At 69.6% G+C, this 113,221-nt stretch carries 104 protein-coding genes, 2 tRNA genes and 2 riboswitches (2 of these 108 cut by a window edge); of the genes, 64 read left to right on the plus strand and 42 right to left on the minus strand.

Translation table 11 applies throughout. The annotated features are described in order from the left end of the window. Positions 1-2,886, minus strand: partial view of a S8 family serine peptidase gene (locus tag ACWEOO_RS11490; RefSeq protein ID WP_452142872.1) — the 5' portion only. The gene continues 1,518 nt to the left of window position 1, outside the view; 2,886 of the gene's 4,404 nt are visible here — the first part of the coding sequence; it begins with the start codon at positions 2,884-2,886; its stop codon lies beyond the left edge, outside the window. Between the two features lie 261 nt (positions 2,887-3,147). Here ACWEOO_RS11490 and ACWEOO_RS11495 point away from each other — a divergent pair, with 261 nt between their 5' ends. Continuing rightward, positions 3,148-3,744 carry a winged helix-turn-helix domain-containing protein gene (locus tag ACWEOO_RS11495; RefSeq protein ID WP_452142873.1) on the plus strand — a complete coding sequence of 199 codons (597 nt, stop codon included), beginning with the start codon at positions 3,148-3,150 and terminating at the stop codon, positions 3,742-3,744. Positions 3,745-3,755: 11 nt separating this feature from the next. Next, a complete protein-coding gene (locus ACWEOO_RS11500; RefSeq protein ID WP_452142874.1) occupies positions 3,756-4,907 on the plus strand; it encodes a threonine synthase in 1,152 nt (383 codons plus the stop codon). Between the two features lie 32 nt (positions 4,908-4,939). On the opposite strand, the gene ACWEOO_RS11505 is transcribed toward ACWEOO_RS11500, so the two are convergent. Further along, entirely contained in the window at positions 4,940-6,928 is a 1,989-nt protein-coding gene (locus tag ACWEOO_RS11505) for an alpha-1,4-glucan--maltose-1-phosphate maltosyltransferase (RefSeq protein ID WP_452142875.1), read from the minus strand. Between the two features lie 216 nt (positions 6,929-7,144). Here ACWEOO_RS11505 and glgP point away from each other — a divergent pair, with 216 nt between their 5' ends. Further along, positions 7,145-9,739, plus strand: coding sequence for an alpha-glucan family phosphorylase (gene glgP, locus ACWEOO_RS11510; protein ID WP_452142876.1), 2,595 nt, complete (start codon positions 7,145-7,147; stop codon positions 9,737-9,739). A 186-nt stretch (positions 9,740-9,925) separates the two neighbouring features. Then, entirely contained in the window at positions 9,926-10,591 is a 666-nt protein-coding gene (locus tag ACWEOO_RS11515; protein ID WP_452142877.1) for an SMI1/KNR4 family protein, read from the plus strand. A gap of 3 nt (positions 10,592-10,594) precedes the next feature. On the opposite strand, the gene ACWEOO_RS11520 is transcribed toward ACWEOO_RS11515, so the two are convergent. From ACWEOO_RS11520 to ACWEOO_RS11540, 5 genes are all read right to left on the minus strand, one after another. Continuing rightward, entirely contained in the window at positions 10,595-11,506 is a 912-nt protein-coding gene (locus ACWEOO_RS11520; protein WP_452142878.1) for a hypothetical protein, read from the minus strand. Between the two features lie 150 nt (positions 11,507-11,656). Next, a complete protein-coding gene (locus ACWEOO_RS11525; RefSeq protein ID WP_452142879.1) occupies positions 11,657-12,532 on the minus strand; it encodes a transglutaminase domain-containing protein in 876 nt (291 codons plus the stop codon). Then, complete coding sequence (locus ACWEOO_RS11530) at positions 12,532-13,356, minus strand: MerR family transcriptional regulator (RefSeq protein ID WP_452142880.1); 825 nt, start codon at positions 13,354-13,356, stop codon at positions 12,532-12,534. The genes ACWEOO_RS11525 and ACWEOO_RS11530 overlap by 1 nt, the downstream gene beginning before the upstream one ends. 7 nt (positions 13,357-13,363) lie before the next feature. After that, the gene (locus ACWEOO_RS11535) at positions 13,364-13,771 is read right to left on the minus strand and encodes a hypothetical protein (RefSeq protein WP_452142881.1); all 408 of its coding nucleotides are present in this window, start codon (positions 13,769-13,771) and stop codon (positions 13,364-13,366) included. Further along, complete coding sequence (locus ACWEOO_RS11540; RefSeq protein ID WP_363715020.1) at positions 13,768-14,181, minus strand: MarR family winged helix-turn-helix transcriptional regulator; 414 nt, start codon at positions 14,179-14,181, stop codon at positions 13,768-13,770. Before ACWEOO_RS11540 ends, ACWEOO_RS11535 begins: the two co-directional genes overlap by 4 nt. A 119-nt stretch (positions 14,182-14,300) precedes the next feature. Between ACWEOO_RS11540 and ACWEOO_RS11545 the strand changes: the two genes are divergently transcribed. The 3 genes from ACWEOO_RS11545 to ACWEOO_RS11555 are packed head-to-tail and all read left to right on the plus strand — an operon-like array spanning position 14,301 to position 16,233. After that, positions 14,301-15,296 carry an alpha/beta fold hydrolase gene (locus ACWEOO_RS11545; RefSeq protein ID WP_452142882.1) on the plus strand — a complete coding sequence of 332 codons (996 nt, stop codon included), beginning with the start codon at positions 14,301-14,303 and terminating at the stop codon, positions 15,294-15,296. Beyond that, the gene (locus ACWEOO_RS11550) at positions 15,293-15,784 is read left to right on the plus strand and encodes an RNA polymerase sigma factor (protein ID WP_363715016.1); all 492 of its coding nucleotides are present in this window, start codon (positions 15,293-15,295) and stop codon (positions 15,782-15,784) included. The genes ACWEOO_RS11545 and ACWEOO_RS11550 overlap by 4 nt, the downstream gene beginning before the upstream one ends. Beyond that, positions 15,781-16,233: a hypothetical protein gene (locus tag ACWEOO_RS11555; protein WP_452142883.1), complete on the plus strand. Its 453-nt coding sequence runs from the start codon at positions 15,781-15,783 to the stop codon at positions 16,231-16,233. The genes ACWEOO_RS11550 and ACWEOO_RS11555 overlap by 4 nt, the downstream gene beginning before the upstream one ends. Here ACWEOO_RS11555 and ACWEOO_RS11560 read toward each other — a convergent pair. After that, positions 16,172-16,960, minus strand: coding sequence for an SGNH/GDSL hydrolase family protein (locus ACWEOO_RS11560; protein WP_452142884.1), 789 nt, complete (start codon positions 16,958-16,960; stop codon positions 16,172-16,174). The two genes, ACWEOO_RS11555 and ACWEOO_RS11560, sit on opposite strands and share 62 nt — an antisense overlap. Positions 16,961-17,033: 73 nt before the next feature. After that, the gene (gene glgX / locus ACWEOO_RS11565; protein ID WP_452143084.1) at positions 17,034-19,094 is read right to left on the minus strand and encodes a glycogen debranching protein GlgX; all 2,061 of its coding nucleotides are present in this window, start codon (positions 19,092-19,094) and stop codon (positions 17,034-17,036) included. 167 nt (positions 19,095-19,261) lie between these two features. Here glgX and ACWEOO_RS11570 point away from each other — a divergent pair, with 167 nt between their 5' ends. The 6 genes from ACWEOO_RS11570 to ACWEOO_RS11595 all read left to right on the plus strand — a co-directional run bounded on the left by ACWEOO_RS11570 (position 19,262) and on the right by ACWEOO_RS11595 (position 25,230). After that, positions 19,262-20,284: a Gfo/Idh/MocA family protein gene (locus tag ACWEOO_RS11570; RefSeq protein WP_359930323.1), complete on the plus strand. Its 1,023-nt coding sequence runs from the start codon at positions 19,262-19,264 to the stop codon at positions 20,282-20,284. Then, entirely contained in the window at positions 20,281-21,324 is a 1,044-nt protein-coding gene (locus ACWEOO_RS11575) for a Gfo/Idh/MocA family protein (RefSeq protein WP_452142885.1), read from the plus strand. The genes ACWEOO_RS11570 and ACWEOO_RS11575 overlap by 4 nt, the downstream gene beginning before the upstream one ends. Before the next feature lie 153 nt (positions 21,325-21,477). Next, positions 21,478-22,257: an enoyl-CoA hydratase/isomerase family protein gene (locus ACWEOO_RS11580; protein ID WP_452142886.1), complete on the plus strand. Its 780-nt coding sequence runs from the start codon at positions 21,478-21,480 to the stop codon at positions 22,255-22,257. Continuing rightward, the gene (locus ACWEOO_RS11585; protein ID WP_452142887.1) at positions 22,258-23,208 is read left to right on the plus strand and encodes a class I SAM-dependent methyltransferase; all 951 of its coding nucleotides are present in this window, start codon (positions 22,258-22,260) and stop codon (positions 23,206-23,208) included. It abuts the gene before it with no gap. Between the two features lie 9 nt (positions 23,209-23,217). Next, the gene (locus ACWEOO_RS11590) at positions 23,218-24,102 is read left to right on the plus strand and encodes an acyltransferase (protein WP_452142888.1); all 885 of its coding nucleotides are present in this window, start codon (positions 23,218-23,220) and stop codon (positions 24,100-24,102) included. A gap of 33 nt (positions 24,103-24,135) precedes the next feature. Continuing rightward, positions 24,136-25,230 carry a hypothetical protein gene (locus tag ACWEOO_RS11595; RefSeq protein ID WP_452142889.1) on the plus strand — a complete coding sequence of 365 codons (1,095 nt, stop codon included), beginning with the start codon at positions 24,136-24,138 and terminating at the stop codon, positions 25,228-25,230. Between the two features lie 9 nt (positions 25,231-25,239). Here ACWEOO_RS11595 and ACWEOO_RS11600 read toward each other — a convergent pair whose 3' ends face one another. Together ACWEOO_RS11600 and ACWEOO_RS11605 are read right to left on the minus strand one after the other, a co-directional pair. Continuing rightward, entirely contained in the window at positions 25,240-26,025 is a 786-nt protein-coding gene (locus ACWEOO_RS11600) for a class I SAM-dependent methyltransferase (RefSeq protein WP_452142890.1), read from the minus strand. A 3-nt stretch (positions 26,026-26,028) separates the two neighbouring features. Then, a complete protein-coding gene (locus ACWEOO_RS11605; protein WP_452142891.1) occupies positions 26,029-27,216 on the minus strand; it encodes an RNA-guided endonuclease InsQ/TnpB family protein in 1,188 nt (395 codons plus the stop codon). Positions 27,217-27,499: 283 nt separating this feature from the next. On the opposite strand from ACWEOO_RS11605, the gene ACWEOO_RS11610 reads away from it, so the two are divergent. Both ACWEOO_RS11610 and ACWEOO_RS11615 read left to right on the plus strand, forming a co-directional pair. After that, on the plus strand, positions 27,500-28,282 hold the full coding sequence (locus ACWEOO_RS11610; protein ID WP_363714994.1) for an electron transfer flavoprotein subunit beta/FixA family protein: 783 nt from the start codon (positions 27,500-27,502) through the stop codon (positions 28,280-28,282). A 14-nt stretch (positions 28,283-28,296) separates the two neighbouring features. Further along, the gene (locus ACWEOO_RS11615; protein WP_452142892.1) at positions 28,297-29,253 is read left to right on the plus strand and encodes an electron transfer flavoprotein subunit alpha/FixB family protein; all 957 of its coding nucleotides are present in this window, start codon (positions 28,297-28,299) and stop codon (positions 29,251-29,253) included. A 90-nt stretch (positions 29,254-29,343) separates the two neighbouring features. Here ACWEOO_RS11615 and ACWEOO_RS11620 read toward each other — a convergent pair whose 3' ends face one another. The 3 genes from ACWEOO_RS11620 to ACWEOO_RS11630 are packed head-to-tail and all read right to left on the minus strand — an operon-like array spanning position 29,344 to position 32,065. Then, positions 29,344-30,948: a hypothetical protein gene (locus tag ACWEOO_RS11620; RefSeq protein ID WP_452142893.1), complete on the minus strand. Its 1,605-nt coding sequence runs from the start codon at positions 30,946-30,948 to the stop codon at positions 29,344-29,346. A 59-nt stretch (positions 30,949-31,007) separates the two neighbouring features. Further along, positions 31,008-31,478 (minus strand): pyridoxamine 5'-phosphate oxidase family protein, encoded by a 471-nt coding sequence (locus ACWEOO_RS11625; protein ID WP_452142894.1) that lies wholly within the window; start codon positions 31,476-31,478, stop codon positions 31,008-31,010. Further along, positions 31,475-32,065 carry a dihydrofolate reductase family protein gene (locus ACWEOO_RS11630; RefSeq protein ID WP_452142895.1) on the minus strand — a complete coding sequence of 197 codons (591 nt, stop codon included), beginning with the start codon at positions 32,063-32,065 and terminating at the stop codon, positions 31,475-31,477. Before ACWEOO_RS11630 ends, ACWEOO_RS11625 begins: the two co-directional genes overlap by 4 nt. A 106-nt stretch (positions 32,066-32,171) precedes the next feature. Here ACWEOO_RS11630 and ACWEOO_RS11635 point away from each other — a divergent pair, with 106 nt between their 5' ends. From ACWEOO_RS11635 to ACWEOO_RS11665, 7 genes are all read left to right on the plus strand, one after another. After that, positions 32,172-34,757, plus strand: a complete 2,586-nt coding sequence (locus ACWEOO_RS11635; RefSeq protein WP_452142896.1) for an ATP-binding protein — start codon at positions 32,172-32,174, stop codon at positions 34,755-34,757. A gap of 48 nt (positions 34,758-34,805) precedes the next feature. Beyond that, a complete protein-coding gene (locus tag ACWEOO_RS11640) occupies positions 34,806-36,008 on the plus strand; it encodes a cysteine desulfurase family protein (RefSeq protein ID WP_452142897.1) in 1,203 nt (400 codons plus the stop codon). Then, complete coding sequence (gene mnmA / locus ACWEOO_RS11645) at positions 36,008-37,096, plus strand: tRNA 2-thiouridine(34) synthase MnmA (protein WP_363714980.1); 1,089 nt, start codon at positions 36,008-36,010, stop codon at positions 37,094-37,096. Before ACWEOO_RS11640 ends, mnmA begins: the two co-directional genes overlap by 1 nt. Further along, complete coding sequence (locus ACWEOO_RS11650; protein WP_452142898.1) at positions 37,093-38,070, plus strand: methionine synthase vitamin-B12 independent; 978 nt, start codon at positions 37,093-37,095, stop codon at positions 38,068-38,070. The genes mnmA and ACWEOO_RS11650 overlap by 4 nt, the downstream gene beginning before the upstream one ends. Before the next feature lie 90 nt (positions 38,071-38,160). Further along, complete coding sequence (ligA, locus tag ACWEOO_RS11655; protein WP_452142899.1) at positions 38,161-40,263, plus strand: NAD-dependent DNA ligase LigA; 2,103 nt, start codon at positions 38,161-38,163, stop codon at positions 40,261-40,263. A gap of 97 nt (positions 40,264-40,360) precedes the next feature. Next, positions 40,361-41,818 (plus strand): hypothetical protein, encoded by a 1,458-nt coding sequence (locus ACWEOO_RS11660; RefSeq protein ID WP_452142900.1) that lies wholly within the window; start codon positions 40,361-40,363, stop codon positions 41,816-41,818. A gap of 17 nt (positions 41,819-41,835) precedes the next feature. Beyond that, complete coding sequence (locus tag ACWEOO_RS11665) at positions 41,836-42,060, plus strand: hypothetical protein (protein ID WP_359930374.1); 225 nt, start codon at positions 41,836-41,838, stop codon at positions 42,058-42,060. 127 nt (positions 42,061-42,187) lie between these two features. Here the strand turns inward: ACWEOO_RS11665 and ACWEOO_RS11670 are convergent, their stop codons facing one another. Continuing rightward, positions 42,188-42,832: an ACT domain-containing protein gene (locus tag ACWEOO_RS11670; RefSeq protein ID WP_452142901.1), complete on the minus strand. Its 645-nt coding sequence runs from the start codon at positions 42,830-42,832 to the stop codon at positions 42,188-42,190. Between the two features lie 213 nt (positions 42,833-43,045). Between ACWEOO_RS11670 and gatC the strand changes: the two genes are divergently transcribed. The 3 genes from gatC to gatB are packed head-to-tail and all read left to right on the plus strand — an operon-like array spanning position 43,046 to position 46,343. After that, complete coding sequence (gene gatC, locus ACWEOO_RS11675) at positions 43,046-43,342, plus strand: Asp-tRNA(Asn)/Glu-tRNA(Gln) amidotransferase subunit GatC (RefSeq protein WP_350274544.1); 297 nt, start codon at positions 43,046-43,048, stop codon at positions 43,340-43,342. Between the two features lie 2 nt (positions 43,343-43,344). Then, positions 43,345-44,850, plus strand: coding sequence for an Asp-tRNA(Asn)/Glu-tRNA(Gln) amidotransferase subunit GatA (gene gatA, locus ACWEOO_RS11680; RefSeq protein ID WP_452142902.1), 1,506 nt, complete (start codon positions 43,345-43,347; stop codon positions 44,848-44,850). Further along, on the plus strand, positions 44,847-46,343 hold the full coding sequence (gene gatB / locus ACWEOO_RS11685) for an Asp-tRNA(Asn)/Glu-tRNA(Gln) amidotransferase subunit GatB (protein WP_359930384.1): 1,497 nt from the start codon (positions 44,847-44,849) through the stop codon (positions 46,341-46,343). Before gatA ends, gatB begins: the two co-directional genes overlap by 4 nt. Before the next feature lie 113 nt (positions 46,344-46,456). Here the strand turns inward: gatB and ACWEOO_RS11690 are convergent, their stop codons facing one another. From ACWEOO_RS11690 to ACWEOO_RS11705, 4 genes are all read right to left on the minus strand, one after another. Continuing rightward, entirely contained in the window at positions 46,457-46,816 is a 360-nt protein-coding gene (locus tag ACWEOO_RS11690; RefSeq protein WP_452142903.1) for a hypothetical protein, read from the minus strand. A 248-nt stretch (positions 46,817-47,064) separates the two neighbouring features. After that, entirely contained in the window at positions 47,065-48,165 is a 1,101-nt protein-coding gene (locus ACWEOO_RS11695; RefSeq protein WP_452142904.1) for a PQQ-dependent sugar dehydrogenase, read from the minus strand. Between the two features lie 135 nt (positions 48,166-48,300). Then, the gene (locus ACWEOO_RS11700; RefSeq protein WP_452142905.1) at positions 48,301-49,584 is read right to left on the minus strand and encodes a class I SAM-dependent methyltransferase; all 1,284 of its coding nucleotides are present in this window, start codon (positions 49,582-49,584) and stop codon (positions 48,301-48,303) included. Then, complete coding sequence (locus ACWEOO_RS11705) at positions 49,581-50,960, minus strand: FAD-binding oxidoreductase (RefSeq protein ID WP_452142906.1); 1,380 nt, start codon at positions 50,958-50,960, stop codon at positions 49,581-49,583. The genes ACWEOO_RS11700 and ACWEOO_RS11705 overlap by 4 nt, the downstream gene beginning before the upstream one ends. Before the next feature lie 77 nt (positions 50,961-51,037). On the opposite strand from ACWEOO_RS11705, the gene ACWEOO_RS11710 reads away from it, so the two are divergent. The 5 genes from ACWEOO_RS11710 to ACWEOO_RS11730 all read left to right on the plus strand — a co-directional run bounded on the left by ACWEOO_RS11710 (position 51,038) and on the right by ACWEOO_RS11730 (position 56,340). Further along, complete coding sequence (locus ACWEOO_RS11710; protein ID WP_452142907.1) at positions 51,038-51,970, plus strand: 2-hydroxyacid dehydrogenase; 933 nt, start codon at positions 51,038-51,040, stop codon at positions 51,968-51,970. Between the two features lie 33 nt (positions 51,971-52,003). After that, complete coding sequence (locus tag ACWEOO_RS11715; protein WP_452142908.1) at positions 52,004-53,098, plus strand: WD40/YVTN/BNR-like repeat-containing protein; 1,095 nt, start codon at positions 52,004-52,006, stop codon at positions 53,096-53,098. Further along, on the plus strand, positions 53,095-53,358 hold the full coding sequence (locus ACWEOO_RS11720; RefSeq protein ID WP_452142909.1) for a MoaD/ThiS family protein: 264 nt from the start codon (positions 53,095-53,097) through the stop codon (positions 53,356-53,358). The genes ACWEOO_RS11715 and ACWEOO_RS11720 overlap by 4 nt, the downstream gene beginning before the upstream one ends. A gap of 57 nt (positions 53,359-53,415) precedes the next feature. Then, positions 53,416-53,961, plus strand: coding sequence for an AAA family ATPase (locus ACWEOO_RS11725; RefSeq protein WP_452142910.1), 546 nt, complete (start codon positions 53,416-53,418; stop codon positions 53,959-53,961). A 120-nt stretch (positions 53,962-54,081) separates the two neighbouring features. Then, complete coding sequence (locus tag ACWEOO_RS11730; protein WP_452142911.1) at positions 54,082-56,340, plus strand: MMPL family transporter; 2,259 nt, start codon at positions 54,082-54,084, stop codon at positions 56,338-56,340. Here the strand turns inward: ACWEOO_RS11730 and ACWEOO_RS11735 are convergent, their stop codons facing one another. The 3 genes from ACWEOO_RS11735 to ACWEOO_RS11745 all read right to left on the minus strand — a co-directional run bounded on the left by ACWEOO_RS11735 (position 56,341) and on the right by ACWEOO_RS11745 (position 58,645). Next, positions 56,341-57,219, minus strand: coding sequence for a 5-aminoimidazole-4-carboxamide ribonucleotide transformylase (locus tag ACWEOO_RS11735; protein WP_452142912.1), 879 nt, complete (start codon positions 57,217-57,219; stop codon positions 56,341-56,343). A gap of 18 nt (positions 57,220-57,237) precedes the next feature. Continuing rightward, a riboswitch (ZMP/ZTP riboswitch) is annotated at positions 57,238-57,314 on the minus strand. 2 nt (positions 57,315-57,316) lie between these two features. After that, positions 57,317-58,036, minus strand: coding sequence for a class I SAM-dependent methyltransferase (locus ACWEOO_RS11740; protein WP_452142913.1), 720 nt, complete (start codon positions 58,034-58,036; stop codon positions 57,317-57,319). Positions 58,037-58,120: 84 nt separating this feature from the next. Then, positions 58,121-58,645 (minus strand): CHAP domain-containing protein, encoded by a 525-nt coding sequence (locus ACWEOO_RS11745; protein ID WP_452142914.1) that lies wholly within the window; start codon positions 58,643-58,645, stop codon positions 58,121-58,123. Positions 58,646-59,060: 415 nt separating this feature from the next. Here ACWEOO_RS11745 and ACWEOO_RS11750 point away from each other — a divergent pair, with 415 nt between their 5' ends. The 5 genes from ACWEOO_RS11750 (at position 59,061) to serA (ending at position 65,504) form a co-directional block, all read left to right on the plus strand. Continuing rightward, positions 59,061-60,812, plus strand: coding sequence for an acetolactate synthase large subunit (locus tag ACWEOO_RS11750; RefSeq protein WP_359930422.1), 1,752 nt, complete (start codon positions 59,061-59,063; stop codon positions 60,810-60,812). Then, on the plus strand, positions 60,812-61,450 hold the full coding sequence (gene ilvN, locus ACWEOO_RS11755; RefSeq protein ID WP_452142915.1) for an acetolactate synthase small subunit: 639 nt from the start codon (positions 60,812-60,814) through the stop codon (positions 61,448-61,450). Before ACWEOO_RS11750 ends, ilvN begins: the two co-directional genes overlap by 1 nt. Positions 61,451-61,477: 27 nt before the next feature. Beyond that, positions 61,478-62,497: a ketol-acid reductoisomerase gene (gene ilvC, locus ACWEOO_RS11760; protein WP_359930900.1), complete on the plus strand. Its 1,020-nt coding sequence runs from the start codon at positions 61,478-61,480 to the stop codon at positions 62,495-62,497. 107 nt (positions 62,498-62,604) lie between these two features. Next, positions 62,605-63,786 (plus strand): trypsin-like peptidase domain-containing protein, encoded by a 1,182-nt coding sequence (locus ACWEOO_RS11765; RefSeq protein ID WP_452142916.1) that lies wholly within the window; start codon positions 62,605-62,607, stop codon positions 63,784-63,786. Between the two features lie 119 nt (positions 63,787-63,905). Continuing rightward, positions 63,906-65,504 carry a phosphoglycerate dehydrogenase gene (gene serA / locus ACWEOO_RS11770; protein ID WP_452142917.1) on the plus strand — a complete coding sequence of 533 codons (1,599 nt, stop codon included), beginning with the start codon at positions 63,906-63,908 and terminating at the stop codon, positions 65,502-65,504. 170 nt (positions 65,505-65,674) lie between these two features. Here the strand turns inward: serA and ACWEOO_RS11775 are convergent, their stop codons facing one another. Further along, on the minus strand, positions 65,675-66,241 hold the full coding sequence (locus tag ACWEOO_RS11775) for an O-methyltransferase (RefSeq protein WP_359930431.1): 567 nt from the start codon (positions 66,239-66,241) through the stop codon (positions 65,675-65,677). A 146-nt stretch (positions 66,242-66,387) separates the two neighbouring features. Here ACWEOO_RS11775 and ACWEOO_RS11780 point away from each other — a divergent pair, with 146 nt between their 5' ends. From ACWEOO_RS11780 to ACWEOO_RS11790, 3 genes are read left to right on the plus strand one after another with little or no spacing between them, the layout of a single operon-like run. Continuing rightward, positions 66,388-66,543: a hypothetical protein gene (locus ACWEOO_RS11780; protein ID WP_359930434.1), complete on the plus strand. Its 156-nt coding sequence runs from the start codon at positions 66,388-66,390 to the stop codon at positions 66,541-66,543. Next, positions 66,540-67,589, plus strand: coding sequence for a 3-isopropylmalate dehydrogenase (locus ACWEOO_RS11785; RefSeq protein ID WP_452142918.1), 1,050 nt, complete (start codon positions 66,540-66,542; stop codon positions 67,587-67,589). Before ACWEOO_RS11780 ends, ACWEOO_RS11785 begins: the two co-directional genes overlap by 4 nt. 46 nt (positions 67,590-67,635) lie before the next feature. Then, positions 67,636-68,727, plus strand: a complete 1,092-nt coding sequence (locus ACWEOO_RS11790) for a branched-chain amino acid aminotransferase (protein WP_452142919.1) — start codon at positions 67,636-67,638, stop codon at positions 68,725-68,727. A 43-nt stretch (positions 68,728-68,770) separates the two neighbouring features. Here ACWEOO_RS11790 and ACWEOO_RS11795 read toward each other — a convergent pair whose 3' ends face one another. Further along, the gene (locus tag ACWEOO_RS11795; protein ID WP_452142920.1) at positions 68,771-69,244 is read right to left on the minus strand and encodes a hypothetical protein; all 474 of its coding nucleotides are present in this window, start codon (positions 69,242-69,244) and stop codon (positions 68,771-68,773) included. 105 nt (positions 69,245-69,349) lie between these two features. Here ACWEOO_RS11795 and ACWEOO_RS11800 point away from each other — a divergent pair, with 105 nt between their 5' ends. From ACWEOO_RS11800 to ACWEOO_RS11815, 4 genes are all read left to right on the plus strand, one after another. Next, positions 69,350-69,748: a hypothetical protein gene (locus ACWEOO_RS11800; protein ID WP_359930445.1), complete on the plus strand. Its 399-nt coding sequence runs from the start codon at positions 69,350-69,352 to the stop codon at positions 69,746-69,748. A 275-nt stretch (positions 69,749-70,023) separates the two neighbouring features. Continuing rightward, complete coding sequence (gene cimA / locus ACWEOO_RS11805; RefSeq protein ID WP_452142921.1) at positions 70,024-71,613, plus strand: citramalate synthase; 1,590 nt, start codon at positions 70,024-70,026, stop codon at positions 71,611-71,613. Then, a complete protein-coding gene (locus tag ACWEOO_RS11810) occupies positions 71,610-71,852 on the plus strand; it encodes a hypothetical protein (RefSeq protein ID WP_452142922.1) in 243 nt (80 codons plus the stop codon). Before cimA ends, ACWEOO_RS11810 begins: the two co-directional genes overlap by 4 nt. Before the next feature lie 136 nt (positions 71,853-71,988). Then, complete coding sequence (locus ACWEOO_RS11815; protein WP_452142923.1) at positions 71,989-72,369, plus strand: alpha/beta hydrolase; 381 nt, start codon at positions 71,989-71,991, stop codon at positions 72,367-72,369. 74 nt (positions 72,370-72,443) lie between these two features. Here the strand turns inward: ACWEOO_RS11815 and ACWEOO_RS11820 are convergent, their stop codons facing one another. The 4 genes from ACWEOO_RS11820 to ACWEOO_RS11835 all read right to left on the minus strand — a co-directional run bounded on the left by ACWEOO_RS11820 (position 72,444) and on the right by ACWEOO_RS11835 (position 79,703). After that, positions 72,444-73,484 carry a ribonucleotide-diphosphate reductase subunit beta gene (locus ACWEOO_RS11820; protein WP_452142924.1) on the minus strand — a complete coding sequence of 347 codons (1,041 nt, stop codon included), beginning with the start codon at positions 73,482-73,484 and terminating at the stop codon, positions 72,444-72,446. After that, positions 73,481-77,425 carry a ribonucleoside-diphosphate reductase subunit alpha gene (locus ACWEOO_RS11825; RefSeq protein WP_452142925.1) on the minus strand — a complete coding sequence of 1,315 codons (3,945 nt, stop codon included), beginning with the start codon at positions 77,423-77,425 and terminating at the stop codon, positions 73,481-73,483. Before ACWEOO_RS11825 ends, ACWEOO_RS11820 begins: the two co-directional genes overlap by 4 nt. Before the next feature lie 133 nt (positions 77,426-77,558). Further along, positions 77,559-77,726, minus strand: a riboswitch (cobalamin riboswitch). 60 nt (positions 77,727-77,786) lie between these two features. Then, complete coding sequence (locus ACWEOO_RS11830) at positions 77,787-78,368, minus strand: DinB family protein (RefSeq protein ID WP_452142926.1); 582 nt, start codon at positions 78,366-78,368, stop codon at positions 77,787-77,789. A gap of 69 nt (positions 78,369-78,437) precedes the next feature. After that, entirely contained in the window at positions 78,438-79,703 is a 1,266-nt protein-coding gene (locus ACWEOO_RS11835; protein WP_452142927.1) for a Fic family protein, read from the minus strand. 89 nt (positions 79,704-79,792) lie between these two features. On the opposite strand from ACWEOO_RS11835, the gene ACWEOO_RS11840 reads away from it, so the two are divergent. Together ACWEOO_RS11840 and ACWEOO_RS11845 are read left to right on the plus strand one after the other, a co-directional pair. Then, positions 79,793-80,614, plus strand: a complete 822-nt coding sequence (locus ACWEOO_RS11840; RefSeq protein ID WP_359930464.1) for a class I SAM-dependent methyltransferase — start codon at positions 79,793-79,795, stop codon at positions 80,612-80,614. After that, positions 80,611-81,237, plus strand: coding sequence for a class I SAM-dependent methyltransferase (locus ACWEOO_RS11845; protein WP_452142928.1), 627 nt, complete (start codon positions 80,611-80,613; stop codon positions 81,235-81,237). Before ACWEOO_RS11840 ends, ACWEOO_RS11845 begins: the two co-directional genes overlap by 4 nt. Here ACWEOO_RS11845 and ACWEOO_RS11850 read toward each other — a convergent pair. The 3 genes from ACWEOO_RS11850 to ACWEOO_RS11860 are packed head-to-tail and all read right to left on the minus strand — an operon-like array spanning position 81,224 to position 82,755. Then, entirely contained in the window at positions 81,224-81,418 is a 195-nt protein-coding gene (locus tag ACWEOO_RS11850) for a hypothetical protein (RefSeq protein ID WP_452142929.1), read from the minus strand. The genes ACWEOO_RS11845 and ACWEOO_RS11850 overlap by 14 nt on opposite strands. A 9-nt stretch (positions 81,419-81,427) precedes the next feature. Beyond that, complete coding sequence (locus tag ACWEOO_RS11855; protein ID WP_452142930.1) at positions 81,428-82,276, minus strand: 3-methyladenine DNA glycosylase; 849 nt, start codon at positions 82,274-82,276, stop codon at positions 81,428-81,430. Next, positions 82,273-82,755, minus strand: a complete 483-nt coding sequence (locus ACWEOO_RS11860; protein ID WP_452142931.1) for a GNAT family N-acetyltransferase — start codon at positions 82,753-82,755, stop codon at positions 82,273-82,275. Before ACWEOO_RS11860 ends, ACWEOO_RS11855 begins: the two co-directional genes overlap by 4 nt. Before the next feature lie 41 nt (positions 82,756-82,796). Here ACWEOO_RS11860 and ACWEOO_RS11865 point away from each other — a divergent pair, with 41 nt between their 5' ends. The 5 genes from ACWEOO_RS11865 to ACWEOO_RS11885 all read left to right on the plus strand — a co-directional run bounded on the left by ACWEOO_RS11865 (position 82,797) and on the right by ACWEOO_RS11885 (position 86,353). Next, on the plus strand, positions 82,797-83,585 hold the full coding sequence (locus ACWEOO_RS11865; protein ID WP_359930477.1) for a fumarylacetoacetate hydrolase family protein: 789 nt from the start codon (positions 82,797-82,799) through the stop codon (positions 83,583-83,585). Then, positions 83,578-85,095, plus strand: a complete 1,518-nt coding sequence (gltX, locus tag ACWEOO_RS11870; protein ID WP_452142932.1) for a glutamate--tRNA ligase — start codon at positions 83,578-83,580, stop codon at positions 85,093-85,095. The genes ACWEOO_RS11865 and gltX overlap by 8 nt, the downstream gene beginning before the upstream one ends. Beyond that, complete coding sequence (locus ACWEOO_RS11875) at positions 85,092-86,009, plus strand: CPBP family intramembrane glutamic endopeptidase (RefSeq protein WP_452142933.1); 918 nt, start codon at positions 85,092-85,094, stop codon at positions 86,007-86,009. Before gltX ends, ACWEOO_RS11875 begins: the two co-directional genes overlap by 4 nt. A gap of 118 nt (positions 86,010-86,127) precedes the next feature. Continuing rightward, positions 86,128-86,199 (plus strand) — tRNA-Gln (locus ACWEOO_RS11880). 78 nt (positions 86,200-86,277) lie between these two features. Beyond that, positions 86,278-86,353 (plus strand) — tRNA-Glu (locus tag ACWEOO_RS11885). Positions 86,354-86,406: 53 nt separating this feature from the next. Here the strand turns inward: ACWEOO_RS11885 and ACWEOO_RS11890 are convergent. Continuing rightward, on the minus strand, positions 86,407-87,408 hold the full coding sequence (locus ACWEOO_RS11890; protein ID WP_452142934.1) for a hypothetical protein: 1,002 nt from the start codon (positions 87,406-87,408) through the stop codon (positions 86,407-86,409). Positions 87,409-87,535: 127 nt separating this feature from the next. Here ACWEOO_RS11890 and ACWEOO_RS11895 point away from each other — a divergent pair, with 127 nt between their 5' ends. Then, complete coding sequence (locus tag ACWEOO_RS11895; RefSeq protein WP_452142935.1) at positions 87,536-88,243, plus strand: hemerythrin domain-containing protein; 708 nt, start codon at positions 87,536-87,538, stop codon at positions 88,241-88,243. Position 88,244: 1 nt separating this feature from the next. Here the strand turns inward: ACWEOO_RS11895 and ACWEOO_RS11900 are convergent, their stop codons facing one another. Then, a complete protein-coding gene (locus ACWEOO_RS11900; RefSeq protein WP_452142936.1) occupies positions 88,245-91,574 on the minus strand; it encodes a BTAD domain-containing putative transcriptional regulator in 3,330 nt (1,109 codons plus the stop codon). 25 nt (positions 91,575-91,599) lie between these two features. Between ACWEOO_RS11900 and ACWEOO_RS11905 the strand changes: the two genes are divergently transcribed. After that, on the plus strand, positions 91,600-92,391 hold the full coding sequence (locus tag ACWEOO_RS11905) for a LacI family DNA-binding transcriptional regulator (protein WP_452142937.1): 792 nt from the start codon (positions 91,600-91,602) through the stop codon (positions 92,389-92,391). Between the two features lie 9 nt (positions 92,392-92,400). Beyond that, positions 92,401-92,784, plus strand: a complete 384-nt coding sequence (locus ACWEOO_RS11910) for a VOC family protein (RefSeq protein WP_452142938.1) — start codon at positions 92,401-92,403, stop codon at positions 92,782-92,784. An 11-nt stretch (positions 92,785-92,795) separates the two neighbouring features. Here ACWEOO_RS11910 and ACWEOO_RS11915 read toward each other — a convergent pair whose 3' ends face one another. Further along, complete coding sequence (locus tag ACWEOO_RS11915) at positions 92,796-93,359, minus strand: HdeD family acid-resistance protein (protein ID WP_452142939.1); 564 nt, start codon at positions 93,357-93,359, stop codon at positions 92,796-92,798. 80 nt (positions 93,360-93,439) lie between these two features. Between ACWEOO_RS11915 and ACWEOO_RS11920 the strand changes: the two genes are divergently transcribed. Continuing rightward, positions 93,440-93,964, plus strand: coding sequence for a 2'-5' RNA ligase family protein (locus ACWEOO_RS11920; protein WP_452142940.1), 525 nt, complete (start codon positions 93,440-93,442; stop codon positions 93,962-93,964). Here the strand turns inward: ACWEOO_RS11920 and ACWEOO_RS11925 are convergent. Together ACWEOO_RS11925 and ACWEOO_RS11930 are read right to left on the minus strand one after the other, a co-directional pair. Further along, entirely contained in the window at positions 93,961-96,828 is a 2,868-nt protein-coding gene (locus ACWEOO_RS11925; RefSeq protein WP_452142941.1) for a PKD domain-containing protein, read from the minus strand. The two genes, ACWEOO_RS11920 and ACWEOO_RS11925, sit on opposite strands and share 4 nt — an antisense overlap. Positions 96,829-96,923: 95 nt before the next feature. Beyond that, a complete protein-coding gene (locus tag ACWEOO_RS11930) occupies positions 96,924-97,643 on the minus strand; it encodes an IclR family transcriptional regulator (RefSeq protein ID WP_130387568.1) in 720 nt (239 codons plus the stop codon). A gap of 113 nt (positions 97,644-97,756) precedes the next feature. Between ACWEOO_RS11930 and leuC the strand changes: the two genes are divergently transcribed. The 4 genes from leuC to ACWEOO_RS11950 all read left to right on the plus strand — a co-directional run bounded on the left by leuC (position 97,757) and on the right by ACWEOO_RS11950 (position 101,946). Further along, the gene (gene leuC / locus ACWEOO_RS11935; protein WP_452142942.1) at positions 97,757-99,181 is read left to right on the plus strand and encodes a 3-isopropylmalate dehydratase large subunit; all 1,425 of its coding nucleotides are present in this window, start codon (positions 97,757-97,759) and stop codon (positions 99,179-99,181) included. 14 nt (positions 99,182-99,195) lie between these two features. Continuing rightward, positions 99,196-99,795: a 3-isopropylmalate dehydratase small subunit gene (gene leuD, locus ACWEOO_RS11940; RefSeq protein ID WP_355699165.1), complete on the plus strand. Its 600-nt coding sequence runs from the start codon at positions 99,196-99,198 to the stop codon at positions 99,793-99,795. Between the two features lie 250 nt (positions 99,796-100,045). Further along, the gene (corA, locus tag ACWEOO_RS11945; RefSeq protein WP_359930520.1) at positions 100,046-101,209 is read left to right on the plus strand and encodes a magnesium/cobalt transporter CorA; all 1,164 of its coding nucleotides are present in this window, start codon (positions 100,046-100,048) and stop codon (positions 101,207-101,209) included. A 158-nt stretch (positions 101,210-101,367) separates the two neighbouring features. Beyond that, complete coding sequence (locus tag ACWEOO_RS11950) at positions 101,368-101,946, plus strand: HU family DNA-binding protein (protein ID WP_359930523.1); 579 nt, start codon at positions 101,368-101,370, stop codon at positions 101,944-101,946. A 140-nt stretch (positions 101,947-102,086) separates the two neighbouring features. Here the strand turns inward: ACWEOO_RS11950 and ACWEOO_RS11955 are convergent, their stop codons facing one another. Both ACWEOO_RS11955 and cofC read right to left on the minus strand, forming a co-directional pair. Beyond that, positions 102,087-102,293: a hypothetical protein gene (locus ACWEOO_RS11955; RefSeq protein WP_452142943.1), complete on the minus strand. Its 207-nt coding sequence runs from the start codon at positions 102,291-102,293 to the stop codon at positions 102,087-102,089. Position 102,294: 1 nt separating this feature from the next. After that, the gene (cofC, locus tag ACWEOO_RS11960) at positions 102,295-102,966 is read right to left on the minus strand and encodes a 2-phospho-L-lactate guanylyltransferase (protein ID WP_452142944.1); all 672 of its coding nucleotides are present in this window, start codon (positions 102,964-102,966) and stop codon (positions 102,295-102,297) included. Positions 102,967-102,982: 16 nt separating this feature from the next. Between cofC and ACWEOO_RS11965 the strand changes: the two genes are divergently transcribed. The 3 genes from ACWEOO_RS11965 to ACWEOO_RS11975 are packed head-to-tail and all read left to right on the plus strand — an operon-like array spanning position 102,983 to position 105,713. After that, positions 102,983-103,774, plus strand: coding sequence for a lysophospholipid acyltransferase family protein (locus ACWEOO_RS11965; protein ID WP_363714872.1), 792 nt, complete (start codon positions 102,983-102,985; stop codon positions 103,772-103,774). Beyond that, entirely contained in the window at positions 103,771-104,775 is a 1,005-nt protein-coding gene (locus ACWEOO_RS11970; protein ID WP_359930535.1) for an NAD(P)H-dependent glycerol-3-phosphate dehydrogenase, read from the plus strand. Before ACWEOO_RS11965 ends, ACWEOO_RS11970 begins: the two co-directional genes overlap by 4 nt. Next, positions 104,772-105,713, plus strand: coding sequence for an aminoglycoside phosphotransferase family protein (locus ACWEOO_RS11975; protein WP_452142945.1), 942 nt, complete (start codon positions 104,772-104,774; stop codon positions 105,711-105,713). Before ACWEOO_RS11970 ends, ACWEOO_RS11975 begins: the two co-directional genes overlap by 4 nt. Here ACWEOO_RS11975 and ACWEOO_RS11980 read toward each other — a convergent pair. After that, positions 105,706-106,821: an ROK family protein gene (locus ACWEOO_RS11980; protein ID WP_452142946.1), complete on the minus strand. Its 1,116-nt coding sequence runs from the start codon at positions 106,819-106,821 to the stop codon at positions 105,706-105,708. The two genes, ACWEOO_RS11975 and ACWEOO_RS11980, sit on opposite strands and share 8 nt — an antisense overlap. Positions 106,822-106,896: 75 nt before the next feature. Between ACWEOO_RS11980 and ACWEOO_RS11985 the strand changes: the two genes are divergently transcribed. Together ACWEOO_RS11985 and ACWEOO_RS11990 are read left to right on the plus strand one after the other, a co-directional pair. Continuing rightward, positions 106,897-107,991, plus strand: a complete 1,095-nt coding sequence (locus ACWEOO_RS11985) for a Gfo/Idh/MocA family protein (protein WP_359930544.1) — start codon at positions 106,897-106,899, stop codon at positions 107,989-107,991. 11 nt (positions 107,992-108,002) lie between these two features. Continuing rightward, a complete protein-coding gene (locus ACWEOO_RS11990) occupies positions 108,003-109,010 on the plus strand; it encodes a sugar phosphate isomerase/epimerase family protein (protein WP_452142947.1) in 1,008 nt (335 codons plus the stop codon). 122 nt (positions 109,011-109,132) lie between these two features. On the opposite strand, the gene ACWEOO_RS11995 is transcribed toward ACWEOO_RS11990, so the two are convergent. Then, positions 109,133-110,320 (minus strand): MFS transporter, encoded by a 1,188-nt coding sequence (locus ACWEOO_RS11995; RefSeq protein WP_452142948.1) that lies wholly within the window; start codon positions 110,318-110,320, stop codon positions 109,133-109,135. A 55-nt stretch (positions 110,321-110,375) separates the two neighbouring features. Here ACWEOO_RS11995 and ACWEOO_RS12000 point away from each other — a divergent pair, with 55 nt between their 5' ends. Continuing rightward, positions 110,376-111,059, plus strand: coding sequence for a FadR/GntR family transcriptional regulator (locus tag ACWEOO_RS12000; protein ID WP_452142949.1), 684 nt, complete (start codon positions 110,376-110,378; stop codon positions 111,057-111,059). On the opposite strand, the gene ACWEOO_RS12005 is transcribed toward ACWEOO_RS12000, so the two are convergent. Beyond that, entirely contained in the window at positions 111,005-111,553 is a 549-nt protein-coding gene (locus ACWEOO_RS12005; RefSeq protein WP_452142950.1) for an N-acetyltransferase family protein, read from the minus strand. The two genes, ACWEOO_RS12000 and ACWEOO_RS12005, sit on opposite strands and share 55 nt — an antisense overlap. 13 nt (positions 111,554-111,566) lie before the next feature. Further along, a complete protein-coding gene (locus ACWEOO_RS12010) occupies positions 111,567-112,745 on the minus strand; it encodes an MFS transporter (RefSeq protein WP_452142951.1) in 1,179 nt (392 codons plus the stop codon). Positions 112,746-112,821: 76 nt separating this feature from the next. On the opposite strand from ACWEOO_RS12010, the gene ACWEOO_RS12015 reads away from it, so the two are divergent. Then, a protein-coding gene (locus ACWEOO_RS12015; RefSeq protein ID WP_452142952.1) for a DeoR/GlpR family DNA-binding transcription regulator crosses the window boundary here: on the plus strand, positions 112,822-113,221 show its 5' portion. 338 nt of this gene lie beyond the right edge of the window; only the first 400 of its 738 coding nucleotides appear in the window; it begins with the start codon at positions 112,822-112,824; its stop codon lies off the right edge, out of view.

Consider the following 113,221-nt stretch of genomic DNA (forward strand, 5'->3'; position numbering starts at 1 on the left):
CACCGGCGCACCGCCGTTGTTCGTGACGGTGAACGACTTGGTCACCTTGCCGGTCGGCAGCTTCAGGTTGCCGGTGACACTGCCCGGCGTGACGGCCAGCTGGCCGGCCTTCAGCGTGAAGTCGGCCGTGGTGGTCCAGTCGGCCTCCACCGCGACGGTCGCGGTCGAGCTGACGTAGTTGCCTGCCTTGGCGGTGAAGCCCTGGTTGCCGTCCGCGGACGAGTACAGCCAGTAGAAGCCGTCGTTGAGACCGGTGTCCTCGGGCGTCGCCACGGTCGTCGCGGACTCGGTGCTGCCGTCACGGGTGACGACCGCGCCGTTCACGAAGCCGTTCGTGTTGGCGTCCTTGACGTTGCCGACGACGATGCCGCCGCCGGTCGGTACACAGGTGACCTGGCTGCCGACGAGAACGTTGTCGACCTCCCACCACCATTCGTACGAGGCGTTGTAGTAGTGGAACCGCACCTGCACCGCGGACTGGCCGGCCGCCTGCGGGATCGCGATCTCCTTGACGCCGCGGACGTCGGCGGCCTGGGTGAGCACGTTGCTCCAGGTGGCGCCGCCGTCGATCGACAGGTCGACGTCGGCCTTCTCGCCGCTGAGGTAGTTCAGGTCCTGGTTGAACTTGATCACCGGAGCGGTGACCGAGGTCAGGTCCACGACCGGGCTGACCAGAGACGTGTCCTGGGACCCGCCGCTGCCGTACTTGTCACTGTCGATGACCGCGAACTTGCCGCTGCCACCAGCCAGGTTGCCCCGGTTGCCCGGGTCGTCGAACTTCCAGACCTGCCCGTTGCCCTTGTTGTCGACGACGGTCCAGCCGCTCGGCGCGGCACCAGAGTCGAAGGTCTCGTAGACGCCGTCCGAGCCCCACTTGTAACCGGGCGCGGTGGTGCACGAGGTGGCGTCGGCCGGGACCGCGATGTTCTGGGTCAGGTTGCCGCTGCCGACCGTGATCGGCTGGCTGACGGTCTGGTAACCCGGGTACTTCGTCTCGACCTTGAGGCTGTACGCCGCACCGGACGGGACCTTGAGGCTGTACCGGCCGTTGCTCGGGGTCGTGTAGTCGAACACGCCGCCCGGGCCTTCGACCGTCACCTTCGCGTACAGCGGCCAGCCGTGGCCGGAGCCGTCCGTGACAGTGCCGCCGACGCTCACCTGCGGAGTGCTGACCAGGGCGAAGTTCTTCGTGGTGGTCTGACCGGTGGTGATCGTGACGCTGGCCGTCTGGGTGGCGTACCCGAAGGACGCGACCGTCAGGGTGTAGTCGCCGGCCTGCAGCACGGACGTGAACGCGCCGGTGCTGCTGGTGGTCAGCGTCTTGTCGGCCTGACCGTCCTGGTGCACGGTCACGCTCGCACCCGCGAGCGCGGCGCCACCGGTGGCGGCGGTGACGGTGCCGGACAGCGTGCCGGTGTCGCCGATCGGCGCCGCGTCCAGGAGCGCCAGCGCGTCCAGACGGCCCTGACCGAAGACGTTGTTGTTCGCGTCGGTGCCGCCGCACTGGCTGTTCGGCGTGTCGATCGCGGTCGAGTTGAGCAGCGCCCGGGTCGCCGCGACGTCACCCTTCAGCGACGGCGAGGCCGACCAGAGCAGGGCCACGGCGGCGGTCAGGTGCGGTGTCGCCATCGACGTACCGTTGAACGCGCCGTAGGTGTTGCCCGGCAGGCTGGACCGGACGTTGACACCCGGAGCGGAGATGTTCGGCTTGATGGTGCCGTTCTGGCCCACGCCGCGGCCGGAGAAGGACGCGATGTTGTTGTTGATGTCGTAGGCGCCGGCCGAGTAGTTGCTCGTCAGGCTGCCCGGCGAGCCACTGCTCTGACAGGCCGAGCCGCTGTTGCCGTTGGCGAACGCACCGAAGATCCCGGACGCGGTCCAGGCCAGGGTGATGTCCTCCATGAACGGGTCGTTCGACGGCAGCGTGGAGCCCCACGAGTTGTTGATGACGTTCGGCCGCTTGCTCGCGTCCGGGTTCTGCCCGGCGAGGTCGGTCGGCTCGAGCATCCACTGGCCGGACTCGATCAGCGCGGCGTCGCTCGGGCAGCAGCCGTTCGCGGCGATCCACTTCACGCCCGGCGCGACACCGATCTGGTTGCCCGCGCCGTCGTCGCCGGCCATGGTGCCCATCGTGTGGGTGCCGTGGCCGTTGCCGTCGGACGGTGCGTTCGGCGAGGTGCCGGCCGCGTCGAACCAGTTGTAGTTGTGGTTGAAGGTGCCGTCACCGTTGTTGCCGCGGTACTGGTTCACCAGCGCCGGGTGGTCGTACTGCACACCGGTGTCGATGCTGGCGACGACGATGCCCTCGCCCTTGTCGCCGTACTGCGACCAGACCTGGTTCGCCTTGATGTTGGCGACGCCCCACTCGACGGCCTGGATCGCCTTCTCCTGCTGGCCCGGCGTGACCTTCGGTACCTCGATCTGCAGCGGCGCGTACAGACCCTCGACCTCGGTGTGGCCGGCCAGGGTCTGGGCCAGGTCCAGCGAGCCGCTCTCGATGCGGATCGCGTTCGTGCCCCAGAACGACTGGTACTTCACATGCTGCGCGTCCAGCTCGGCGCGGATCTTCGCCTGGCTGTCCGCGGCGGCCTTCTTCAGCGCGGCGGCGACCGCCGTACCGCGCTCGTTCCAGTTGGTGATCTTGCTGGCGGCGGTCAGGTCGGCCTTCGCCGCGAACCGGACCCAGTAGTCCGTCGCGGTCTTGGCGTCCTTGCCGTCCAGCTTCTCCATCAGGTCCGGCTTGATCTTGGAGGCCGGTGTGGCCTCCGGCTTGGTGGGCGGTGACGCTTGGGCCTGGCCGGCGGCGGCCATCCCGGTCGCCAGCACGGCCACCGTCGCCAGGGCACCCACCAGAGATCTGGCGAGTCCCTTCCGTTGATGTGACATCTCTGCAGCCCCTCACTTGAAAGACCCCGAGTCGACTCCCCCGAGTCATCTGCTGCAGGAGGGCTCGTGCGAACTCTGTGTGCCCCCCAGGTCGCGGCATGTGACACCGCAAGCCTGACGAGGAATCTATGTGTCAGAACAACGTGGTAACAAGCACACTTGGTGAGCAAGATGTGACTAGCTGTCGCACCGATCGAAGCAAGATAGGCAAACCTTGGCAGTCCGTTGACGATCCCGGGCAGATGTTGACATCGTGACCAGATGGTCACCGCCCGTGAACCCGCCCCTCCGGACGCCGATCTGACAGAGAACTTCCCGCTGCTGATCGCGGTTTCGGCCTCGGCCGAGCAACGAGTCCGCCTGGCCGAGCTCGTCGACGACGTCGCGCCGTTGCTGCTGGTCTCCAGCCTCGACGAACTGCGCCGCCTGCTGGTTCCCGCGCAGCAACCGCCGCCCGGCGCGCCCGAGCAACCCGAGCCGCCGGAGCCGGACGCGGTCGACGCCCCGGCGGTCCGCGCCGGCGGCGAGGATCCCGACGCGGACGTGCTCACCATCGACCGGGCCCGCTCGGTCGCCCGCTGGCGCGACGGCGAGATTCAGCTGACCGACCTCGAGCAGGAGCTGCTCAGCCGGCTGATGTCGACGCCGCTGCGGGTCTGGTCGTACGACGCCCTGCACCACACCGTCTGGCGGGACGGCAGCGTCCGCGGCACCGCCGATGTCCACTCGGTGGTGAAACGCCTGCGCCGCAAACTCGACGACCTCGGCACGACGGTCACCATCGACGCCGTCCGCGGGATCGGGTTCCGGCTGACCGACCACCAGCGCCCGATGATCACCGATCTGCGCGCGGGGTAGTTTCTGTCGATGTGACCTTCTCCGCGCTGAGTCATCTCGAATGCCCGCGTTGCGGGGCGACCCACGACGCCGACCAGATCATCGGCCTGTGCCCGTGCGGATCGCCGCTGCTCGCGCGGTACGGCGTACCTGCTTTCGGCAAGGCAGATCTGGCGGCACGTGCGCCGGATCTCTGGCGGTATCACGAACTGCTGCCGGTGCGGTCGCCGTCGAACGTGGTGACGCTGGGGGAGGGGATGACACCGCTGCTGCCGATGGCGCGGTACGGCGCCTCGATCGGCGTCGAGCGGCTGCTGATGAAGGACGAGGGGCTGATCCCGACCGGTACGTTCAAGGCGCGGGGCGCGGCGGTCGGGGTGTCGCGTGCCTACGAGGTCGGCGTACGGAAGATCGCGATGCCGACGAACGGGAACGCCGGGTCGGCCTGGGCCGCGTACGCCGCCCGCGCCGGGATGGAGGCGCTGATCGCGATGCCGATCGCCGCACCCGAGATCTGCCGGCGCGAGGTGACCGCGGTCGGCGCCCGGCTGCAGCTCATCGACGGGCTGATCGGCGACGCGGCGGCGTACGTCCGGTCGCAGTCCGGGTACTTCGACGCGTCGACGCTGAAGGAGCCGTACCGGATCGAGGGCAAGAAGACGATGGGCCTGGAGATCGCCGAGCAACTCGGGTGGTCGTTGCCGGACGTGATCGTCTACCCGACCGGCGGCGGCGTCGGCATCATCGGCATTTGGAAGGCCCTGACCGAGCTGCGCGACCTCGGCTGGATCTCCGGTCCGCTGCCGCGGCTGGTCGCCGTACAGTCGACCGGTTGCGCGCCGATCGTCCGCGCGTGGGAGAAGGGTCTGGCGGAGAGCGAGCCCTGGCCCGACGCCCGAACCGTTGCCTTCGGCATCACCGTCCCCAAGGCCCTCGGCGACTTCCTCGTCCTGCAGGCGATCGCCGAGACCGGCGGCTGTGCCGTCGCCGTCGACGACGCCGACATCCTCGCCGAACAGCACTTGGTCGCCCGCCTCGAAGGCACCTTCATCTGCCCCGAAGGCGCCGCCAACTTCGCGGCCATCCGCACTCTGCGCGACTCCTGCTGGATCACCGCGGACGACCAGGTGGTGGCCTTGAACACCGGCGCGGGCCTGAAGTACCCGGAGACTGTTCAGCTCTAGCGGGAAGAACCACCCACGCGTGCTAGTTCGGCTCAGGCTTGGCCGCGGCGTACGGCGAGGATGTGGGCGGGCTCGCCGTTGGGGTCGAGGCGGATGTAGTTGCTCTGGCCCCAGCGCCAGGTGGCGCCGCTGATTTCGTCGTAGACGGTGAAGGTGTCTTCGGGGCGCATGCCGAGGGCGGCCATGTCGAGGTGGACCATGGACTCGCGGACCGAGTGCGGGTCGGTGTTCACCACGACGATGACGGTGTCGCTGTGTCCGTCGGCCGCGGTCGAGCGCTTCGAGTAGCACATGATCGCTTCGTCGTCGACGCTGTGCAGCGCCAGGTTGCGCAGCTGCTGCAGGGACGGGTGCCGGCGGCGGATGTTGTTGAGCAGCGTCAGGTACGGCGCCAGCGAGCGCCCCTCCGCCTCGGCTGCCTCCCAGTCCCGCGGGCGGAGCTGGAACTTCTCGGTGTCCAGGTACTCCTCCGAGCCGGGCCGCAGCGCGACGTGCTCGAACAGCTCGTACCCGGCGTACACACCCCAGGCCGGCGACGACGTCGCCGCGATCGCGGCGCGGATCTTGAAGGCGCCCGGTCCGCCGTACTGCAGGTACGCCGTGAGGATGTCCGGCGTGTTCACGAAGAAGTTCGGCCGCAGGTAATGCGCGCTCTCGCGAGTGAGCTCAGTCAGGTACTCCTCGAGCTCCCACTTCTCGTTGCGCCAGGTGAAGTACGTGTACGACTGGTGGAACCCGACCTTCGCCAGCTCGCGCATCATCGGCCGCCGGGTGAACGCCTCGGACAGGAACACCACGTCCGGGTCGGTCTTGCGGATCTCGCCGAGCAGGTACTCCCAGAAGTTGACCGGCTTCGTGTGCGGGTTGTCGACGCGGAACACCGTGACGCCCTTGGAGATCCACAGCTTCACGATCCGCAGCACCTCGGCGTAGATGCCTTCGGGGTCGTTGTCGAAGTTGATCGGGTAGATGTCCTGGTACTTCTTCGGCGGGTTCTCGGCATACGCGATCGACCCGTCGGCGCGGACCGAGAACCACTTCGGGTGCTCCTTCACCCACGGGTGGTCCGGCGAGGCCTGCAGCGCCAGGTCGATCGCGACCTCCAGGCCGACCTCGCGGGCGCGGCCGACGAAGTACTCGAAGTCCTCGAAGGTGCCGAGCTCCGGGTGGATCGCGTCGTGGCCGCCGTCCTCGGAGCCGATCGCCCACGGCGAGCCCGGGTCGCCGGGCTTCGGGTCGAGGGTGTTGTTCGGGCCCTTGCGGAACGAGTGGCCGACCGGGTGGATCGGCGGCACGTAGAGGATGTCGAAGCCCATCTTCGCGACCGCTTCGAGCCGCTGCGCCGCGGTCCGGAAGGTCCCGGACTTCCACTCACCGGCTTCTTCGTCGTACGTCGCGCCCTCGGAGCGCGGGAAGAACTCGTACCAGCTGCCGTACAGCGCGCGGGTCCGGTCGACCCACACCGGGTACGTCTCGGAGGAGGTGATCAGCTCGCGCACCGGGTACCGGCCGAGGGCCGCGCGGACCTGCGGCGAGATCCCCGCGGCCAGTCGGGCCTCCGGCGGCAGCGCGCCGTTCGCCAGCGCATGCGCCGCGTCGCTCAGCGTGCCGCGGTCCGCCCGGACGGCGGGCGGTACGCCGGCGGCGGCGCGGTCGAAGAACGCGGCGCCCTCGGCGAACATCAGGTCGACGTCCAGCCCGGCCGGGATCTTGATCTCGGCGTTGTGCCGCCAGGTGCCGTACGGGTCGCTCCAGCCCTCTACCGCGAACGTCCACGCGCCCTGCTCCTGCAGCGTGACGTCGACGGTCCAGCGGTCGGTGCCCTGGCCGACCGGGGTCATCAGCATGCGTCTGGTCTGCCCCGACGGCGAGGTCAGCACGACGTTCGCGTTCACGGCGTCATGGCCTTCCCGGAAGACCGTTGCCGCGATGGTGAACGTCTCGCCGACCGCTGCCTTCGCCGGATAGGCTCCGGCGTCGACGGTCGGGGTGACGTCGGTGATCGGGATGCGCCCAGTCATGGCGTAGACGAACCTTCCCATCTGATTGAGTAGCCGTCCGTAACGTGTAGGGCTTCGGATTCGGCGGGTTGGGTAACTACGTCGCGTACGACACTGCTGACGTTATCGGTTCCCAGTACCCCGCTGTGACACACCGGGCTGCAAAATCTTGCTCGCGTTGCAAGATCGATGCATCCCGAGGGTGTCTTGCGCACCGTTGCCCGGTACGGTGTCCCGGTGCGAGCGATACGACGATTCTCCGTCCGCCCTGTCCTGCCCGAGCCGCTGACCGGCCTGGGCACCCTGGTGAACAACCTCCGCTGGGCCTGGCACCCGGAGACGCAGGACGTCTTCGAGGCCGTCGACCCGCAGCTGTGGCGGAGCACCGGCGGTGACCCGGTCAAGCTGCTCGGCGAGGTCCCGGCGGCCCGGCTCGACGAGCTGGCCCACGACCACGCTTTCCTGCGCCGGCTCGAACTGGCCGTAGCCGACCTGGACAGCTACGTGACCGACGACCGGTGGTTCCAGACCGCGGGCGGCTCGCCGCTCGACGCGGTCGCCTACTTCTCCCCGGAGTTCGGCATCACACACGTGCTGCCGCAGTACTCCGGCGGTCTGGGCATCCTCGCCGGCGACCACCTGAAGGCCGCCAGCGACCTCGGCGTACCGCTGATCGGCGTCGGCCTGCTGTACCGGCACGGGTACTTCGCGCAGTCGCTGAACCGTGAGGGCTGGCAGCAGGAGCGCTACCCGCTGGTCGACCCGGACGGGCTGCCGATCAGCCTGCTCCGCGACGGTGACGCACCGGCGACCGTCACGCTGACCCTGCCCGGCAACCGCGAGCTGCACGCGCAGATCTGGGTCGCCCAGGTCGGCCGTGTGCCGCTGCTGATGCTCGACTCCGACATCGAGGAGAACGAGCCGTCCGAGCGCGAGGTGACCGACCGGCTGTACGGCGGTTCGACCGAGCACCGCCTGCTGCAGGAGCTGCTGCTCGGCGTCGGCGGCGTCCGCGCGGTCCGTACGTACTGCCGGATCACCGGCCACGCGGCCCCGGAGGTGTTTCACACCAACGAGGGGCACGCGGGCTTCCTCGGGATCGAGCGGATCCGTGAGCTTGCCGCCGGCAAGGACCTCGACTTCGACACCGCGCTCGAGGTCAACCGCGGCGGCACCGTGTTCACCACGCACACCCCGGTGCCGGCCGGTATCGACCGGTTCCCGGTCGAGCTGATCCAGCAGCACTTCTCGCCGGACGTGTTCGGCCCCGACGTCCCGATCGACCGGATCCTCGAGCTCGGCGCCGAGGACTTCGAGGGCGGCGACCCGGCGCTGTTCAACATGGCGATCATGGGCCTGCGGCTCGCCCAGCGCGCGAACGGCGTGTCCAAGCTGCACGGCGTCGTCAGCCGCGGCATGTTCGCCGGGCTGTGGCCGAGCTTCGACCCGATCGACGTACCGATCACCTCGATCACCAACGGCGTGCACGCGCCGACGTGGGTGGCGCGCGAGGTCCACGACCTCACCTACGCCAACTACACGACCGAGGGCGACGAGGTGTTCGAGGGTCTGGACAAGACCACCGACGCCCAGATCTGGGAGACCAAGCGGCTGCTCCGGCAGCGGTTCATCGACGACACCCGCGCGCGGGTCCGGCAGTCCTGGCTGAACCGCGGCGCCAGCGAGGCCGAGCTCGGCTGGGTCGACCAGATCCTCGACCCCGACGTGCTGACGATGGGCTTCGCGCGCCGCGTCCCGTCGTACAAGCGGCTGACGCTGATGCTGCGCGACCCCGAGCGGCTGAAGGCGCTGCTGCTGCACCCGCAGCGGCCGGTGCAGATCGTCATCGCCGGCAAGGCGCACCCGCACGACGAGGGCGGCAAGAAGCTCATCCAGGAGATGGTCCGCTTCGCCGACGACCCGGAGGTGCGGCACCGGATCGTGTTCGTGCCGGACTACGACATCAAGCTCGCCCAGCCGATGTACCCGGGCTGCGACGTCTGGCTGAACAACCCGCTGCGTCCTTATGAGGCCTGCGGTACGTCGGGCATGAAGGCGGCGCTGAACGGCGCTTTGAACTTGTCCATCCGCGACGGCTGGTGGGACGAGTGGTACGACGACGAGTTCGGCTGGGCGATCCCGTCCGCCGAAGGGATCGAGGACACCGAGCGCCGCGACGACCTCGAGGCGCACGCGCTGTACGACCTGATCGAGAAGCAGGTCGCGCCGCGGTTCTACGACGGTGACGTGCCCAGCCGCTGGATCGAGATGCTGCGGCACACGATCAAGGAACTCGGCCCGAAGGTGCTCGCCACCCGGATGGTGCGCGACTACGTCGAGCAGCTGTACGTACCGGCCGCCAAGTCGTCGCGGGCGCTCAACTCGACGTACGACGGTGCTCGTGAACTGGCCGCGTGGAAGCAGAAGGTCCGCGCCGCGTGGGCGCAGATCCGCGTCGATCACGTGGAGCTGCAGGGCCTCGGCGACGTACCGCAGCTCGGCACGACCGTCGGGATCCGCGCGTTCGCGGCGCTCGGCGACCTGGACCCGTCCGACATCTGCGTCGAGGTCCTGCACGGCCGCGTCGACACCAACGACGAGATCACCGACCCGGTCCGGACGTCGCTGTCGCTCGCCGAGACCTACGAAGGCAACCGGCACCGGTACGAGGGCGAGCTCAAGCTCGACCGCACCGGCCCGTTCGGCTACACGGTCCGCGTCGTCCCCAACCACGCCGGCCTCGCCAGCCCCGCCGAACTAGGCCTCGCCGCCGGCCCGTCCGACCCCGAGGACCCATCCACCCCCGACCTCCCCGCCGGCTCGGAATTCTGAGCCGTTCCACACAAAAGACACACCCCCGCCTGCCTCACCAGGCGGGGGTGTTTTGTGTGCAGATGTTCGTGTACTGCGCGAAAGCCGACCCACGCGCACTACGCACACTCCCAGCTGTGCCGCGTTCCGGAAGGTTTGGTGAGTGACGGAGTCCTGACCCCGGTTGCCTGGCATAGTCCGGAAGTTGTGGAACCTTCTGTTGCGACCTCCTGGCAGCGCATTCTCGGCTGGCTGGCAGAACACCTGCCGCAGGCCGGCGCCCATCTGCAGCCGCCTGCGACTCTGGCGGAGATCTCCTCGCTGAGGGCGACGATGGGCCGCCGTCTGCCCAGCGGCCTCGTCGCTTGGCTGAACCTCAACAACGGGTTCGACCGGATGGCGGACTTCGGGCGTCCGATTCCGTTCCTCTACGTACCGATGTCGATCGACGGGATGCTGCGCGACCGGGAGATGATGCTCCGTGTCCGTGCCCAGGTCATCGGTGAGTCCGAGCGCCCTGCGGAGACCCAGCTGGCGGGAACACCTGGGTTCGAGTGGCTCGATGCCTTCCTGCCGTTCGGTGACGCCGGTACCGACTGCCACCTGATCGTCGACCTTCGCGACGGCGACCTGCACGGCTCGGTCGGCACGTTCGACTACGAGAGCGGCGGGTACTCCGGACCGGAGTGGTTCAGCATCGCGGAGATGTTCGCGGACGTGGCTGACTCGCTGACCAGTGGCCGGGCCGCCTTGCAGGACCATGCGCGGAGATACGCCGCGACTCACTTCCCCAAGGCGCCGCCGCGGGCGTGGGAGCCGTACATCGATGACAACAACCGGCTTCGATGGCGGCTCGTCGACCTGCCTGAGTAGCGCTCAGCTGCTGCCCAGCTGCGGTACGAACGCCGCCAGCAGGCTGGTGACGAGCGGTGCGAACACGTTGAGCGCAGTGAGCGGACTGCGCAGCAGGCCGACGTCGATTCGTAGCAGGTGCTCGAGTCGTTCCCTGTCGGCTACCCAGGCCTCGGTGATCTTCCCATCTGCCGGGAGCGCAAAGACCTCGTCGACGAAGCCTCTGGCGCGTGACCGCCAGACGGAGGCGAACGGAAGCGTGAGGACCGTCAGCACGATCGCAAAGACCGCGCCGTAGAGCAGAACGCTGGACGCGGGAAAATCGGTCCGGTCCGGGTCGTACGCCAGCATCGCGTTGCGCAGGGCGCCGGACGTCAGCAGCGCCGCGACCACACCGACGGAGAAGGCTCCGGCGCTTCCGATGAGCAGTCGTCGTAGTTGCAGGAGGCTCTCGAGCCCGTCGTGCGGCAACTTCGCTAGCTGTACGACGTCGAGCGCACGCGCCGCATCGAGGCCGAGCCACACCAAGACCAACCAGGGTGTCGCGGCGGCCAGTCCCGCGAAGAGGACTGCGTTCGTTCGGGGCCCGAGCTCGTTCACCGGACTGGCGGGCGAGAACGTGTACCCGAACGCCTTGAGGACAGTCAGTAGCGCCATCGTCCCCACGGCGATGAGGAGGTAGGTCCGCCTCCGATCTTTCACGCTCGACAAACCCCATTGGCTCAGCTCGCCGAGGAGACGCGAGCCGATCAGCAACGCCGCTAGGAAGACGGCGATCGCCAGCGCGCCGCACAGCTTCCAGGCTGTCCAGGCGAGGCTGAACGAGTCGCCGTCCTCGGTGCCGACGTGGTCGCGGAACCCGAGCAGCGCGAACCCAGCCGCCACCACGCCGACCGACACGAACGTTGTAAGAGGCGCAGCCAGTCGCTCCAGCATCCGGGCCTCCTTCCCCCGGCGAGCAGGCTATCGCCCACGAACGCGGTGCGGAACGCCGTACGTGAGCGAGTCGCACCGCGCGACCGCCAACAGGGCGAGTCTTCGGAAACAAACCCGCGCCTGGTGGCAGAAAAGTTCCGCAGAGCGGCGCTACGCGAGGTCCTTCCAGACATACTGGCCGCCGCTGGCCGGGGAGGTGACGAAGGCTCTGCCGGTGAAGGTCAGGGCTGGATTCGTGCGGTAGAGGTCGTTGACCTCCTTGGTGGCCGCGTCGTCTCCGTTGTCGGAGGCAAGCATCAGGTCGGCGATCCGGTCGGTGAGGTCGAGGTCGGCGCCGTCGAGGGTGTCGGACATGCCGCCCCAGTTGTCCCACAGCAGCAGTTCGTCGCCGTTCAGGTGGGCGAGTTGGTAGTGCACATAGGTGCGGATGAACCAGCCGCCGTGCAACTTCAGCGGTGCGTCCGGGTTCGGGTCGGCGCCGAACAGGTCGCCGTCGAGTACGCCGTCGCGGTAGCCGCGCCAGACCTCGGCCGCGGACCGGAACGGGCCGGCCGGCATGTCCGCGACGTCGAAGGTGAACCGCGGGTCGGCCGGGTCCATCTCGGCGTCGATCATCACCCAGCGGTCGCCGTTCCAGTACTCCGCGACCACATGGTCGTGGTCGAAGCCCTCGGCGAAGTAGTTGCCGAATCCGACCCGGCTGCGGGCCGGGATGCCCTTGTGCCGCAGGATCGACACGAACAGCAGCGTGTAGTCCCGGCAGCATCCGACAACCCGGTCGAACGGTTCGCGCGGCACCGCGAGCGCCGTACCGTTGCGCTTCTGGTCGGTGGCGAGAATCGCCGATACCCAGCGATTGTCGATCTCGGCGAGCCGGTCACCGGTGAACTCGATCCCGTCGGCGCGGTAGTGGATCAGCAGGTTCCGAACCACCGCGGCGATCCCGGGGATGTCGTCCGGCAGCGCGTCGAACAGTCCGGCGTGTACGCCGGGATCGCTGAAGCGAGTCTGCATCGCGTAGTCCATCAAAGGTTCCTCTCCAGAATGGGCAGTGCGATGTCGACGGCCGGTTCGTCACGGGGGAGCAGGTGGCAGTCCGGGCGGTAGATCTCGCGCGGCGGACCCGCATCGGGGGTGCTGGACGCGCGTGCCCAGTCGTAGACGAGGTCGTACGCGAGCATGATCCGCGGGTACGCGCACTCGTCCATCGTGATCGTGCAGTACGCCTCCCGGTGCGCCGGCTCGACACGGATGCCGATCCGGCCGGACGGGTCCACGAGGCCGTCGAACGGCAGGCAGATCTCGACCGTCGCCTCGGCCTCCGGTGTCACGGCGCCGTGGAAGATCACCCACGAACCGACGTCCGCGGCCGCGCCGCAGGAACGCAGGTACGACATGATCTCGTCGGTGCACGTCACGAGGTTCCCGACCAGCATCTGCTGATCGGTGTCGACCCGGATCGAGGCGACCTTGGTCGCCGGCACGTCCCGTGTCAGCACCGGCCGCGGCGCGAGCCCCGGCGTACCCGACCGGGTCAGCCGGTCCCGCAGGTACCCCAGCGTCGCCCGGCGTGCCGCGGTGGTCGCCTCCTCGGCGGCCCACCACCGGTCGAGCCGGATCAACGCCTCTTCGTCGGTCCCCGCGAGAACCTCGGCGATCGTCGTCAGCGGCATGTCCAACTGCCGCAGCACACTGATCCGCCGCGCCCGCTCGAGCTGACTCTCGTCGTACCGGCGGTACCCGTTCGCCGGATCCACCTGCGCCGGCGCCAGCAGCCCTGACACGTCGTACAGCCGCAGGGCTTTGTGTGAAAGCCCCGCCCGCCGCCCGAACTCGCTGATCGTCAACACGCGACCATCACACCCCCTGCCCCTGGGGCAGAGTAAAGGGGAACGCCTTGACGTCCGGCTCGACCCACCCGGTCCGCGCGGCCGGCGACGCCAGAGCGCGCGAACTGTAGAACCGCGTCAGCAGCCGCTTGTCGAGCAGGCCGGGGTTGCGCCGTACCAGCTCGTCGAAATCACCCGGCGCCTCAGCCATGTGGTACGCCGTCAGCTCGACCCAGGCCCGGCTCACGGTCGCGTTGTACTTCTGCGGCACCCCGGCGTACCGCGCCGTGCGACGGATCCCGTCACTGATCAGCTCGACCGCCCCAGCAGTCCCACAGCGCCGTACGGCGAGCCACGTCAACCGCACATGCTCTCGATGCCCGAAGCGTGCGGCGGTCGACATCACCTCTTCCATCAGCTCGTCGAAGACGCTCATGACGCCGCCAACGCACTCAGCACCCGCCGGGCCTGCTTGACCGCAGACTCCGGTACGCCGTCCAACGCCCGCGACTCCACCGCCGCGAACGCCTCAGAGATCCGCGCCGCACTCCGCGCCCCGCGCGGGGTCAGCCAGATCTCCACCGCCCGCCGGTCACCTGCGTGCGCGGCCCGAGCCAGCAGGCCCTTGTCCGAGAGCCGATCGAGTACGCCGGTCAGCGTCGTCGGCCGGACGCCCGCAGCCACCCCGATCTCGGAGACCGTCCGCGGCTTGTCGTCAGCGAGATTCGCCAGCACGTTCAACTCAGAAGCCGTCAGTTTCAGATCGGCCAGCTCCGTCGCGAGCACCTGCAACGTCACATGCGTGGCCCGCTGCAGCAACACCAGCAACAACTCATCACTTTCCACGGATCCAGATTATCCGGATCCGTAGTAATTGCCTAGGTGTTTCTGTGAGCCGCCTCACGCCGGGGAACGTCTGCCTGCAGGACCTCCTCTTCTGGGTGTCCGAACAACGAGGAGGGGTCATGCGACGGATTGTTGCCGGAGTGCACATCGCGCTCGCGGCGCTGCATGTCTACTGGGCGACAGGAGCCACTTGGCCGGCAGGCGATGAGCGGAGCCTGTCGCTGGCGGTTCTGAACGCTCCGGTCAGCTTCGCGCCGGCAGTGGTGTTGCCTCTCGCAGCACTGCACCTGTTCTTGGCGGGCGCAGTACTCACCAGTGCACGCTGGAGCCTCAGCAGGCTCGTGGTAGGCGGACTGGCGGCGGGGCTGGCGGCACGCGCGGCTGTTGGGCTGGTGTGGATCACTGGTGCGGGCGACGCGGGTCGTGCCTTCTACTGGCTCAACCTGGTGCTCTATACGCCGCTGTGTATCGCCCTGTGTCTTGCAGACTTGAAGATGCTACGGATGCGGCGGCTGAAGGTAGCTGTCGTCGCGGGCCCGGTGGCTGTCGTACTGGTGGGCGCGTTGGTTGCCTACGGGTACCAGCCGACGGAGCAGCCCCACCCAAGCGCGTCGGCTGACTCCCGCTACCTGGACACTCCACTGGCGCGCATGCACTACCTACAGCGGGGCAACGGTTCACCGGTGGTCCTGCTGGCGCCGGGGGCGCTAGGTCAGTTCCTCGACGCCCTGCATCTCCAGAGCGTCGCACTTGCCGGCAACTCGTGGAGCGGTGGCTGGGGCCTCGCTTACGCGCAGCGGCACCCGGACCTGGTCACGCCGCAGCTCGTCGACGCGATGTGGATCCCCGGAACGTATCGTGACAACGTGCGATCCCTGTACGCGCTCGAGCGCGGTCTCGACTGGAGCGTCACGGAACGCGCACTGCCGTCGACCCGGCAGCCGACGCTCGTGGTCTGGGGTGACCACGACACGATCCTGCCGGTCGAGCAGGCCGCCCGCTTCGGGAAGCTGTTGCCGAACGCAACCGTGTACGTCCTCCCCGGCTGCGGTCACGCGCTCACCGGCGACTGCCCCGGCCAGGTGTCACGGCTGCTGGCCGCCTTCGTCGAATGATCGAGGCGGCGAGGGTCCGCGCGGCCCAGCGCGGTGACAGCGTGGCGATGAACGACGTCCTGGACGCGTTGACGCCGTACGTCGGGAAGATCTGCGGGCCGATCGCGCTGGCCGACGGGCCGGACGCGGCGCAGGAGGCGCTGATCGCGATCTTCCGGGGACTCCACAGCCTGCAGGAACCTGCGGCGCTGTTCGGCTGGGCGCGTGCGATCGCAGTCCGCGAGGCGGTCCGGGTCGCGCGGCGCGGGCAGCGGCAGCAGCCGGCCGAGCTCGCGGATGTCCCTGCCGCGGACGATCCGCAGCTCGCGATCGACGTACAGGACGTACTCGAAAGGCTGTCGCCCGAGCACCGGGCGGTCCTGGTGCTGCGAGACCTCGAAGGACTGGACGAACAGGCAGCGGCCGCCGTGCTCGATGTCCCGCCGGGTACGGCGAAGTCCCGGCTGCACCGCGCGCGGGCGAGCTTTCGGAAGGCGTGGAGATCATGAACTGGCCACAGGTGGAACTCACGGACGTCGAGCGGTTCCGGGCACTCGCCGCCGGTGTGCCGGGTGCGGCGGTCACCGAACGCGTCCTCCCGTACGAGCCCGGCCGGGTGAAGGCGATGCTCGCCGATCTCGACGTCTTCGCCGAGATCCATGCGGATCTGGAGTCGGCGACGCTGCTGGAGCGCGACGGCGACCGAGTCGTCGTCCGGGCGAAGGGAGCCAGGGGACAACGCGCACGGCTGGAAGGTCAGTTCCGTCCGGGCTGGTGCTGGCTGCAGAGCCGCTTCCTGATCATCGGTACGGCGGTCGCCGCCGAACCGGGAGGCGGCACGCGTGTTGCGCTGACCGGAGGCATTCGCGTACCGGGCCGTGCCGCGATCGTCCCGATCAGGGTGCGACAGGAGAGCGCCAAGACGCTGGACCGGCTGCAGCGGTTGCTGGAAGGTTGAGCAGGCCTGCCGGGAGTGCGGCGAGAAGGGCGTCGGCGTGGCGGCGGTAGCCGAGGTTGTTGGGGTGGAACGCGTCGGGGGCGAGCAGGCCGCGCCACGGCGGGCGCGCGTACCGCGACACCTCCGCGACCGGCAGCCCGCGGGACGTGGCGGTGGTGCTGATGTGCTGGTTGATCCCGGACACGTAAGGGCTCACGGCTCCACCGATCCGCCAGAGACGGTCCGGCACTGTCAGGTCCATCACGACCGCGGAGGAGGGGAGGCGGTCGATCACCTGGCGCAGGCGATCGCGGAAGCGCTTCGGCGGTGTCGCCAGGATGTCGTTGTTGCCGATGCCGCAAGTGACCAGTGCCGGAGTGAGTCCGTCCAGCAACGGGAGCTGGTCGTCCAGCACGTGTTGGGTCTGTGCACCGGACCGTGAGAGGTTCAGGACTCGCCACGGCGTGCCCTTACGGCGCAGGGCGTTCAGCACCTGGCCGACGTACCCGTGCAACGGCGAGGACGCGCCAAGTCCTTGCGCGGTCGAGTCTCCGAGCACGACCCAGAGCGGCCCGTCGCCGGCCAGCGTCAGAGAGTTCTGCTGCGTCCAGTACTCGGCGTACGTCCGCGCCTGGACGTCGACGAGCGCCACGCCGTCCACCCAGCGCTGGATCGCCAGCCGCGAGCTGGTCCGCTCCGCCTCGCCCCACCGCATGATCGCGCGATGCAGCGCCCCGATCGGTGTCATCGATCCCCCCAGCACATGAACGGCAGGTGACCGACGAATGTACAGGCGGAAGGTTAACAACCTCTTCGACGGCTCAGAGCGCGCGCAGCAGCACCAGACAGCGCGGGGCGAGCGGCACTGTCGCGCCGGCCTCCACCTCGGTCACCATGCTGTTGCTGGTGTCCAGCACGACCTCGTAAGCCGGCGCCCACGATGCGTCCGGTACGACGACGTTGCGCGTCTCCGGTGTCGCGTTCAGAGCCAGCAGGAACGAACTGTCGGTCAGCGCGTTGCCCTCGGCGTCGGTCGCCCGCAGCGCATCGCCCCGCAGGAACATGCCGATCGTCCGGAGGCTGCCGTCGAACCAGTCCGCGTCGGTCATCTCGCCGCCGTGCGGTGCGATCCACGACAGGTCCTTGCGGCCGCCCGACACCACCGGCTGACCCGAGAAGTAGTGCCACTGCCGCAGCGCGGGGTGTGCGGCGCGCAGTGCCAGCAGCTTCTTCGTCAGCTCGAGGTGATCGGACCACGCGGCCGGCAGCGACCAGTCGAACCAGGACAACGAACTGTCCTGGCAATAGGCGTTGTTGTTGCCGTGCTGCGTGCGCCCGCACTCGTCCCCGGCGGTGATCATCGGGACACCGGTCGACAGGATCAGCGTGGACATCAGGTTCGCCATCTGCTGCTTGCGCAACGCGATCACGCCGGCGTCGTCGGTCTCGCCCTCGACACCGCAGTTCCAGGAGCGGTTGTCGTCGGTACCGTCCCGGTTGTCCTCGTGGTTCGCCTCGTTGTGCTTGTGGTCGTAGCTGACCAGGTCCCGCAGCGTGAACCCGTCGTGCGCGGTGACGAAGTTGATCGACGCGTACGGGTAGCGGCCGTCGTCGCCGTACAGGTCGCTGGACCCGGACAGCCGGTAGGCGAGGTCCTTCACGCCGTCGGAGGTGTTGCGCCACACGTCGCGGACGCTGTCGCGGAACTTGCCGTTCCACTCCGACCACGGCGGCCCGAAGTTGCCGACCTGGTAGCCGAACGGGCCGACGTCCCACGGCTCGGCGATCAGCTTCACCCGGCCCAGCACCGGGTCGGCGGCCACCTCGGCGAGGAACGGATGGTCCGGGATGTCGACCTCATGCCGCTCGTTGCGCACCAGCGTGACGGCCAGGTCGAACCGGAACCCGTCGACGCCCATCTCCTCGACCCAGTACCGCAGCGAGTCCATTACCAGCCGCCGGACCTGCGGGTGCGACGTGTCGACCGAGTTGCCGGTCCCGGTCACGTCGTACATCGCGGCGCCGTGCGCGAGCCGGTAGTAGGCGCGGTTGTCGATCCCGCGGAAGCTCAGCGTCGGTCCGTCGAAGCCGCCCTCGGCGGTGTGGTTGTAGACCACGTCGAGGATGACCTCGATGCCCGCGGCATGGAACGCGGCCACCATCGCCTTGAACTCGGCCACCTGCTCGCCGCGCGAACCCGACGACGAGTACGGCGCGTGCGGAGCGAAGAAGCCGAGTGTGTTGTAGCCCCAGTAGTTCGGCAGGCCGCGCGCCGCGATCGAGGGCTCGGTCAGGAAGTGGTGGATCGGCAACAGCTCGACCGACGTCACCCCGAGCTCGGTCAGGTACCTGATCACCGACGGATGCGCGAGCCCGGCGTACGTGCCGCGCTGGTGCTCGGGTACGTCGGGGTGCAGTTGCGTGAAGCCCTTCGTGTGCAGCTCGTAGACGACCGTCTCGCCCCAGTGCACCGGCTTGCTGATCGGCGGCGGGGGATCCGACGGCGCGACGACCACGCCGACCGGCACGTGCCCGGCCGAGTCGGCGTCGGAGGAGTCGTAGATCACCGGGCTCGCGTAGTCCAGGGCTCCGTCCACCGCGCGCGCGTACGGGTCGAGCAGCAGCTTCGACGGGTTGAAGCGCAGGCCGTGCGACGGATCGAACGGGCCGTGCACGCGGTAGCCGTACCGCTGGCCGGCGCCCACGCCGGGGACGAACCCGGTCCAGAACTCGCCGGTGTGGGTCAGATCCAGGTTCCGCTGGCTGCCGTCGTCGGCGATCAGCGCGAGCTCGACGCGCTCGGCCGCCGGGGCCCACAGCGTGAACGTGGTGCCATCGGTCTGGACCACTGCGCCGGGACGCGGAGCGGTGCCGGCGGACAAGCCGGCAGCATCCGGGGCGGCGGTCGCTTCTGTCACCGGGACATTCTGCACAGGTCGCTGCCAGTTCACGATAGTGAGGTGGTTGTGTTCGTGAGACGGTAGTTGTGAACGCCTGTGCGCAGTGATAGGCAAGGACCGTTACTAATTTACCCACCCCAGGGGAACACATGTCGGAAGAGTTGGCCGGTCTGACTGTCGGTCTGATCGGCGCGGGCAACATCTCGCGTATCCACGCCGCGTCCTGGAAGGCCGTCGGCGCCCGGGTGCTGGTCTATTCGCTGGAGGGCGCGGAGGAACTGGCGGAGCAGTTCGGGCTGGAGGTCGTGCCGTCGCTGGACGGTGTCCTGGCCGAGGCCGAGTTCGTCGACATCGTCACGCCGTCGGCGACGCACAAGGAGATCACGCTGGCCGCGATCAAGGCCGGCAAGAACGTCATCTGCGAGAAGCCGCTGACGCTGACCGCGGCCGACTCGCACGAGGTGATCGACGCGGCCGCGGCGGCCGGCGTCCGGCTGTACCCGGCGCACGTGGTGCGGTACTTCCCGGCGTACAAGGCGGCGTACGACGCGATCCAGGCCGGGCGGATCGGCGAGGTCGCGGTGGCGCGGTTCTACCGGCAGGCGTCCTCGCCGGCCGGTGCGGGCTGGTACCGCGAAGTGGCCCGGTCCGGCGGCGTGATCATGGACCTGATGGTGCACGACCTCGACCAGGCGCGCTGGCTGTGCGGCGAGGTCGCCACCGTGTACGCCGTACAGAACCCGCCAACCGTGGACGGGGTCAGCCCCGTGAACGTCGCGGCGCACGTCACGCTGACGCACGAGTCCGGAGCGGTCAGCCACTGCCGTGCGACCTGGGGAGCAACCGGCACGACGTTCCAGACCGGCTTCTCGGTCGCCGGTTCGAGCGGCGTACTGAAGTTCAAGTCCGACAGCGACACGGGCTACAAGGAAGAGCTGCAGAACGGCGCCACCGCAGGCGATCTGCTGATCCCGGAGTCGTCGCTGGGGGAGAGCCCGTATCTCACGCAGCTGCGTGAGTTCGCGATCGGCCTGCGGGGCGGCGCGGAGCCGCGGGTGCTGGCGTCCGACGGCGCGACCGCGGTGTACCTGGCCGAAGCGGCCCGCGCCTCGATGGAGTCGGGTCAGCCGATCGACATGAAGACGTTCGTCTCGACGGGAGCAGTGGCATGACTTTGAAGGTCGCGATCGCGTCGTTCGCGCACGTCCACGCGGGTTCGTACGCGCACCTGCTGGCGTCATTGCCCGAGATCGACGTGCTGTCCGCCGACCCGGACGGTGCCACGGCGCCCGACCCCGGTCCGCGCGGTGCGGAGTTCGCCGCGCAGTTCGGCATCCCCTACGTCGACTCGTACGACGAACTGTTCGCCTGGGGCCCGGACGCGGTGGTGGTGACGTCGGAGAACGCCGGCCACCGTGAACTGGTCGAGCGGGCCGCCGCGGTCGGTGCGCACGTGCTGTGCGAGAAGCCGCTGGCCACCGAGGTCGCCGACGGCGAGGCGATGCTCGCGGCGTGCGAGGCGGCCGGGACGATCCTGATGATCGCCTACCCGGTCCGGTTCGCGCCGTCGTACGCGCAGCTGCGGGCGAACGTCGAGGCGGGCCGCCTCGGTGACGTGTTCGCCGTACTGGGCACCAACAACGGGAAGATCCCGTACGCCGCCCGGCAGTGGTTCACCGACGCCAAGCTGGCCGGCGGCGGAGCGCTCGTCGACCACACCGTGCACTGCGCGGATCTGATCGACGGCCTGACCGGCGGCGCGTCCGCGACCCGCGTGTACGCCGCGGCGAACCGGATCCTGCACCAGGACAAGGGTGTGGAGGTGGAGACCGGCGGGCTGGTGACGATCAACTACGACAACGGGCTGCTGGCAACCATCGACTGCTCGTGGAGCGTTCCGGACAACGGCCCGACCTGGGGCGGCGTGACGCTGCAGGTGACCGGTACGAACGGGTCCGTCGAGATCGAGCCGTTCGCGACGCACGTCGGCGGCACGGACGCCGGCGGCGAGGTCTTCCTCGGCATCGGCGGCAACCTGGACGCGTCGCTGCTCGACACGTTCCTGGACGCCGTCCGCACCACCGGCCCGGCGAAGCCCGGCCAGGCCCCGGCCGTGGTACCCCAGCCGGACGGCGCGGTAGGCCTCCGCACCCTGAAAATCGTCGACGCTGCCCGCCGCTCCGCGGCGTCCGGCCAGGCGGTGGACCTGTAACACTCACCAACCTGCCCGGACGGCCGTCGCCCACGCTCAGGCGCGGCCGTCCGGACTGGTTGTGCGGGGTTTGATGAGTGCTGGGCGTCCGCATCCGGTACCGTTCCCGGGGATGTGACCCGTGGGTAGGCGCACAGGCAAAGGAGCGGATGCATGGGCGAGTTCGTCAATCTGACCGTGAGTGACGGGGTCGGGACGATCCGGCTGGACCGGCCGAAGATGAACGCGCTGAACGTCCAGGTCCAGGAGGAGATCCGGGCCGCCGCTCTCGAGGCGGCCGCGAACGACGAGGTCCGGGCGGTCGTGATCTACGGCGGCGAGCGGGTCTTCGCGGCCGGCGCGGACATCAAGGAAATGGCCGACATGTCGTACGCCGACATGGCCAAGCGCTCCGGTCCGCTGCAGTCCTCGCTGTCCGCGGTCGCCGCGATCCCGAAGCCGACCGTCGCCGCGATCACCGGCTACGCGCTCGGCGGCGGCTGCGAGCTCGCGCTCTGCGCCGACTACCGGATCGCCGCGGAGGACGCCAAGCTCGGCCAGCCGGAGATCCTGCTCGGCATCATCCCGGGCGCCGGCGGCACCCAGCGGCTGTCTCGCCTGGTCGGCCCGTCGAAGGCCAAGGACCTGATCTACAGCGGCCGGTTCGTGGATGCGGCCGAGTCGCTCCAGATCGGTCTGGTCGACAAGGTGGTGCCGGCTGCCGAGGTGTACGACGCTGCCGTGGCGTGGGCCTCGCAGTTCTCCCAGGGCGCGGCGATGGCGCTGCGCGCGGCCAAGGAGGCGATCGACTCCGGTCTGGGCGTCGACCTGGCCACCGGGCTGGAGATCGAGCGCACCCAGTTCGCCGCGCTGTTCGCCACCGAGGACCGCACGATCGGGATGAAGTCCTTCGTCGAGAACGGCCCGGGCAAGGCCGAGTTCAAGGGAAAGTAGATGTCTGCAACCGAGAAGCCGGCCGCGACTGCCGAAGAGGTCGAGGCGGCCTGGAACGACAACAAGCTCGCCCAGGTGCTGTACCACGACTGGGAGGCGTCGACGTACGACGAGAAGTGGTCGATCTCGTACGACGAACGCTGCGTCGACTACGCCCGGGACCGCTTCGTCGCGGTCGCCGGATCGCGCGGCTGGCCGTACGGCAAGACGCTCGAGATCGGCGCCGGCACCGGCTTCTTCACGCTGAACCTCAAGCTGGCGGGCGTCCTCGACGAGGCGCACGTCACCGACCTGTCGCCGGGCATGGTCGAGGCCGCGAAGAAGAACGCGAAGACGCTGGGCTTCGCGGTCGAGGGCGAGGTCGCCGACGCCGAGAAGCTGCCGTACGACGACAACACGTTCGACCTGGTCATCGGGCACGCGGTCATCCACCACATCCCGGACGTCGAGCTGGCGTTCCGCGAGATGCTGCGGGTGCTGAAGCCGGGCGGCCGGTTCGTGATCTGCGGTGAGCCGACCCGGTACGGCGACTTCGTGGCCCGGCGGCTGTCCCGGTTCACCTGGTGGGCGACCACCAACGTGACCAAGCTGCCCGCGCTGGCGCACTGGCGGCGGCCGCAGGAGGAGCTCGACGAGTCGTCCCGCGCGGCCGCGCTGGAGGCGGTCGTGGATCTGCACACGTTCGACCCCGACACGCTCGCGCGGACCGCGGCGCGGGCGGGGGCGGCCGAGGTGCGGACCGTGACCGAGGAGTTGCTGGCGGCCTGGGTGGGCTGGCCGATCCGGACGTTCGAGGCCGCCGTACCGGAGCAGAAGCTCGGGTTCGGCTGGCGGATGTTCGCCTACAAGTCGTGGCTGCAGCTGTCGAAGGTCGACAAGGTGCTGTCGTCCGTCGTGCCGGACGAGCTGTACTACAACGTCTCCATCACCGGAGTGGCGAGCAAGCAGTAGGGTGTTGCGATGCGGTTGCTGTCCGTGGCGAATCTGCGCTGGGTGGTGCGCCATCGGGCGTGGACGCCGTACTACCTGAAGCGCTACTGGCGGTTCGCCTGGTTCAAGCTGCGCCACCCGCAGGTGATCACCGAGGGTTTCGTGTTCCTCGGCAAGCATCTGGAGATCGTGGCGCGGCCCGGGCACGGCCGGATCGTGCTGGGCAAGTGGGTGCACCTCGGCGACGAGACCCGGCTGCGCGCACACGAGGGGACGCTGCGGATCGGCGACAAGGTCGTGTTCGCCCGCGACGTCACGGTGAACTGCTACCTGGACGTGGAGATCGGCGCGTCGACGCTGATCGCGGACTGGACGTACATCTGCGACTTCGACCACAAGACCGAGGATCTGGACCTGCCGATCAAGGACCAGGGGCTGGTGAAGTCGCCGGTCCGGATCGGCCCGGACTGCTGGCTGGCCACGAAGGTCACGGTCACTCGCGGTACCGACATCGGCCGCGGCGTGGTGATCGGCGCGAACAGCGTTGCCCGTGGCAACATTCCGGCGTACGCCGTGGCGGCCGGCGTACCGGCCAAGGTGCTCGGCGACCGCACCGAGCGGTACGCCGCCAACGTCGAGCGGCGCAAGTACCTGGCCGGCCTGGCCGACGCGAACGACCGGACCGCCGCGCTGCTGCGATCCGGTGTGACGCCCAGTGAGAAACCCGGTGAGAAACCCCGTGAGAAACCGTGCGCGGAGACACCTCCTGCGCCGCCGCGAAGCGTGGCGCCGGAGGATGCGGGTGGTGATGAGGTAGAAGCAGAAGGTGAAAAAGAGAGCGTGAGGGGTTCTCAAGTTACTCACCAGTCGGGCACTATGGCCCCCACATCCGGTCGGACGCCCACGAGCGGATGAGTATCGGCATCGGCATCGGAGAGGAGAAGTAGCGTGGCCGACCGGACCGCCGAGCCGGCTGACCGGTCGCCGCTCGACCAGGCCGCGGCCGACACCTCGATCACGCAGGCGCGGACCAGCGCGGTCGATCCGGTCCCGATCGTGGCCGGGCCAGGAGCCCCCGGCGGCGCTACGTTGGAACCAGTGCTTGAAACGAACGAGTCAGACATGGGCGTGAACACCAGCGTGAACCCGGAAGCACAGGCAGTGGATGGCACCGACCGTATGGACGGTGCGGACGGCAGTACGGCCGTGGCGCCGGTGGCGGGTGCCCGCCGCAGGCTGTCGCCGCGCCCGGTCCCGGTCAGCCGGCGCCGGAGACCGCCGGCCGCTGCGGTGAGCACGGACGAGGAACGGACCCCGGCTGAGGAGATGGACGACGTGGGTACGCAGGACGAGAAGGCGACGGCTGCCGAAGCCGGCAAGGCCGGTACGACGCCGGACGCCGGCGCGGCGGCGACCGGCACCGGTCCGGGTGCGGCGACCGCGACGAAGACCGCCCGGCCGAAGACGGCCGCGGAGATCGTGGCCGAGCAGCGGGCCCGGGAGAAGGCGGCCGAGGGCGCGACGCCGGATGCGGCCGGCTCGGAGGATGCCGCAGCCGGTGCGCCGGAAGGCGTCGCGAAGGAGGCCGGGGACGAGAAACCCGCTCCCGCAGCGACTTCTGGTGCGGCGACAGGTGCGACCGGCAAGCCGGTGACACCACCATCCGGTGCCTCGGGCAACAAACCGCCGGCGGCCAAGGGCGGCTCGTCGGGATCGGGGTCCGGCAAGGGCAAGCAGGCGCTGACCTCGGTCGGCTCCGGCGTCCGGAAGCTGCGCAACCTGATCGCGTCGCTGATCTGGCTGGCCGCGGTGCTCGCGGCCGCGGTCCTCGCGCTCGGTGCGCTGTTCACCGCGCTCGACCAGACCAACCAGAGCAACGAGATCGTGCGCTGGATCCTGGAGCGCGGTCACGACCTGGTTGGCCCGTTCAAGGACCTGTTCCGGCTGGAGACCGCGAAGAACACCCTGCTGGTGAACTGGGGGATCGCGGCGCTGGTCTACCTGATCGCCGGCAAGCTCCTCGAGCGGATCGTCCGGCCCTAGCGTCCCGGCCTAGCCCTTCGGTCGCGCAACGAGCAGCAGATCGAGAGATTCGTCCAGGTCTCCTGGGCGGATCTCGAAGTCGGCGTACGTCGTACTCCGCACGAGCGCGGCCAGCTGGTCGTCCCACTGGTCGTGCCCGGCGGCGAGCTGCGCGTCGACACAGGAGCCGTGCTGCGCTTCCCAGGACGTCAGTCGTTCGCCGTGGTGCAGTCCGAGCGCCTGCGTGACGACGAAGTGCGGCTCGAGCAGCTCGGCGAACTCGGCGGCCGTCAGTTCGCGCGTGTGGTACCAATTGCCGCTCGGGAAGGTCAGCCGGTTCGGCGTACTGAGGACGAGCGTCCCGTCCGGTACGAGGATGCGCGCGCACTCCGCGACGAACCGCGGCTGCTCCCACAGGTGCTCGATCGTCTGCAACGAGGTCACGGTCCCGAAAGCGCTGTCGGCGAAGGGCGTCTGGACGAGATTGCCGCGCGCGACATTGACCTGTGGATAAACCCGGCGGACGTGCCGCAACGTCGTATCTTCATAGTCGAGACCGGTCACGGAGCTCGCCCCGGCCAGCCGGAGCAGCTCCGCGCCGTAGCCCTCGCCGCAGCCGGCGTCGAGGAACCGCCCGGTCCCGATCGGCAGTTCGGCCGTGATCCAGCGGTAGGCGGCATCGTGGCGCGCGAACCAATAGTTCTCGTGCCAGATCCCGGGCGCGGTCCTCTCACCGGTCAGCGGTAACGTCTCGTTGACTGCTCCCCGATCTGACGGGCGTGGATTCCGACCATCAGTAGCGATCATGGGATTCATGGCTCACGCTGCCTTTCCAGCCGGCGACTGAAGGGGTCTTCCGCGATCGGCACCATCCGGGTTCAGACCTGCCCGGTTGAGCATCACGCGCGCGGAGTTCTTGTCTCTCGGTGAGACTGCCCCGCACGCGATGCAGGTGTAGGTGCGCTCACTCAGCGGCAGTGCGTGCTTGGCTCTTGCTCCGCAGTGTCCGCAGTCCATCGTGGTGTGCGCGGGGTGTACCAGCAGGACGGTTCTGCCGTGCTTGCGGCCCATGTCGATGAGGGCTTGCTTGGTGGCTGCGATGGCGGCGTCGGCGGCCTTCTTGGCCATCGTGGACCTGGCGAGGAACTTCGGGCGGAAGTCCTCCACGGCCAGCGAATCGTGGTCGCGGACGACCCTCTTCGCCCACTTGCGGGCGTAGTCCTGTCGCTGCCGGGCGACCTTCTTCAGCAATCTCGCACGACGCTTCTTCGCCTTCTTGTAGCCGTTGCTCTGCGACTGGTTCTTCGGCCTGTGGCGTCGCGATACTGCTTTGTCGGCAGCAGCCAGCCTTGCCGACGCTTTCTTCCCGAACCCAGGGTGCGGCAGGTCGTGGCCGTCGCTGGTGGTTGTGGCGATGTCCTTGACGCCCCAATCTATCCCCACGACGGCGCCCGTGGCCGGCAGCGGCTGCGTCTCGGCCTGGACGACGAACGACGCGTACCAATGGCCCAGCGAGTCCCGGTAGATGCGGACACTCGATGGCTCTGCCGGCAACCCGCGCGACCAGACCACGTTGACGGTGATGTCTCCCGCCAGGTTGCGCTTGCCGTTCTTGAAACGGAAACCTTTTCGTGTGTAGTTCACTGTCGGTGCCGCCAGACTCTTTCTCTTGAAGCCCGGCATCCCGGCGCGCCTGCGCACCGGGGGCTTGCCGGCGATGTCCTTGACCGCCTTGGCGCGCGCAAGCCCGAAGTCGCGAATGACTTGCTTCTGAGGGATCGACGCGCCCGCCCGCAGCCACGCGCGCTCGGCGCGCCACATGGTGCACTTCTTGTCCAGTGCCGCAGGACCGATCTTCGTGCCGCTTCTGTACGCCGCTCTCGCCTCGGCGACGCATTGGTTCCATACCCAGCGGCAACGGTCCCACTCGGACAGCAGCAGCCGTTCGGCAGCCGAGCCGATGCGCAGACGGTACGTGTACCGCGCTGCACTTGTGGCTGTGTCCATGACTCCAGATCTTGCACCAGGCGTACGACAAGTTTGATGTCGCACTCGTTCGAGGCGGGTCGGCCTTCAGAACGCTCGCATTCTTCGCCGCCTTCATGGAGCAGGCCTACGCAGTGAGTCACGGATCACCTTGGGTCAGACTAAGGTGCCTGAGTACGGTGCCGGAGTATCAGCCGGTGCTGCGCGAGACTGTGATGGGACTCGCACGCAGCTTATGTTTCTCGCGGGTAACATCCGTGGCAGGCTTGGCAGAGACCGTTAACCAGAAGGGGTCCCACACGCTATGAAGATCGTCGTCTGCGCGAAGTTCGTGCCGGATGCCACCGCGGACCGCCGCTTCCGCTCGGAGGACAACACGGTGGACCGGGCCGGTGTCGACGGGCTGCTGTCCGAGCTGGACGAGTATGCCGTCGAGACCGCACTCACTGTCAAGGAGGCCGGCGACGCCGAGGTGACCGTTCTCACGGTCGGCCCGGAGCAGGCCGCGGACGCGGTGAAGAAGGGTCTGCAGATGGGCGCGGACGCGGGCGTCCACGTGCTCGACGACGCGATCCACGGGTCGGACGCGGTCGCGACGTCGCTGATCCTGTCCAAGGCGCTGGCCAAGCTGGAGGCCGACCTGGTCGTGTTCGGCATGGGGTCGACCGACGGCGGTATGGGCGTCGTCCCGGCGATGGTGTCGGAGCGGCTCGGGCTGCCGGCGGTGACGCTGGGCTCGGAGGTGACCGTGGACGGGCAGACCGTCCGGATCCGCCGCGACGGCGACACCGCGAGCGAGACCATCGAGGGCACGCTGCCGCTGGTGCTGAGCGTTTCCGACCAGGCCAACGAGCCGCGGTACCCCTCGTTCAAGGGGATCATGGCGGCGAAGAAGAAGCCGGTCGAGACCTGGTCGCTGGCGGATCTCGAGCTGACGCCCGAGCAGGTGGGCGGTTCGAGCGCGTGGACCGAGGTGGTCGAGGTGACCGCCCGTCCGGCGCGCACCGCCGGCACGATCGTCACCGACGAGGACGGCAGCGGCGCTGCCGGGCTGGTCGAGTTCCTGTCCACGAACAAGTTCCTCTGAGGAGCGGTTGAGTAATGTCGAACGTTCTGGTTCTCGTTGACCACACCGCGGGCACGGTCCGCAAGACGACCGCCGAGCTCCTCACGATCGCCCGTCGCCTCGGCGAGCCGGTCGCCGTGTTCATCGGCGAGGGTGTCTCCGGCGCGCTGCCGGCCCTGGGGCAGTTCGGCGCGACCAAGGTGATCGCGCTGAGCAACCCGGAGCTGTCGCAGTTCCTGGTGGCGCCGAAGGCCGAGGCACTGCAGCAGGTCGCGGCCAAGATCGAGCCGTCGGCGATCCTGATCTCGTCGAGCGCCGAGGGCAAGGAGATCGCGGCCCGGCTCGCGGTCAAGCTCGACTCCGGGCTGATCACCGACGCGGTCGACGTCCAGTCCGGCGACGGCGGTCCGGTGACGACGCAGTCGGTGTTCGCGGGCAACTTCACCGTCCAGGCGAAGGTGACGCACGGCACGCCGATCATCACCGTCAAGCCGAACGCCGCGACCCCGGAGGCGGCCGAGTCGTCGCCGGAGGTGGAGGAGTTCGACGTGACGATCTCCGACGCCGCGAAGACGGCGCGGATCACCGACTCCAAGCCGCGCGAGGCGACGGGTCGTCCGGAGCTGACCGAGGCCGCGATCATCGTGTCCGGTGGTCGTGGCACCGGCGGTGACTTCGGCCCGGTCGAGTCGTTCGCCGACTCGCTCGGCGCCGCGGTCGGTGCGTCCCGCGCGGCCGTCGACTCGGGGTGGTACCCGCACGCCTACCAGGTCGGCCAGACCGGCAAGACCGTGTCGCCGCAGCTGTATGTCGCGGCCGGCATCTCGGGTGCGATCCAGCACCGCGCCGGTATGCAGACCTCGAAGACGATCGTCGCGGTCAACAAGGACCCCGAGGCCCCGATCTTCGAGCTGGTCGACTACGGCGTCGTCGGCGACCTCCACAAGGTCCTCCCGGCTGCCACCGAGGAAGTCACCAAGCGCAAGGCCTGAGCAAGCCCCGTGAAGGCCCGGTCCGGATCATCCCGGGCCGGGCCTTCACACGTCTCGTCCAGCGCCCAGCGCATCCGTTGACCAGAAGCGCTAGGTGGTCAGCTCCCGGCGGACGGCGGCCAGGTCCTCGGTGGTCGCGGCGTGCCGGGTATCGGCGCTCTTGAGGTAGTCGGCGAGCGCGGTAGCGGCCGTGGTGCACCGCTCGTTGAGGTTGCTGACCTCGCCCGCGGCCCGTGTCCGGTCGTTGGCGACGGCTCGGCGCAGCGACAGGTAGCTGTTGAGGCCGAACGCCATCACCACCAGACCGACCACGATCCAGAACCAGTGCAGCAGCAGGCCGAGCCCGATCGCCACCACGGCGCCGCCGGCGAGCAGACCGATCGGGACAGCGCGCTGCCCGGTGGTCACGACGCCGCCGGCCGCGGTGAGCGTCGAGGTCGCCTTGCCCAGTTCGAGCGGGTCGGGACCGTCGGCGCGAATCGTGATCGTGTGGCCGCCGCTCTCGACGGACACCTGCGTCGGCCCGGGGAGTTCGGCGGTCTTCGCCAAGGACTCCACCCCGGGCAGCGCCAACGGCCCGACGACGCGCAGCGCGGTCGCCGACAGGTGCGGGTCGGCAGACAGCCCGAGGTCCTCGGTGAGCAACGTGTCGACCGTGCCGGCCGGATCCTCCAGCGCCATCGCCGCCGACTCGGGTGAACCGGTGACCCGTGCCCGCAGTACGGCGATCCGGGCCAGCGTCTCGCGCTCGGGGTCGCTGCCTTCGGAGATCAGCAGGCGCAGCATCGCCGCCGGGCTGTCCTTGTCGGGCTGGCCGTCCGCGTCGGCGCCGCGACGGGACTTGCCGTCGCGACGGGATGCCGCGTCGTCGTCGGGGGTGCGGTCGGTCTTGCGCTCCTCGGGGTAGCTCAGCTCCGGGTCGGGCTCACGGGCCGCGGTGTTGCCGACGATCGTCTCGACGGCGTTCCGGATCCGGCTCAACCGGTCCCCGGCCTCGTCCTGCGGTTCGGTCGCCTTCAGCCGCGGGCCGCGCGGGCGGGACGAGCTGCCGCGCATCTCGAGCCGGGACAGCCAGGCGCCGTCGGGCGACGCGGCCGACTGCAGGCGCTTCACGACGAGCTCCAGGCCATCCGGTCCGAAGCCGCCGCGCGCTGCTGTCGTCCACAGCACCCGCTGCACCCTGGTCAGGCTCCCGTCGGCAGCCGGCGCGCCGAACGCGACGTCCAGCCATTCGGTGCGCACCTGGTGCCGCTGCCCGAGGACCGCCAGCGCCAGTGACAGGTAGATCGACGTACGGCGCTGGTCGAGCTCCATCGCCGTACTGACGGCCTCCTCGGCGGGCTTCCCGGCGTGCAGGCCGATCAGGGCTTCGGTGGCGGGACCCAACCAGTACCGGGGGACGGGCTTGCCGGTCTCCGGGAGCTCGGTGCTGGACGCCATCGCGGACAGGACCCGCGTGGCGTAGCGGCGGAGTTCGGCGGCGTCGACGAAGCCGGCCGTCTCGTGGCGGAGGTCGGACAGCTCGACGAAGGCGTCGAAGGCCCGCGTCAGGCTGTCCACCCGGTTCTGCAGTCCGCCCTGGATCCGGGACAACTGGGAACGCAGGCTCGAGGTCTCCTGCCGCGCGTACGACATCTCGCTCTCCAGGTTGGAGAGCTGCTCGTTCTGCTTGCGCTCGGTCCACCAGTCGGACATGCTCCGCCTTCCACTCCACCGGATGTTGCTCTCCGGAAGGATGGCGGGTGAGCGGGTCATCACAGCCAGACCGGCCGCCGCGAGTCGATGCCCGTGCCGTACTGCGGGTCGCCGCCGGTGACCAGGATCCAGTGCTCGGTCGGGCGGGCGCGATAGAGCCGGATGTCGTCGTGCAGTTCGTCGACGGAATACGCGCGCAGCTCCGGGTAGCGGGCAGCGTAGAGCGCCACGCACCGCTCCAGTTCGTCGTCCGGCACCTGTGTGGCCCGGGCGCGGAAGTACACCGCCGACGCGCCGCCGATCGGGACGCTCGAGTCGAAGATCGCGATGCTGACGTCCGGCCGCTCGGCCACGTTGCGCGAGTGCAGCGCGTCCGGTGACGACACCCAGTAGAACGCGCCGTGCTCGTCGGGGGTGAAGTAGACCGGCGTCACCCAGGGCAGGCCGTCGGCGCCGACCGTCCCGAGGACCAGGTACTTGTTCGCTTCGACGACCGCCGCCGCACGCCGGTCGAGGATCTCCTGGGTCATGGCTTCTCCACGTCGTACGTCAGGTGGGTCGCGTTCGGCGTTCTCGTGCTCTCGCGGGGCACCAGCCGGATCGGCGCCAGCGTGGTGCGCTCGAACAGCGGCGTACCGTCGCCGAGCACGATCGGCGCGACGTGGACGCGCAGCTCGTCCACCAGCCCGGCGTACAGGTACTGCCGGCACAGGTGCCCGCCGCCCATGATCATCACGTCCTGCGCACACGCCGCGTCGCGGGCCAGCTTCAGCGCGGGCCGGATCCCGTCCGGTACGAACTCGAACCAGCCGTCCAGCCGGACCCGGCTCGGCGGGTTCGACGTCACCACGAAGATCGCCGGCCGCTCGCCGCTGAACCCGTCGGCGCTCCAGCCCTGCGGACCGTCGATCAGGTCGAACGTCCGGCGGCCCATCAGGACGGCGCCGATGCCCGTGGAGGTGCGCTCGAACGCTTCCCGGTCCGCGTCCGTCTGCTCGCCGGTGATCCAGTCGTGCAGCGGCTCGCCGCCGATCCCGAGACCGTGCGTGAGGTCCGCGCCCGGCCCGGTGACGAAGCCGTCCAGCGACATCGTGATGTCCAGCAGTACTCGTCCCATGGTCTTCTCCTGACGTCCGAGGTTGTCGTTCCACCATCGGCGCGGGCGGTACGGAAAGTCGTCCGTACCGGCCACGGAAGGACCACGGATCCCGCATGATGGGCCAATGGCTGGTCCGAAGGACGTGTCGGCGCGGGAGGCCGAGGTGCTCGCCGCGCTCGCGGGTGACCGTTCGAACGCCCAGATCGCCCGGCGGCTGCAGATCAGCGTCCGGACCGTCGAGAGCCACATCTCCTCGCTGCTGCGCAAGTACGGCGTCGCGGACCGCCACGAGCTCGCCGCCCTGGCCGACGCGCAACCGGAGGGCTTCAGCACACCGACCGGTCCGGGGACGACGTTCGTCGGCCGCGAACACGACCGCGCGGAGCTGATCAGAGCACTGGGCAGCAACCGTCTCGTCAGCCTGCTCGGCCCGGGTGGTGTCGGCAAGACCCGCCTTGCGCTCCAAGTCGCCGCAGAGGTCGCCGACAGGTACCCGCACGGCGGTGCCGTGGTTGACCTGGTCCCCGTACGGCCCGGCTTCGTCGTCGCGGCGGTCGCCGAGGCGCTGCAGGCCACCGAGCAACCACCGCAGACCCTCACTGACGCAGTACTCGAGCGGCTGAAGCGCGGGCGCACCCTGCTGGTCCTGGACAACTGTGAGCACCTGCTGGACGACGCAGCCGGCTTGGTCGCCCGCATCCTCACTGAGGCGACCGAGACCGCCGTACTTGTGACCAGCCGCGAGCGTCTCGGCGTAGCGGGCGAGCGGCCGGTACAGCTCGGTCCGCTGATGCTGGGAACCGAAGCGGAGCAGTTGTTCCGGGACAGGGCCGCTCTGGTCGCGCCTGAGCTGGCTGACGACAGTCAGCTCGCGCGCAAGGTGTGCGCCGAGCTGGACGGCGTACCGCTGGCGATTGAGCTGGCTGCGGCCCGTGCGGGCTCGCTGGGGCCGGACGGGTTGCTGGCAGCGCTCGACGACCGGCTGCGGCTGCTCTCCGGAGGGCGTGGGCCTGACGAGCGACATAACTCGCTGGCCCACGTGATCGGCTGGAGCTACGACCTGCTCGCTGAGGACGAGCGCAGGTTGTTCCGGCGACTCGGGGTCTTCGTCGGGGGCTTCGACCTCGCTGGGGCCGCCGGTGTGTCGCCGGACAGCACGAAGAGCGAGCTGAGCGACCTCCTCGGCCGGCTGACTGACAAGAGCCTCTTGCACCGCAGCCTGTACGCAGGGACGAGTCGCTGGCGGATGCTCGAGACAGTGCGCGTCTTCGCCCTGGAACAGCTGAGGGACGAGCACGACGAGGTCGCCGCGCTGCACGTGGCATGGGCCGCCGCGGTGGCGACCAGGCTCGAGCAGCAACTGGAGGCAGGGGAGGACTGGCAACAGGAGTTCGACCTGTTGGCGCCGGACCTGCGCGCGGCGCGGGGCGACGTACGGCCGCTTGCTCGCACCCTCGCCCACCTGACCTTCGCCCGGCGACGTTTCCTGGAGGCGCGGGAGCACTACCTGGCCGCCGCGGACAACGCAGGTACCGACGCCGAGTTGTACGACGATCTGCGCGACGCCGCCGATGCCGCGATGGTGGTCGCAGACGGCGAACACGCGTACCGGTTGATGATGCGGGCGGGCGCCGACGGGAACCCGGACGCTCTCGGGTACGCCGTCACGATTCTGAACCGCTACGAGATGACTGACCCCGCCAGGCTGCCGGACGACCGTGGCGCCGGACTGCTGCCCGACACCGGCGGAGACGATGTGGTCAGCGTGCCGCTCCAAGTCGCGCGGGCCTGGATCGACCGATTCGATCTGGCGTCGTCCGAGGCCGCCGTCCGCGCGGCCCGGCAGGGGAACCACCCGCTGGACCTGCTGAGCGCGCTGGACGCCTACGGCATCGCGGTCGCGGCCGCCGGGCGGCTCCACGACGCGGACGCGGTCGCGAGGGAGCGGCTCGCCCTCGCGGCCACGCTGCCCGATCACGAGCCGCGGGCTGTTGCCGAGATCGTCGACGCGTTCCACTCCGCCTCGACGTCGGCGGTCGCGGTCGGCGATCTCGTCGAGGCGGTCCGGCTGGCGCGGCTGACGGACGACCCGGTGCACGGGCACCCGTACATCACCGCCCCGCGCAAGGTTCGTGCCTATGCGCTCAGCGGGATGTTCGACGAGGCCGTGGCCGCTGCTGACGTGATGTGGAACGGCTGGCGGGCCGCCGGCTGCCCGCCGCGGGTCTGGATGGCCTCGGCCGCCGCGGCGGCCGCGCTGGCCCACGGGCTGCTCGGCACCGGTCAGGAGACGGTGTGGCAGGCCCGCGCCCTCGAGATCGCGCGGGTCACCGACCCGGCCGACGATCCCGGCCTGGCCGCGCCGGCCGCCTTCGTGGAGGCCCGGCTGCTCGTCCACTGCCACGACACCGGTGCTGCGGTCACGGGAGCGGCGGCGGTGGTCCGGCGCGCCTTCGAGCCGTTTCCCGAGCCGTGGTGGATCCCGTACGCGCATGCCGCCGGCGCGGAGCTCGCCGTCGTGTCCGGCGATCCCGGCGCGGCGCAGTACCTCGACCGGGCGGCGAGCGAGAACGCCTGGGCGGACGCGGTCCTGCGCAGGGCCCGGGCCCGCTTGGCCGGGGACCGTGCCGCGCTGGCGGAGGCGGCCGGGATGTTCGGGCAGATCGGTGCGTCCTTCGAGCAGCGGCACACGCTGGAACTCGCGCGCTGACTCCCGAGGAGCGGGAACAGCCGTGCCGGACATACCCTTGAAACTGTTATGACTCCTCCCGACCGCCGCACGGTGTACCTGGACCACGCGGCGACGACTCCCATGCTCCCGGCCGCGATCGAGGCGATGACGCAGCACCTCGCCCGGACCGGTAACGCTTCGTCACTGCACGGCTCCGGCCGGTGCGCGCGGCGGACGGTCGAGGAAGCGCGCGAGTCGCTCGCCGCCTCGCTCGGGGCCCAGCCGAGCGAGATCGTGTTCACCTCCGGCGGCACCGAGGCGGACAACCTCGCGCTCAAGGGCCTGTGGTGGTCCCGGCTGGCCGCCGACCCGCGCCGGCGCCGGATCCTGCTGAGCGGTATCGAGCACCACGCGGTGCTCGACCCGGCGGTGTGGCTCGGCCGGCACGAGCACGCCGAGATCGAGTGGCTCCCCGTCGACGAGCTCGGCCGGGTGGGTCCGGACGACGTCCGGCGGGCGATCGAGCGCGACCCGGAGTCGGTGTCGTTCGTCACGCTGATGATGGCCAACAACGAGGTCGGCACGCTGCAGCCGGTGGCCGAGGTCGCCGCGATCGCGCAGGAGTACGGCGTGCCCGTGCACACCGACGCCGTGCAGGCGATCGGGCAGCTGCCGGTGGACTTCGGCGAGCTCGGCGTCGACGCGATGACGGTGTCCGCGCACAAGCTCGGCGGGCCGTACGGGATCGGGGCGCTCGTCGTCCACAAGGAGACGCAGCTGACGCCGATCCTGCACGGCGGCGGCCAGGAGCGCGACGTCCGGTCCGGCACCCTCGACGTACCGGCGACCGCCGGGTTCGCGGTCGCGGCCGAGGACGCGGTCAAGCACCAGGCCGACGAGGCGCTCCGGCTGGCCGAGCTGCGGGACACCCTGATCGCCGGCATCACCGGCACGGTCGAGGGGGCGCTGCTGTCGGGGGACCCCGTGAACCGTTTGCCCGGTAACGCACACTTGTCCTTCAGCGACTGCGAGGGCGACTCGCTGTTGCTGCTGCTCGACGCACGCGGCATCGAGGTCTCGACCGGATCCGCGTGCAACGCCGGGGTCGCCGAGCCGAGCCACGTGCTGCTGGCGATGGGGTACGACGACCAGCGGGCCCGCGGCTCGCTCCGGTTCACCCTCGGGCACACGAGTACGCGCGCCGACATCGACGCCGTACTGGACTCCATCGGGCCGGTCGTGGAGCGGGCGAAGTCCGCCGGCCTGCAGAACGTGGGAAGGAACACCTGATGCGGGTACTCGCAGCCATGTCGGGCGGAGTGGACTCCGCCGTCGCGGCCGCGCGGATGGCCGAGGCCGGGCACGACGTGACCGGAGTGCACCTGGCGCTCAGCCGCAACCCGCAGTCGTACCGCAGCGGCGCCCGCGGGTGCTGCACGATCGAGGACTCCCGCGACGCGCGCCGGGCCGCCGACGTGATCGGCATCCCGTTCTACGTGTGGGACCTGGCCGAGCGGTTCCACGCCGACGTGGTCGAGGACTTCGTCAGCGAGTACGCCGCCGGCCGGACGCCGAACCCGTGCCTGCGCTGCAACGAGAAGGTCAAGTTCAGCGCCGTTCTGGAGCGGGCCCTCGCGCTCGGCTTCGACGCGGTCGCGACCGGGCACTACGCGCGGATCGTGGATACGGCGTCCGGGCGTGAGCTGCACCGCGCGGTGGACCCGGCCAAGGACCAGTCGTACGTGCTCGGCGTCCTGACCCAGCAGCAGCTGGCGCACGCGTTCTTCCCGCTCGGCGACACGGTCAAGACCGAGGTCCGCGAGGAGGCCGAGCGGCGGGGGCTGTCGGTGGCGGCCAAGCCGGACAGCCACGACATCTGCTTCATCGCCGACGGCGACACCGCGGGCTTCCTCGGCGCGCAGCTCGGCGAGGCGCCGGGCGACATCGTCGATGCGCAGGGCAACAAGCTCGGCGAGCACCAGGGCACCCACGGCTTCACCATCGGCCAGCGCAAGGGCCTGCGGATCGGGACGCCGGCCGCGGACGGCAAGCCGCGCTTCGTGCTGGACATCAGCCCCGTCGACCGCACTGTCACCGTCGGCTCCCGCGAGGAGCTGGCCGTGTCGGAGCTGACCGCCTCCAAGCCCCGCTGGTGCGGCCCGCCGCCGGCCGCGGAGCTCCACGCCACGGCCCAGCTCCGCGCACACGGCGAAGAGGTGGCAGTGACAGCAACAGTTCTGGACGATCGAGTGCAGGTCTCCTTCAAGGAGCCCACGTCCGCTGTCGCCCCTGGGCAGGCGGTTGTGCTGTACGACGGCACACGTGTCATCGGCTCCGCGACGATCGACTCGGTCCAGCGCGCCACCGCCGGCGTATGACGACGACAGGCCTGGGCTCCGTCCCCGGCGACGACATCCGCGAGTGGATGCGCGCAGTACTCGAGCTGGTCGACCTCCCGTTCCTGCCAGAGCTCCCGGCGCGCCCGTACGGCGACATGCTGAGCCGGACCGTCGCCGTGCTGACGGAGCTGGCCGCGGACCTGCAGCCGGTGGGGTGGCGGCTGACCGGTGGCGGGGACGCGCGGGCCAGTCTGGATCAGCGGCGGGCGCGGGCGCTGCTGCAGGAAGACCTGGACGTGCTGGAGGAGTACGGCGACGGGTATGAGGGCCGGCTGAAGGTACAGGTCACCGGCCCGTGGACCCTGGCGGCTGCGATCGAGCGGCCGCGCGGCGACAAGGTGCTGGCGGACCACGGTGCGCGGCGGGACCTGGCGCAGGCGCTGGCAGATGGTGTGCAGCAGCACGTGGCTGAGGTACGGAAGCGGGTTCCGGGCGCCGAGGTCGTGTTGCAGGTGGACGAGCCCGGGCTCCCCGCCGTACTGGCCGGGGCGGTTCCGACGGCCTCCGGTTGGAGCAAGCACCGCTCGGTCGACGGCCCTGGTGCCGTGGAGCTGCTCAGCCTCTTCACCACCGGCGGCCCGACCGTCGTTCACTGCTGCGCGGCCCGGCCGCCGATCGAGGTCTTCACCAAGGCAGGCGCGAGCGGGGTCGCCGTGGACACGGCACTGCTCAACACCCCGGCCTGGGATCAGATCGCCGTCGCAGCCGAAGCCGGCACGAGCATCTACGCGGGCGTCGTACCCACCACGGGCGCCCTGCCCAAGGCGGAACGGGCGGCCGAGCCGCTCGTACGCCGCTGGCGTGAGCTCGGCCTCGACCCGCAGTTGCTGAAGCAGGTCGTCATCACGCCGGCCTGCGGGCTCGCAGCCGCTCCGTCACCGGCCGACGCCAGGGCGCGCCTGAAACTTCTCCGCGACATCGCCGACGTGGTCGGAGAAGCCGCCGACGAATGAGCCGGACCTGTCCGTGAGGCCCCGCCTCCACACCCGCCGCCGGAGGCGGCGTGACCACGAAACGTCGGTGGGCAGTTGTAAGTTCTCTTCATGAGCGACAACGGCGGGGCTCCGGCGGATGTGCGGACGCGGCATGCGGACCTGAGCAAGGAGATCGAGGACCACCGGGCGCGGTACTACCTGGCCAGCGCCATCATCTCGGACGCCGACTTCGACGCGCTGATGCACGAGCTGCAGGGCATCGAGGAGGAGTACCCGGAGCTCCGGACACCGGACTCGCCCACCCAGAAGGTCGGCGTGCCGATCTCGACGCTGTTCACCCCGGTCCAGCACCCGATGCGGATGGAAAGCCTCGGCAACGCCTTCTCCGCCGAGCAGATGGAGGCCTGGGCGAAGCGGCTGGAGCGCGAGGTCACGGTCCAGCAGATCACCGACAGCGGGTTCCTCTGCGAGCTCAAGGTGGACGGCCTCGCCCTGGACCTCGTGTACGAGAACGGCAAGCTGGTCAGCGGCGCCACCCGCGGTGACGGCCGCATCGGCGAGGACGTCACGCCGAACGTCCGCACGATCAAGAGCATCCCGGAGCAGCTGCGCGGCGACGAGCTGCCGGCCTTCCTGGAGGTCCGCGGCGAGGTCTACTTCCGGGTCGAGGACTTCGAGGAGCTGAACGCGCAGCTCGTCGAGGCCGGCAAGGACGTGTTCTCCAACCCGCGCAACAGCGCGGCCGGGTCGCTGCGCCAGAAGGACCCGCGGGTCTCGGCCGGCCGGCCGCTCCGATTCGTCGTGCACGGCCTCGGCAAGGTCGAGGGCCACCACATCGGCCGGCTCTCCGAGGCGTACGACCAGCTGAAGGAGTGGGGCCTGCCGGTCAGCGACCGCGCCCGCCGGGTCGGCACGCTCGACGAGGTCAACGAGTTCATCGCGTACTACGGCGAGAACCGGCACTCGGTCGACCACGAGATCGACGGCGTCGTGGTGAAGGTCGACGAGGTCGATCTGCAGCGCGCCCTCGGGTCGACCTCGAGTGCGCCGCGCTGGGCGATCGCGTACAAGTACCCGCCGGAAGAGGTCAACACCAAGCTGATCGAGATCGAGGTGAACGTCGGCCGCACCGGCCGGGTCACCCCGTTCGCGCACATGGAGCCCGTCCGGGTGGCCGGGTCCACGGTCGAGTACGCGACGCTCCACAACGCCAAGGAGGTCGCCCGCAAGGACGTCCGGCCGGGCGACACCGTCGTCCTGCGGAAGGCCGGCGACGTGATCCCCGAGGTCCTCGGACCGGTCGTCGACCTGCGCCCCGACGGCCTGCCGGCCTGGGAGATGCCGACCCGGTGCCCGTGGTGCGACACGGTGCTGGCGCCCGCCAAGGAGTCCGACGTCGACATCCGCTGCCCGAACTCGCAGTACTGCCAGGGTCAGCTACGCGAGCGGCTGTTCTACCTGGCCGGGCGGTCCGCGTTCGACATCGAGGGGCTCGGGTTCAAGGCGGCCGACGCGCTGATCCGCGACGGGCTGATCGCCGACGAGGGCGACCTGTTCGCGCTCACCGAGGAGAAGCTGGCCGAGAGCGCGTTCTTCACCACCAAGGCCGGGGCGCTGTCGGCGAACGCTCGCAAGCTGGTGGCGAACCTCGAGGAGGCGAAGACCAAGCCGCTGTCCCGGGCGATGGTGGCGCTGTCGATCCGGCACGTCGGGCCGACCGCCGCCGCGGCGCTCACCGAGGTGTTCGACAACATCGACGACGTCCGGGCCGCGAGCGAGCAGCAGCTGGCCGAGATCGAGGGCGTCGGGCCGACCATCGCGCAGGCGATGATCGAGTGGTTCCAGGTGCCGTGGCACCAGGCGATCGTGGACAAATGGCAGGCTTCCGGCGTCGTCATGCGCGAGGAGCGCACCGGGCCGGCGTTGCCGCAGACACTGACCGGGCAGTCGGTCGTCGTGACCGGGACCGTCGAGGGGTTCAGCCGCGACGAAGCGACCGAGGCGATCGTCGGGCGCGGCGGGAAGGTCGCCGGCTCGGTGTCGAAGAAGACCTCGTTCGTGGTCGTCGGCGAGTCGCCCGGATCGAAGTACGACAAGGCCGTGCAACTCGGCGTACCGATCCTGGATGCCGCCGGCTTCCGGGTGCTGCTCGAGGACGGCGCGGACGCCGCCGCCGCGGTGGCGACCACGCCCGCGGCGGACGAGTCGTAACGATTTCGCCAGACTGCGAACCGGATGGATCCAGTGACGGCTCTGATCCGTCCGACTGTTAACTTTGCACGTCGACACTGGGTCAGAAGGAGCAAATATGACGACGCCGCCGCAGGGACCGTGGGGTCCTGGGCAGCCGGGGGGCCAGCCAGGCGGGCAGCACGGGGGACAGGGTGGCCAGCCGCCGCAGCAGGGCGGCTGGGGACAACAGCCTCCGGGCCAGAGTGGTGGCTGGGGCCAGCCTCCGCAGCAGCCCCAGCAGGGTCAGCCGCAGCAAGGCCAGCCGCAGCAGGACCAGCCGCCGCAGCAGGGTGGTTGGGGCCAGCAGCCTGGTCAGGGGCAGCCCAGTCAGTACGGTCAGCCGCCGGCGGGCGGTTGGGGTCAGCCGCCGCAGCAGCAGGGCGGCGCCTACCAGCAGCAGTCGTGGGGCCAGCGCCAGCAGCAGCAAGGCGGGTGGCACCAGCAGCAGAGCGGTCCGGGCCAGCAGTGGCAGCCGGGCGGTCCGGGCTCCAAGGGCCCGGGTGGCATCGGCAAGGAGAAGCTCCCGCTGCTGATCGGCGGCGGCGTGGTCGGCCTCGTGGTGATCGGCCTGCTGGTGTTCCTCGGGATCCGTGCGTTCGGCGGTGACGACGAGCCCACGACGCAGCCCACGACCACCTCGGAGCCGACCGGCAACGGCACCCCGAACCCGACCGGCTCCCCGTCGACATCGGGCGGACCCGGCCAGAACGGCGAGCTCGGCAACGCGGCCGGCCAGGCCAAGGCCGCGACCGAGAAGCTGCAGGGCCTCGGCTTCGGCTGCAGCGACCTGTTCAACACCGGTCAGGGCGCGCACCGCGGCTGCTTCAAGCAGGACGGCCGCAAGGAGTCCGAGGCGATCTTCCAGTTCTCGCCCGACGGCACCATCATCGCGGTCCGGCTGCAGGCCCAGGACGACGACAACTTCAACAACGCGCAGGTCTCCTTCGACCAGCTGCTGCAGGCGCTCGGCAACGACACCTTCGGTGCCGACCAGGTCAAGAAGATCCAGGACTCGGTGAAGACCGGTCAGCGTTCCGACGAGGTCGGCACCACCTGGGGCGAGTTCCAGCTCAGCAACCAGGGTCAGAGCGTGCGGGTGTCCGGTCACAAGTCCGGCGAGGACTCGATGGACCTGCCGGACCAGACCTTCGACACCACCCAGGCGCAGCTGGTCGCGGCGCTGAAGGCCAAGGGCTACGTCTGCACGACCTCCTGCAAGAAGGACGTCGGCAAGTACGGCTACCAGCGGGTCTTCTTCTACGCCAGCAGCGGCAAGGGCATCAAGGACATCGAGGTCAGCGCCTCCGGTGAGGCGGCGGACGCGAAGAAGGCGCTGCCGGCCGCACTCGGCGACGCGTTCGGCGCCCTCAAGGGCGGCAACATCGAGGCCGTGAAGTCGTACGTCGACGCACACAACGACGGAAAGTCGTACGCTGCCTATGTCGGCGGGTGGAAGGTCGAGATCAGCGGGAACAGCTCGGCCAGCTACACGTCGCAGCAGGTCTCGATCTCGTACGAGTCGTTCTACGCCTGAGCAGCACGGAGGACGGATTGAAGTTCCCCCGGGAGAAGCGGGAGTCGCGGACGGTGGCCCAGCCACCGCCCGAGGCCGTCCAGCGCGTCGACGGCGGGGGGCCCTGGGGCCCCACCCAGTTCGACCTCCCGGACCGGAACGGCAGCAACAGCCAGGCGATCCTGATCGTCAGCCTGGTCGGGCTCATCGTCCTGCTGGTGATCGCCGGCCTCTGGGCCCTCGCCTACTTCCAGTTCACCTGAACCACAGCCGAGCCCCGCTCGATCCGTCGAGCGGGGCTTTCGCCTTCCCAGCACGCCCGCGGACGCACCAGCACCCGAGCGGTTATCCCCTCGACCGATGGGCTCGTACGGGGTCTGGTGCGCGCGGTCAGGCGGTGGCGCGGATGGTGACGGCCAGGGAGGCCAGGTAGGACAGGCGGGCGACCTCGGAGCCCAGGAACTCGGGGCCGCCGCGACGGCCGATCACCAGAATCCGGCGGTCGGACTCCAGCGGCGCGGCGACCAGGACCGACTCCGAGAGGCCCTTGTGGTCCGGCGCCTCCAGCGTGGTCGCTTTCTCCATCGGGAGCCAGCGGCCGGCCACGTCGCCGAACTCCGGCGTCGCGCTGGTCTCCAGCGCGACCTTCACCTCGCTGCCGGTGCCGTCGAGCAGCGCCGCCCAGTCCGCGTGCAGCACGGCCGGTGACTGCTCGACCAGGATGTCGATCGCATCCGCGGGCGCCGACGTCATCTGCTCGACCGCTTCCAGGTCCATGTGCAGGCCGCCGCCCGCGCCGTAGCGCGAGAACCAGATGACCTCGACGTCCGGGACGCTGTTGCAGGCGGACACCAGCCGGTCCGGGAGCACGCCCGGTGGCAGGTCGACCACGATGTCGTCGACGGCGGTGCCGTTCTCGCGCCGGTGCTCGACGATCTCGATCGCATGGATGTCGGCGTTCACCTCACCGAGGGCAGTCGCCACGGTGCCCAGAGATCCGGGTCGGTCCGGGATGATCAAGCGCAGCAGGAACACCGAACGATCATCTCCCAGCCGATCACCTTGCGCGTAACGCCTTGTCGCCGCCCATGTTACAGAGCGGTAGGGGAGGACACGCCCGCCCATCTCATCCGGCCGTTGTCCACACCCCTGGGGACGGGGAAACGCGACCGTCACACCGGACCACTAGGATGACTGGGTCGTGGCGGAAAGCGCTACGGGAAGTCCTGCGAACCATTGGATCAGTTCATGCCATCGATTACCCGCGAAGAGGTCGCGCACCTGGCGCGACTGGCGCGGATCGAGCTCACCGACGACGAGCTCGACCACCTCGCGCCGCAGCTCGACCAGATCATCACCTTGGTCGGGCAGGTCAGCCAGGTGGCGGCGGACGACATCCCGCCGACCTCGCACGCCCTGCCGCTGACCAACGTGATGCGCCCGGACGAGAACGTCCCGTGCCTCACGCCCGAGCAGGCGCTGTCCGGCGCGCCGGCCGCGGAGGAGCAGCGTTTCCGGGTGCCGCGGATCCTGGAGGAGGACTGACCATGGCCGACCTCACCAGGAAGACCGCGGCCGAGCTCGCGGAGCTGATGACGTCCGGGCAGGCCAGCTCGGTGGAGATCACCCAGGCCCACCTCGACCGGATCGCCGCCGTCGACGGCGCCGTGCACGCGTTCCTGCACGTGGACTCCGAGGGCGCGCTGGCGCAGGCGAAGGCCGTCGACGACAAGCGCGCCGCAGGTGAGCAGCTGTCCCCGCTGGCCGGTGTGCCGCTGGCGCTGAAGGACGTGCTCACCCAGGAGGGTGTGCCGACCACGGCCGGTTCGAAGATCCTCGAGGGCTGGAAGCCGCCGTACGACTCGACGGTCGTGAAGCGGCTGAAGGACGCCGGGATCGTGATTCTTGGCAAGACCAACATGGACGAGTTCGCGATGGGCTCCTCCACCGAGAACTCGGCGTACGGCACCACCCACAACCCGTGGGACCTGGGCCGGATCCCGGGTGGTTCCGGTGGCGGTTCGTCCGCGGCCGTCTCGGCGTACGAGGCGCCGCTCGCGATCGGCACCGACACCGGCGGCTCGATCCGGCAGCCCGGCGCCTTCACCGGCACGGTCGGCGTCAAGCCGACGTACGGCGGCACCTCGCGGTACGGGTTGATCGCGCTGGCCTCCTCGCTGGACACGCCGGGCCCGTGTGCGCGGACGACCCTCGACGCGGCTCTGCTGCACGAGGTGATCGCCGGCTGGGACCCGATGGACTCCACGTCGATCAACCAGGACGTCCCGCCGGTGGTCGAGGCGGCGCGCAACGGTGACGTCGCCGGTCTGCGGATCGGCGTCGTGAAGGAGCTCGGCGGCGAGGGCTACCAGCCGGGCGTCGAGGCCCGCTTCCACGAGGCGGTCGAGCTGCTCACCAAGCTCGGCGCCGAGGTGGTCGAGGTCTCCTGCCCGCACTTCCAGTACGCGCTCCCGGCGTACTACCTGATCCTGCCGAGCGAGGCCTCGTCCAACCTGGCCAAGTTCGACGCGATGCGGTACGGCCTGCGCGTCGGCGACGACGGGGAGAACAGCGCCGAGAAGGTGATGAGCCTGACCCGCGAGGCCGGCTTCGGCGCCGAGGTGAAGCGCCGCATCATGCTCGGCACGCACGCCCTGTCCAGTGGGTACTACGACGCGTACTACGGCCAGGCGCAGAAGGTGCGGACGCTGATCGCCCGCGACTTCGCCAACGCCTACGAGCAGGTCGACGTGCTGGTCTCGCCGGCCACGCCGACGACCGCGTTCGCGATCGGCGACCGGATCGACGACCCGATCGCGATGTACAAGAACGACCTCTGCACGATCCCGTCCAACCTGGCCGGTAACGCGGCCGCGTCGTTCCCGTGCGGCCTCGCCGACGAGGACGGCCTGCCGGTCGGTTTCCACGTGATGGCGCCGGTGATGCGCGACGACCTGCTCTACACGGTCGGCGCCGCGCTGGAGTCCGCGCTGGCCGAGCAGTGGGGCGGCGTACTGATGACCAAGGCTCCGGAGCTGGAGGTGACCCGATGACTGCCGAGGTCCTCGAAATCGACGACGCGCTGGCGCAGTACGACCCGGTGATGGGCCTCGAGGTCCACGTCGAGCTGAACACGAAGTCGAAGATGTTCTGCGGCTGCCCGACCGAGTTCGGCGCGCCGCCGAACACCCAGACCTGCCCGGTCTGCCTCGGTTTGCCGGGCGCGCTGCCGGTGGTGAACGCCAAGGCGGTCGAGTCCGCGATCAGGATCGGCCTGGCGCTGAACTGCGAGATCGCCGAGTGGTGCCGGTTCGCCCGGAAGAACTACTTCTACCCGGACATGCCGAAGAACTTCCAGACCTCGCAGTACGACGAGCCGATCGCGTTCAACGGCTGGACCGAGGTCGTCGTCGACGGCGAGACGTACCGGATCGAGATCGAGCGCGCGCACATGGAGGAGGACACCGGCAAGTCCACCCACATCGGCGGCGCGACCGGCCGGATCCACGGCGCCTCGCACTCGCTGGTCGACTACAACCGGGCAGGCATCCCGCTGATCGAGATCGTCACCAAGACGATCGAGGTCCCGCCGGCGAAGGCAGCTGCGGTCGCCCGGGCGTATGTGAGCATGCTGCGCGATCTGCTGCTGTCGCTGGACGTCTCGGACGTCCGGATGGACCAGGGCTCGCTCCGTTGCGACGCGAACGTCTCGCTGAAGCCGCACGGTTCCACTGCGCTGGGCACGCGGACCGAGACCAAGAACGTGAACTCGTTCCGTTCGGTCGAGCGCGCGATCACCTACGAGATCACCCGGCAGGCGGCGATCTTGTCGTCCGGCGGCAAGATCCTGCAGGAGACCCGGCACTGGCACGAGGACACCGGCATCACCACGTCCGGCCGGGAGAAGTCCGACGCGGATGACTACCGGTACTTCCCGGAGCCCGACCTGGTCCCGGTCGCGCCGTCGCGCGAGTGGGTGGAGGAGCTGCGCGGGACGCTGCCGGAGGCGCCGTCGGTCCGGCGGGCGCGGTTGCAGCAGGACTGGGGTTTCACCGACCTCGAGATGCGCGACGTCATCAACGGCAACGCGCTCGAGCCGATCGTCGCGACGGTCGAGCTCGGTGTCACGCCGGCCGCCGCGAAGAAGTGGTGGCTGGGTGAGCTGGCCCGCTCGGCGAACGAGTCCGGTCAGGAGCTCGACGCGCTCGGCGTCGGCCCCGCCGAGGTCGCCGAGGTCCAGAAGCTCGTCGACGACGGCACGCTGAACGACAAGCTCGCCCGCCAGGTCTTCGAAGGCCTCCTCGCCGGCGAGGGCACCCCGGCCGAGATCATCGAGAAGCGCGGCCTGGCCCTGGTCTCCGACGACTCCGCCCTCCTGGAGGCGATCGACCGCGCCATCGCCGCCAACCCCGACGTCGTCGAAAAGGTCAACTCCGGCAAACCAGCCGCCGCCGGCGCCCTCATCGGCGCGGTCATGAAGGACATGCGCGGCCAAGCAGACGCCGCCAAGGTCCGCCAGCTCCTCAACGAGAAGCTGGGCATCTGACTCTCACCCGCCACCTGACCGGCCATCTCGGGGGTCAACCCCCGAGATGGCCGGTTGGCACCTGAGAATCATCGTCCGCAACCGGCCATCCGAAGGGTTGACCCCTCAGATGGTCAGGCGGCGTCGCGCTGCTGTTGCCCCGGATGCGGGGCGTCGGCGATCACGGTGCGCTCGACTCGGCCGTCGTCGACGTCGGCCGCATCCGCGAGCAGGGTCTGGGCGACCGACAGTTCCTCGGCCGTGCAGCGGACCTCGTAGCGGGTTGGCAGGACCTCAGTGGTCACGGCTTCGGGGCGATTACGGACCAGCCCGCGGAACAGCCCCCCGAGCGCCCCGACGAGTACGCCGTACACAAATCCCCACACCACAACGGCGAGACCGTTCAGCGTCGTCTCGGCCACCAGAGTGACGAAGACCGCCGCGAGTACGCCGAGAAGCGCGCCGTGCGCGGCACTGACCAGGGTGAGCCTCACGGCTGGGACGGTTCTGCGTCTGGTGGCCTGCCGGAGTCCGGCGCCGACGATCTCCAGGTTGGCCGCTGTCATCCCGTAGCTTCTGAGGTACTCGACTGTTCGCTGAGCATCGTCGAATCTGCTCACCGATGCGATCACGCTGCTGTGGACGCCAGACGCCTGGCCGGTCGGCATACCGATCTCCTCCTCAGGTCGTTTCCTTCCAACAAGTACCAGACGACCGAAGAGCTGAAACGGTTGACTTCTGCTCAGGAGGTGCTGATCGTCACGCGCAGGATCCGGTCGTCGCCGTCGCGGGTGTCGCCGCGGCCGTCGGTGTTCGACGTGGTCACCCACAACGACCCGTCCGGCGCGGTCTCGACCGTACGCAAACGCCCGTACTGGTTGGTGAAGAACGCCTGCGGCTCACCGACCCGCTTGCCGCCCGCGACCGGGATCGCCCAGAGCCGCTGGCCGCGCAACGACGCCATGAAGATGTACCCCTTGGCGAACGCGATCCCGGACGGCGACGCGTCGGCCGTGTGCCACTGCGCGATCGGGTCGGTCATGCCGTCGAGTTGGCTGATGCCTTCCGCGGCCGGCCAGCCGTAGTTCGAGCCGGGGGTGATGGCGTTCAGCTCGTCCCAGGTGTTCTGCCCGAACTCCGCGCCGTACAACTGGTCGCCGTCGAACGCGAGCCCCTGGACGTTGCGGTGGCCCTTGGTGATCCACACCCGCCCGTCCGGGTTGCCCGGCGCGGCCTTGCCCTCGGTGGTGATCCGCAGGATCTTCCCGCCGAGCGAGTCGTCGTTCTGCGAGTTCGGCCGGTCCGACCCGTCGCCGGTCCCGGCGTACAGGAACCCGTCCGGACCGAACCGCAGCCGCCCGCCGTTGTGGATCGCCGCGGCCGGAATCCCCTCGAGGATCACCTGCTGGTCCGACAACTTCCCGCTCTGGTAGGTGATCCGCGCGATCCGGTTGTCGTCGCCGCCCGAGTAGTACGCGTAGAGGTACGGCTTCCCCGGATACCCCGGATCCACCGCGAGCCCGAGCAACCCACCTTCGGACGACGGGTTCACGCCATCCACCTCACCGACGTCACTCACCTGCCCGTCGGCGATCCGCTTGATCTTCCCCGAATCCCGCTCCGCCACCAACGCACTCTTGTCCGGCAGAAACGCCAGCCCCCACGGCACCTCGATCCCCGTCGCCACCGTCGAAGCCACCGTCAACTTCACCGCCCCCACAGCCCCGCTCGCCGTACCCGAGCTGACAGTCGCCGGCGCCGTACCCGCCGCCGACGACGAGTCCTCCGAACACCCCACCACCAACGCCAACGCCGCCACCACCACCGCAGCCCGACCGCGCACGCCCGTCTCCTCCACTCGCCCTGCCCCCAAGCTAGCGACAACCACCAGCCCGCACCGCCGGAATGACCCGACCTGCAATCAATTCGAGAGACCACACGCCGAAACCGGCAGGACTTGATGCGCCGGGCGTATGACTCACCAGGTAGGTCTCAGCGGGAAGTGGGAGTTGCCGCGGTGGTCGGGTTTTGTGGCGAGGACTTGGTGGAGTTGGATGGTGTTGTGTTCGAAGCCGGCTCGGCTGGCGGCTAGGTAGAGGCCCCAGATCTTCGCGGTGGGGTGGCCGACCTCGGCGACGGCCTCGTCCCAGTGGGTGACCAGGTTTTCGTTCCAGGCGGTGAGGGTGAGGGCGTAGTGCTCGCGGAGGTTCTCCTCGTGGCGGACCTCGAAGCCGGCGTCCTGGGCCTCGGTGATGATGCGGCCGGAGCCGATCAGTTCGCCGTCGGGGAAGATGTAGCGGTCGATGAACGCGCCGGTGTTGCGGAACCGGTTGTCCGGCCGGGTGATGCAGTGGTTGAGCAGCCGGCCGCCGGGCTTGAGCCGGCTGTGCAGGAAACCGAAGTACGACGGGTAGTTCCGGACGCCGATGTGCTCGGTCAGGCCGATCGAGCTGATTGCGTCGAAGTCGTACTCGGGGACGTCGCGGTAGTCCAGGAACCGCACCTCGGCGCGATTCTCCAGCCCGTCCCGTTTGATCGCCAGCGCTGCCCATTCGGCCTGCGCCGCGGACAGCGTGACGCCCAGCGCGGTGACGCCGTACTCGCGGGCCGCGTGCCGCACCATGCCGCCCCACCCGCAGCCGACGTCGAGCAGCCGCATGCCCGGCTTCAGGTCGAGCTTGCGCGCGACCAGGTCGTACTTCTCGAACTGCGCCTCTTCCAGCGTGGCGTCCGCGGTCGGGTAGACCGCGCACGTGTACGTCATCGACGGCCCGAGCACCCACTCGTAGAACGTGTTCGACACGTCGTAGTGGTGGTGGATCGCGGACTTGTCCCGCGCCTTCGAGTGCCGCAGCCCCTCGAAGGTACGCCGCCACTTGGGCAGGTGCTCCTGCGGCGGGGGAGGCGGCGGCTTCAGGTGGCTCCACCCAAGGCTGCGGAGGATCCGGACGGCCTCGGCGGCCTTCGGCCGGTGGAAGTGGAACTGATCGAGGATCATCCGCATCAGGTCGTACGGGTTGCCCGGGTGGACGCCGGTGATCTCCAGGTCGCCCATCACGTACGCGCGGACCATCCCGAGATCGCCGGGCGCGGTCAGGATGTACGACAGCCCGCGCTCGTTGGCCAGATGCATGTGAATGGGCGAGTCCGAGGGACCCGCCTCGCTGCCGTCGTACGCCGAGAACCGGAACGGCAAAGCGTCCGGAATCACGGCCGTGAGGGCTTCGGCGATCGATACCTGCTGGGTCGCGAGCGTCGTCATCGGCGCGTCACCGCCTTTTCGTAGAGCCCGGTGAGCCGGGCGTCCGGGTCGTAGCGTTTCTTCACCTCGTCCAGCGCTGCGACGTTGTAGAGCCGGTCGAAGGTCTCACGGTCGTAGTAGGCGTCGGAGTACAGCGACTTGTGGCCGCCGAAGTCGGTGACGGCGGCCTCGATCCTCCGGTTCACGTCGCCGTCGGCGGCGCCCGGCGCGATCGGCACGGTGCCCCAGAAGCCGACGTTGACGTACGTCTCGCCGGGCTTCAGTGGATACAGCGGCCAGGACGCCGCGCCGCGCAGTCGCAACGGGCAGAGCCAGACCGGCCGCATGCCCACGTTCGCGTCGAACCAGCGCAGGAACTCCGCCAGTCGCGCGACCGGGATCTCCACGTCCTGCACCACGCGCTCGCGGTCCGCATGACCGCGGCGGCGGTTCAGCCGGGCGGCGACGTGGTGCCGGTTCTCGAAGCCGACGATCTTGTAGAACACGTCGCTGCGTCGCCAGCGGCGAGGCCACAACCGCCGTACGACGGGCTGCTGCGCGCCGAACGCCCTCGAGCACCAGAACCAGTCGGTGTCCCAGCGCCACAGGTAGTCGTGGGCGGTGAGGAAGTCCCGCTGCCGCTGCTGGATCGAACGGTAATAGATCTGCTGACCTGTGTAGTCGCTGGTGCGGATCGCGGCGTCGCTGTTGCGTCCGAGGGTGAGGTACGCCTCCGACGGGCTGAACGCGACGCCGTCGACGAAGTGCACCGGCTCACCGTCGTACGTGCCGGAGGCAACGATCTCGTCGATGGCCGGCGCGAGCTCGTCCAGGCCGAGCCGGATGTGCCGGAGCGCGACGTACGGCGAGATGCGGTCGAGCTCGATGCGCAGCCGGGTGGCGTACCCGAGCGTGCCGTAGGAGTTCGGGAACATCCGGAACAGGTCCGCGTGCTCACCGGAAGGCCGCGCCGTGACCACGTCGCCGGCGCCGGTGAGGATGTCCAGCTCGAGCACGGACTCGTGCGGGAGGCCGGCGCGGAACGACGACGACTCGATGCCGAGCCCGGTGACCGCGCCGCCGAGCGTGATCGTCTTCAGCTGCGGCACCACCATCGGCATCAGGCCGTACGGAAGGGTCGCCGCGACCAGGTCCTCGTACGTGCACATGCCCTGGACGTCGGCCGTGCGGGCGGCCGGGTCGATGCCGAGGACACCGGTCAGCTTCGACACGTCCAGCCCCGGACGGTCGACCGCGGCCCGCGGCCGGAACAGGTTCGAGCTGCGCTTGGCCAGCCGAACGGGCTCGCCCGGCGGGATCAGTTCGTACGACTCCCGCAGCCGCCCGACGGCCTGATCGTGCGCGACCACCACCGCCCTGTCCGATGTCGAAGGCACCGATCCAGAGTACGACGACGGCCGCTCCGTGGCACCGGAGTTCAAAACTGTCCACGATCCCGAGTAGGTTGAAACGCATGGTTGACGTGGTGAAGGCATGGCTTCCGTGGGAGGACCCCGCCGGGTTCCTCGGCGGGGTGCCCGACGGGTTCGACGTGGACTTCTATGCCGGCGGCGAGCGGCCCACGTCGCTCGACGAGGTCGAGTTCTATGTGCCGAGCTACATGGGCGGCGGTGACGTGTTCGACGTCATCCGCGACATGCCGGCGCTGAAGGTCGTGCAGCTGCAGACGGCCGGGTTCGAGCACGCGCAGTCGCGGCTCGCCGACGGCGTCACCCTGTGCAACGCGCGCGGCGTGCACGACGCGTCGACGGCCGAGCTGGCGGTCGGGCTCATCCTCGCGTCGTTCCGGAACCTGCCGCGTGCGGTCCGTGACCAGGAGCGCCAGGTCTGGCCGGGGTCGTACGACGAGGTCGACGACTCGCTCGCCGACCGCACGGTGCTGATCCTCGGGTACGGCGCGATCGGCGAGGCGCTCGAGCGGCGGCTGACCGGGTTCGAGTGCGACGTGATCCGGGTCGCCCGGAGTGCGCGGGACGGCGTGCACCCGATCGCGGAGCTGCCCGAGCTGTTGCCGCGCGCCGACGTCGTCGTGCTGCTGACCCCCGCGACGCCGGAGACCAAGCGGATGGTGGACGCCAAGTTCCTGGCCTCGATGAAGGACGGCGCCCTGCTGGTGAACGTCGCCCGCGGCATCGTCGTCGACACCGACGCGCTGCTCGCCGAGCTCGGGACGCGCCGGATCCGGGCCGCGCTCGACGTGACCGACCCGGAGCCGTTGCCCGCCGGACATCCGTTGTGGTCTGCTCCGAATGTGCTGATCAACCCGCACCGCGGCGGCGCCTCGACGGCGTTCGCGCCGCGGGTCGCGCGGCTGGTGCGTGCGCAGTTGCAGCGCTACGCGTCCGGGGAACCGTTGATCAACGTGGTGGCTGGCCCGCCACGCTAGAACACGCTAGGACACGCTAGGAGGAGGACGACGATGTCCGAGGCCGTACTGCTGATCGGTACCAAGAAGGGGCTCTGGATCGGCCGGAGCGACGCTGCCCGCAAGGACTGGCAGCTGGACGGGCCGGTGCCCGAGTTCGAGATGCAGGGCGTGTACGCCGTGGGCATCGACACTCGCGGCGACCGGCCTCGGCTGTTCGTCGGCGGCACCAGCGAGCACTGGGGGCCGGCGGTCTTCCACTCCGACGACCTCGGCAAGAGCTGGGCGGAGCCGCCGGAGGGCTCGATCGGGTTCCCGGAGGACGCCGACGCGTCGCTGGAGCGGGTCTGGCAGATCCAGCCGGGACCGCCAGGTCAGCCGGGCGTCGTGTACGCCGGGTCCGAGCCGCAGGCGCTGTGGAAGTCGACCGACGGCGGGGTCACGTTCGAGCTGGTCCGCGGTCTGTGGGACCACCCGCACCGGTCGGAGTGGGGCGCCGGGTTCGGCGGCGCGGCGATCCACACCGTGGTGCCGCACCCGACCGATCCCGACCGGGTGAGTGTGGCGATGTCCACCGGCGGGGTCTACCGGACCGCCGACGGCGGCGCGACCTGGTCCCCGGCGAACCAGGGGATCCAGGCGAAATTCTTCCCGGACCCGTACCCGGAGTTCGGCCAGTGCGTCCACAAGCTGGCCGCGCACCCCGACGCACCGGAGCGGCTGTTCGCGCAGAACCACCACGGCGTGTACCGCTCGGACGACGGCGGCGCGGTCTGGACGTCGATCGCGGACGGCCTGCCGTCGGACTTCGGGTTCCCGATCGTGGTGCACCCGCACGAGCCCGAGACCGTGTACGTGTTCCCGCTGGTCGCGGACGCGAACCGGATTCCCACCGGGGCGCAGTGCCGGGTCTTCCGGTCCCGGGACGCCGGCGCCACCTGGGAGCCGCTGGCGGCCGGACTGCCCGACGTCTCCTACGTCCCGGTGCTGCGGGACGCGATGTCCACCGACACCGCCGATCCCGCCGGGGTGTACGTCGGCACGCGGGACGGCTGTGTCTACGCGAGCCCCGACGCCGGCGACGGCTGGGTCGAGGTCGCCCGGCACCTGCCCGACGTACTGACCGTGCGCGCCGCGGTGGTCGGATGATCGGCGTCCGGCTGCCCACGGTGCTCCGGCCGTTCGCGGGCGGCGCCGAGCGCGTCGAGGTCGAGGCGCGGACCGTGGCCGAGGCGTTCGCCGCGCTCGACGCACCGCTGCGCCGGCGGCTGACCGACGAGCAGGGGGCGATCCGCCGGCACGTCAACATCTTCCTGGGTGACGACAACATCCGCGATCTCGACGGTCTGGGGACGCCGCTCGACGACGGCGACGAGCTGCTGATCCTGCCCAGCGTCGCGGGCGGCTGACGGCGCGCGAAACAAAAGACTGCACTTCCGGGCGCCGCTTGGCTAGCGTCGGGCGGCATGAGCAACGTCCTCCTGCTGACCGGGCCGTCCGGCTCCGGCAAGACGACCGTGGCGCGACTCGTCGCGACCGACGCGCCACGGCCCACGATGCACCTGACCACCGACGAGTTCTACCGCGGTATCCGGACCGGCTTCGTCGCGCCGTACCTGCCCGGTGCGGAACGCCAGAACGAGGTGGTCGTCGAGGCGATCGTCGCCACCGTCGCCGTCTATGCGCGCGGCGGATACGACGTGGTGGTCGACGGCGTCATCGGCCCGTGGTTCCTCACCCCGTTCCGTGCGGCCGCGGCAGCGGGGGAGTGGGCGATGTCGTACGTCGTCCTCCGCCCGGACCTCGGGACGACGCTGCAGCGCGGACAGGCCCGGCCCCAGCCCGAGTTGACCGACGCCGACGCCCTCACCGGGCTGCACGGCGCGTTCGCCGACCTCGGCGCGCTGGAGCCGCACGCGCTCGACACCACCCGGCTCGACCCGGACCGAACGGCCGCCGAGGTCCGCAAAGCCGTTGCCTCCGGCTCCTACCTGCTCAACGCCAGCGGATGAGGACAGGCTGTGACCGTCGGCGCCGAGGGGTTGTGACCCTGTCCCGGCCGACCTAGATTCGCGGGTGGGGGCCGGCGGCTGGGCCGTCGCCTGGGGGGTGCCCGGGGGGAGGGGCACCTCATGCATGCATTCCTGCACCGCCTCGGTCGCGGGGCGGCACACTTCCATTGGCTCGTGATCGGCGGCTGGCTGGTGGCCGTCGTCGCGCTGTTCGTGCTCAAAGGTGCGTTCGGCGGCACGTATTCCAACAACTACACGGTTCCGGGCAGTGAGTCATCCGCTGGTTTGAACATCCTGAACAAGGACTTCAGCACCGCCGGCGGCTATTCGGGCTCGATCGTGTTCCACGCGAAGTCCGGCACGGTGGCCGAACACTCCGCGCAGGTCAAGTCGTCGATGGACGCCGTCGCGAAACTGCCCGACGTGGTCAGCGCCGTCGACCCGCTGGCGACCTCGCAGACGGCGTACATCTCCAAGGACGGCAGCATCGTCAACGCGCCGGTCTCGTTCTCGGTTGTCCCGGCCGCACTCGACAGCTCGTACCTCGACAAACTCGACGCGGCGGTCGAGCCGGCCCGCGCGGCCGGCCTCCAGGTCGAGTACGGCGGCGGCGCCGGTCAGATCGGCAAACAGGCCGACGACCTCCCCTCGGAGGCGATCGGTCTCCTGCTCGCGCTGGTGCTGCTGTTCCTGATGTTCCGGTCCGTCGTCGCGGCCGGACTGCCGCTGCTGTCGGCGGTCTTCAGCGTCGGCGGCGGACTGGCGATCCTCGGTCTGCTCGCGGCGGTGAAGACGTTCCCGGTGTCCGCGCCGACGGTCGCGACCTTGCTCGGCCTCGGGGTCGCGATCGACTACGGACTCTTCCTGGTGTCGCGCCATCGCGAGCAGCTGGAGGACGGGATGAGCGTCCGCGAGTCGGCCGGGCGCGCCGCGTCCACCTCGGGCGCGGCCATCGTGGTCGCCGGCGGGACGGTCGTGATCGCGATCCTCGGTCTGTACGTGTCCGGCGTACCGTTCGTCGGCGCGCTCGGGCTGTCGTCGGCGATCGTGGTCGCGGTCACGGTGCTGGCCGCCCTGACGCTGATCCCCGCGCTGCTGGGGCTCGCGAATCTGAGGGTCCTGAACCGCAAGGACCGGCACCACCTCACCGAGGAACGCGAACTCGAGGCCGCTCTCCCGGACGATTCCGCGGTCGCCGCGCATCGTGCGGAGGAACACGAGCTCCGCGACGCCGCGCACGAGCGGAGTGCGTTCGCGCGCTGGGGCCGCAAGGTGAGCGCCCGGCCGTGGCCGTTCGGCATCGCCGCGACGCTGGTGCTGCTCGTCCTGTCGATCCCGCTGCTGTCGATGAACCTCGGCCAGCTCGACGCCGGTACCGACCCGGCCCAGGACTCCAGCCGGAAGGCGTACGACCTGATCGCGCAGGGGTTCGGCCCGGGAGCCAACGGTCCGCTGACGGTCGTCGTCCAGCTGGAGTCGGTCAGTGCGGCCGACAGGCAGTCGGTGCTCAGCGGCCTGGCTTCGACGCTGCAGGAGACCCCGGGTGTGGCCGCCGTCCAGCAGCCGAGCACGAACAGCGCCGGGACGACCGCGATCATCAACGTCGTCCCGACCACGTCGCCGTCGTCGGCCGACACCGAGGACCTGGTCAACCGGATCCGTGACGACGTGCTGCCCGGCCAGAAGGAACCGACGTACGTCGTCGGCACCACCGCCGGGTACGTCGACTTCACCGAGAAGGTGGGCAGCCGGATGCCGTGGCTGATCGGGGCTGTGGTGCTGCTCGCGTTCGTGCTGCTGACGGTGGCGTTCCGCTCGCTGCTGATCGGCGTGAAGGCCGCGGTTCTCAACCTGTTGTCGGTCGGGGCCGCGTACGGCGTGATCGTCGCGGTCTTCCAGTGGGGCTGGGGATCGTCGCTGGTCGGGATCGACGAGAAGGTGCCGATCCCGTCGTTCGTGCCGATGCTGATGTTCGCGATCGTGTTCGGGCTCTCGATGGACTACGAGGTGTTCCTGCTGTCCCGGGTGCACGAGGCCTGGATCGCGACCGGGGACAGCCACCGCGCGGTCGCGATCGGGATCGGCGCGACCGCGCGGGTGATCACCACGGCGGCCGCGATCATGATCGTGGTCTTCCTGAGCTTCGTCCAGGACGACGACCCGACGGTGAAGATGCTGGCGGTCGGCATGGCCGTGGCCGTGCTGATCGACGCCAGCATCGTCAGGATGATCCTGGTCCCGTCCGTGATGACGCTGCTCGGCCCGCGCGCCTGGTGGCTGCCGCGCTGGCTGGACCGGATCGTGCCCGACATCCAACTCGAGGGCGGATCGCCGCCGGCGCCCCCGGCGCCACGGGAGAAGGTGGGCTCGGCTCCCTGATCAGTGCCGGAACAGCCGGACACCGGTCACGGTCCGGCGGATGCCTCGCTCGGCGCACGCCGCGGCGACTTCGCCGGACCGGATCGACCCGCCGGGCTCCACGATGTGCGTGACGCCGTACCGCTGCGCCTCGTCGACGTTGTCGCTGAAGGGGAGTACGCCGTCGGACACCATCGTGACGCCGGTGAGGGGCTCGTCCGAGCGGCGTGACCACCACAGCGCGGCCTTCTCACCGGCCAGGCGGGTGCAGTCGACGCGGGACTGCTGGCCGGCGCCGATGCCGATCGCCACCGCGTCCTTCACCATCACCACGGTGTTCGACTGGGTGTAGCGGGCGACGATCAGGCCGAGCACGGCATCGTCGGGGAGGTCGCGCGGCATCGGCAGCGCGTCGCGCTCCTGCGTCAGCCGCGCGCCGAAGATCTCGCGTACCTCCTCGGCCGGCGGCTCGAACTCCGGGTCGACCTCGAGCACCAGGTAGGTTCCGCGCTTCTTCGCGGCCAGGATCTCGACGACGCCCTCGTCGTACCCGGGCGCGATGATCCCGTCCGAGACGACCCGCTTCAGCACGCCGGCCAGCTCCAGGTCGACCGGGTGCGAGACCGCCACGAAGTCGCCGTACGACGACTTCGGATCGGCGTCCCGGGCGCGGGTGTACGCCGCCGCCACGGTCTCGCCGAGTGCCGCGCCGGCGGGGGAGACGTGCTTGTACGACGCCGCTGCCGGCCTCCCGAGCGTCCGCGCGGCGTCGCGCACCAACTGCCATCCGGTCAGGGCGTCGAGGATGTTGATGTACGACGGTTCGCCCGCGACCACCGTGAACGGCGGGTGCTCGACAGCGGCCGTCTGATGAGGATTCGTTCCGTACCGCAGGCGCATCGGGACCTCCGAGTCGATCGGAGGCGCCCAGGCGGACGACGCCCTGTAGTTCGCTCCCTGGTGGTGATCCACCCTCGCCAGTCGCGGTGGGCCCAGACTACTTCGTGGCGCGGACGACGAGCATCGGCGCGTCCGCGGTCAGCGGCTGCCCGTGCCACCCGCTCTCGATCGTCACGTCGGTGAACCCGGCCTGCCGCAGATCGGCCGTGATCTCCTCGGCCGTCCGGAAGTACAAGACGTTGCGGTAGACCGCGTCGTGGCCGTCCGGGAAGACGTTGTGGGCATCGAACACCACGCGCCCGCCGGCGATCTCGATCAGCTCGAGCCACTCCTTCAGATGCCCGGCCGCGGTGTCGCGCTCGCCGTACGTCGCGTCGCTCGTCCACTGCTCCCACGCGCGGGCGGCCGGGTTGCGCGACTCGAACGCGAACATCCCACCGGGACGCAGCGCGGCGGCGAGCGCTGTCACCGACGCCTGGTGTTCCGCGACGTGCATCATCGTGTTGCCGCTGCTGACCACGAGATCCGCATCGCCGCTCGGCTCGACCACGTGATGGTCGCCGTCGATCCAGGTGACCGCCTGGGCGCCCGGCTGGCGGCGTGCGTAGCCGAGCATCGTCGGGCTCGGGTCGATGCCGATCACCGCCCGGCCCGGTGCAACGAGGGAACGGGTGAGGAGACCGGTGCCGCAGCCGAAGTCGATGACCTTCGTCGTGCCCTCGGCCAGTGACCGGTAGTAGGCGTGGTCGTCGCCCGGCGGGTTGTCCAGGTCGTACAGATGCACCAGCTGCTCGTCGCCGTACGGATCGTCAGTCACCTTTCGCATGCTAGGTCCTCCCCCGGACCAGGCAGTTGGGGAGCCGGTGCGGGGGACGAGTGCCGCACCGGCTCGATCAGGGGATCAGACCGCGGAGACCCAGGCGTAGATGTCGGCGGGACGGCCGGCGTTCCCGGCGTGCTGCGGGTCGAACGGCCCGTGCTTGCGCACCTCGTTGCCCGAGTTGCCCTCGACCGTGGTGATCCTGCCGTCGGTGCCGACGGCAACGACCACGCCGGTGTGCACGCTGGTGTCGGTGTCATCCGGGCTGGTGCCGTAGAGCACGATGTCACCGGGCTGCATGCCGGTGTCGCCGTCGTGCGTGCGGCCCTTGCCCTGGCCCCAGGTGTAGATGTCGCCGGTGAAGCCGTAGTTGGGGATCTGGATGCCGGCCTGCCGCCAGGTCCAGGTGGCGAAGTGCGCGCACCACGCCTCGCACGGTCCGTACGGGTTGCAGTTGCTGCCGGGCGGTGTCTCCTGCTGGCCCACCTCGCCGTTGGCCGCGTTGACGATGGTCGTCCGGGTGTCGGCCGCGGCGGCGGTCAGTGACAGCGATCCGCAGAGGGCGACGGCAACGGCCGCCACGAGGATTCGTACCGAGAGGCGCATGGTCACTCCGATCGGGAGAGGGGGCGGTGGAAACCTTCGAGCGCGCGACCCCAGTATGTGACTGATTAACCTCACAGAGCCATTGCGGTGGCATCAAGTTACCGACACGCTGATCGTAAGACGCTTGTCCCAGATATTGAGATACGAGCGAGCCCAACTTGACCCGCTCGCCGGTTGTCGGCGAATAATGCCTACATGCGATCGATTCTCCTCGTACTTGTGCGGCGCGCCGACTGACGCGACCACAGAGTCGAGCGCGCCCCTTCAGCCAACCCGGCGGAAGGGGTTTTTTGTTGCCAATGCGACTATCTGCGACCCAGTAGCGCGGCGGGAACGACCACGAGCGAGGATGGATCGGTCGCGAAAAGCGCAGCTTTTTCGGCACAACAGCGTGACTGACTGAGGGAAGGCACTCATGAGTGAGCAGCTGACCGGGGCACAGGCTCTGATCCGCGCACTGGAACATGCCGGGGTCGACACCGTCTTCGGCATCCCGGGCGGCGCGATCCTCCCGGCGTACGACCCGATGCTCGACTCGACCCAGATCCGCCACATCCTGGTACGTCACGAGCAGGGCGCCGGCCACGCCGCCCAGGGGTACGCCGCGGCGTCCGGCAAGGTCGGCGTCTGTATGGCCACCTCGGGACCGGGCGCGACGAACCTCGTCACCCCGATCGCCGACGCGTACATGGACTCGGTGCCGCTGGTGGCGATCACCGGTCAGGTCGCGAGCGCCGCGATCGGCACCGACGCCTTCCAGGAGGCCGACATCCGCGGCATCACGATGCCGATCACCAAGCACAACTTCCTGGTCAACAACCCGGACGAGATCGCCACCACGATCGCCGAGGCCTTCCACATCGCCTCCACCGGCCGGCCCGGCCCGGTGCTGGTCGACGTGACCAAGGACGCGATGCAGACCAAGGGCGTCGACTTCCAGTGGCCGACCGAGCTCTCGCTGCCCGGCTACCGGCCGGTGACCCGCCCGCACCCCAAGCAGGTGCGTGAGGCGGCCCGCCTGATCGCCGCGGCCGAGAAGCCCGTGCTGTACGTCGGCGGCGGCGTGATCCGTGCGCAGGCCAGCGCCGAGCTCAAGGAGCTCGCCGAGCTGCTCGGCATCCCCGTTGTCACCACGCTGATGGCCCGCGGCGCCCTGCCGGACACCCACGAGCTGCACTTCGGGATGCCCGGCATGCACGGCTCGGTGTCCGCCGTCGGCGCGCTGCAGCGGTCCGACCTGCTGGTCTGCCTCGGGGCCCGCTTCGACGACCGCGTGACCGGTCGGCTCGACTCGTTCGCGCCGGAGGCGAAGGTCATCCACGCCGACATCGACCCGGCCGAGATCGGCAAGAACCGCGCCGCCGACGTGCCGATCGTCGGCGACTGCAAGGAGGTCATCACCGACCTGATCGCGGCGCTGCGCACCGAGATCGCGAACACCGGCCGCACCCCGTCGTACGACGCGTGGCGCAAGCAGCTCGACGCGGTCCGCGCGCGCTACCCGCTCGGGTACGACGAGCCCGAGGACGGCACGCTGTCGCCGCAGCACGTGATCAAGCGGATCGGCGAGATCGCCGGACCGGACGCCGTCTACACCGCGGGCGTCGGCCAGCACCAGATGTGGTCCGCGCACTTCCTGCCCTTCGAGAAGCCCGGCCACTGGCTGAACTCCGGCGGTCTCGGCACCATGGGGTACGCGGTGCCGGCCGCGATGGGCGCCAAGGTCGCGCGGCCGGACAAGACCGTCTGGGCGATCGACGGCGACGGCTGCTTCCAGATGACCAACCAGGAGCTCGTCACCTGCGCGCTCGAGGGCATCCCGATCAAGGTTGCCGTGATCAACAACCAGTCGCTGGGCATGGTCCGGCAGTGGCAGACGCTGTTCTACGACAAGCGCTACTCCAACACCGACCTGCACTCGGCCCGGATCCCGGACTTCGCCAAGCTCGCCGAGGCGATGGGCGGCGTCGGGCTGCGCTGCTCGGACAAGGACTCGGTCGACGCCACCATCGAGAAGGCGATGGCGGTCAACGACGCGCCGGTGGTCGTTGACTTCGTGGTGCACCGCGACGCGATGGTGTGGCCGATGGTCGCCGCCGGCGTCAGCAACGACGAGATCCAGATCGCCCGCGACATGGCCCCGACCTGGGACAGCGAGGAACTCTGATGAGCAAGCACACTCTGTCGATCCTGGTCGAGAACAAGCACGGTGTGCTGGCCCGCGTGGCGGCGCTCATCTCGCGTCGCGGGTTCAACATCGACTCCCTCGCGGTCGGTCCGACCGAGCATCCCGAGGTGTCCCGGATGACCATCGCGGTCAGCGTGGACGAGCAGCCTCTGGAGCAGATCACCAAGCAGCTCAACAAGCTCGTCAACGTGATCAAGATCGTCGAGCTCGAGCCCACGCAGACCGTCCAGCGCGAACTGCTGCTGGTCAAGGTCAAGGCGGACACCCTGACCCGCGGACAGGTGCTGGAGACCGTCCAGCTGTTCCGTGCGAAGGTGGTCGACGTGGCACCGGACGCGATCACCATCGAGGCGACCGGCAATCCCGAGAAGCTCGAAGCCATGCTCCGGGTGCTGGAACCGTTCGGCGTCCGCGAGCTGGTGCAGTCCGGCATGGTGGCGATCGGCCGGGGCAGCCGCTCCATCTCCGACCGCACCCTGCGACCGGTCCCGGTGCCGCCGCCGCACGTCCAGTCCGGACCCCCGAACGTGCAGGCGCGACCCGCTGATCGCCAGCCTTCGCACCCGGTACCGGCGCCGCCGCCGGGCCGTGCCGCCGCCGTACCGAATCAACACTAAGGAGAAGTGCCCGAAGTGGCTGCTGAAATGTTCTACGACGACAACGCCGACCTGTCGGTGATCCAGGGCCGGCACGTGGCCGTCCTCGGCTACGGCTCCCAGGGCCACGCCCACGCGCTTTCGCTGCGCGACTCCGGCGTCGACGTCCGCGTCGGCCTGCCCGAGGGCTCGAAGAGCCGCGCCAAGGCCGAGGCCCAGGGCCTGCGGGTCGTCACGCCGGCCGAGGCCTGCGAGGAGGCCGACGTGATCGTCGTCCTGGCGCCGGACCCGGCCCAGCGCAAGCTCTACACCGAGGCCATCGAGCCGAACCTGGTCGACGGCGACGCGCTGGTCTTCGGTCACGGCTTCAACATCCGATTCGGCTACATCAAGCCGCCGGCGGGTGTCGACGTGTTCATGGTCGCCCCGAAGGGCCCGGGCCACCTGGTCCGCCGTGAGTACTCCGAGGGCCGCGGCGTCCCGGTGCTGGTCGCGGTCGAGCAGGACGCCACCGGCAAGGCCTGGGACCTGGCGCTGTCGTACGCCAAGGGCATCGGCGGCCTGCGCGCCGGAGGTATCAAGACCACCTTCACCGAGGAGACCGAGACCGACCTGTTCGGTGAGCAGGCCGTCCTCTGCGGTGGCGTGTCGGCGCTGATCCAGGCCGGCTTCGAGACGCTGACCGAGGCCGGCTACCAGCCCGAGGTCGCGTACTTCGAGTGCCTGCACGAGCTCAAGCTGATCGTCGACCTGATCTACGAAGGCGGCATCGCCAAGCAGCGCTGGTCGGTCTCCGACACCGCCGAGTACGGCGACTACGTGTCCGGCCCGCGGATCATCGACGCGTCGGTGAAGGCCCGGATGAAGGAGGTCCTCGGCGACATCACCGACGGCACCTTCGCGGCCCGCTTCATCGCCGACCAGGACGCCGGCGCGCCGGAGTTCGCCGAGTTCCGCAAGCAGAGCGAGGCGCACCCGATCGAGGCTGTCGGCAAGGAGTTGCGCGGCCTGATGGCGTGGGTCAAGTCCCACGACGAGGACTACGTCGAGGGCAGCGCCGCCCGCTGACGAACACGCAGTGCAAGGCCCGGACCATCCAGGTGGTGGTCCGGGCCCTTTTCTTTGGCACAATCAGTGAGGGGTTCGTTGTGAGCAGGTGATGGGGGAGGTTTCCTATGGACGGTCGCGAGCAGCCGCGACCGCCGCGGCGGGTTCCGGCAGGCGCCGGGACGCTCACGCAGATGGAGACCCCGCGCCGCCCGGCCCACCCGTCCGAGCCGCAGCCGCGCCGCCCGTGGATCTTCGGCCGGGTCCTGGCCGGGTTCGTCGTCCTGCTGGTGATCGTCGCGGGCGGAGCCGGCGCAGGCTGGTACATCCGGCAGCAGACCCTCCGTATCGACACCGCCGCGGTGCTGGCGTCGGCCGGCCCGGCCGTCGTCCGGGTGCTCGCGAGCACGTGCGCCGGCACCGGTGAGGCCTCCGGCGTCCTGATCGACAACGGGCGGATCCTGACCGCCACCTCGGCGGTCGACCAGCCGAAGTCCATCGTCGTGATGGCGCCGGACGGCCGGATCCGGCGCGCCAACCTGCTCGCCACCAGCGCGGACGGCGTCGCGATCCTGCAGTCGATCGGCTTCGACGAGTCGCCCCTGCGGCTGCCGAAGGCGGACCCCGACCCGAAGGCCGAACGCGCCCTGGTCGGCTACACGGCCGCGGGCAAACAGGTCGTCAACGCGGTCGGGTCGGAGGCCGACCCCGAGGCGCTGAGCCAGTTCATGAACGCGGCCAAGCTGGGCGGCCCGGTCGTCAGCAAGTCCGGCGAACTCGTCGGCCTGGTCACCGGCGACACCGTCCAGGCCAGCACGATCGTCGCGCTCAGCAAGCTCCGCGGGTACGTCGCCCAGGCGCCGTCCGGCGTCACGGTCGGGACTCTCGGGGAGTGTGCGCAGTCCCGCGGTCCGCAGGGCGCCATCGCGCCGGAGCTGCAGGTCGCCGGTACGCCGCTCGCACAGGAGGCGCGGCAGCTGCTCGCCGGCTACCTGACGCTGGAGAACCAGCAGGACTTCGCGGCGCTGCAGGCGCTGTACTCGCCGAAGTACGCCAAGGGCATGACCGAGGCCGTGGACCGGAACAAGCACCAGACCACGTACTTCTTCAACCCGCGAATCACCGACCTGGCGCCGGACGGATCCTCGGTCCGGATGGCGTACAACGTCATGTACTCGCCCGAGGCGAAGGGCGCCGGCGGCCAGAACTGCAGCCGGCTGGACACCAGGTTCTCCCTGGTCAGGTCGCGTGGCAAGCTGGTCATCGACGCCACCAAGGCGTTGGGAGGCTCACCTCCCTGCGACGCCTAGTGACCGGCATCCGGGTCGCTCCGCACTGCGCTCCGTGGACGCGGTACCATCGAGTCAGCGGGCACAGCGCGGTGCTCTGTTCTTGATGAGCCCCTACCGCTTCTGCAGGAGATTCCTCCATGACTGACGTAACCCGGCCCGTCGTCCTGATCGCCGAAGAGCTCAGCCCGGCCACCGTCGAGGCGCTCGGCCCCGACTTCGAGATCCGGCACACCAACGGCGCCGACCGCGCCGAGCTGCTCCCGGCCATCGCCGACGTCGACGCCATCCTGATCCGCAGCGCCACCAAGGTGGACGCCGAGGCCCTCGCCGCCGCCAAGCGCCTGAAGGTCGTCGCCCGGGCCGGTGTCGGCCTGGACAACGTGGACGTGAAGGCCGCCACCCAGGCCGGGGTGATGGTCGTGAACGCGCCGACCTCCAACATCGTCAGCGCCGCCGAGCTCGCGGTCGCGCTGCTGCTCGCCTCCGCGCGCCGGGTCCCGGCCGCGAACGAGTCGCTGAAGAAGGGCGAGTGGAAGCGCAGCAAGTACTCGGGTGTCGAGCTGTTCGAGAAGACCGTCGGCATCGTCGGCCTCGGCAAGATCGGCGTCCTGGTCGCGCAGCGGCTGGCCGCCTTCGGCATGAACGTGATCGCCTACGACCCGTACGTGCAGGCCGGCCGGGCCGCGCAGATGGGTGTCCGGCTCGCGACCCTGGACGAGCTGCTGGCGACCAGTGACTTCATCTCGGTGCACCTGCCGAAGACCCCGGAGACCATCGGCCTGATCGGCGACGAGCAGCTGCACAAGGTCAAGCCCGAGGTCGTCATCGTGAACGCGGCCCGCGGCGGCATCGTCGACGAGCAGGCGCTTTACTCCGCTCTGAAGGAAGGGCGCGTGGCCGGCGCCGGGCTGGACGTGTTCGCGGCCGAGCCGTGCACGGACTCGCCGCTGTTCGAGTTCGAGAACGTCGTCGTCACGCCGCACCTCGGCGCGTCCACCGACGAGGCGCAGGAGAAGGCCGGGATCGCGGTCGCGAGGTCGGTCCGGCTCGCGCTGTCGGGCGAGCTGGTGCCGGACGCGGTCAACGTCCAGGGCGGCGTCATCGCCGAGGACGTCCGGCCCGGTATCGCGCTGACCGAGAAGCTCGGCCGGATCTTCACCGCGCTGGCCGGCGGCGTCGCGCAGCAGCTCGACGTCGAGGTCCGCGGCGAGATCACGCAGTACGACGTGAAGGTGCTCGAGCTCGCCGCGCTCAAGGGTGTGTTCGCGGACGTCGTCGAGGACAACGTCTCGTACGTGAACGCGCCGCTGCTGGCCGCCGAGCGGGGCCTCGAGGTCCGGCTCGTCACCGACCACGACAGCCCTGAGCACCGTAACCTGATCACGCTGCGCGGCACGCTCGCCGACGGCGCCCAGGTGTCGGTGTCCGGCACGCTGGTCGGCGTCCGGCAGTCGGAGCGGCTGGTCGAGATCGACGGGTTCGACCTGGAGGTCGAGCTGTCCGCGCACCTGGCCTTCCTCACCTACGAGGACCGGCCGGGCATCGTCGGCCAGATCGGCCGGATCCTCGGCGACGCCGACGTGAACATCGCCGGCATGCAGGTCAGCCGGGACCGCAAGGGCGGCAAGGCGCTGGTCGCGCTGTCGGTCGACTCGAAGATCGAGCCGGCCGTCCTCGACGACATCAGCGCCGCCGTACAGGCCGACACCGCGCGCACGGTCGACCTCGAGGCGTGATTCACCCCAACGGCTGATTTACTGAAGGCGGTCAGCCGCCCGCAGGCGCATGGCGGCTGACAAGGGCCCGAGCTCCATAGCTCGGGCCCGCTTCATTTCCGCGCCCGCGCGCACCCCACGGCGGCGGCCAGGGTGGAGGCGGGTGTGGAGCGGGGGTCCTCGGACGCGCTCTAGTGGCGGGTGGCGAGGAGGACGGCGGCGTCGGGGGCGACCATCACCTCGACGGTGGTGAACCGCTTGTCCATCAGCCATTCCTGGCGGAGCGTGTCGACGCGGCCCTCGTACATCGGCGGCCAGACCGCCGACGGAGTGAAGTCGTCGAGTACGACGAAACCGCCCGGCTCGACGACGTCCGCGATCACGTCGCGGGCGGACAGCTTCGCCTCGCGCGCGTCCACGAACAGCAGCGCGAACGGCCCGCGCTCGATCAGCGCGGTCCAGTCGGCCGAGACGACCTCGATCCGCTCGTCGGCGGCGAACAGCTCCGCGACCGCCTGCGCGAGCTGCGGATCGCTCTCCGCGGTGACGATGTTGGTGCCCTCACCCGCGCCGCTGCGCAGCCACGCCGAGCCGACGCCGCAGCCGGTCCCGAGCTCACCGAGCAGGCCGGTCTTCGAGGCCGCGAGGGTGGCGAGCAACCGGCCGGTCTCGTTCCTGGTGGAGCTGACGAACCCGCGCCGGCCGGACAGGCTGAGGGCCGCCGATACCAGCGGCGGCAGTTCTGGAGGAGCACTCACCGGGTGAGAGTCGCACAGGTCCGGTCCAGCGCCCGCACTGCGATCTCAGATAGCGGGACAACCTGCCCGCATGGTGGAGGAATAGTCGGATGTGCGAGTAAATTCGTGCGCATCCTGCCGCCCACGACATCCTTGGGAGGAGCAGCATGTACGAGATGTATCCAGCCAACTGGCCCGCGATCGACGCCCGCGAGCGCAAGGCGACCCGGCGTCGCCGCGCCGCCCGCCCGGCCGGTGACGAGGTCAAGGCTGTCCAAGAGGCCATGAACCGCCGCGACAATGGGGGAGAACCCAAGAAGTGAGCGAGAACAAGTTCTTCACGCTGGCCGTCGTTCCCGGTGACGGGATCGGACCGGAGGTCACCACCGAGGCCCTGAAGGTCCTCGACGCGGTAGCCGCGCAGCACGGCGTGACGTTCGAGCGGACCGAGTACGACCTCGGCGCGAAGCGCTGGCACGCCACCGGTGAGACGCTGCCGGACGCCGAGCTGGAGGCGATCCGCGGGCACGACGCGATCCTGCTCGGCGCGGTCGGCGACCCGAGCGTCCCGTCCGGCGTCCTCGAGCGCGGTCTGCTGCTCAAGCTCCGGTTCACCCTCGACCACTACGTGAACCTGCGGCCCTCGAAGATCTACCCGTCCGTCGGCTCCCCGCTGGCGAACCCGGGTGCGGTGGACTTCGTCGTCGTCCGCGAGGGCACCGAGGGCCCGTACGTCGGCAACGGCGGCGCGCTCCGCGTCGGCACCCCGGCCGAGATCGCCACCGAGGTGTCGGTCAACACGGCGTACGGCGTCGAGCGGGTCGTCCGCGACGCGTTCGCCCGCGCCCAGGCCCGCCCGCGCAAGAAGCTCACGCTCGTGCACAAGAACAACGTGCTCGTGCACGCCGGCCACCTGTGGAAGCGGACCGTCGACAAGGTCGCCGAGGAGTTCCCGGAGATCGCCGTCGACTACCTGCACGTGGACGCCGCGACGATCTTCCTGGTCACCGACCCGGCGCGTTTCGACGTGATCGTCACCGACAACCTGTTCGGCGACATCATCACCGACCTGGCGGCCGCGATCAGCGGCGGGATCGGGCTGGCCGCGAGCGGGAACATCAACCCGGACCGGACCGCGCCGAGCATGTTCGAGCCGGTGCACGGCTCCGCGCCGGACATCGCCGGCCAGCAGAAGGCCGACCCGACCGCGGCGATCCTGTCCGCGGCGCTGCTGCTCGAGCACCTCGGCCTGACCGAGGCGGCCCGCGCGATCGAGGCGGCCGTCGAGGCGGACCTCGAGGAGCGCACCGGCGCCGCCCGCAGTACGTCCGAGGTCGGCGACGCGATCGCCAAGCGCGCGGCGGGCTGAAGGGCGACACTCGCATGACCACTTGGCCTAGAGGTACGGTGCGCTTATGAGCGCCGATCTGCAGTTCACCGTTGAGCCCGACACCCAACCGGCCAGCGACGACCAGCGCGCCCAGATCCTGGCGAACCCGGGATTCGGGCAGTACTTCACCGACCACATGGCGATCGCCACCTGGACGGCCGAGAAGGGCTGGCACGACGCACGGATCACCGCCTTCGGACCGCTGGAGCTGTCTCCGGCGACCTCGGTGTTCCACTACGCCCAGACGATCTTCGAGGGGATGAAGGCCTACCGGCATCCCGACGACTCGATCCACCTGTTCCGCCCCGAGGCCAACGCGGTCCGGTTCCAGCGCTCCGCGCACCGGCTCGCGCTGCCCGAGCTGCCGACCGCGGCGTTCCTCGACTCGCTGCACAAGCTGGTCGAGATCGACAAGGCCTGGGTCCCGGGCGGCGGCGAGACCTCGCTGTACCTGCGGCCGTTCATGTTCGGCTCGGACCCGTTCCTCGGCGTCCGCCCGTCGGCCCAGGTCACGTACTGCGTGATCGCCTCGCCGGCCGGGTCGTACTTCGCGAACGGCGTGAAGCCGGTCCGGATCTGGCTCAGCGAGGAGTACACCCGCGCGGCCCCCGGCGGCACCGGCGCGGCGAAGACCGGCGGCAACTACGCCTCCTCGCTGCTCGCCCAGGCCGAGGCGATCGAGCAGGGCTGCGACCAGGTCGCGTTCCTCGACGCGGTCGAGAAGAAGTGGGTCGAGGAGCTCGGCGGGATGAACCTGTACTTCGTCCTCGACGACAACTCGGTCGTCACGCCGGAGCTGTCCGGCACGATCCTCGAGGGCGTCACCCGGGACTCGATCCTGAAGCTGGTCACCGACCTCGGCTACACGGTCACCGAGCGCAAGATCTCGGTCGACGAGTGGCGTGCCGGCGCGGAGTCCGGCAAGGTGCGCGAGGTGTTCGCCTGCGGCACCGCCGCGGTCGTCACCCCGGTCGCGTCGCTGAAGTGGAAGGACGGCGAGACCCGGATCGGCGACGGCGACGGCGGCCCGGTCACCGCGGCCGTCCGCACCGCCCTCCTCGACGTCCAGTACGGCCGTGTGGCAGACCCGCACGGCTGGATGACCCGCATCGCCTGAGGAACGACGAACGGCCCGGTGGATTCGAACCACCGGGCCGTTGTCATGTCCGGCGCTTGAGGTGCCAGCCGATCGTGTTCAGCACGCCCAGCACCAGCCAGAGGCCGATCGCCAGCACCGGCGCTCCGGTCCACCCGAACTCGCTGTACTCGCCGGAGTCCGGTTTCAGCAGCACGATCACGATCGTGTCCGCGAGTCCCACGTAGGCGCACACGAACGAGGCGAGGGTCGTCGGCGCGGCCAGGGCGACCACGACGAGGACGGCGTACGCGATGAACAACCAGTTGGCGGCGCTCCCGAGAGGCTCGGCGTCCCGGGCCATGCCCAAGCCGCTGTAGATGCGCACGCTGTCGCGGCCGTACTCGCGGATCAGCCAGGTCGGCGTCAGCGTGACGAGCACGGCCAGCGCGGTCGCGTAGCCGAGCAGTTGGAAGCGCAGTTGCTCGAAGCCGTTCGCGTCGCGCGGCGGCAACGGCGCCTTCAGCACGTTCAGGTTCACGTCGTCAGGCTCGCTCACCGGTGATTTCCTGTCCCGCAGTAGTCGTTTCACAGGATCTTTTCAGGTCTGAGGGTCGGACAGTTGGTCGCTGTCTGTCGCTGCGGTTCGATAGGGTCGGGCGGTATGAGCGGCTTCCCGGACGAGGTTGAGGCGTACTACGCGGAGCTGGGCGAGCGGCGCGGGTGGTCCGGGGAGACTGTCGCCGCGATCCGGTCGACCGTCGAGCTGATCCGGGACCTGGATCGCGGGACGGCGTCGCGGACGTACGGCGCGGCCGTCGACGACTACGGCACCGACTGGCTCTACGAGGCCGTCTGGCACGAGCGTGAATGGGTCGTCGTCCGGCAGCTCGGCGTCGGCGAGGACGGCGAGGTCACGCGGTACTGGTGGCAGCGCCTGGAAGACGACGAGGGGATGCTCACCGACCGGTCCCTCGACCGCGACGACTGGGGCCTGCGGCCGCTCACCCGCGAGGACTTCTACACCGCCTGGGACGACCCGGGCTGGTCCCTCACCGCCTGAACTCCAGGCTGAACTCTCGGGCTGAACTCTCGGGCTGAACTCTCGGGCTGAACTCTCGGGCTGAACTCCAGTACCGGGCGCAGTACTGAATGTTCGTGATGCGAGACGGGGACCTCATGGTCCGGACATTGTGTGGCAGACTGCAAAACGTCATGAAGCACTATCGGGTGATTATTTCCTAGGCGCGCTCAGCAAGCTGTACCTGAGCGCGCAGACCTCTCGCACCTTGCGGGAGGTCTTTTGTTTGTCTGACAACCCCTCCGGAAGGCCGGCCCATGAGCATCTCGGACGATTTCCACGTCTACGACACCACCTTGCGCGACGGTGCGCAGCAGGAGGGTCTGGCGCTGTCCGTGGCCGACAAGATCGCCATCGCGCAGTACCTGGACGAGCTGGGGGTCGGATTCATCGAGGGCGGCTGGCCGGGCGCCGTCCCCAAGGACACCGAGTTCTTCGAGCGGGCGAAGACCGAGCTGCACCTGCGGAACGCGACGTTCGCGGCGTTCGGGGCGACCTGCAAGCCGCGGTCGGCGGCCGCCGACGACCCGCAAGTGGCCGCGTTGCGCGAGTCGGGCGCCACCGTGGTCACACTCGTTGCCAAGAGCCACGACGCGCACGTCGAGCGGGCCCTGCGCACGACGCTCGACGAGAATTTGCGGATGGTCGCCGACACCGTCCGGCACCTCCGCGAGAGCGGCCAGCGGGTCTTCCTCGACACCGAACACTTCTTCGACGGCTACCGCGCGAACCGAGCCTACGCGCTCGAGGTGGTACGAGTAGCCGCCGAGGCCGGGGCCGACGTCGTCGCGCTGTGCGACACCAATGGCGGGACCCTGCCGCGGGAACTGCAGGACGTCGTCCGCGACGTCCTCGCCTCCACCGGGGCCCGGCTCGGCATCCACGCCCACAACGACGGCGGTTGCGCGGTGGCGAACTCGATCGCCGCCGTCGAGGCCGGCGTCACGCACGTCCAGGGCACGATCAACGGGTACGGCGAGCGCACCGGCAACGCCGACCTGCTGGCGGTCGTCGCCAACCTCGAGCTCAAGCGGGACATGCGACTCCTCCCACCCGGCAACCTCGCGGACTCGTTCCGGATCGCGCACGCGATCGCCGAGGTGACGAACGTGCCGCCATCGACCCGGCAGCCGTACGTCGGGCTGTCCGCGTTCGCTCACAAGGCGGGCCTGCACGCCAGCGCGATCAAGGTCGACCCGGACCTCTACCAGCACACGGATCCGGCTCGCGTGGGCAACGACATGCGCATGCTGGTCTCCGAGATGGCCGGCCGTGCGAGCGTCGAGCTGAAGGGCCGGGAGCTCGGGTTCGACCTCGGCAACGACCGTGAGCTGGTCAGCCGGGTGACCGAGCGGGTGAAGGATCTGGAGGCCCGCGGGTACACGTTCGAGGCGGCCGACGCGTCGTTCTCGCTGCTGCTCACCGAGGAGGTCGACGGCAAGCGGCCGAGCTTCTTCGACGTCGAGTCGTGGCGGGTGATCACCGAGTCGCGCGCCGACGGCGAGGCCGTGTCGGAGTCGACGGTGAAGCTGGTCGCGGGCGGCGAGCGGGAGGTCGTCACCGGCGAGGGCAACGGTCCGGTCAACGCGCTCGACCACGCACTGCGGGCCGCGATCGAGCGTGCGTACCCGGTGGTGAACAAGTTCGACCTCGTCGACTACAAGGTCCGCATCCTCGACCAGGGCCACGGCACCGACGCGGTGATCCGGGTGCTGATCGAGACCGCCGACGGCGAGGGCTCCTGGGTGACGGTCGGCGTCGGCCACAACATCGTCGAGGCGTCCTGGGAGGCGCTCGTCGACGGCGTCACCTTCGGTCTCCTCCGCCACAAGGAGGTCGCGCGATGAGCCTGGTCGCGGTGGAACGCGCCGTCACCACCTTCTCGGCGCAGGTCGTCGAGGTCGAGGGGCTGCTGGCGCGGGTCGCCGTACTGCTGAACCCGTACGACGTCCGTGAGCTGGCGCTGTCGCTGGACGACGGCACACTCCGGATCGTCGTCGAGGGCAACGGTTTCGACGCCGACCGGGTCGCCGCCCGGCTGGAGAAGGTGATCGGCGTCCTCGAGGTGTCCATCAGTTCCAACTGAGCAGTTCAATCTAAACAGTTCAGGCTGCCGGTGAGGTGCGGGTCGATCGGGCGGCTGGATCGCAAGCCTGTCGTCGTGGGGCATTCGTTCGGTGGACTGATCGCGCAGAAGATCGCCGGCGAACGCGCGGCGGTCGGTGACGCTGACGTTCGACGAGTTCAGGTACGGCTGGGCGAACCGCCTCGACGAGGAGGAGGCCCGGCAGCTGTACGACGAGTTCCACGTGGCGGCGTCCGGCGTACCGATCTTCCAGGCGGCTGTCGCCAACCTGAACCCGTTCAGCGAGACCAAGGTCGACTTCAAGGCGGCGAACAGGGGGCCGATCCTGTTGATCTCGGGGGAGAAGGACCACACGGTTCCGCACGCGATGACCTACGCGGCCTACAGACGGCACACGAAGAACTCCGGCGTCACCGAGTTCGTCGAGCTCCCGGGCCGCGGTCACTCACTGGTGATCGACAACGGCTGGGAAGAGGTCGCCCGCACCGCGCTCGACTTCGTCCACAAGTACGCCTGAGGTGGAAGGCCCGCGGGGCGGCGAGTTGCGCCGCGGGCCTTCCGGTCTCGGTGGGTCGCCCGGCCGGTCGGGTGTCAGTCCCAGCTGAGTCCGCCGGCGGACTGGTACTCGATGACGCGGGTCTCGAAGAAGTTCTTCTCCTTCTTCAGGTCCATCACCTCTGACATCCATCCGAAGGGGTTCCGCGTTTCACCGAAGATCGGTTCGAGACCGATTTGTTCCGCTCTGCGGTCGGTGACGAAGTGCATGTACTGCTCGCAGAGGTCCGCGGTCAGGCCGAGCATGCCGTTCGGCAGCGTGGCCCGGCCGTAGGCGACCTCCAGTTCGCACGCCTCGGTCAGCATCTGCCGGACCTCGGCCTGGAACGCGGCCGTCCACAGGTGCGGGTTCTCCTGTTTGATCTGGTTGATGCAGTCGATGCCGAAGTTCAGGTGGATCGACTCGTCGCGCAGGATGTACTGGTACTGCTCCGCGATGCCGACCATCTTGTTCCGCCGGCCGAGCGACAGGATCTGCGCGAACCCGGTGTAGAACCACATCCCTTCGAACACCACGTAGAACGCGATCAGGTCGCGCAGGAACGCGGTGTCCGCTGCGGTTGTCCCGGTGCGGAACTCCGGATCCTCCAGGTGCCGGGTGTACTTCAGCGCCCAGGCGTCCTTGTCGGCGATCGACGGGACCTCCCGGTACATGTTGAACAGCTCGCCCTCGTCGAGACCGAGTGACGTGCAGATGTACTGGAAGGTGTGCGTGTGCACGGCCTCCTCGAACGCCTGGCGGAGCAGATACTGCCGGCACTCGGGGTTGCTCAGCTGGCGGTAGACCGCGAGCACGATGTTGTTGGCCACGAGGGACTCGGCGGTGGCGAAGAATCCCAGGTTGCGCTTGAGCATCAGCCGCTCGTCCTCGGTGAGGCCGTCCTTCGACTTCCAGAGCGAGATGTCGGCCTGCATGGAGACCTCGGTAGGCATCCAGTGGTTGTTGCAGGCGGCAAGGTACTTCTCCCAGGCCCACGTGTATTTCAACGGCAGTAGCTGGTTGACGTCTGCGCGCGAGTTGATCATCGCCTTGTCGGCAACTTCCACCCTTGCCGCTCCAACCGAAATGGTGCTCACTGGCAGGCCTCGCAGTCCGGGTCGTCGAGGGAGCAGACCGCTCCGGTGGGTTCAGGGAGTGCTACCGGTACGGCGTTCAGCCGGCCGTCGGTGCCCTGCAGAGTGGACTTCTCCACGTGGGTCGCTGACTGGGAACGCAGGTAATAAGTCGTCTTGAGTCCATAACGCCAAGCTGACCGGTAAAGCTCGTCGAGCGCGCGGCCCGACGGTTGCGCCATGTAGAGGTTCAGCGACTGCGCCTGGTCGATCCACTTCTGCCGCCGCGACGCCGCCTTCACCAGCCAGTGCGGATCGATCTCGAACGCCGTCGCGTACAGCTCGCGCAGGTCCGCCGGGATCCGCTCGATCCGGGCGAGCACGCCGTCGTGGTACTTCAGGTCCGACACCATCACCTGGTCCCACAGCCCGCGGGCCTTCAGATCGGCGACCAGGTACGGGTTCGCGACGGTGAACTCACCGGACATGTTCGACTTCACGAACAGGTTGCTGTACGTCGGCTCGATCGACTGGCTCACGCCGCAGATGTTGGAGATCGTCGCGGTCGGCGCGATCGCCATGACGTTGGAGTTGCGCAGGCCGTCGCGCAGGACCTTCGCACGCAGCGCGTCCCAGTCCAACTGCGTGCTCCGGTCGATGATCACGTCGCCGTCGCGCGCGGTGTGCAGCAGGTCGAGCGAGTCGATCGGCAGGATCCCGCGGCTCCACAGCGATCCGTCGTACGACGAGTAGCGGCCACGCTCGGCGGCCAGCTCGCTCGAGGCCTCGATCGCGTGGTAGCTGATCTGCTCCATCGACCGGTCCGCGAACTCGACCGCCGCGTCCGACGCGTACGGGATGCGCAGCGTGAACAGCGCGTCGGCGAATCCCATCAGGCCGAGGCCGACCGGGCGGTGCCGCTGGTTGGCGCGCTCCGATTCCGGGGTCGTGTAGAAGTTCACGTCGATGACGTTGTCGAGCATCCGCACCGCGGTCTTCACGGTGTCCCGCAGCAGGTCGGCGTCGAGCCCGTCCTCGGTGAGATGAGCGACCAGGTTGACCGAGCCGAGGTTGCAGACCGCGGTCTCGTCGACGGTGGTGTTGAGGGTGATCTCGGTGCACAGGTTCGACGAGTGGACGACACCGTCGTGCTGCTGCGGCGAGCGCAGGTTGCAGGCGTCCTTGAAGGTGATCCACGGATGCCCGGTCTCGAACAGCACGGTCAGCATCCGCCGCCACAGGTCGACCGCCTTGACCCGCTTGAACACCCGGATCTCGCCGCGGTCCGCCGCCTCCTCGTACCGCACGTAAGCCGCGGCGAACGCCGCGCCGTACAGATCGTGCAGGTCCGGCACCTCGTCCGGTGAGAACAACGTCCACTCGCCCCCGGCCTCGACCCGCTGCATGAACAGATCCGGCACCCAGTTGGCCGTGTTCATGTCATGCGTCCGCCGCCGCTCGTCCCCGGTGTTCTTCCGCAGCTCGAGAAACTCCTCGACATCGATATGCCACGTCTCCAGATACGCACACACCGCGCCCTTGCGCTTCCCTCCGTTGTGGGCCAGGCCGGCGACAGTCATATAGGACTCGTCGACGTCGACCTCGAGGTCATGCACGACCGGAACCGACGGGATCGCGCGGACCTCGCGCACGCGGGAGAAGACCATTCCTTCGTGGGCGATCCAGTTGAGCTTGCGGATCGGAGTCACTCCGAACAGCTCGGCGATTCCCGGAACCGCGGGAATGCGGAGATCGAACGCCTTCACCGGTTTGGAGAAAGTGATCTCGGACCCGTCTGAGCGCCGGCCGACATGATGGCCTTCGCGTACCCGGAACTGACCGGCTGTTGGAACTCCGAGCCGAAGCAGTTGGTAGCGCAGGCCGTTGGCGAGAGCTTTGGACGTGGTGGTGAAATAGAGTTCCTTGCCGCGTGATACGCCACCGTCGGTTTCGAGAAGGCCACGGATGAGGGCAAGCGTCTGACTGGGCGGAAGATGCGCGAGTCGCGGCGCGATCCGTTTCGTGCCGTCACCGTCGTACAGGTCCTTGCGTGTGAACGGCAGAGTCGCCTCACCCTGCCCGCTGATGCGTCCGGTCATCGGGTCACGCAACGGTCCATGTCCGGAGGCCCAGCGGATCTGTGTGTAGGTGTCGCCACGACCCGTCTCCCAGAAGTGGATGCCGCGCGACGTCAGGTACGCACGAACGAAGGACAGATGCGTATCGCGCGTCGGATTGCCGCAAACACCCCACTCGTAGCCATCCTTCGACGCGTGGCCGTCGCCGAGGAGAATGCCGTACAGCCGTGCGTCGTCATCGGTGAGACCGACGGGGACGATCTCCTCCGGAACTACCTGACCGATGTAGTCACCCTGACTGATCATTCCCGCCTCGACCCACCCGGCCTTGACCTTTCCGTTCTTGAGCCACCGGAAAGTGCGCTCGTTGCTCTGCTCCAGCGGGACGCCCTGGATTGCGTAGAACGGGTGCCCCGACGTCACCACGAGTGGGTCGATCGAGTGCTTGACATCGAGCTCCACCATCGGGCCGTCCTGGTCGTAGGTGAAGGTCTTCGTCACCTCGCGATAGCGGCCGCTGGCACCGAGGACGAGGTCGCCGACCTTGACGTCGCGGATCGCTGTCGCGCCGCCCGCGGTGTAGACGAGCGTGTCAGGCGCGAAGCACTGATTTACCGCGACAGCGGTGTCGTTCGCGACCTTCAGGAAGGGGACGACGCCTTGGGACTCGCCGTTGGTGCCGCGGATGTGGGCGCCGATGCCGCGGACCGGCGTCCAGTCGTTGCCGAGGCCGCCGGAGTACTTGGCGAGGAGGGCGTTGTTGCGGATGCCGGTGAAGATGCCGGACAGGTCGTCGTCAACGGTGGTGAGGAAGCAGGACGACAACTGGGGCCGCGTGGTGCCGGAGTTGAACAGGGTCGGCGTCGAGGACATGAAGCGGAACGAGCTGAGCAGTTCGTAGAACTCGATCGCCCGTGCGTCGCGGTCGTCCTCGCGCAGCGCCATCCCCATCGCGACCCGGAGGAAGAACGCCTGCGGCAACTCGTAGCGCACTTTGCCGAGGTGCAGCAGGTAGCGGTCGTACAGGGTCTGCAGACTGAGGAAGGTGAAGTTCAGATCGGCGTCGGGCTTGATCGCCGCCGCGAGCCGGGCAAGGTCGAAGCGGCCGAGCTCGGGGTCGAGCTGCCCGGCGTCGATGCCGACCTGGATGTAGCGCGGGAAGTAGTCGGCGTACGCGGCGGTCATGTCGGCTTGGCTGGCCTGACGGGGCTCGCCGTGGACACGGCCGAGCGCCTCGCGGCGGATCTGGTCCAGCAGCAGGCGGGACGCGGCGTAGCTGTACTGCGGCTCGGTCTCGACAGACGCCCGGGCGGCCATGACGAGGGCGAGCTCGACCTCGTGCTCGGCGATGCCGTCGTAGCAGGCGCCGAGCGTCTCGTTCAGGATCTTCTCGGGGTCGACGGCGTCGAGTCCGGCGGCGGCCTCGGCGACGACCACCCGGAGCCGGTCGACGTCGAGCGTCGCCCGGCTGCCGTCGGCCGCACGGACGGTGAGCGGCGGAGGCTCGGTGACACCCGCCGCGTCGGCGGGAGTGCGCGCCTTGGTCCGCTCCTCGCGATACAGGACGTAGGCGCGGGCGACCTGGTGCTCGCCGGCGCGCATCAGCGCCAGCTCGACCTGGTCCTGGATGTCTTCGACCTGCACGCTGCGGGCGCTGGCGCCGCGGCTGGTCAGGGCGGTGACGACCCGGCCGGTCAGGTCGGTCACCAGATCGCGGACCCGGTGCGTGCCGCCGGCCTCGGAGCCCTCGACGGCGAGGAAGGCCTTGGTCATGGCGACGGAGATCTTGGTGGCGTCGAACGGTGTGCTGCTGCCGTCGCGGCGGACGACGGTGAGCTCCGTCCGGAGGTCTGCGGTGGCCGCAGCCGATGAGGAAGCAATGGTCACAGGTGTGTGCTCCAGGAGAGTTCGGAGACCCGGGACCACGCGAGCGGACGCACGACGGGACCGGCGGCACCGGCCGGGAACACCGCCGTCACGCCCTGCGATCCACCCGCGAGATCTCGGACCGCGTGCACCGGCGGTGCACGCGCCGGTGGCAGGTATCCGGACTCGCGGGCACCGTTCGACAGCGTGTCCGCTCACCGTTGCGGGGCAGCTCCGGAGTTGCACCGGATTCCCCTGTTGCCCCGGGACGATCAACATCTTGTGGTGTGGATCGCCCCGAACCACCAGCAGTAGTGATGCTAGGCGGAGTCTCCTAGATCTTGTGGTAGCGCCATGCCGCGTGTCGCACATGTTGTGGTCCTCACGCCGCGACCGCGTAGAGGTCCTGCAGAGTCATGATCTCGGAGCCGTGATGGATCAGCTCACGGTTCAGCCGGAGGATGACGTGGCCGAACGGCTCGGAGGCGTCCAGTTCGTTCGCCTGGCTCAGGCCGACCGTCATCGCCTCGTCCTCGTCCAGGGCGGCGATCGCGTCCTGCCAGGCCTCGACCCAGTGGGTCAGCCAGGCCACCGCGTCTTGGGCGTTGCCGTGCAGGGTGATGTCGTCACGCCCCTGCCGGCTCTCGCCGAACGTCCACTCCCAGCGCTCGAAGAACATCTCGGTCAGGTGCGCGATCAGCCACGCGATCGTGCGTGGCCCGCGATGGTCCGGCTCGGCGGGCCACTGCGCGACCCACTCGCCGGAGCCGAGCGCGCGGAACTGCCCGGCATAGTGCCGCCGGACGACGGTGAGCGCTTCGCTGCTCGGTCGCCAGAAGTACTGCTCGTCGGTCAGTTGGGCGAGTCGTCCGGACAGCACCATCCAGCTGAAGCCGAGTTGTCCGCGGACCATCGCCATCGCCGACGGCCGGTGCAGGATGTCCCAGTCGAACGCCTCCGGCATCACAACTCCCCTGTACGATCGAACATGTGTTCGAATTCTTGCTCGATCGCGACCGGAAAGTCAAACCACCTAGTGTGTCGGTCGTGGCCTCGACGGGACCGGTCTGCTAGGCGGCTCGACCCGGGTGTCCGCGGCCGGGCTCGCGAACCGGCGCTCCAGCAGCGTGAAGGCGTCGATCAGCTCCGGCGCCTCGTAGACGCGGTTGCGGCGCCCGTCCGTGATCTCGCGCAGGATGCCCGCCTCGACCAGCCGGGCCAGGCCCTGGTTCGCGGCCTGTTGCGAGCGGTCGATGAGCTGAGCCGCGGCGGCGAGGGTGAGGACCGGCGCGGCCGGCAGCGCCTCGATCAGCAGCTCGGCCGCGGAGCCGGCCCGCACCGGGTCCGCGCGCTCCCGCCAGGCAGCTTTCAGGTCGGCGGCGGTCTGCTCGAAGCGCGCGGCCTCGGCGGTCGCGTGCGTGCAGGCGGTCGCGAACATCCGCAACCACGGGTTCGCGGCCGCGCGGGCCTTCGCGGTCGTCGCGCGTCCGACGTACCGGAATGCGGTCAGAGTGTCGACGTACTCCGCGGCGTGGGTGGCGAGTGCGAGCGAGACCGGCGGCACGGTGCGCGTGACCAGCCCGTCGGCGCGGAGGATCAGGTGGATCAGCGCACGGCCGGTGCGGCCGTTGCCGTCGGCGAAGGGGTGGATCGTCTCGAACTGCGCGTGCGCGATCGCGGTCTTGGCCAGCACCGGCAGCGCTGACTCGCGCACGAACGTCATCAGATCCGCGAGCAGGTCCGGGATCAGCTGGGCCGGCGGCGGCACGTAGTAGGCCTCGGCGGGGGAGCGGCCGCCTATCCAGTTCTGCAGGTAGCGGATCTCGCCGCCGTACTCCGGGGTCGGCGAGTGCGCCATCAGCCGGCGATGCGCCTCGAGCAGGTGCTCGACCTCGAGCTTGTCGCCGGCCTGAACCGACTCGGTCACCCACGTCATCGCGTCCACCGCACCGAGGACCTCCTCGGCGGTCACGTCGTGCACGCGGTCGCGCAGTACGTCGGCCTTCAGCAGCCGGCGCGCACCGACGACGAGGCCTTCGATGTGCGACGACCCGACCGCTTCGGCGCGGAGCAGCAACCGCGCCAGCGCCTCGCTGTTGGTCAGCACGGCAGCGGTCGCGTCCAGGCGGGCCAGGTCGCCGGCGGCGTCCTCGAGCAGCGCCAGGACGTCGTCGCTGAGGTCGAACTCGCGCCCGGCCAGCGGATCCGGGAAGTACAGCTCGTACGACCCGCCCAAGCGCTCCGCCCGGGTGAACCCGTCGGGGTGCCCGGGCCAGCGGTGCAACTCAACCCGTGCCATAGCCTTATTCAAGCTTATCCACAAACCTTGAACAAGGGCTGTGGAAAACCAACACCGCCTGGACCCCGGTTGTGGGCACACTTCTGCCTGTGACCCTGGACGCGCAGACGCAACGGATGGTGGCCGCCAACGAGGCCGACTGGAATGCTCGCGCCCCGCTGCACGCGGCGAGCGACTTCTACGACCGGCCCGCGGAGTTCTGGTTCGCGGACTACGAGTGGGAGGATCTCGGCCCGCTCGACGGCCGCGACGTCCTGCACCTGCAGTGCCATCTGGGTACCGAGACGATCGAGTTCGCGCGCCGGGGTGCGCGCACCAGCGGACTCGACCTGTCGGAGAAGTCGCTCGAAGCGGCCCGGGAGATCGCGCGCGAGGCCGGCGTCGAGGTCGACTACCTGCACGCCAACGTGTACGACGCCGTGGGTGCGGTCGGTGGCCGGCAGTTCGACGTCGTGTACACCGGCAAGGGCGCGCTGTGCTACCTGCCCGACCTGCAGCAGTGGGCCGAGGTGGTCCGCGATCTGCTCAAGCCTGGCGGCGTCCTCTACCTCGTCGAGTTCCACCCGCTGCTCAACGCGCTCCGCGAGGTCTCGCTCCCGGGCGAGTCCGACGAGTTGGTGCTCCGTGCCGACTACCTGGAGGGGCGCGGCCCGATCGCGCACGACTCCACCGTCACCTACACCGGCGACGAGGTGCCCGGCCGCCAGACCAGCTACGAGTGGCGGCACGGCCTCGGCGAGATCGTCACCACGCTCGCTTCCACAGGCTTTCAGGTCACCGGGCTGCGCGAGTCCGACGTCCTGCCCTGGCCCCGCTGGGCGGCGATGCGGCAGACGCCGGACGGCTGGTGGCGCCTGCCGGACGACGCCCCTCGCATCCCGCTGTTCTTCGCGCTGAAGGCGATCCGATGACCCGCGCGGACCGTGAACAGGACCTGATCGCCTACTACACCGGCGAGATCCACGCCCGCGTCGGCCGGGACCTGCCCGAGCCACGTGTCGCCCGCCGTACGGCGTACCTCGACCAGCTCCGCGCCGAAGGCCGCGACACCGTGCTCGAGCTCGGCTGCGGCCCCGGCCGCGACGGCCAGGCGATCGCGGCGGCCGGTTTCACCTACACCGGAGTCGACCTGTCGCCGGCCAGCGTCGAGGCCTGCCGCGAGCTCGGCCTGCACGCGGAGGCCGCGTCGGTCCTCGACCTGCCGTTCGGCGACGCGACGTTCGACGCCGGCTGGACGATGAGCACCTTGCTGCACGTGGCGGACGAGGACCTCGATCAAGCGCTGCGGGAGATCGTCCGGGTGCTCCGTCCGGGCGCGCCGCTGGCCGTCGGCCTCTGGGGCGACGTCAGCGGCAGGGAACACGTCTGGGACGACGGCAAAGGCTACGGCCCCGGCCGCTTCTTCAGCATCCGCAGCGACGAGGGGATGCAGGAAGTCCTAGGCCGGCACGGCGAGCTGGAGCAATGGACCACCTGGAACGACGGCGGCGCCATGCACTACCAATGGGCAGTGCTCCGGGTCAGCGCTTCCTAGGCCCGCGGATCGCCACGTACAGCAAGGCAACGCCGAACGCCGCGACGATCGGGCCGACGGTGGCCCAGACGGTGCTGCCGGTCATCGAGCTGCCTTTGAGGTAGCCGAGGCCTTGGAACGTCCAGACGCCGCCGATCGCGATGAGCAGAGCGGCGAGCGCGATGGCGACGATCTTTCCCATGCAGTGAGGCTAGCGGAGCAGGGAATCGCAGAGGTCGACGAGTTGCCGGCGGAGTGGGCGGGCGCGGTCGGCGAAGCCTCGCTGGGCGGCCGTGTACTCCGCCTTGCCGTCGGGTGTCTCGATGCGCACGGGGGAGTAGCCGAGCGGCTGGAGGTCGTACGGCGAGGCGCGCATGTCCAGCGTGCGGATGTCGCGGGCCAGCTCGAAGCACGACAGCACGAGCGAACTCGGGGTGAACGGCATCAGCTTGCAGGCCCACTTGTAGAGGTCCATGTTCGCGTGCAGGCAGCCGCCCTGTTCCAGCACCGGCTGCGACTCGCGGCTGGGCTGCAACGTGTTCAGCGGGCGCGCCGAGTCGGTGAAGAACCGGAACGCGTCGAAATGCGAGCAGCCGATCTTGTGCGATTCGACGACCTGATCGGTGCCCTCGGCCCCCAACCGCAGCGGCCAGGACGCATGCCGTACGTCGGGGGTGCGGTACACCATCGCCCACTCGTGCAGACCGAAACAGCCGAACTGGGGCTGGCGGTCGAGCGTGGACGCGAGCAGTCGGCGGATCCACCTGATGCTGTCGGCACGGCGTTCGATCTCGGCCGGATCGAGCGACGCCGTCCCGTCGACGACGACGTACCCCCGGCGATCGCCGTAAGCAGCAGCCTCTTCCAGCCGTACGCCCGGCCCCGGGTGCCAGACCCGCAACTGATTGGGACGGGTCGGGTAATAGGTGAAGAGGAAATCCTCGACGGGATGTGCCTCGCGGCGTGTTCGTCGTTCCAGGTGACCGGCCAGCAGGTCGTCGACGCGCGCGGTGTGCTCCTCGGCGTACGACGTCCACTCGGCCAGTGTCAGCGTGGTCATAGGTCGAGGGCGAAGGCGTACAGATCGACGCCCGGGATGGGAGCCCAGTCACGCTCCGGGAGGCGGACGAAGCCGAGCCGCTCGTAGATGCGGTGCGCGGTCGTCATGTAGGCGGCGCTGCTCATCACGATCCTGCGGTGGCCGAACTCGCGGGTGCGCTCGATGCAGCGTTCGGTGAGCGCGGTACCGACGCCGAGCCCTCGCGCACGGCCGGCGACGCCGAGCATCCGGAACTCGCCCTCGTCGTCCAGGCCGATCTCGCGGTAGACCGAGCCGACAGGACAGTAGGTGACAGTGCCCAGCAGGCCGGACGAATCCGCCGCCACCCACAGCTCGGCCTTCGCCGCCCGGTCAGCCGCGGCACGCAGCGTCATCGCGTAGTCACCGCGCACGAACCCGTCGTGGGAGTAGGCCTCCACGGTCAGGTCGCCGACGGCGTCGTACTCGGCGGGAACCGCAAGGCGGATGTCGAAAGTCACCGCCTAACTGTCTCATCCCACCCCGACGGTAGGCTCGGCCCGTGCGTATCGCCAGATTCTCCGTGGACGACGAGCCGAGGTACGGCGTCGTCGAGACCGACGACCCCGAAGGGCTCGTCGGCACTGTCAACGTCCTCGACTCGGACCCGCTCTACCGGTCGGCGCAGTTCACCGGGGAGAAGCTGCAGCTCGCGGACGTCCGCCTGCTGGCGCCGGTGATCCCGCGCAGCAAGGTGGTCTGCGTCGGCCGTAACTACGCGGCGCACGCCGCGGAGCTCGGCAACGACGTGCCGAAGGAGCCGATGATCTTCCTGAAGCCGAACACGAGCGTGATCGGCCCGCGGGACGGCATCGTCTACCCGGAGCAGACCAACGACCTGCACTTCGAGGGCGAGCTGGCGATCGTGATCGGCCGGATCTGCCGGGACCTGCCCAAGGAGCGGGTCAACGAGGTGATCTTCGGCTACACGATCGCGAACGACGTGACCGCGCGTGACCTGCAGAAGAGCGACGGGCAATGGGCCCGGGCCAAGGGGTACGACACGTTCTGCCCGCTCGGTCCGTGGATCAGCACCGAGTTCGACGCCTCCGACGTGCGGGTCAGCACCGAGCTGAACGGCGAGCCCAAGCAGGACGGGCGGACGTCGCAGTTCATCTTCGACATCCCCGAGGTGCTGGCCTACATCACCTCGTTCACCACGCTGCTGCCCGGGGACGTGGTGCTCACCGGTACGCCGGCCGGCGTCGGCCCGATGCTGCCGGGGGACGAGGTCTCGGTCAGCGTCGAAGGCATCGGAACCCTGACGAACAGGGTGATCGTGCGTGACTGACCCCGTGCTGGGCGATCTCGAGCCGCACGAGGTGCGCGTCCGGTTCCCACCGTCGCCGACGGGTTTGCTGACCGTCGGCAACATCCGCAGCGCGCTGTTCAACTGGGCCTTCGCCCGGCACTTCGGCGGCAAACTGGTGCTCCGGATCGAGGACACCGACACCTCCCGCAACACTGAGGAGGGCTACCGGTACACCTACGACGCGCTGCGCTGGCTCGGCCTGACCTGGGACGAAGGCCCCGAGGCCGGCGGCGAGTTCGGCCCGTACCTGCAGTCCGAGCGGATGGAGCTGTACGCCGACGTCGTCGCGAAGCTGATGGCCGCGGGCAAGGCGTACCACTGCTACTGCTCGCAGGAGGAGCTCGACCAGCGCCGCGAGGCGGCCCGCACGGCCGGCCAGCACAGCGGGTACGACGGCCACTGCCGCGACCTCACACCCGAGCAGGTGCAGGCGTACGTCGGCGAGGGCCGCCGGCCCGTGGTGCGGCTGCTGATGCCGGACCATCCGATCGTGTTCGACGATCTGGTCCGCGGCGAGATCACCTTCCTCCCGGAGAACCTCGGCGACTACGTCCTGGTCCGGGCGAACGGCTACCCGCTGTACCCATTGGTGAACCCGGTCGACGACGCGCTGATGGAGATCACGCACATCCTGCGCGGCGAGGACCTGCTGTCGTCGACGCCGCGGCAGATCGCGCTCTACGAGGCGCTGGCCGAGATCGGCATCGGCAGCGGCCGGATCCCGCGGTTCGGCCACCTGCCGATGGTGATGGGCGAGGGCAACAAGCGGCTGTCCAAGCGGGACAAGGGATCCGGCCTGACCGAGTACGTCGGCCGCGGGTTCCTGCCCGAGGGCCTGCTGAACTACCTGGCGCTGCTGGGCTGGTCGATCGCCGAGGACCGCGACGTGTTCACGATGGCGGAGATGGTCGAGGCGTTCGACATCCGCAAGGTGAACTCGAACGCGGCCCGCTTCGACCCGAAGAAGTGCGAGGCGATCAACGCCGCCCACATGCGGCTGCTCCCGCAGGACGAGTTCGCGCGGCGGATGGTCCCGTTCCTGGCCGCGGCCGGTGCGCTGCCGGCGGAGCCGTCCGCGGATCAGCTCGCCGTCCTGCAGGCCGCCGTACCGCTGGTGCAGGAGCGGATGAACACACTGTCGGAGTCCGACGAGATGCTCGGCTTCCTGTTCGTCGACGAGGCCGCGTTCACGGTCGATCCGGATGCCGCCGCCAAGGTGCTGACCGGCGACGCCGACGCCGTACTCGATGCTGCCGTGAAGGCGCTGTCGGACCTCGACGGCACGGACTGGACGACCGCGGCGATCGAGGCCGCGCTCCGGGCGTCGCTGATCGACGGGCTCGGGCTGAAGCCGAAGAACGCGTTCGGCCCGGTCCGGGTGGCGATCTCCGGCCGCCGGATCTCGCCGCCGCTGTTCGAGTCGCTGGAGCTGCTCGGCCGGGACAAGTCCCTGCACCGCCTCGAGCGCGCCCGCCGTACGGCGTCATGAGCGAGAAGACGGCGTTGACGCCGTACCTGCGGCTGCTGAAGAACGACGCGACCCCGCGCTCGTACGTCGTGCTCGGCGCCTTCACGATCCTCGTCGGCTGGCTGATCGCGGGCATCGTCATCCTGGGCGCGCAGATGGCGATCCGGGAGGACCCGCCGGGGACGCTGTCCTGGTTCGGGCTGCTCGCGACCAACCTGACGCTGATCCCGCTGATCCCGCTGTCGGTGTACGTCGCCCGGGGGCTGAACAAGCAGACGCCGGGTCTGCTGTCGTCGGTGGTCGGCCGGATCCGGTGGCGGCCGCTGGCCTGGTTCGCGCTCGTCGCGGTCGTGCTCGAGCTGATCTCGTTCGCGATCATCCAGCTGGGCGACGTCCCGCTGGCCATCGGCGAACGCCACGGCGGCGGGATGGCGCCGGACGCGATCGCGGTCGTCCTGGTCACGCTGCTGACCTCGCCGATCCAGGCCGCGGGGGAGGAGTACTACTTCCGCGGGTACCTGCTGCAGGCCGTCGGGGCGTACGCCCGGAGCTGGGTGGTGGCCGTGCTCGTCACGGGCCTGCTGTTCACCGCCGCGCACGGGATCTGGCCGTGGGAGAGCCCGGCGCTGTTCGTCGACCGGCTCGCCTTCGGTCTGGTCGCCGGCCTGCTCGCTGTCCGGACCGGTGGCCTGGAGGCCGGCATCGCGTCGCACGCGGCCAACAACGTGGTGACGTTCGTGTTCGCCGCGTTCACTGACACGGTCGGGGCGAGCCTCGGGGTCAAGGACGCGCCCTGGCCGCTGGTCACGATCGACGTGCTGAAGTTCGCGGCGTTCGGCGCGATCGCGCTGTGGATGAGCGGGCGGCTGAAACTCGAGACCCGCTCCGAGTTGCCGCTGAGCGCCTTGTCAGTAGGCGGTCCGCGACAGGTGTGACGGGAGTGACAACGCGCCGGAGGGGACTCGTTTTGCTGTCCGGTCCCTGCCTCGGGTAAGCTCTCCGAGCCGGGTTGATGAGGGCGGAAACGAACTCTTCGACTTAGTGAAATGCCTTTGGGGTATGGGGTAATTGGCAGCCCGTCTGATTCTGGTTCAGTTAGTCTAGGTTCGAGTCCTAGTACCCCAGCGGATTGGACCGCACCGATGAAAATCGGTAGAGTTCAACCTCGTTGCCCGGGCCGCAAAGCCCGGACGACAAACCTCTGGCCCCGTTGTGTAGCGGCCTAGCACGCCGCCCTCTCAAGGCGGTAGCGCGGGTTCGAATCCCGTCGGGGCTACCAGAGATCGACAGCCTCTCATCCGGACGGATGGGAGGCTGTCGTCATTACGGGCGTCATTCCGGTTTACGGACCACCGGGACCGGTTGGTGTCTGCGGGCAGCCTCGTGGGCCAGCCTCGGCGTCAGTGCCCGGCCGCCGGCGAGAAACCTCCGCAGTTGCGTGAAGCGGCCGGCCGGAAGGCTGAAGTCTGCCAACGCCCGATCCACCCGCACATGGACGCCACCCGCGACAGGTGTCGCGGTGCCGACGAATGCGGCGTTCTGCTGACCGGTGAAGACCTCCGCGTGCTCGTGGAACGTCAGACAGGCACGGCCGGTGGTCGACGCACCGAATGAACCGGTCTGGACCACGAATCCGTCCGCGACCCGCTCGACTCCCAGCGATCGCATCGGGAGCGGCCAGCCGTCGGCATCGCGGACCGTGAGCACCGGGTTGCCGAGTCGCATCGCGCGCTCGGCTCCCGGCCGCCAGTCGGCCGGCGGCGCGGCCCACGCCGGTGGTGCGGCCCCCTCAGGCGCCGGGTCGGACGGCGGCGCGGTGACGCCGGCCGCGGCGTCCCATCGCAGCGGTTCGGCGTCGAGACGGCCGCCGGGCCACCACAGGATCCGCAGCGGCGTGACCTCGATCCACAGCCGGCTCCAGTACCACTGCTGCCGTCGTACGACGAACCACGGCTGCCCGGCCACCGTCTGCGGCAACTTCTCCAGAATGCGACGCAGGTACAGGTCCGTGTTGCCTTGCAGATCAGCGTCCCGGACCGTCGCCAGACCCTGGACCAGCACCACCGGAGCGTCACGCAGCCCCGAACCGGTCGGATCGGAGAACAGCAGCGCCACGCGCGGGTCGTGCCGGGCACGCTCCGCCTTGGCCGGATAGGTGAGGCCGGTGCTCACGTCGATGGTCGCCGAAGCGGAGTCGTGATACGGCGTCAGCGGCCAGGTGATCGGTGCACCGGACCGGGTCAGCGACGCGTACTCGCAGGTGATGGCTCGCTCGACGATCGGCAGGACGGCAGCCGGCCAGACGGAAACCGCCTGCGTGGACAGTGCGTTCATGATTCCCCCTTGTGGTTGTGACGAGTGTCCGGCCAGGTCCTTGGGATCGGCTTGGGGTTCGGCCACAAGTGCTTTCCAAGCGGGTGCCCGCAGGGTCGGAACATCGGCTCGAAAGGAAGGAATCATCATGACGATCGTCGATCAGCGGCGGCTGCTGCCCGGACAGGCGGCCGCGCCGCCCGGCCCGGTGGACGTGACCTCGATGTACGTCGTGCACCACGCGTTCCGTCGCGACCTCACCGCGTTCAAGGCAGCCGTGATCGGCACGCCGCTGGAGGATCGCGACACCTGGCGGGCACTCGCCGGGCGGTGGGGCAAGTTCCGCGAGATCCTGCACAAGCATCACACTGGCGAGGACGCCGGCCTGTGGCCGCTGCTGATGGCCAGGGCGAACTCCGACGGCCGGGCCACGCTCGAAGCGATGGAAAACGAGCACGCCGAGATCGACCCGCTGCTGACGTCGTGTACGGCGGGGTTCGAGCGGCTGGCGGCGTACGCCGATGCGGATGCCCGGGACGCGCTGGAGGTCCGGATGGTCGCCCTCAAGGAACACCTGACGCGACACCTCGACCACGAGGAACGCGACGCGATGGCGCTCGTCCAGCGCTACCTGGTCAACGCCGACTGGCATCGGCTGGAGCAGGAGCACTTCAAGCCCGGTTACGCTCCACGGGACATGCCGTTCCTCGCATCCTGGATCATGTACCGGCTACCGGCCGAACACTTCGGTCAGGTCCGCGCATCGATGGCCGGCCGGCCGATGGAGCTGTTGTGGCGGCTGCTCTGGCGACGGCCGTTCGAGCGACGGGAGCGGTTGGCGTTCCGTTACGTGTGAATCAGAAGCCGCCGCGATCCCGCTGCTCCCGGAACCATCGCGCGGCCAGCGGGATCTCCCATTCCGCACACAACTCCAGCGCCCGGTCGGCGTGCCTGGTCGCGAGCTCCCGATCGCCCGTCGTCATCGCGGTCAGGGCGAGAAAGGCATCCACAGGACCGAGCGGGACGGAGAACCCCGCACTGCAGACCCAACCGGCGAACGGGCTCAGCCACTGGTACAACGAACGTGCCGGGCCCGGCTGTGCGTAGGCATAGGCGACCTCGGCGGCGGCGCAGTGCTGATGCATCGACAACCAGTCGTCGTTGGCCGGAATCACCAGTTCGCCGTTGCCGAGGGCCCGCGCCTCGTCGATGTGGCCGGCGCGGACCAGGAGCCATTGGATCGTGAGGTCGACCGGGATCGGGCTGTGCGACCCGAGCGCTGCGAAAGCCGGCGCCATCTCCGCGGTGCGACCTCGCCAGACCTCGATGCCCGCGAGGCCCGAGACCAGCGACTCCTCGCGCTGCGGGAACGACGCCCCGGCGATCAGCTCGCGCCGCTGCTCGAGCAACCGCTCCGCTTCGTCGAATCGTCCCCGCATCGCCAGCCACGGCGCTTCGAGTTCGCTGACGACCACGAGCGCGTACGCCAGCCGCCGCGGTCCGGCGATCGACCGCACCTGCCGCATCTCGTCCCACATCTCCGCGACCCGGCCGAGCTCACACGTCGCGATCACCCGGATCGTGCGGGCCAGCGCTTCGCGGACCGGATCGGCGAGTTCGACCGCGGCGGCTACGGCCTCGTCGGCCAGCCGCAGCCGGTCCGGCGCGGTGGCGGGACGCCAGGTGGCGATGAACGCGGCCTGACAGGCCCACACCAGCAGGGCGCGGTCGCCGAGCCTGCGCGCCATCGCCATGCCCTGCTCGCTCAACGCCTCCCGGTAGGCGGGTGCGTCGGAGTGATACAGCTCGGTCGCCAGCACCAGGAGCGCCCGGCAACGCAGTTCGCTGTCCTCGGCCGGCAGCTCTCGCAAGGCCCGTCGCAAGGTGCTGATGATGTACGGATCCGTCTGCCCGTACGGTCGCGTCTGCCACAAGGCGCCCTCGGTCGCGCCCACTGCCGCCCGTGTCATCCGTACGACGTCACCCAACTGCTCAGCCTCGTGCACCGCCGCGGTCAGGGCGGCGTCCAACGAAGCCCGGTCCACGGACCACCGGCACGCGTCGGCGCGTGCCATCAACAGGTCGTACCGGTCGAGCGGAGTTGCGGAGCTGTCGGTCTGCTGTACGTCGAGCGCCGCCGCGAGCAAAGCTGCAGCTTCGTCGTAGGCGTACAGCCGGATCGCGCGCTCGGCGGCAACGGCTGCTGCTCGCCAGGCTCGGGCCGCATGGGCCGGCCCTGCGGCCAGCCAGTGTCGTGCTGTCTCGGACGGCGCCGCGTCGGTCGCCTCGAGCACCTGGGCGATCGCCGCGTGCCGGCGAGCGCGCCGCGTCGCGGGCAGGCCGGAGTACACCACGTCGCGAACCAGCGCGTGGGCGAAGCGGAACCGCTCCACCCGCTCGCCCTCGGCGATCACACCGGCGGCCAGCGCGGGATCGAGGACGTCGAGGAGTTCGTCCGCGTCACGGCCGGTCGCCGCGGCGAGAACCGCGAGATCGAACTCACGGCCGATCACAGCGGCTGTCCGCAACAGCTCACCGGTTGCCTGTGGCAACCGTGCGACCCGGCGCGCGACGACGTCCGTGACTGCGGCCGGCACGTCGCCGCGGCCGTCCCGGAGCAACTCGACCAGAAAGAACGGGTTCCCGTCCGTCCGGGCACGGAGCGCCTCGGCTTCCTCCGTGCCGGGCTTGTGACGGGTGGCGGCCTCGACGAGTTCGGCCGCCTCGGAGGTCGTCAATCCGCGCAGATCGAGGCGTAGCGCATGCCGCCGACCGAGGGACTCGGCAACGGCCGCGAGCTGGGCGGTGAGCTCGGGAGCTGCCCTGCGGGTGGCGACGACGAGCAGTCGTCCGGTGTCGAGCACGTCTGCGAGATGCCTCAGCAACTTGAGCGACGACGGGTCTGCCCAGTGCAGGTCGTCGAGGGCGATCAGCAGCGGGCAGGTCCGCGACGCCGCAACCAGGATGTCCGCGGTCATCGTCCACAGCCGGAACCGCGCTGCGTCGACGTCTGCCGCCGACGGTCCGACGAGTCCGGACTCCAGCAAACCGGTCAGCTCGGCGAGGTCACGCCGTACCTGCTCCGGGAGGCCGGCGTCCGCGAGGGTCCGGAGGATGCGGATCCACGGCCACAGCGGTGGTGCGCCCTCGTCCTCCGAACACCGCCCGGTGAGTACGGCGAATCCGCGCGAACGCGCCCGGGCCGCGATCTCCGACGCCAGCCTGGTCTTGCCGATGCCCGGCTCTCCGACCAGTACGGCGAACTGCGGCGCCGCGGTCGCCTCGTCCAGCAGCCGTTCGAGCGCCGCGACTTCGGCGACCCGTCCGGCCAAAGGCCACTGCGACCCGGCAACGGGCCCGGTAGGAGCTGCCACGGTCTTCGGCCGCCAGACCATTTCGGGGTCCTGGCGGAGTACGGCGACCTCCAGCTCACGAAGCGTCGTACCCGGGTCCAGCCCGAGCTCGTCCGCCAGGATCTCCCGAACCCGGCGCAGCGCATCAAGCGCGTCGGCCTGCCGACCGGTGCCTGCGAGCGCCAGGACACGCAGTGCCCACAGCCGCTCGCGCAGTGGATGCTCGGCGGTCAGAGCCTCCAGCTCGGCGGCCAGCGTTGCGTGTTGACCGAGGGTCAACCGGGCGATCGCGCGGTCCTCGAGGGCCACCAGCCGGAGTTCCTCGAGTCGTCCTCGTTCGGCGACGGCCGCGGGAACGTCGTCCAGATCGGAGTACGGCGTACCTCGCCACAAGGCCAGCGCGTCGTCGAGCGCACTGACGACCTCGGTCAGCTCCAGCGGTTCGAGATCCGGCGCCGTGACCACGCCTGACGTCAGACCGAGGCGGAGATGTGCCGCATCGACCGTCGTGCTGAACCGGACCGAGTCGAGGCAGTCCGCGGGCAACCGCAAGGCATAGCCCGGCGCGACGGTCACCACGGTCTTCGCCAAGGTGCGAGCCGGCCGGTCCGGTTCCAGCGCCTTGCGCACGCCGGCGAGGTACACCTGCAAGGTCGGCAACGCGCTGGGCGGCGGACTGTCCCGCCAGAGCATGTCGATCAGGCTGTCCACCGGCACCGGCTGCCCGCCGTACAGCGCAAGGGCCGAAAGCAGCATGCGTTGCTTCCGGCCACCGAGTTCGACCGGCTCGCCGTCCCGCAGGACCTGAGCCGCCCCGAGAATCCCCACCCTCACCACCTGAGAGTACGTCGCCGATGCGGTGGACAGCTATGTCTTCAACAACGGCCCCGGGCCCGTGTCAGCGGAGACCCGCCGGCGCGTGCTGGAGGCCGCCGCCGAGCTGGACTACCGGCCGAACATCCTCGCCCGCGCGCTGAGCGCCGGCCGCTCGTTCATCGAGCGGAAGGTGGACGGCGTTGTCCTCGTGTCGTTGCTCGTGGAGCCGGCGATCCAGCGGTTCGCGGCCGCCGGCGTACCGGTGGTCGCGCTGCATCCGGTGCCCGACGGGGTGACGGTGTCCACGCTCTCGATCGACTACGTCGCTGGTGCGGAGGCGTCGGCGACTCACCTGCTGTCGCACGGCTACCGGACCCTCGGCGTCGTCACCGGCCCCGAGGAATCACCCGGTACGGCGGAACACCGCCGCGGCATCGAGCGCGCACTGACGGCGCATCCGCGGGCCTCCGCGCGGTACGTCGCCGCGCCCGTCTCGCGATTCGCCGCGCGGGACGCCGTACGGCCGTGGTTCGCGCAGAAGCGGCCGCCGCGGGCGATCTACTGCTCGACGGACGAGCAGGCGTTCGGCGTCCTGTTCGCGGCCTGGGAGGCGGGGCTGCGGGTGCCGGAGGACGTGGCGGTGATGGGCTTCGACGGCACCAACGAGTGCACGGTGACGATCCCGCCGCTGGCCAGCGTGCGTCAGCCGATCGAGGAGACCGCGCGGCGGGCTGTCGAACTGTTGCTCGATCGCACCGACCCACCCGCCGCCCGCCACGTCCTCGACTACGAACTGGTCCCGAGCACCTCCTGCGGTTGCACCGAATCCGGGTAGCCTGAACGGATGGCTGTCGAGTTCAATCACACGATCGTGAATTCCAGCGACAAGTTGGCGTCCGCGCGCTTCCTGGCCGGCATCCTGGGTCTCCCGGAGCCGAGTAGCTACGGACCGTTCGCCGTGGTGCAGCTCGGGAACGGTACGTCGCTGGACTTCGCCGATGCCCATGGACAGCCGCACTCGCAGCACTACGCCTTCCTGGTGACCGAGCAGGAGTTCGACCAGATCCACGCCCGGATCGTCGAGCGCGGCCTCACCTACTGGGCCGACCCGTTCCACCGGCGCGAGGGTGAGATCAACACCAACGACGGTGGACGCGGTCTCTACTGGAACGATCCCGACGGGCACAACCTCGAGATCATCACCGTGCCGTACGGCGGCACCCCCTGACCGTGCAGGACCTAGGCAGGGGCCGGGCTGGAGTGGGCCGGGCCTGAGTGGGCCCGCCGCACCGACAACCCGACGGCGATCAGTACGACGCCCCAGACGAGGGCCGTGACGCCCAGCAGTACGGCGATGCCGACCGCGCCCGCGCCGGGGTTGGCGGCGAAGAGGATGCCGATGAACAGCGACAGCAGACCGCTGACGACCAGCAGCCAGCGCGGCATCACCTGCTGACTGCTGAACGCGCCCGCGAGCTCGAAGATGCCGCGGATGATCAGCCAGATCCCGAGGATCCAGGTCAGCGCCTTGGCGGTCATACCGGGACTGGTGATCGCGAAGAACGCCGCGAGCAGGGCGATCACGCCGAGCGTGATCAGCCACAGGCGGCTGCCCCTGGACTCCCGCTGGAAGGCCTGGACGATCGACCCGATCCCGTCCACGAGGGCCCAGAATCCCCAGAGCAGAACCAGTGCGATCGCCGTGTGGATCGGCCACACGATCGCGAGAATCCCGAACACGATGCCGACCGCACCGCGCACCAGCAACATCTTCCACCCGAGTGTCAGCCAGTCCCGCTCCATGTGGACCTCCTTGTGGGGTTCGTCCCTTCATGGTGATCCGGCGATGCACCTCTCGGCAATGACCGGCCTACTGTGGGTGTGTGGCCCTGGCTGTCTGCCTGCTCTTCGACCGCCGCACCGATCGGCTCCTCCGGTCCCTCTGGGGCCGGCTGGAGGAGCTCGGCGTGCCGACGCTGGAGACGCACACCCACGGCCACCACGTGCCGCACCTGTCGCTCGCAGTGCTGCGCGAGTGGGACCACGACAAGGTCATGAAGGCCGTGCAGCCGTTGCTGAGCGATCAGACGGTCGAACTGTTCTTCGATGCGCTGGGCACGTTCAGGCGCGGCCGGGCCTGGTTGGTGCCGGCCGTGGGCGTCGAGGCGCTGCAGCTCCAGAGTGAAGTGGTGTCAGCGGTTGTCGATACGGGCGCTGATCTCCATCGGCACTACAGGCCAGGTAGATGGGTGCCGCACTGCACTCTGGCACCACGGGTCCCGTTGGTCGCGTTGCCGGTGCTGGCCGCGGCCGTGTACGACGTACTGCCCCTCGAGGCGACCGCGGACCGTGCCGCCCTTGTCGACAGCGGCACCGGCCAACTCTGGCCGGTGCCGACGCGCGGCTAGCCGGTGGTGTATTCGACGTGGAGCAGGGCCGCCCCCGCGGGCTTCCCGTCGTAGGCGCGGGCGGTGCGGTGCCCGGTGCCGGTGACGACGAGCGCCAGGGCATTGCCGCTGGCCCAGCCTGGTCTGCCGACGACCTCTCGGAGCACCGAGCTGAGATCCGGGGTGCGCTGGTTCGCTCCGGCCTCGCCGACGAGCGTCCAGGCCGCCGGAGTCCAGGTGGCCGCGGCCGTACCCAGGGTTCGGGTCGACGGCTTGGTCGACGACGTGAAGGCGGCGGCGTTGTCGGCGGACTGGGCGCGGACGGTCAGGCTCGTTGCCTCGCTCTGGACCTCGTCGGCCTCGAACTGGACGTAGGCCTTGGTGACCGTGGCGCCGGCCGGGATCGTGAGGCCCGGGAAGCGGAGGCCGACCTTCTGGTTGGAGCCGTCGTACACGAGCTCGAGATCGGAGCTGGTCGCGTAGTAGCTGCCGGTGGCGGACTCTTCGACGTCGTCGGCGCCGGCCGCGATCCGGGTCTCGAGCGTGGCCGACCCTGGAGCCGGCGCTGGTTGTACGACGACCTGTACCGTGTCCGAGGTAGTCAGCTGACCATCGGACGCGGACAGCTGGAGCACATAGGTTCCGGCTGTGCCGAAGGTGGCGGTTGTGTCCACTGCCGCGGCGTTCGCGAAGCTGACGGATCCCGGGCCGCTGACTTGGCTCCACTGCGTGGTGATCGGGCCGTCGTCGGTCGCGGTTCCGTCCAGGGACGCCGTGCTCGGCAGGGTGATGGTCTGGTCCAGGCCCGCATCGACGACCGGCGCGCGGTTCGGCGGCGGCGTACCGGTTGTGTACTCCACGTGGAGCAGTGGTGCCCCGGCGGGTTTGCCGTCGTAGGCGCGGGCAGTGCGGTGACCCGTACCGGTGATGACGAAGGCGAGTGCGTTGCCGGCGGTCCAGCCCGGCCTGCTGACGACTCCCTGCACCACTGCGCTCAGGTCTGGTGTGCGCTGGTTCGCGCCGACCTCACCCACCAGGGTCCAGGCTGCCGGTGCCCAGGAGGCCGCCGCGGCGCCGAGAGTTCGGGTCGACGGCTTGGTGGTGGAGGTGAAGGCCGGGGCGTTGTCGATCGCCTGGGCGCGGATCGTCAGGTTGGTCGCCTCGCTCTGGGTCTCGTCGGCCTCGAACTGCAGGTAGGCCTTGGCGATCGTGGCACCCGCGGGCACCGTCAGGTTCGGGAACCGCAGACCCACTTTCTGGTTCGAGCCGTCGTAGACGAGCTCGAGATCGCTGCTGGTCGCGGCGTAGCTGCCGGTCGCGGATTCCTCGACGTCGTCGGTACTCGCGGCGATCCGCCGATCGAGGACCGACGATCCTGGCGGCGGCGTCGGCGCCACCACGATCTGCGCGGTGTCCGAGGCGGACAGGTCACCGTCGTCGGCCGTCAGTTCCACCACGTAGGTGCCCGCCGTACTGAACGTCGCCGTGGTGTCCACCGCAGCCGGATCGGCGAACGTCACCGTCCCGGGACCGCTCACCATGCTCCACCGCGATGTCAGAACGCCGCTCGGCAGGCCGTCGTCGTTGACAGTCCCGTCCAGTGTCGCCGCGGCCGGAAGTACCACCGACAGATCAGGTCCCGCACTCACCCCGGGCGCCCGGTTCGAGGGCGCGCCGGCGTACTCCCAGTACCCGAGGTCCGGCGCCGCCCCCACGTAGTCACTTGCCGGGATGCTCAGCACCTGCTCGCCGTTCCAGGTGTACGACGACGTTCCGGCGTCGATCGCCGGGCTCCCGGGCCAGAGCCGGAAGTCCTCGTACAGCAGGGGATCGGCGAACACCGACGAGGTCGGAGGGATCCCTTCCTCGTAGTCGGCCGTGTTGTGCCAGAAGAGGTTGTAGGCCACGGCCGACGCGCCGGTGACCCGCCGGAGTGCGGTCGCCCTCGTCCCCGCGAAGATGTTGTTGAGAACAATGCTGTTCGCGCCGCCGACCACGCCGTAGTTCTCGATCGAGAAGGTGTTGTTGGTGACGTACACCCGCTCGGCCAGCGGGGCCCCGCTGAAGTCCTCGTTGGTCTGCTGGTTCGGCAGGCAGCCGATCGAGGCCGCGCCGTTGTGGTCGAAGGTGTTGCGGTCGACAGTGACGGTCCGGCTCGAGGCGCCGTCGGAGTCGATCAGTTGGATCCCGTCGGAGTCGTTGCGGACGAACCGATTCCGCCGGATCACCACGTCGAGCGCCGGGCCGACGTACGGGTACATCCGGAACTCGATGCCGTCGCCCTGGTTCTCCTGGATCGTGCTGTCCAGCAGGGTCATCGCCACCCGGCCGTTGATGTCGATCCCGTCGTCGGTGTTGGCGACGAAGACGTCGTGGTCGAAGAGCGCGGTCGAGTCGTTGCCGAAGTCCGCACCGTCGCCGTTCGCCGTCAGGCGGCTGTGGGTGACGGTCACCCGCGCGTTGCCGCGGACACCGTCGACCCCGTTCGCGATCGTCAGCCCGTTCACCACGCTGCCGGCGGAGCGCGACCCGAACTCCAGTACGGCGTTGCCCGCGCATCCGGACGCTCCACCGCAGGCGTTCGCGACGTACCCGCTCAGGACTGTCTGGTCGATGTACGCCGGATCACCTGTGGTCTGGTACCAGGAAGCGAACGTGAGCACCTTGTCCTGGACCCACACACCGCCCGTGTAGGTGCCGGGTGCGATCAGGATCGTGTCGCCGCTCGAGGCCGCCGACACCGCGGCCTGGACCGTCGGCTGGTCGGCCGGAACCCTGATCACCGCCCCGGCCGCATGAACAGGCATGCTGGGCAGCGTGACGCCGGCGATCGCCAGGGCGATCGCAGCCAGCAGGGCGGCGGGACGACGAGAGATGCGCTCCATCTTCGGACTGTAGGAGCGCCGGCGGGGCGTCCACACCGCCCAACTGGCGTAGATCGGTCTGCTCCCCGCAGTACCGGAGATGTCTATCCGGGCAGTTACTCCGAGGCGCGGCGGAGGGCTTCGGACAGGCGCTCGGCGGCGGCCATCACGGCGGGGGCGTGCATGCGGCCGGGCTGGCGGGAGAGGCGCTCGATCGGGCCGGAGACCGACACGGCCGCGATCACCTTGCCGCTGGGGGAGCGGACCGGGGCGGACACCGACGCGACGCCCTGCTCGCGCTCGCCAACGGAGTGCGCCCAGCCTCGACGCCGTACGCCGGCCAGGGCGGCCGCGTTGAACGACGCGTTGTGCAGGCCGCGGTGCATCCGCTCCGGGTCCTCCCACGCGAGCAGTATCTGAGCGGCCGAACCCGCCGCCATCGTGAGTTGGCTGCCCACCGGGACGGTGTCGCGCAAGCCGGACGGACGCTCAGCGGCGGCGACGCACACCCGGTACTCACCCTGGCGGCGGAACAACTGCGCCGACTCGCCGGTGATGTCCCGCAGCCGTGCCAGCACCGGGCCGGCGGTCGCCAGCAGTCGGTCCTCGCCGGCCGCGGAGGCCAACTCGCTGAGTCGCGGGCCGAGCACGAAGCGTCCCTGCATGTCGCGGCCGACCAGCCGGTGGTGCTCGAGAGCGACCGCCAGGCGGTGAGCCGTCGGACGTGCCAGACCCGTGGCCGCCACGAGTCCGGCCAGGGTCGCCGGCCCGGATTCGAGGGCGGACAGCACGAGGGCTGCTTTGTCGAGCACACCGACTCCGCTAGAGTTGTCCATGAGACGATATTGCCGTCTCGAATCGTGGAACGCAAGTCGCTTCGGCAGCCCAATCGAGAGCACTGTGAGCGAAAGCACCCTCGACCACACAAACATTCTCAAGGGAGAGTCTGATGGGTAGGACGTTGTCGGAAAAGGTCTGGGATGCGCACGTGGTGCGCCATGCCGACGGAGAACCCGACCTCCTCTACATCGACCTTCATCTGGTCCACGAGGTCACGAGCCCGCAGGCCTTCGACGGACTGCGGCTGGCGAACCGCCCGGTCCGGCGGCCGGATCTGACGATCGCGACCGAGGACCACAACGTCCCGACGTTCGACGTCGACAAGCCGATCGCCGACCCGGTGTCGCGGACGCAGGTGGACACGCTGCGCAAGAACGCCGAGGAGTTCGGCATCCGGATCCACACGCTCGGCGACCCGGACCAGGGTGTCGTGCACGTGATCGGCCCGCAGCTCGGCCTGACCCAGCCCGGGATGACCGTGGTCTGCGGTGACAGCCACACGTCGACGCACGGCGCGTTCGGCGCGATTGCCTTCGGCATCGGTACCAGCGAGGTCGAGCACGTGCTGGCCACCCAGACGCTGATGCAGGCCCGGCCGAAGACCATAGCGGTCACCGTCGACGGCGTGCTGCCCGAGGGCGTCTCGGCCAAGGACCTGGTGCTGTCGCTGATCGCGAAGGTCGGCACCGGCGGCGGCCAGGGCTACATCGTCGAGTACCGCGGCGAGGCGATCCGGGCGCTGAGCATGGAGGCCCGGATGACGATCTGCAACATGTCGATCGAGTGGGGCGCCAAGGCCGGCATGATCGCGCCGGACGAGACCACCTTCGAGTACCTGAAGGACAAGCCGCACGCACCGCAGGGCCTCGACTGGGAGGCGGCCGTCGAGTACTGGAAGAGCCTGGCCACCGACGAGGACGCGTCCTTCGACCGCGAGGTCGTGCTGAAGGCCGAGGAGATCACACCGTTCGTCACCTGGGGCACGAACCCGGGCCAGGGCGTGCCGCTGGCGGCCACGGTGCCGTCGCCGGACGACTTCGACAATGAGAACGACCGGGTCGCCGCCGAGCGCGCCCTGGAGTACATGGGCCTGACCGCCGGTACGCCGCTGCGCGACATCCACGTGGACACGGTGTTCCTGGGGTCCTGCACCAACGGCCGGATCGAGGACCTGCGGGCCGCGGCCGGGGTGCTGGCCGGGCGGAAGGTTGCCGAGGGCACCCGGATGCTGGTGGTCCCGGGCTCCGGGCGGGTCCGCCTGCAGGCCGAGGCCGAGGGCCTGGACACGATCTTCAAGGACGCCGGCGCCGAATGGCGTGGGGCCGGATGCTCGATGTGCCTGGGGATGAACCCGGACCAGCTGGCCCCGGGCGAGCGCAGCGCTTCGACGTCCAACCGCAACTTCGAAGGCCGTCAGGGCAAGGGCGGTCGCACCCACCTGGTGTCGCCGCTGGTCGCCGCCGCGACCGCCGTCACCGGAACGCTGGCCGCTCCGGCCGACCTGCCGCCCGTCGCCGTACCCGCGAACGCCTGAGGAGCAACGGAATCATGGATGCCTTCACCCAGCACATCGGTACGGCGGCCCCGCTGCGCCGCAGCAACGTCGACACCGACCAGATCATCCCGGCCGTGTACCTGAAGCGGGTCACCCGGACCGGCTTCGAGGACGGGCTGTTCGCGGCCTGGCGCAACGATCCGTCGTTCGTCCTCAACCAGCCCGAGTACGACGGCGTCTCGGTGCTCGTGGCGGGACCGGACTTCGGCACCGGATCCTCGCGGGAGCACGCGGTCTGGGCCCTGCTCGACTATGGGTTCCGCGTGGTCGTGTCGTCGCGCTTCGGCGACATCTTCCGCGGCAACTCGGGCAAGGCCGGTCTGCTGGCGGCCCTGGTGACGCAGGAGGTCGTGGAGCAGCTGTGGACCACGATCGAGGCCGACCCGGGCACCAAGGTGACGGTCGACCTGGAGAACAAGACGATTTCGGCCGGTGACGTCTCGGCGCCCTTCGAGATCGACGACTACACGCGCTACCGGCTGCTGAACGGTCTGGACGACGTCGGCATCACTTTGTCCCACGAGGCCGACATCGCTGCCTACGAAGCGACCCGTCCGTCCTTCAAGCCGGCAACCCTTCCGGCCAAGGCCTGAAGCTCCTGCGGAGTTATCGCCCCCGTAACGTTTGAATGGCCGGGGGCGATAACTCTGGTGTTACCCTTCAGGGGTTGGAAGAACCAGGTGTGCGAGACCAAGGAGGTGAGGCGCTGATGACCAACAGCAGTGACCCCTCCAGACATACCGGTCTCGCTCGGCCTGTGGGGGGTCTTTTCCTCTAGTAGTAGCAGGGTCGGGCAGACGTGTGCTGATCACTCACCCGCACCACATCGCTCCTGGAGGACTCATGTCCGACCTGCGCCTGCGCACGTTCCGTGCGTTCAGCCGTACTCCGTCACTGCGCGCCGCCGCCCGCAAGCACGCCGCAGCCGCCGCGCCCGCGATCGAGCCGGCCGACAAGCAGCACCGCGATCCGCAGAAGCCCAAGGGACACAGCGTCGTCGACAGCGCGATCTACTGCGGCGGCAACCGAATCGCGTCCCCGCAGTCGCTCGCGGACACCTACACGGCCCTGCACACGTCGCCGCAGAGCCTGGCGTGGATCGGGTTGTACCGGCCGGACAGCCGCGAGCTCGCCTCGCTGGCGCAGGAGTTCGACCTGCACGAGCTCGCGATCGAGGACGCCAACGAGGCGCATCAGCGGCCCAAGCTGGAGCGGTACGGCGAGACGCTGTTCGTCGTGCTGAAGGCCGCGCGGTACCGGGACGCGACCGAGGAGGTCGAGTTCGGTGAGGTGCACGTCTTCGTCGGCCCGGACTTCGTGGTGACGGTCCGGCACGCCGAAGCGCCCAACCTGGCAGCGGTACGGCGCCGGGTGGAGCGCGATCCCGACCTTCTCGGCCGCGGCGCCGAGGCTGTGCTGTACGCGATCATGGACAAGGTCGTCGACGGGTACGCGCCGGTGGTCGCCGGTCTGGAGAACGACATCGACGAGATCGAGACCGAGGTGTTCCGCGGCGATCCGAAGGTGTCGCGGCGGATCTACGAACTGTCCCGTGAGGTGATCGAGTTCCAGCGCGCGACCCGGCCGCTGGTCGGGATGCTCGAGCAGTTGCGCGGCGGTTTCCAGAAGTACGGCGTGGACGAGGAACTGCAACGTTCACTGCGGGACGTGGCCGACCACGTCACCGAGGTGGTGGAGAAGGTCGACGGTTTCCGCGAGCTGCTCCGCGACATCCTGACGGTGAACGCGACGCTGGTCGCGCAGCAGCAGAACGAGGAGATGAAGAGCCTCGCGATCGCCAGCAGCGAGCAGAACGAAGAGGTGAAGCGGATCTCTGCCTGGGCGGCGATCCTGTTCGCCCCGACCCTGATCGGCACCGTCTACGGGATGAACTTCGACAAGATGCCGGAGCTGCATTGGCAGTACGGATACCCCTTCGCGATCGGCCTGATGGCCTTGGTGTGTGGAGGTCTGCACCAGATCTTCAAGCGCCGCGGGTGGCTCTGAAACCCCTGCTGGGACCCGTATCGGGCGAAATTGTGGCCCGAATCGCCTAAAACAAGGCAAATTTGCCGCGTTGGTGTTTGTGCATGGCGGTTTGAGTCCATAACGTTCCTGTGAGATCGAGCGCTGTGCTCGACGCCTAGTGTTCACGGAGGGAAGCAGTGAACAAGAGCCAGTTGGTCGAAGCGCTCGCAGTGCACTTCGACGGAAACCGCCGCCAGGCCCAGCACGCATTGGAGTCGGTGATCGACACCGTCCAGCGTGAGCTGACCAAGAAGGGTGGCAAGGTCGCCATCACCGGATTCGGTGCCTTCGAGGCCATCGAGCGTGGCGCGCGCATCGTGCGCAACCCGCGGACCGGTGAGACCAAGCGCGCGAAGAAGACCACGGTGCCGAAGTTCCGCGCGGGTGCGGAGCTGAAGGCCGTCGTCTCCGGTGCGAAGAAGCTGCCGAAGCTGGTCGTCCCGAAGCCGGCCGCGACCGCCACCAAGGCGGCTGCCCCGGCGAAGAAGGCCGCCCCGGTGAAGGCCGCTGCCACGAAGACCGCCGCTGCGAAGAAGACGGTCGCGAAGAAGGCCCCGGCCAAGACGGTCGCCAAGAAGGCTCCGGCGAAGACCGTTGCCAAGAAGGCCCCGGCCAAGACGGTCGCCAAGAAGGCCCCGGCCAAGACCGTTGCGAAGAAGGCGCCGGCCAAGAAGGCCCCCGCCAAGAAGACCGCGGCGAAGCGCACCGCTCGCTGATCTTCACGCACTGCGGCAGACCGCACAAAGTGCGAAGGCCGGTCACCCCGTACCAGGGGCGACCGGCCTTCGCCGTGTCTGCACCCGCTTACGTCCGAAGAAGTGGCAACACGTCTCGCGACATCTTCGGACGTAAGCCGTCAGAGGCGGGTGGCGAACTCCACTTTCGTCACGGTCGTTGCCGCACCCGACCCGGTGGTCTCGATCCGCACCCGCTGGCCCACCCGCAGATGCAGGACCGGGGTGTCGGAGATGGCGTGCACGGTGAACGGGAGCTCGATCCCGGTGTCCGTCAGCACGGTGCCGGAGAACGTGTCGCCGTCGTACGCGCTCACTGTCGCTTGCATGTCAGCAGGCTAGACCTTCGGTCCCGGTCGCGGCACCGAGAACCAGCGACATCACGTCCGCGGTCGCCGGGCCGACGCCGAGCTGTACGGCGTGCGCGAGATCGGCCGCGGTGTCGACGTCGCGGCGTACCGACTCGATCGCGGTCAGCTCGATCGGGACCGCGCCGGACGCCTGGTGGGCCAGGGCGGATCCGACGCCGAAGCGGGGATCCAGCGCCACACCGGGCGCGGCGGCGAGCAGCGTCGTCCCGGTGCCGGGCAGGTCCACCACGAACGAGCGCGGCGCCGTACACGCGGCGAGCGCGGCGGTCAGCTCGGCCGGGCGCAACGCGGGCAGGTCGGCCGACAGCGCCACGACGCCGTTGCCTGCGAACTCGGTAGCGGCCACAGTTGCTCCATGCAGCAAGGCTTCGTTCAGACCGGCGGCGGGCAGGTCCGGGACCACGCGCGCTCCGGCGGCGGTGACGTCCGCGGCCACCAGCGGGTCGTCGGTGACCACCAGCACCATGTGCACCAGGGGAGAGGCCAGGGCGGCCGCAGTAGTGTCGACGGCGAAGGCACGGGCCAGCTCGGGACGGTGCTGAGGGTAGGCCGGAGCGAGCCGGCTCTTTGCGATCGCCGTACGCTTCACCGGGATCACCAGGGTCCAGGGAGCGACCTGTAGGTCTGCCATCAGGCAGGATTCTCCCATGACCGACGGCGGGTACGAGCACCAGGAGGCAGCTGTGGACGCGAGGCAGGCGGATCCACGGCCGCCGCGTGGGTTCTGGTTCGGGGTGATCGTCGCGCTCGTGAAGCCCTTCATGATCGCGTTCACCAAGTGCCGGTTCACCGGCCGCGAGAACATGCCGCGGTCCGGCGGCGTGGTGTACGTGCCCAACCACATCTCGCACTTCGACCCGGTGGTGCTCGGGTACTTCATCTGGGAGTGCCGGCGGATCCCGCGGTTCCTCGGCAAGGCGTCGGTGTTCAAGATCCCGGTGCTCGGCACGATCATCCGCGGCGCCGGGCAGATCCCGGTGTACCGGGACTCCGCGCAGGCCGCGGACGCGTTCCGGGACGCGGTGGCCGCGGTCGAACGCGGTGAGTGCGTGGGCGTGTACCCGGAGGGCACGATCACCCGCGATCCCGCGATGTGGCCGATGACCGGCAAGACCGGCGCTGCGCGGATCGCGTTGATGACCGGCTGCCCGGTGATCCCGGTCGCGAACTGGGGAGCGCAGGAGATCCTCCGGTCATACACCGGCAAGATGCGGTTCCGGCTGCTGCCGCGCAAGACCCTGCAGGTGCGGGCCGGCAAGCCCGTCGACCTGAGCGCCTTCGAGGGCAAGCCGCTGACCAACCAGCTGTTGCACGAGGCAACCGAGGTGATCATGGCCCGGGTCGCCGAGACGCTCGGCGAACTGCGCGGCGAGGAACCGCCCAAGGAGCTCTACGACCTCCGCAAGGCCCGCAAAGCCGAAGGCGAGGACAAAGCATGACCAAGGTCGCGGTGTTCGGCGCGGGCTCCTGGGGGACGGCGTTCGCCACGGTGCTGGCGAACGCGGGGAACCAGGTGTCGGTATGGGCCCGGCGGGAATCGCTGTGCGAGGTGATCAACACCCGGCACGAGAACGCCGAGTACCTGCCCGGGATCCGGCTGTCCGAGGCGATCACCGCGACCCACGACCCCGCCGAGGCGGCTGACGGGGCGGAGGCCGTCGTCCTCGCGGTGCCGTCGCAGTCGTTGCGCGACAACCTCGCGGACTGGGCCGGCGTCCTGCCGAACGCCGTACCGCTGGTCAGCCTGATGAAGGGCGTCGAGCTCGGGACGACGAAGCGGATGAGCGAGGTGATCGCCGAGCTCACCGGCGCCGGCCCGGAGCGGATCGCGGTGGTCTCGGGCCCGAACCTGGCGCGCGAGATCGCCGAGGGTCAACCGGCTGCCTCGGTGGTCGCCTGTGCGGACGAGGGGACGGCGGCGCGGTTGCAGAAGCTCTGCCATTCGCCGACGTTCCGCCCGTACACGAACAACGACGTCGTCGGCTGTGAGCTCGGCGGCGCCTGCAAGAACGTGATCGCGCTCGCGGTCGGTATGGCGGTCGGGCTCGGGTTCGGCGACAATGCCCGGGCCTCGGTGATCACCCGCGGCCTGGCCGAGATCGCCCGCCTGGGGACGGCGCTGGGCGCCGACGAGCACACGTTCTCCGGGCTGGCCGGTCTCGGCGACCTGGTGGCGACCTGCTCGTCGCCGCTGTCGCGCAACCGCACGTTCGGCGAGAAGCTCGGTCAGGGTATGACCGTCGCGGACATCGCGAGCGGCACCCGTCAGGTCGCCGAGGGTGTGAAGTCCTGCGCCTCGATCAGCGAGCTGGCGCACCGGCACGACGTCGAGATGCCGATCGCCGAACACGTCACCAAGGTCGTCGCCGGCGAGATGACCCCCAAGGACATGCTCTTCAGCCTGGTCTCCCGCTCGGCGAAGTCGGAACGCTGGGGATGATCCCGGAGGCGTTCGCCAAGGTCACCGTCGAGCGCGAAGGCGCTACCGGGCAGGCGTGGCTCGACGAGCTGCCCGGGATCGTCGAGGACCTGCTGGATCGCTGGGAGCTCCAGCGCGACGGCGACGTACTGCACGGCCAGGTCGGCGTGGTGGTGCCGGTGCGTGGAGACGCAGTGCTCAAGGTGTCGTTCCCGCATCCGGGCAACGTGCACGAGCCGGACGCTTTCGAGGCCTGGGGCGGGCGTGGCGCGGTGAAGCTGTACCGGCGCGACGACGCCCGGTACGCGATGCTGCTCGAGCGTGCGAACACCAGCACACTCGCCGAGCACATGGGTGAGATGCTCATCCCCGCCGACGCTGTTGACTCCGCGGTGATTGCCGGGGGTCTGCTCCGTCAATTGACGATCCCGGCGCCGGCCGGACTGCCGCGCATGTCCGAGCAGGCCGGCGCGTGGGCCGAGCAACTGCACCAGGACGCGGCCGAACTCGACCATCGGTTGCCGTCCGCGGTCGTGGACCAGGCGCTGTCGGTCGTCGACGAGCATTGCCGCGAGCAGCCGGAGACTTTGATCCACGGTGACTTTCATGCGCGCAACATCCTGCGGGCGGACCGCGAGCCCTGGCTGGTCGTCGACCCGAAGGGGTACGTCGGCGATCCGGCGTACGACGCGGCGTTCTTCCTGCGCACCCGGGCGTACTACCTGTTCGTCGGCGGCCTCGCCCTCGACGAGCTGATGCCGTATCTGGACAAGGAGCTCGAGCGGTTCGCCGAGGCGTCGGGGATCGACGCCGAGCACATCCGCCGCTGGACGCACCTGGTCATCGTCCAGTCGGCGTTCTGGACCCGCCGGCACGGCTTCGGCCGCGCCCGGAGCGGCGACCACCTCGACGAAGTCATCACGCTCATCGACAAGATCGCGACCACTTGGGTCAGCTGAGCGTGTGCGCGACGACGAGCGCGGCCGCACCCAGCAGGGCGGCGTCCCGGCCGGTGCGGGACGGGACCACGCGCAGATCGGTCGTGGCCAGGGGCAACGACCGGGCGTAGACGGTTTCGCGGAGGCCGGCCAGCAGACTGTCGCCGGCCTGGGCGAGGGAGCCGCCGACGACGATGACCGACGGGTTGAGCAGGCTGACCGCGGCCGCCAGGACGGTGCCGATCTCGCGGCCGGCCTGGCGGATCGCGGTGGTCGCCTCGGTGTTGCCGGCCCGGACCAGGTCCACGATGTCCTGGCTGGTCTCCCTTCCGAGCTTGGACGCGAGCGCGGCCGCGGAGGCGATCGCTTCCAGGCAGCCGGTGTTGCCGCAGCGGCACAGCGCGGTATGACCCGGCGCCTGGATATGGCCGATGTCCCCGGCCGCGCCCTGCGCGCCGCGGTGCAACCGGCCGCCGCTGATCACGCCCGCTCCGATGCCGGTGGCAACCTTCACGAACAGCAGGTGCTCGACGTCCGGGTACGCCGTCGCGTGCTCGCCGAGCGCCATGATGTTCACGTCGTTGTCGACCAGCACCGGCCCGGGCAGCTCCCGGCGCAACCGACCGACGACGTCGTACGAGTCCCAGCCGGGCATGATCGGCGGATGGTTCGGCCGCCCGGTGCTGTGCTCGACCGGGCCCGGTAGCCCGACGCCCGTTCCGGCCAGATCCGTGCGGGACCGCCCGGCCTCCTGCAGCAACGCCTGACCGGCCGCGGCGACGGCGTCGAGCACGACCTCCGGCCCCTCGGCGATCGCCAGGCGGCTCGTCGTGCGATGCAGGATCGCACCGGTCAGATCGGTGAGCGCGACCGACAGATGAGTCGCGCCGACGTCCGCGGCGAGCACGAGCCGAGCAGTCGGGTTGAACCGGAACCGCGCCGGTGGGCGCCCGCCGGTCGAGGCCGCTTCGCCCGAGGGCACCACGAGCCCCTCCGCGAGCAGTGCCTCGATCCGCCCGGTCACCGTGGACCGTGCGAGGCCGCTGCGCTCGATCAGCTCGGCCCGGGTCCGCGGCTGCCCGTCGAGGAGCAGTCGCAGCACCGCGTCCGCCGTACCGATAGCGCTCATCACCCGGACTTTCGTCGTACTGGCCGTGGACTTTTGCTTGACAGGGTTCAAAAGGGTCCCATAGCGTCCTTCGACGTGTCCACCAATGCGCGAAAGCTCAGGGTCGGGATCGTCGGTGGCGGGTTCATGGGCCGGGTCCACGGCCGGTCCGCGCTGGTCTCGGGAGCGACCGTCGTCGGTGCCGTCGGCTCGTCGCCCGCGCGGGCCGAGGCTGCGGCCGAGGCGACCGGCGCCGAGCGCGGATTCGCGAGCCTGGACGAGCTGCTGGCCGCCGACATCGACGTCGTGCACATCTGTACGCCGAACAACACGCATCGCGATGTCGCGCTGAAGGCGTTCGAGGCGGGCAAGCACGTGGTCTGTGAGAAGCCGCTGGCCACCTCGGCCAAGGACGCCACCGGACTGGCCGCCGCAGCGCACGAGGCGGGCCTGGTCGGCGCCGTGCCGTTCGTCTACCGCTACCACCCGATGGTCCGCGAGCTGCGCACCCGGATCGCCGCCGGCGACGCCGGTGTGATCACCAGCCTGCACGGCTCGTACCTGCAGGACTGGCTCGCCGGTGCGGACGACCAGAACTGGCGCGTGGACGACACGACCGGCGGACCGTCACGGACGTTCGCCGACATCGGCTCGCACTGGTGCGACCTCACCGAGTTCGTCACCGGCGACCGGATCGCCGCGATCAGCGCGCAGCTGCGGACGGTGCGGGCGCAGCGCGGCGGCGTCGAGGTCCGGACCGAGGACCTCGCGACCGCACAGTTCCGGACCGAGGCCGGTGTGGTCGGGACGATCGTGGTCAGCCAGGTCGCGGCCGGCCGGAAGAACCGGCTGTACCTGGAGGTGTCCGGCACCGAGTCGAGCTTCGGCTTCGACCAGGAGGACCCGGACCGGCTCTGGGTCGGCCGCCGCGACGCCTCGCAGCTGCTCACGCGGGATCCCGAGACGCTCAGCCCGCCGGCCGCGCGGGTGAACCGGCTGCCGGCCGGTCACGCGCAGGGGTACCAGGACGCGTTCGACTCGTTCGTCGCCGACAGCTACGCCGCCGTCCTGGGCGACCGCCCGGACGGCCTGCCCGATTTCGCCGCCGGAGCGCGGTCCGCCCACGTGGTCGACGCCGTACTGCGGTCCGCCGCGGACGGCAGCGCCTGGATCACCGTCGACAACTCCTAGGAGCCTTTGAGATGCCTCGTCCGATCACTCTCTTCACCGGTCAGTGGGCCGACCTGCCGTTCGAGGAGGTCTGCCAGTTCGCGTCCGAGGCCGGGTACGACGGCGTCGAGATCGCCTGCTCCGGCGACCACTTCGACGTTCAGCAGGCCGTCGACGACGACTCCTACGTCCAGACCCGCTTGGACATCCTGGAGAAGTACAACCTGCAGGTCTTCGCGATCTCCAACCACCTGGTGGGGCAGGCGGTCTGCGACGACCCGATCGACTTCCGGCACCAGGCGATCGTGCCGTCCCGGATCTGGGGCGACGGCGACGCCGAGGGCGTCCGGCAGCGCGCCGCCGAGGACCTGAAGAACACCGCGCGGGCGGCCGCGAAGCTCGGCGTGAACACCGTCATCGGCTTCACCGGCTCGTCGATCTGGCAGTACGTCGCGATGTTCCCGCCGGTGCCCGCGGAGCGGATCGCGGCCGGCTACCAGGACTTCGCCGACCGCTGGAACCCGATCCTCGACGTGTTCGACTCCGAGGGTGTCCGGTTCGCGCACGAGGTGCACCCGTCGGAGATCGCCTACGACTACTGGACCACCACGCTCACCCTGGAGGCGATCGGGCACCGGGAGGCCTTCGGCCTGAACTGGGACCCGTCGCACATGGTGTGGCAGGACATCGACCCGGTCGCGTTCCTCTGGGACTTCAAGGACCGGATCTACCACGTGGACTGCAAGGACACCCGGATGCGCGTCGGCGGCGGCCGCAACGGCCGGCTCGGCTCGCACCTGCCCTGGGGCGACCCGCGGCGCGGCTGGGACTTCTACTCCACCGGTCACGGCGACGTGCAGTGGGAGGACTGCTTCCGCGTGCTGAACTCGATCGGCTACGACGGCCCGATCTCGGTCGAGTGGGAGGACGCCGGTATGGAGCGCAAGGTCGGCGCGGCGGAGGCGGTCAACGTCATCCGCGCCCTGGCCTTCGACAAGCCGGAGGCCGCCTTCGACGCGGCGTTCTCGACGGACAAGTGAGCCAGCTCGTGGCGGCCTGAGACCTGCAACGGTGACCTGGGACCTGCTATTTCAGGGCCCAGGTCGCCACTTCAGGTCTCCGCTCGCCACTTGAGGTCACCGGTCGCCGGGTCGGTTGTAGGTCAGGTGGCGCGGGTGTCTCGGCCGGCCGCGTAACCCAGTACGACCTGCGTAGCCGCCAGCGTCGCGAAGACGCTCAGCGTCGTACTCCAGCCGCCGGTCACCTGGACCAGGTAACCCGCGACGACCGGACCAGCCGCGGCGAGCGTGTAGCCGACCGCTTGTGCCATGCCGGACAGCTGGGTGGTTTCGTGGTGGCTGCGGCCGCGGAGGCTGATCAGCGAGAGCGCCGCGACCAGCCCGGCGCCCTGGCCCAGTCCGCCGACGACTGCCCAGACGATCGCCAGGTGCGGCGCCAGCAGCAGACCGAGCAGGGCGACGAGGATCGGCGTACTCGCGATCATCAGGCCGGCCAGCTGGTTCGTCGGATGCTTCAGCAGCAGCGGGATGCTGAGCCCGCCGATCAGCCCGAACACCTGGAAGACGAACAGGTGCACACCGGTGGACCGCTCGGAGACGCCGCCGGTGGTGATCTCGATGGTGGGCAGCCAGTTCACGAACAGGTAGAAGCTCGTCGACTGCAGCCCCATGAAGCCGGTCACCAGCCAGGCCATCGGCTGCCGCCAGACGCTCATCGGCGGGGCCTCGTCGGCTGTTCTGGCGGGCGGCATCGGCTCCGGTGACAGCGTCCGCGGCAGCCAGATCGCGGCGACCAGGACGGCGAGCCCGCCCCAGACCGCCAGGGACAGTCGCCAGTCGACCGCGTCGGCGATCGGTACGGCGAGGATCGAGGCGATCGCCGCGCCGCCGGTGATGAAGGCCGTGTAGATGCCGGTCGCCCGCGAGACATGGGCGGCGTAGTCCCGCCTGAGGATGACGGGCACCAGGACGTTGCCGACCGCGATCGCGCCGCCGACGACGGCCGTGCCGATCCACAGCCCGGCCTGGCCTGTGTACGGGCGGAGCGCGCTGCTGGCTGCGAGCACCAGCAGCGAAACGAACACCGCCCGTTCCATGCCGAACCGCCGGGACGCGAGGTGGACCAGGGGAGAGGCCGCCGCGAAGGCGAGCAGCGGCAGCGTGCCCAGCAGGCCCTGCGCGGCCTCGCCGAGCTGCAGGTCGAGGCCGATCCGGGGCAGCACCGGACCGACCGCGGTCAGCGCCGGCCGCAGGCTCAGCGCGACCACGAAGGCGGTCGCGGTGATCAGTGACGACCGCCCTCGAGTCATCGGTTCGGTCAGCACTGCCACGACACACCTCTCCTGAGCTCTCATGTAGATGTCCTACATTTATATACTGTAGGGCATGACGATGAACGGTCCGGTGCGCCAGGTGCCGCTGGTGCTGCAGGTCTCGGAGCAGTTCCGGGCGCAGATCGAGTCCGGCGCCTGGCCGCGGGGCACGCGGATCCCCGGCGAGAATCAGCTCGCGAGCGAGCTCGGCGTCAGCCGCGGCACGGTGCGGGAGGCGCTTCGATCGCTCAGCCTGACCGGTCTGCTCGAGCCGCGCGTCGGCGACGGGACCTACGTCCGCGCGACCAACGAGATCACCGGCGTCCTGGTCCGGGACGAGCTCTCGGCGTCACTCACCGACGTCCTCGACGCGCGCGCCGGCATCGAGGCGGCCGCCGCCCGGCTCGCCGCCCAGCACGCGGCATCGGCCGACCTGACGCCGCTCACCGACGCGCTCGAGGCCCGCGCCGCGGCGCTCGCGGCGGACGACCTGGACGCGTTCGTGATCGCCGACACCGACTTCCACCGCGGTGTCGTCGCCGCGAGCCGGAACCCGTTGCTGCTGCGGCTGTACGACGCGCTCGCCGAGGTGCTCGCCGCGTCGATCCAGCAGACCGCGACGATCCCCGAGGACCGCCGGATCCTCGACGCGCACCTCGACGTCCTGGAGGCGATCCGGGCCGGCGATCCGGAGGCGGCGAGTCAGGCGTCGTACGCGCTGATCGAGTCCGTCAAGGTCGCGGGATCCGGCCAGTAGTACCGGAAGCAGGCGGGCTGTCCGTTGAGCCGGCGCGGTTCGCCGCCGGGCGACGGGACGTCCTTGCGGTCGCCGCGGATCCCGCCGCGCGCCTCGTAGAACGCCTGCGCGGCGGTGTTCTGCTCGAGCACCCAGAGGAAGATCCCGGTGTCCCGGACGTGCTCCGCCGTGAGCGCGAGCAGCCGGGTGCCGATTCCTTGCCGCTTGAGCGGTGCCCGGACGTGCAGGTTGTCGACCAGGGCGCCGTACTTCGGGTCCGCGTCGAACACCACATGCGCGAGCCCGATCAGCTGCCCCTCGTCCTCCGCCACGGTCGTCCGCGTCCCCTCGCGCGCCGCGAGCCGCTGGGCCCACATCGCGCCGAGGTACTCCGGCGACTCGTCGTCGAGGAACGCATCGGCGTACGCACCGCGGTAATGCCGCCGCCAACTGTCGCCGTGCAACTCCGCGACCGCCGCCGCGTCCTCTGCTCCAGCTACCCGGAAGGTCGTCATCCCACGATTCGTATCACCGGGGAAGGACGTCGCCGGGCGCTGTCCGGGTGCTGGTCGACAGCACCCGGGCGAAGACGGCCAGGCACGCCGCCAGAGCGGTCACGACGACGAACGAGATGGTCAGGCTGCTGGCCTGCGCGATGCCGCCGATGATCGACGGCGCGACCAGGCCCGACGCGTACGTGATGGTGGCGACGCCGGCGATCGCCTGGCTCGCGTTGTCGCCGGTGCGGCCGGCCGCCGCGAAGGCGAGCGGTACGACGACCGCGATCCCGACGCCGATCAGGCCGAAGCCGGCCATCGCCACGACCGCGTTCGGCGCGACGACCACGAGCAGGCCGCCGAGCGTCGCGATCACGCCGCTCCAGCGCACCGTACGGACCGCGCCGAACCGGTCGACCACCGCGTCGCCGGTGAGCCGCGCGATCGCCATCGTCAACGCGAAGCCGGTCGTCGCGCCGGCCGCGACACCGGCCGAGCTGTCCAGGATGTCGCGCAGGTACACCGCCGACCAGTCCAGGCTCGCGCCCTCGGCGAACACTGCGCAGAACCCGACCGCGCCGATCAGCAACGCCGACTTCGGCGGCAGCGCGAACCGCGCCGGCGGCTCCTCGTCGTCGTCGGGGTGGATGTTCAGCACGAACTGGCACACCACCGCGCCGACGAGCGTGAGGACGACGGCTGCGACCACGTGATGGACCTGGGCGCTGAGGTTCTTGTGCGCCGCGACCGTCCCGACCGCGGAGCCGAGCAGGGCGCCCGCGCTCCACAGGCCGTGCAGCCCGGACATGATCGACCTCTTCAGCCGGTGCTCCACCTCGACACCGAGCGCGTTCATCGCGACGTCGGCCATGCCCGCCGTACCGCCGTAGATCAGCAGGGCGGCGCAGAGCGTCAGCAGGCCCGGCGCGAACGACGGCAGGATCAGCGACAGCGTCCAGAGCGCGAGCAGCCCGCGGAGCGCGGTCCGGGTCCCGAACCGGTGGCTGACCCGGGCGGCCAGCGGCATCATCAGCGCCGCGCCGAGGGCCGGGAACGCGAGCGCCAACCCGAGCTGGCCCGCGGACACCCCCGCGTGCTCCTGGATCCACGGGACCCGGGTCGCGAACGACCCGGTCACCGCTCCGTGCACGCAGAAGACGGCGGCCACGGCGTACCGCGAGCGCCGGACAAGGGTGGTGTCATCAGTCACAAGCAAACACGCTATCTGTTTGAACGATCAGGCGGATGGTAGTTTTTTGCGCATGAGAAGTGCGGAACGGCACCAAATGATCGTAGAGCGACTGCAGGCCGTCGACCGAGTGTCGGTCCAGGAGCTGGTCGAGGCGACCGAGGCCTCCGACATGACGGTACGCCGCGATCTCGACTTCCTGGCCGCGCAAGGCGTCCTGAAGCGGGTCCACGGCGGCGCGGTGTCCGCGATGCCGTCCAGTCTCGAGCCGCCGCACTCGCTGCGCGCCCAGGCCGCCGTCGCCGCCAAGCAGGCGATCGCCCGCGCCGCGGTCGAGCACCTCCGCGACGGCGAGACGATCGTGCTCGACAGCGGTACGACGGCGCTGGAGACCGCGAAACTGCTGCACGACCGCGCGCTGACGGTGATGCCGCTCTCGCTGCACGTCGCGCACGAGCTGGCCGACGCGCCGCGGATCCGCTTGCTGATGCCGGGCG

The sequence above is a fragment of the Kribbella sp. NPDC004138 genome, from assembly GCF_053603655.1.

Bases quoted from the DNA above. Each gene is read 5' to 3' on its own strand.
- ACWEOO_RS11495 (WP_452142873.1), top strand. From the start codon at position 3,148: ATGGTCACCGCCCGTGAACCCGCCCCTCCGGACGCCGATCTGACAGAG.
- ACWEOO_RS11505 (WP_452142875.1), bottom strand. From the start codon at position 6,928: ATGACTGGGCGCATCCCGATCACCGACGTCACCCCGACCGTCGACGCC.
- ACWEOO_RS11520 (WP_452142878.1), bottom strand. From the start codon at position 11,506: ATGCTGGAGCGACTGGCTGCGCCTCTTACAACGTTCGTGTCGGTCGGC.
- ACWEOO_RS11525 (WP_452142879.1), bottom strand. From the start codon at position 12,532: ATGGACTACGCGATGCAGACTCGCTTCAGCGATCCCGGCGTACACGCC.
- ACWEOO_RS11535 (WP_452142881.1), bottom strand. From the start codon at position 13,771: ATGAGCGTCTTCGACGAGCTGATGGAAGAGGTGATGTCGACCGCCGCA.
- ACWEOO_RS11545 (WP_452142882.1), top strand. From the start codon at position 14,301: ATGCGACGGATTGTTGCCGGAGTGCACATCGCGCTCGCGGCGCTGCAT.
- ACWEOO_RS11550 (WP_363715016.1), top strand. From the start codon at position 15,293: ATGATCGAGGCGGCGAGGGTCCGCGCGGCCCAGCGCGGTGACAGCGTG.
- ACWEOO_RS11555 (WP_452142883.1), top strand. From the start codon at position 15,781: ATGAACTGGCCACAGGTGGAACTCACGGACGTCGAGCGGTTCCGGGCA.
- ACWEOO_RS11560 (WP_452142884.1), bottom strand. From the start codon at position 16,960: ATGACACCGATCGGGGCGCTGCATCGCGCGATCATGCGGTGGGGCGAG.
- ACWEOO_RS11570 (WP_359930323.1), top strand. From the start codon at position 19,262: ATGTCGGAAGAGTTGGCCGGTCTGACTGTCGGTCTGATCGGCGCGGGC.
- ACWEOO_RS11575 (WP_452142885.1), top strand. From the start codon at position 20,281: ATGACTTTGAAGGTCGCGATCGCGTCGTTCGCGCACGTCCACGCGGGT.
- ACWEOO_RS11580 (WP_452142886.1), top strand. From the start codon at position 21,478: ATGGGCGAGTTCGTCAATCTGACCGTGAGTGACGGGGTCGGGACGATC.
- ACWEOO_RS11585 (WP_452142887.1), top strand. From the start codon at position 22,258: ATGTCTGCAACCGAGAAGCCGGCCGCGACTGCCGAAGAGGTCGAGGCG.
- ACWEOO_RS11590 (WP_452142888.1), top strand. From the start codon at position 23,218: ATGCGGTTGCTGTCCGTGGCGAATCTGCGCTGGGTGGTGCGCCATCGG.
- ACWEOO_RS11600 (WP_452142890.1), bottom strand. From the start codon at position 26,025: ATGAATCCCATGATCGCTACTGATGGTCGGAATCCACGCCCGTCAGAT.
- ACWEOO_RS11605 (WP_452142891.1), bottom strand. From the start codon at position 27,216: ATGGACACAGCCACAAGTGCAGCGCGGTACACGTACCGTCTGCGCATC.
- ACWEOO_RS11610 (WP_363714994.1), top strand. From the start codon at position 27,500: ATGAAGATCGTCGTCTGCGCGAAGTTCGTGCCGGATGCCACCGCGGAC.
- ACWEOO_RS11615 (WP_452142892.1), top strand. From the start codon at position 28,297: ATGTCGAACGTTCTGGTTCTCGTTGACCACACCGCGGGCACGGTCCGC.
- ACWEOO_RS11620 (WP_452142893.1), bottom strand. From the start codon at position 30,948: ATGTCCGACTGGTGGACCGAGCGCAAGCAGAACGAGCAGCTCTCCAAC.
- ACWEOO_RS11625 (WP_452142894.1), bottom strand. From the start codon at position 31,478: ATGACCCAGGAGATCCTCGACCGGCGTGCGGCGGCGGTCGTCGAAGCG.
- ACWEOO_RS11630 (WP_452142895.1), bottom strand. From the start codon at position 32,065: ATGGGACGAGTACTGCTGGACATCACGATGTCGCTGGACGGCTTCGTC.
- ACWEOO_RS11635 (WP_452142896.1), top strand. From the start codon at position 32,172: ATGGCTGGTCCGAAGGACGTGTCGGCGCGGGAGGCCGAGGTGCTCGCC.
- ACWEOO_RS11640 (WP_452142897.1), top strand. From the start codon at position 34,806: ATGACTCCTCCCGACCGCCGCACGGTGTACCTGGACCACGCGGCGACG.
- mnmA (WP_363714980.1), top strand. From the start codon at position 36,008: ATGCGGGTACTCGCAGCCATGTCGGGCGGAGTGGACTCCGCCGTCGCG.
- ACWEOO_RS11650 (WP_452142898.1), top strand. From the start codon at position 37,093: ATGACGACGACAGGCCTGGGCTCCGTCCCCGGCGACGACATCCGCGAG.
- ligA (WP_452142899.1), top strand. From the start codon at position 38,161: ATGAGCGACAACGGCGGGGCTCCGGCGGATGTGCGGACGCGGCATGCG.
- ACWEOO_RS11660 (WP_452142900.1), top strand. From the start codon at position 40,361: ATGACGACGCCGCCGCAGGGACCGTGGGGTCCTGGGCAGCCGGGGGGC.
- gatC (WP_350274544.1), top strand. From the start codon at position 43,046: ATGCCATCGATTACCCGCGAAGAGGTCGCGCACCTGGCGCGACTGGCG.
- gatA (WP_452142902.1), top strand. From the start codon at position 43,345: ATGGCCGACCTCACCAGGAAGACCGCGGCCGAGCTCGCGGAGCTGATG.
- gatB (WP_359930384.1), top strand. From the start codon at position 44,847: ATGACTGCCGAGGTCCTCGAAATCGACGACGCGCTGGCGCAGTACGAC.
- ACWEOO_RS11700 (WP_452142905.1), bottom strand. From the start codon at position 49,584: ATGACGACGCTCGCGACCCAGCAGGTATCGATCGCCGAAGCCCTCACG.
- ACWEOO_RS11710 (WP_452142907.1), top strand. From the start codon at position 51,038: ATGGTTGACGTGGTGAAGGCATGGCTTCCGTGGGAGGACCCCGCCGGG.
- ACWEOO_RS11715 (WP_452142908.1), top strand. From the start codon at position 52,004: ATGTCCGAGGCCGTACTGCTGATCGGTACCAAGAAGGGGCTCTGGATC.
- ACWEOO_RS11720 (WP_452142909.1), top strand. From the start codon at position 53,095: ATGATCGGCGTCCGGCTGCCCACGGTGCTCCGGCCGTTCGCGGGCGGC.
- ACWEOO_RS11725 (WP_452142910.1), top strand. From the start codon at position 53,416: ATGAGCAACGTCCTCCTGCTGACCGGGCCGTCCGGCTCCGGCAAGACG.
- ACWEOO_RS11730 (WP_452142911.1), top strand. From the start codon at position 54,082: ATGCATGCATTCCTGCACCGCCTCGGTCGCGGGGCGGCACACTTCCAT.
- ACWEOO_RS11735 (WP_452142912.1), bottom strand. From the start codon at position 57,219: ATGCGCCTGCGGTACGGAACGAATCCTCATCAGACGGCCGCTGTCGAG.
- ACWEOO_RS11745 (WP_452142914.1), bottom strand. From the start codon at position 58,645: ATGCGCCTCTCGGTACGAATCCTCGTGGCGGCCGTTGCCGTCGCCCTC.
- ACWEOO_RS11750 (WP_359930422.1), top strand. From the start codon at position 59,061: ATGAGTGAGCAGCTGACCGGGGCACAGGCTCTGATCCGCGCACTGGAA.
- ilvN (WP_452142915.1), top strand. From the start codon at position 60,812: ATGAGCAAGCACACTCTGTCGATCCTGGTCGAGAACAAGCACGGTGTG.
- ilvC (WP_359930900.1), top strand. From the start codon at position 61,478: ATGTTCTACGACGACAACGCCGACCTGTCGGTGATCCAGGGCCGGCAC.
- ACWEOO_RS11765 (WP_452142916.1), top strand. From the start codon at position 62,605: ATGGACGGTCGCGAGCAGCCGCGACCGCCGCGGCGGGTTCCGGCAGGC.
- serA (WP_452142917.1), top strand. From the start codon at position 63,906: ATGACTGACGTAACCCGGCCCGTCGTCCTGATCGCCGAAGAGCTCAGC.
- ACWEOO_RS11780 (WP_359930434.1), top strand. From the start codon at position 66,388: ATGTACGAGATGTATCCAGCCAACTGGCCCGCGATCGACGCCCGCGAG.
- ACWEOO_RS11790 (WP_452142919.1), top strand. From the start codon at position 67,636: ATGAGCGCCGATCTGCAGTTCACCGTTGAGCCCGACACCCAACCGGCC.
- ACWEOO_RS11800 (WP_359930445.1), top strand. From the start codon at position 69,350: ATGAGCGGCTTCCCGGACGAGGTTGAGGCGTACTACGCGGAGCTGGGC.
- cimA (WP_452142921.1), top strand. From the start codon at position 70,024: ATGAGCATCTCGGACGATTTCCACGTCTACGACACCACCTTGCGCGAC.
- ACWEOO_RS11810 (WP_452142922.1), top strand. From the start codon at position 71,610: ATGAGCCTGGTCGCGGTGGAACGCGCCGTCACCACCTTCTCGGCGCAG.
- ACWEOO_RS11830 (WP_452142926.1), bottom strand. From the start codon at position 78,368: ATGCCGGAGGCGTTCGACTGGGACATCCTGCACCGGCCGTCGGCGATG.
- ACWEOO_RS11835 (WP_452142927.1), bottom strand. From the start codon at position 79,703: ATGGCACGGGTTGAGTTGCACCGCTGGCCCGGGCACCCCGACGGGTTC.
- ACWEOO_RS11845 (WP_452142928.1), top strand. From the start codon at position 80,611: ATGACCCGCGCGGACCGTGAACAGGACCTGATCGCCTACTACACCGGC.
- ACWEOO_RS11850 (WP_452142929.1), bottom strand. From the start codon at position 81,418: ATGGGAAAGATCGTCGCCATCGCGCTCGCCGCTCTGCTCATCGCGATC.
- ACWEOO_RS11855 (WP_452142930.1), bottom strand. From the start codon at position 82,276: ATGACCACGCTGACACTGGCCGAGTGGACGTCGTACGCCGAGGAGCAC.
- ACWEOO_RS11875 (WP_452142933.1), top strand. From the start codon at position 85,092: ATGAGCGAGAAGACGGCGTTGACGCCGTACCTGCGGCTGCTGAAGAAC.
- ACWEOO_RS11890 (WP_452142934.1), bottom strand. From the start codon at position 87,408: ATGAACGCACTGTCCACGCAGGCGGTTTCCGTCTGGCCGGCTGCCGTC.
- ACWEOO_RS11895 (WP_452142935.1), top strand. From the start codon at position 87,536: ATGACGATCGTCGATCAGCGGCGGCTGCTGCCCGGACAGGCGGCCGCG.
- ACWEOO_RS11910 (WP_452142938.1), top strand. From the start codon at position 92,401: ATGGCTGTCGAGTTCAATCACACGATCGTGAATTCCAGCGACAAGTTG.
- ACWEOO_RS11915 (WP_452142939.1), bottom strand. From the start codon at position 93,359: ATGGAGCGGGACTGGCTGACACTCGGGTGGAAGATGTTGCTGGTGCGC.
- ACWEOO_RS11925 (WP_452142941.1), bottom strand. From the start codon at position 96,828: ATGGAGCGCATCTCTCGTCGTCCCGCCGCCCTGCTGGCTGCGATCGCC.
- ACWEOO_RS11930 (WP_130387568.1), bottom strand. From the start codon at position 97,643: ATGGACAACTCTAGCGGAGTCGGTGTGCTCGACAAAGCAGCCCTCGTG.
- leuC (WP_452142942.1), top strand. From the start codon at position 97,757: ATGGGTAGGACGTTGTCGGAAAAGGTCTGGGATGCGCACGTGGTGCGC.
- leuD (WP_355699165.1), top strand. From the start codon at position 99,196: ATGGATGCCTTCACCCAGCACATCGGTACGGCGGCCCCGCTGCGCCGC.
- corA (WP_359930520.1), top strand. From the start codon at position 100,046: ATGTCCGACCTGCGCCTGCGCACGTTCCGTGCGTTCAGCCGTACTCCG.
- ACWEOO_RS11955 (WP_452142943.1), bottom strand. From the start codon at position 102,293: ATGCAAGCGACAGTGAGCGCGTACGACGGCGACACGTTCTCCGGCACC.
- cofC (WP_452142944.1), bottom strand. From the start codon at position 102,966: ATGGCAGACCTACAGGTCGCTCCCTGGACCCTGGTGATCCCGGTGAAG.
- ACWEOO_RS11965 (WP_363714872.1), top strand. From the start codon at position 102,983: ATGACCGACGGCGGGTACGAGCACCAGGAGGCAGCTGTGGACGCGAGG.
- ACWEOO_RS11970 (WP_359930535.1), top strand. From the start codon at position 103,771: ATGACCAAGGTCGCGGTGTTCGGCGCGGGCTCCTGGGGGACGGCGTTC.
- ACWEOO_RS11975 (WP_452142945.1), top strand. From the start codon at position 104,772: ATGATCCCGGAGGCGTTCGCCAAGGTCACCGTCGAGCGCGAAGGCGCT.
- ACWEOO_RS11980 (WP_452142946.1), bottom strand. From the start codon at position 106,821: ATGAGCGCTATCGGTACGGCGGACGCGGTGCTGCGACTGCTCCTCGAC.
- ACWEOO_RS11990 (WP_452142947.1), top strand. From the start codon at position 108,003: ATGCCTCGTCCGATCACTCTCTTCACCGGTCAGTGGGCCGACCTGCCG.
- ACWEOO_RS12000 (WP_452142949.1), top strand. From the start codon at position 110,376: ATGACGATGAACGGTCCGGTGCGCCAGGTGCCGCTGGTGCTGCAGGTC.
- ACWEOO_RS12005 (WP_452142950.1), bottom strand. From the start codon at position 111,553: ATGACGACCTTCCGGGTAGCTGGAGCAGAGGACGCGGCGGCGGTCGCG.